General features: G+C 42.6%; 107 protein-coding genes, 2 tRNA genes and 1 other RNA gene (2 of these 110 cut by a window edge). 28 read left to right on the top strand and 82 right to left on the bottom strand.

Features of this window, described 5'->3' with window-relative positions:
* The 4 genes from queF to A7456_RS04955 all read right to left on the bottom strand — a co-directional run.
* Window positions 1-379: the start of an NADPH-dependent 7-cyano-7-deazaguanine reductase QueF gene (queF, locus tag A7456_RS04970; RefSeq protein WP_067008212.1), read on the bottom strand. 479 nt of this gene lie to the left of the window's left edge; 379 of the gene's 858 nt are visible here — the first part of the coding sequence; the start codon lies at window positions 377-379; its stop codon lies off the left edge, out of view.
* A 131-nt stretch (window positions 380-510) separates the two neighbouring features.
* Window positions 511-1,281: an ABC transporter permease gene (locus tag A7456_RS04965; protein ID WP_067008211.1), complete on the bottom strand. Its 771-nt coding sequence runs from the start codon at window positions 1,279-1,281 to the stop codon at window positions 511-513.
* A gap of 38 nt (window positions 1,282-1,319) precedes the next feature.
* A complete protein-coding gene (locus A7456_RS04960) occupies window positions 1,320-2,252 on the bottom strand; it encodes an ABC transporter ATP-binding protein (RefSeq protein WP_406946780.1) in 933 nt (310 codons plus the stop codon).
* A 169-nt stretch (window positions 2,253-2,421) separates the two neighbouring features.
* A complete protein-coding gene (locus A7456_RS04955; RefSeq protein WP_066888863.1) occupies window positions 2,422-2,967 on the bottom strand; it encodes a c-type cytochrome in 546 nt (181 codons plus the stop codon).
* A 192-nt stretch (window positions 2,968-3,159) separates the two neighbouring features.
* Here A7456_RS04955 and A7456_RS04950 point away from each other — a divergent pair.
* A tRNA-Arg gene (locus A7456_RS04950) sits at window positions 3,160-3,236 on the top strand.
* Here the strand turns inward: A7456_RS04950 and A7456_RS10925 are convergent.
* The gene (locus tag A7456_RS10925) at window positions 3,215-3,484 is read right to left on the bottom strand and encodes a helix-turn-helix domain-containing protein (protein ID WP_082995448.1); all 270 of its coding nucleotides are present in this window, start codon (window positions 3,482-3,484) and stop codon (window positions 3,215-3,217) included. The two genes, A7456_RS04950 and A7456_RS10925, sit on opposite strands and share 22 nt — an antisense overlap.
* A gap of 97 nt (window positions 3,485-3,581) precedes the next feature.
* Here A7456_RS10925 and A7456_RS11380 point away from each other — a divergent pair, with 97 nt between their 5' ends.
* The 4 genes from A7456_RS11380 to nadS are packed head-to-tail and all read left to right on the top strand — an operon-like array spanning window position 3,582 to window position 5,394.
* Window positions 3,582-3,929, top strand: coding sequence for a hypothetical protein (locus tag A7456_RS11380; RefSeq protein WP_158512482.1), 348 nt, complete (start codon window positions 3,582-3,584; stop codon window positions 3,927-3,929).
* Window positions 3,829-4,734 (top strand): zonular occludens toxin domain-containing protein, encoded by a 906-nt coding sequence (locus tag A7456_RS04940; protein ID WP_158512481.1) that lies wholly within the window; start codon window positions 3,829-3,831, stop codon window positions 4,732-4,734. Before A7456_RS11380 ends, A7456_RS04940 begins: the two co-directional genes overlap by 101 nt.
* Before the next feature lie 56 nt (window positions 4,735-4,790).
* On the top strand, window positions 4,791-5,120 hold the full coding sequence (locus tag A7456_RS04935; protein ID WP_062498575.1) for a type II toxin-antitoxin system RelE/ParE family toxin: 330 nt from the start codon (window positions 4,791-4,793) through the stop codon (window positions 5,118-5,120).
* Window positions 5,113-5,394 carry a NadS family protein gene (nadS, locus tag A7456_RS04930; protein ID WP_062498565.1) on the top strand — a complete coding sequence of 94 codons (282 nt, stop codon included), beginning with the start codon at window positions 5,113-5,115 and terminating at the stop codon, window positions 5,392-5,394. The genes A7456_RS04935 and nadS overlap by 8 nt, the downstream gene beginning before the upstream one ends.
* Before the next feature lie 255 nt (window positions 5,395-5,649).
* Here the strand turns inward: nadS and gloA are convergent, their stop codons facing one another.
* The 10 genes from gloA to A7456_RS04880 form a co-directional block, all read right to left on the bottom strand.
* Window positions 5,650-6,183, bottom strand: a complete 534-nt coding sequence (gene gloA, locus A7456_RS04925; RefSeq protein ID WP_066888869.1) for a lactoylglutathione lyase — start codon at window positions 6,181-6,183, stop codon at window positions 5,650-5,652.
* Window positions 6,184-6,298: 115 nt separating this feature from the next.
* Window positions 6,299-6,922, bottom strand: coding sequence for a carbonic anhydrase (locus A7456_RS04920; RefSeq protein WP_066888871.1), 624 nt, complete (start codon window positions 6,920-6,922; stop codon window positions 6,299-6,301).
* A gap of 49 nt (window positions 6,923-6,971) precedes the next feature.
* The gene (locus A7456_RS04915) at window positions 6,972-8,003 is read right to left on the bottom strand and encodes a hypothetical protein (RefSeq protein WP_145916063.1); all 1,032 of its coding nucleotides are present in this window, start codon (window positions 8,001-8,003) and stop codon (window positions 6,972-6,974) included.
* 64 nt (window positions 8,004-8,067) lie between these two features.
* Window positions 8,068-9,171 (bottom strand): 3-dehydroquinate synthase, encoded by a 1,104-nt coding sequence (gene aroB, locus A7456_RS04910; RefSeq protein WP_066892204.1) that lies wholly within the window; start codon window positions 9,169-9,171, stop codon window positions 8,068-8,070.
* Window positions 9,172-9,238: 67 nt separating this feature from the next.
* Window positions 9,239-9,850 carry a shikimate kinase gene (locus tag A7456_RS04905; protein WP_066888959.1) on the bottom strand — a complete coding sequence of 204 codons (612 nt, stop codon included), beginning with the start codon at window positions 9,848-9,850 and terminating at the stop codon, window positions 9,239-9,241.
* A gap of 120 nt (window positions 9,851-9,970) precedes the next feature.
* Window positions 9,971-12,109 carry a type IV pilus secretin PilQ gene (locus tag A7456_RS04900; RefSeq protein ID WP_067008203.1) on the bottom strand — a complete coding sequence of 713 codons (2,139 nt, stop codon included), beginning with the start codon at window positions 12,107-12,109 and terminating at the stop codon, window positions 9,971-9,973.
* A 34-nt stretch (window positions 12,110-12,143) separates the two neighbouring features.
* Window positions 12,144-12,674 carry a pilus assembly protein PilP gene (locus tag A7456_RS04895; protein WP_227713290.1) on the bottom strand — a complete coding sequence of 177 codons (531 nt, stop codon included), beginning with the start codon at window positions 12,672-12,674 and terminating at the stop codon, window positions 12,144-12,146.
* On the bottom strand, window positions 12,674-13,483 hold the full coding sequence (locus A7456_RS04890) for a type IV pilus inner membrane component PilO (RefSeq protein ID WP_082995445.1): 810 nt from the start codon (window positions 13,481-13,483) through the stop codon (window positions 12,674-12,676). Before A7456_RS04890 ends, A7456_RS04895 begins: the two co-directional genes overlap by 1 nt.
* Entirely contained in the window at window positions 13,480-14,358 is an 879-nt protein-coding gene (locus tag A7456_RS04885) for a PilN domain-containing protein (RefSeq protein ID WP_067008198.1), read from the bottom strand. Before A7456_RS04885 ends, A7456_RS04890 begins: the two co-directional genes overlap by 4 nt.
* Window positions 14,358-15,416: a pilus assembly protein PilM gene (locus A7456_RS04880; protein ID WP_066892115.1), complete on the bottom strand. Its 1,059-nt coding sequence runs from the start codon at window positions 15,414-15,416 to the stop codon at window positions 14,358-14,360. Before A7456_RS04880 ends, A7456_RS04885 begins: the two co-directional genes overlap by 1 nt.
* Before the next feature lie 275 nt (window positions 15,417-15,691).
* Between A7456_RS04880 and A7456_RS04875 the strand changes: the two genes are divergently transcribed.
* Window positions 15,692-18,406, top strand: coding sequence for a penicillin-binding protein 1A (locus A7456_RS04875; RefSeq protein WP_067008195.1), 2,715 nt, complete (start codon window positions 15,692-15,694; stop codon window positions 18,404-18,406).
* Window positions 18,407-18,457: 51 nt separating this feature from the next.
* Here the strand turns inward: A7456_RS04875 and glmU are convergent, their stop codons facing one another.
* The 9 genes from glmU to lipA all read right to left on the bottom strand — a co-directional run bounded on the left by glmU (window position 18,458) and on the right by lipA (window position 26,817).
* Window positions 18,458-19,825: a bifunctional UDP-N-acetylglucosamine diphosphorylase/glucosamine-1-phosphate N-acetyltransferase GlmU gene (gene glmU / locus A7456_RS04870; protein WP_082995475.1), complete on the bottom strand. Its 1,368-nt coding sequence runs from the start codon at window positions 19,823-19,825 to the stop codon at window positions 18,458-18,460.
* A 169-nt stretch (window positions 19,826-19,994) separates the two neighbouring features.
* Entirely contained in the window at window positions 19,995-20,573 is a 579-nt protein-coding gene (locus A7456_RS04865; RefSeq protein WP_067008189.1) for a phosphatidylglycerophosphatase A family protein, read from the bottom strand.
* 5 nt (window positions 20,574-20,578) lie between these two features.
* Window positions 20,579-21,241, bottom strand: a complete 663-nt coding sequence (locus A7456_RS04860; protein WP_066888891.1) for a hypothetical protein — start codon at window positions 21,239-21,241, stop codon at window positions 20,579-20,581.
* Window positions 21,242-21,272: 31 nt separating this feature from the next.
* Window positions 21,273-22,250 (bottom strand): thiamine-phosphate kinase, encoded by a 978-nt coding sequence (gene thiL / locus A7456_RS04855; protein WP_066888965.1) that lies wholly within the window; start codon window positions 22,248-22,250, stop codon window positions 21,273-21,275.
* Window positions 22,251-22,400: 150 nt separating this feature from the next.
* Window positions 22,401-22,952 (bottom strand): transcription antitermination factor NusB, encoded by a 552-nt coding sequence (gene nusB / locus A7456_RS04850; protein ID WP_066888893.1) that lies wholly within the window; start codon window positions 22,950-22,952, stop codon window positions 22,401-22,403.
* A 150-nt stretch (window positions 22,953-23,102) separates the two neighbouring features.
* Window positions 23,103-23,597 carry a 6,7-dimethyl-8-ribityllumazine synthase gene (gene ribH / locus A7456_RS04845; protein ID WP_066888968.1) on the bottom strand — a complete coding sequence of 165 codons (495 nt, stop codon included), beginning with the start codon at window positions 23,595-23,597 and terminating at the stop codon, window positions 23,103-23,105.
* Window positions 23,598-23,714: 117 nt separating this feature from the next.
* Window positions 23,715-24,533, bottom strand: a complete 819-nt coding sequence (dapD, locus tag A7456_RS04840; RefSeq protein WP_067008186.1) for a 2,3,4,5-tetrahydropyridine-2,6-dicarboxylate N-succinyltransferase — start codon at window positions 24,531-24,533, stop codon at window positions 23,715-23,717.
* Between the two features lie 97 nt (window positions 24,534-24,630).
* Window positions 24,631-25,593 carry an alpha/beta fold hydrolase gene (locus A7456_RS04835; protein ID WP_067008182.1) on the bottom strand — a complete coding sequence of 321 codons (963 nt, stop codon included), beginning with the start codon at window positions 25,591-25,593 and terminating at the stop codon, window positions 24,631-24,633.
* Window positions 25,594-25,752: 159 nt separating this feature from the next.
* Window positions 25,753-26,817: a lipoyl synthase gene (gene lipA / locus A7456_RS04830; RefSeq protein WP_067008175.1), complete on the bottom strand. Its 1,065-nt coding sequence runs from the start codon at window positions 26,815-26,817 to the stop codon at window positions 25,753-25,755.
* A gap of 416 nt (window positions 26,818-27,233) precedes the next feature.
* On the opposite strand from lipA, the gene acnB reads away from it, so the two are divergent.
* Together acnB and queE are read left to right on the top strand one after the other, a co-directional pair.
* Complete coding sequence (acnB, locus tag A7456_RS04825; RefSeq protein ID WP_067008615.1) at window positions 27,234-29,858, top strand: bifunctional aconitate hydratase 2/2-methylisocitrate dehydratase; 2,625 nt, start codon at window positions 27,234-27,236, stop codon at window positions 29,856-29,858.
* Window positions 29,859-30,000: 142 nt separating this feature from the next.
* Entirely contained in the window at window positions 30,001-30,729 is a 729-nt protein-coding gene (gene queE, locus A7456_RS04820; RefSeq protein ID WP_197940303.1) for a 7-carboxy-7-deazaguanine synthase QueE, read from the top strand.
* A gap of 90 nt (window positions 30,730-30,819) precedes the next feature.
* Here the strand turns inward: queE and recJ are convergent, their stop codons facing one another.
* A complete protein-coding gene (gene recJ / locus A7456_RS04815; protein WP_227713306.1) occupies window positions 30,820-32,514 on the bottom strand; it encodes a single-stranded-DNA-specific exonuclease RecJ in 1,695 nt (564 codons plus the stop codon).
* Between the two features lie 459 nt (window positions 32,515-32,973).
* Between recJ and A7456_RS04810 the strand changes: the two genes are divergently transcribed.
* The 4 genes from A7456_RS04810 to A7456_RS04795 all read left to right on the top strand — a co-directional run bounded on the left by A7456_RS04810 (window position 32,974) and on the right by A7456_RS04795 (window position 36,706).
* The gene (locus A7456_RS04810) at window positions 32,974-33,540 is read left to right on the top strand and encodes a hypothetical protein (protein ID WP_227713289.1); all 567 of its coding nucleotides are present in this window, start codon (window positions 32,974-32,976) and stop codon (window positions 33,538-33,540) included.
* Between the two features lie 439 nt (window positions 33,541-33,979).
* Window positions 33,980-34,303 carry a ferredoxin FdxA gene (gene fdxA, locus A7456_RS04805; protein WP_066888902.1) on the top strand — a complete coding sequence of 108 codons (324 nt, stop codon included), beginning with the start codon at window positions 33,980-33,982 and terminating at the stop codon, window positions 34,301-34,303.
* A gap of 123 nt (window positions 34,304-34,426) precedes the next feature.
* Window positions 34,427-35,767: a lipid-A-disaccharide synthase gene (gene lpxB, locus A7456_RS04800; protein WP_067008169.1), complete on the top strand. Its 1,341-nt coding sequence runs from the start codon at window positions 34,427-34,429 to the stop codon at window positions 35,765-35,767.
* 204 nt (window positions 35,768-35,971) lie between these two features.
* Entirely contained in the window at window positions 35,972-36,706 is a 735-nt protein-coding gene (locus tag A7456_RS04795) for a TetR family transcriptional regulator (RefSeq protein WP_066888906.1), read from the top strand.
* A gap of 68 nt (window positions 36,707-36,774) precedes the next feature.
* On the opposite strand, the gene A7456_RS04790 is transcribed toward A7456_RS04795, so the two are convergent.
* The 8 genes from A7456_RS04790 to A7456_RS04755 form a co-directional block, all read right to left on the bottom strand.
* Window positions 36,775-38,319, bottom strand: coding sequence for a pyridoxal phosphate-dependent decarboxylase family protein (locus tag A7456_RS04790; protein ID WP_067008166.1), 1,545 nt, complete (start codon window positions 38,317-38,319; stop codon window positions 36,775-36,777).
* Between the two features lie 174 nt (window positions 38,320-38,493).
* A complete protein-coding gene (locus A7456_RS04785; RefSeq protein WP_067008163.1) occupies window positions 38,494-38,772 on the bottom strand; it encodes a hypothetical protein in 279 nt (92 codons plus the stop codon).
* Between the two features lie 38 nt (window positions 38,773-38,810).
* A complete protein-coding gene (locus A7456_RS04780; protein WP_067008160.1) occupies window positions 38,811-39,383 on the bottom strand; it encodes a hypothetical protein in 573 nt (190 codons plus the stop codon).
* Between the two features lie 15 nt (window positions 39,384-39,398).
* A complete protein-coding gene (locus tag A7456_RS04775; protein WP_067008158.1) occupies window positions 39,399-40,199 on the bottom strand; it encodes a leucine-rich repeat domain-containing protein in 801 nt (266 codons plus the stop codon).
* A 12-nt stretch (window positions 40,200-40,211) separates the two neighbouring features.
* On the bottom strand, window positions 40,212-40,805 hold the full coding sequence (locus A7456_RS04770) for a hypothetical protein (protein ID WP_067008155.1): 594 nt from the start codon (window positions 40,803-40,805) through the stop codon (window positions 40,212-40,214).
* On the bottom strand, window positions 40,802-41,368 hold the full coding sequence (locus A7456_RS04765) for an FtsK/SpoIIIE domain-containing protein (RefSeq protein ID WP_145916062.1): 567 nt from the start codon (window positions 41,366-41,368) through the stop codon (window positions 40,802-40,804). The genes A7456_RS04770 and A7456_RS04765 overlap by 4 nt, the downstream gene beginning before the upstream one ends.
* Window positions 41,369-41,422: 54 nt before the next feature.
* Window positions 41,423-41,974, bottom strand: coding sequence for a hypothetical protein (locus A7456_RS04760; RefSeq protein WP_067008149.1), 552 nt, complete (start codon window positions 41,972-41,974; stop codon window positions 41,423-41,425).
* Between the two features lie 105 nt (window positions 41,975-42,079).
* A complete protein-coding gene (locus A7456_RS04755) occupies window positions 42,080-43,444 on the bottom strand; it encodes a diaminobutyrate--2-oxoglutarate transaminase (protein ID WP_067008145.1) in 1,365 nt (454 codons plus the stop codon).
* Window positions 43,445-43,484: 40 nt separating this feature from the next.
* Between A7456_RS04755 and A7456_RS04750 the strand changes: the two genes are divergently transcribed.
* From A7456_RS04750 to A7456_RS04730, 4 genes are all read left to right on the top strand, one after another.
* Window positions 43,485-43,673: a hypothetical protein gene (locus tag A7456_RS04750; protein WP_067008142.1), complete on the top strand. Its 189-nt coding sequence runs from the start codon at window positions 43,485-43,487 to the stop codon at window positions 43,671-43,673.
* A 386-nt stretch (window positions 43,674-44,059) separates the two neighbouring features.
* Window positions 44,060-45,286: a phosphoglycerate dehydrogenase gene (serA, locus tag A7456_RS04740; protein ID WP_067008137.1), complete on the top strand. Its 1,227-nt coding sequence runs from the start codon at window positions 44,060-44,062 to the stop codon at window positions 45,284-45,286.
* A gap of 207 nt (window positions 45,287-45,493) precedes the next feature.
* Entirely contained in the window at window positions 45,494-46,459 is a 966-nt protein-coding gene (locus tag A7456_RS04735) for an IS110 family RNA-guided transposase (RefSeq protein ID WP_067008136.1), read from the top strand.
* Window positions 46,460-46,515: 56 nt separating this feature from the next.
* The gene (locus A7456_RS04730) at window positions 46,516-46,899 is read left to right on the top strand and encodes a pilin (RefSeq protein ID WP_320158679.1); all 384 of its coding nucleotides are present in this window, start codon (window positions 46,516-46,518) and stop codon (window positions 46,897-46,899) included.
* Between the two features lie 75 nt (window positions 46,900-46,974).
* Here A7456_RS04730 and tfpZ read toward each other — a convergent pair whose 3' ends face one another.
* From tfpZ to A7456_RS04700, 6 genes are all read right to left on the bottom strand, one after another.
* Window positions 46,975-47,733 (bottom strand): TfpX/TfpZ family type IV pilin accessory protein, encoded by a 759-nt coding sequence (gene tfpZ, locus A7456_RS04725; protein ID WP_067008131.1) that lies wholly within the window; start codon window positions 47,731-47,733, stop codon window positions 46,975-46,977.
* 62 nt (window positions 47,734-47,795) lie between these two features.
* Window positions 47,796-48,245, bottom strand: coding sequence for a pilin (locus A7456_RS04720; protein WP_067008128.1), 450 nt, complete (start codon window positions 48,243-48,245; stop codon window positions 47,796-47,798).
* 186 nt (window positions 48,246-48,431) lie between these two features.
* On the bottom strand, window positions 48,432-48,878 hold the full coding sequence (locus A7456_RS04715; RefSeq protein WP_067008124.1) for a pilin: 447 nt from the start codon (window positions 48,876-48,878) through the stop codon (window positions 48,432-48,434).
* 535 nt (window positions 48,879-49,413) lie between these two features.
* On the bottom strand, window positions 49,414-49,743 hold the full coding sequence (locus tag A7456_RS04710) for a membrane lipoprotein lipid attachment site-containing protein (RefSeq protein WP_066893581.1): 330 nt from the start codon (window positions 49,741-49,743) through the stop codon (window positions 49,414-49,416).
* 175 nt (window positions 49,744-49,918) lie between these two features.
* Complete coding sequence (locus A7456_RS04705; RefSeq protein ID WP_067008121.1) at window positions 49,919-51,118, bottom strand: phosphoglycerate kinase; 1,200 nt, start codon at window positions 51,116-51,118, stop codon at window positions 49,919-49,921.
* 186 nt (window positions 51,119-51,304) lie between these two features.
* Window positions 51,305-52,477 carry a D-alanyl-D-alanine carboxypeptidase family protein gene (locus A7456_RS04700; RefSeq protein WP_067008118.1) on the bottom strand — a complete coding sequence of 391 codons (1,173 nt, stop codon included), beginning with the start codon at window positions 52,475-52,477 and terminating at the stop codon, window positions 51,305-51,307.
* A gap of 1,025 nt (window positions 52,478-53,502) precedes the next feature.
* Here A7456_RS04700 and A7456_RS04695 point away from each other — a divergent pair.
* The 3 genes from A7456_RS04695 (at window position 53,503) to A7456_RS04685 (ending at window position 57,842) form a co-directional block, all read left to right on the top strand.
* Window positions 53,503-54,138 (top strand): response regulator, encoded by a 636-nt coding sequence (locus A7456_RS04695; RefSeq protein ID WP_067008605.1) that lies wholly within the window; start codon window positions 53,503-53,505, stop codon window positions 54,136-54,138.
* Window positions 54,135-55,850, top strand: coding sequence for a sensor histidine kinase (locus A7456_RS04690; protein WP_067008115.1), 1,716 nt, complete (start codon window positions 54,135-54,137; stop codon window positions 55,848-55,850). Before A7456_RS04695 ends, A7456_RS04690 begins: the two co-directional genes overlap by 4 nt.
* 144 nt (window positions 55,851-55,994) lie before the next feature.
* On the top strand, window positions 55,995-57,842 hold the full coding sequence (locus tag A7456_RS04685) for a sigma-54-dependent transcriptional regulator (protein ID WP_067008113.1): 1,848 nt from the start codon (window positions 55,995-55,997) through the stop codon (window positions 57,840-57,842).
* Between the two features lie 70 nt (window positions 57,843-57,912).
* Here A7456_RS04685 and A7456_RS04680 read toward each other — a convergent pair whose 3' ends face one another.
* Both A7456_RS04680 and gpmI read right to left on the bottom strand, forming a co-directional pair.
* Complete coding sequence (locus tag A7456_RS04680; protein ID WP_067008110.1) at window positions 57,913-59,310, bottom strand: S41 family peptidase; 1,398 nt, start codon at window positions 59,308-59,310, stop codon at window positions 57,913-57,915.
* Window positions 59,307-60,863: a 2,3-bisphosphoglycerate-independent phosphoglycerate mutase gene (gene gpmI / locus A7456_RS04675; protein WP_067008093.1), complete on the bottom strand. Its 1,557-nt coding sequence runs from the start codon at window positions 60,861-60,863 to the stop codon at window positions 59,307-59,309. Before gpmI ends, A7456_RS04680 begins: the two co-directional genes overlap by 4 nt.
* 135 nt (window positions 60,864-60,998) lie before the next feature.
* Between gpmI and ssrS the strand changes: the two genes are divergently transcribed.
* Window positions 60,999-61,188, top strand: a non-coding RNA gene (ssrS, locus tag A7456_RS04670) — 6S RNA.
* A 144-nt stretch (window positions 61,189-61,332) separates the two neighbouring features.
* Window positions 61,333-61,408 (top strand) — tRNA-Asn (locus A7456_RS04665).
* Between the two features lie 129 nt (window positions 61,409-61,537).
* On the opposite strand, the gene A7456_RS04660 is transcribed toward A7456_RS04665, so the two are convergent.
* Window positions 61,538-62,554 carry a bifunctional nicotinamide-nucleotide adenylyltransferase/Nudix hydroxylase gene (locus A7456_RS04660; protein ID WP_067008091.1) on the bottom strand — a complete coding sequence of 339 codons (1,017 nt, stop codon included), beginning with the start codon at window positions 62,552-62,554 and terminating at the stop codon, window positions 61,538-61,540.
* Window positions 62,555-62,646: 92 nt separating this feature from the next.
* On the opposite strand from A7456_RS04660, the gene nfuA reads away from it, so the two are divergent.
* The gene (nfuA, locus tag A7456_RS04655; RefSeq protein WP_066884439.1) at window positions 62,647-63,270 is read left to right on the top strand and encodes a Fe-S biogenesis protein NfuA; all 624 of its coding nucleotides are present in this window, start codon (window positions 62,647-62,649) and stop codon (window positions 63,268-63,270) included.
* Between the two features lie 91 nt (window positions 63,271-63,361).
* Here the strand turns inward: nfuA and A7456_RS11165 are convergent, their stop codons facing one another.
* The 15 genes from A7456_RS11165 to A7456_RS04585 form a co-directional block, all read right to left on the bottom strand.
* The gene (locus A7456_RS11165; RefSeq protein ID WP_145916061.1) at window positions 63,362-63,490 is read right to left on the bottom strand and encodes a methionine/alanine import family NSS transporter small subunit; all 129 of its coding nucleotides are present in this window, start codon (window positions 63,488-63,490) and stop codon (window positions 63,362-63,364) included.
* Window positions 63,487-65,001, bottom strand: coding sequence for a sodium-dependent transporter (locus A7456_RS04650; RefSeq protein WP_067008088.1), 1,515 nt, complete (start codon window positions 64,999-65,001; stop codon window positions 63,487-63,489). Before A7456_RS04650 ends, A7456_RS11165 begins: the two co-directional genes overlap by 4 nt.
* Before the next feature lie 203 nt (window positions 65,002-65,204).
* The gene (lpxA, locus tag A7456_RS04645) at window positions 65,205-65,978 is read right to left on the bottom strand and encodes an acyl-ACP--UDP-N-acetylglucosamine O-acyltransferase (protein ID WP_067008085.1); all 774 of its coding nucleotides are present in this window, start codon (window positions 65,976-65,978) and stop codon (window positions 65,205-65,207) included.
* Between the two features lie 12 nt (window positions 65,979-65,990).
* A complete protein-coding gene (gene fabZ / locus A7456_RS04640; protein ID WP_406946785.1) occupies window positions 65,991-66,479 on the bottom strand; it encodes a 3-hydroxyacyl-ACP dehydratase FabZ in 489 nt (162 codons plus the stop codon).
* 51 nt (window positions 66,480-66,530) lie between these two features.
* Window positions 66,531-67,490 carry a UDP-3-O-(3-hydroxymyristoyl)glucosamine N-acyltransferase gene (locus A7456_RS04635; protein WP_067008081.1) on the bottom strand — a complete coding sequence of 320 codons (960 nt, stop codon included), beginning with the start codon at window positions 67,488-67,490 and terminating at the stop codon, window positions 66,531-66,533.
* 2 nt (window positions 67,491-67,492) lie between these two features.
* Window positions 67,493-69,886 (bottom strand): outer membrane protein assembly factor BamA, encoded by a 2,394-nt coding sequence (gene bamA / locus A7456_RS04630; RefSeq protein ID WP_067008077.1) that lies wholly within the window; start codon window positions 69,884-69,886, stop codon window positions 67,493-67,495.
* Between the two features lie 266 nt (window positions 69,887-70,152).
* Complete coding sequence (rseP, locus tag A7456_RS04625; RefSeq protein WP_067008074.1) at window positions 70,153-71,505, bottom strand: RIP metalloprotease RseP; 1,353 nt, start codon at window positions 71,503-71,505, stop codon at window positions 70,153-70,155.
* A gap of 65 nt (window positions 71,506-71,570) precedes the next feature.
* Entirely contained in the window at window positions 71,571-72,773 is a 1,203-nt protein-coding gene (dxr, locus tag A7456_RS04620; protein WP_067008071.1) for a 1-deoxy-D-xylulose-5-phosphate reductoisomerase, read from the bottom strand.
* Window positions 72,773-73,603, bottom strand: coding sequence for a phosphatidate cytidylyltransferase (locus tag A7456_RS04615; protein WP_067008068.1), 831 nt, complete (start codon window positions 73,601-73,603; stop codon window positions 72,773-72,775). The genes dxr and A7456_RS04615 overlap by 1 nt, the downstream gene beginning before the upstream one ends.
* A gap of 119 nt (window positions 73,604-73,722) precedes the next feature.
* Window positions 73,723-74,061, bottom strand: a complete 339-nt coding sequence (locus tag A7456_RS04610; RefSeq protein WP_066884459.1) for a hypothetical protein — start codon at window positions 74,059-74,061, stop codon at window positions 73,723-73,725.
* A 73-nt stretch (window positions 74,062-74,134) separates the two neighbouring features.
* Window positions 74,135-74,362, bottom strand: a complete 228-nt coding sequence (locus A7456_RS04605) for a hypothetical protein (protein ID WP_067008054.1) — start codon at window positions 74,360-74,362, stop codon at window positions 74,135-74,137.
* 217 nt (window positions 74,363-74,579) lie between these two features.
* Window positions 74,580-75,332, bottom strand: coding sequence for a polyprenyl diphosphate synthase (gene uppS / locus A7456_RS04600; protein ID WP_067008052.1), 753 nt, complete (start codon window positions 75,330-75,332; stop codon window positions 74,580-74,582).
* A 68-nt stretch (window positions 75,333-75,400) separates the two neighbouring features.
* On the bottom strand, window positions 75,401-75,955 hold the full coding sequence (gene frr, locus A7456_RS04595; RefSeq protein ID WP_067008049.1) for a ribosome recycling factor: 555 nt from the start codon (window positions 75,953-75,955) through the stop codon (window positions 75,401-75,403).
* Window positions 75,956-75,992: 37 nt separating this feature from the next.
* Window positions 75,993-76,736: a UMP kinase gene (gene pyrH, locus A7456_RS04590; RefSeq protein WP_066884475.1), complete on the bottom strand. Its 744-nt coding sequence runs from the start codon at window positions 76,734-76,736 to the stop codon at window positions 75,993-75,995.
* A gap of 151 nt (window positions 76,737-76,887) precedes the next feature.
* Window positions 76,888-77,583, bottom strand: coding sequence for a DUF3108 domain-containing protein (locus tag A7456_RS04585; protein WP_227713288.1), 696 nt, complete (start codon window positions 77,581-77,583; stop codon window positions 76,888-76,890).
* A 329-nt stretch (window positions 77,584-77,912) separates the two neighbouring features.
* Here A7456_RS04585 and A7456_RS04580 point away from each other — a divergent pair, with 329 nt between their 5' ends.
* Entirely contained in the window at window positions 77,913-78,197 is a 285-nt protein-coding gene (locus A7456_RS04580) for a co-chaperone GroES (RefSeq protein WP_066884478.1), read from the top strand.
* 60 nt (window positions 78,198-78,257) lie between these two features.
* Entirely contained in the window at window positions 78,258-79,898 is a 1,641-nt protein-coding gene (groL, locus tag A7456_RS04575; RefSeq protein ID WP_066892861.1) for a chaperonin GroEL, read from the top strand.
* Window positions 79,899-80,282: 384 nt separating this feature from the next.
* On the opposite strand, the gene A7456_RS04570 is transcribed toward groL, so the two are convergent.
* From A7456_RS04570 to A7456_RS04545, 6 genes are all read right to left on the bottom strand, one after another.
* Window positions 80,283-81,725, bottom strand: a complete 1,443-nt coding sequence (locus tag A7456_RS04570) for an NAD(P)H-hydrate dehydratase (RefSeq protein ID WP_067008046.1) — start codon at window positions 81,723-81,725, stop codon at window positions 80,283-80,285.
* A gap of 8 nt (window positions 81,726-81,733) precedes the next feature.
* Window positions 81,734-82,138: a hypothetical protein gene (locus A7456_RS04565; protein WP_066884488.1), complete on the bottom strand. Its 405-nt coding sequence runs from the start codon at window positions 82,136-82,138 to the stop codon at window positions 81,734-81,736.
* The gene (locus A7456_RS04560) at window positions 82,138-82,413 is read right to left on the bottom strand and encodes an FAD assembly factor SdhE (protein WP_082995472.1); all 276 of its coding nucleotides are present in this window, start codon (window positions 82,411-82,413) and stop codon (window positions 82,138-82,140) included. The genes A7456_RS04565 and A7456_RS04560 overlap by 1 nt, the downstream gene beginning before the upstream one ends.
* 333 nt (window positions 82,414-82,746) lie before the next feature.
* On the bottom strand, window positions 82,747-83,259 hold the full coding sequence (locus A7456_RS04555; RefSeq protein ID WP_066892857.1) for a TPM domain-containing protein: 513 nt from the start codon (window positions 83,257-83,259) through the stop codon (window positions 82,747-82,749).
* A 22-nt stretch (window positions 83,260-83,281) separates the two neighbouring features.
* On the bottom strand, window positions 83,282-84,367 hold the full coding sequence (locus A7456_RS04550; protein ID WP_067008043.1) for a TPM domain-containing protein: 1,086 nt from the start codon (window positions 84,365-84,367) through the stop codon (window positions 83,282-83,284).
* A gap of 144 nt (window positions 84,368-84,511) precedes the next feature.
* Complete coding sequence (locus tag A7456_RS04545; RefSeq protein ID WP_066884499.1) at window positions 84,512-85,138, bottom strand: LemA family protein; 627 nt, start codon at window positions 85,136-85,138, stop codon at window positions 84,512-84,514.
* 274 nt (window positions 85,139-85,412) lie between these two features.
* Here A7456_RS04545 and A7456_RS04540 point away from each other — a divergent pair, with 274 nt between their 5' ends.
* Together A7456_RS04540 and truD are read left to right on the top strand one after the other, a co-directional pair.
* Window positions 85,413-86,918, top strand: a complete 1,506-nt coding sequence (locus A7456_RS04540; RefSeq protein ID WP_067008041.1) for an alanine/glycine:cation symporter family protein — start codon at window positions 85,413-85,415, stop codon at window positions 86,916-86,918.
* A 226-nt stretch (window positions 86,919-87,144) separates the two neighbouring features.
* Entirely contained in the window at window positions 87,145-88,227 is a 1,083-nt protein-coding gene (truD, locus tag A7456_RS04535) for a tRNA pseudouridine(13) synthase TruD (RefSeq protein ID WP_067008038.1), read from the top strand.
* On the opposite strand, the gene A7456_RS04530 is transcribed toward truD, so the two are convergent.
* From A7456_RS04530 to murG, 9 genes are all read right to left on the bottom strand, one after another.
* A complete protein-coding gene (locus A7456_RS04530; RefSeq protein ID WP_067008035.1) occupies window positions 88,224-89,117 on the bottom strand; it encodes a PHP domain-containing protein in 894 nt (297 codons plus the stop codon). The two genes, truD and A7456_RS04530, sit on opposite strands and share 4 nt — an antisense overlap.
* 84 nt (window positions 89,118-89,201) lie before the next feature.
* Complete coding sequence (ftsZ, locus tag A7456_RS04525; RefSeq protein WP_066884508.1) at window positions 89,202-90,395, bottom strand: cell division protein FtsZ; 1,194 nt, start codon at window positions 90,393-90,395, stop codon at window positions 89,202-89,204.
* 133 nt (window positions 90,396-90,528) lie between these two features.
* Window positions 90,529-91,854, bottom strand: a complete 1,326-nt coding sequence (gene ftsA, locus A7456_RS04520; protein WP_066884510.1) for a cell division protein FtsA — start codon at window positions 91,852-91,854, stop codon at window positions 90,529-90,531.
* A gap of 135 nt (window positions 91,855-91,989) precedes the next feature.
* Entirely contained in the window at window positions 91,990-92,745 is a 756-nt protein-coding gene (locus A7456_RS04515; protein WP_227713302.1) for a cell division protein FtsQ/DivIB, read from the bottom strand.
* A gap of 226 nt (window positions 92,746-92,971) precedes the next feature.
* Entirely contained in the window at window positions 92,972-93,898 is a 927-nt protein-coding gene (locus A7456_RS04510; RefSeq protein WP_067008032.1) for a D-alanine--D-alanine ligase, read from the bottom strand.
* Window positions 93,899-93,927: 29 nt separating this feature from the next.
* The gene (locus A7456_RS11375; RefSeq protein WP_158512479.1) at window positions 93,928-95,853 is read right to left on the bottom strand and encodes an HpaII family restriction endonuclease; all 1,926 of its coding nucleotides are present in this window, start codon (window positions 95,851-95,853) and stop codon (window positions 93,928-93,930) included.
* Window position 95,854: 1 nt separating this feature from the next.
* A complete protein-coding gene (murC, locus tag A7456_RS04500) occupies window positions 95,855-97,315 on the bottom strand; it encodes a UDP-N-acetylmuramate--L-alanine ligase (RefSeq protein WP_067008021.1) in 1,461 nt (486 codons plus the stop codon).
* A gap of 178 nt (window positions 97,316-97,493) precedes the next feature.
* Window positions 97,494-98,018, bottom strand: a complete 525-nt coding sequence (locus A7456_RS04495; RefSeq protein ID WP_067008018.1) for a GNAT family N-acetyltransferase — start codon at window positions 98,016-98,018, stop codon at window positions 97,494-97,496.
* A 300-nt stretch (window positions 98,019-98,318) separates the two neighbouring features.
* Complete coding sequence (gene murG, locus A7456_RS04490) at window positions 98,319-99,419, bottom strand: undecaprenyldiphospho-muramoylpentapeptide beta-N-acetylglucosaminyltransferase (protein WP_067008015.1); 1,101 nt, start codon at window positions 99,417-99,419, stop codon at window positions 98,319-98,321.
* A gap of 351 nt (window positions 99,420-99,770) precedes the next feature.
* Between murG and A7456_RS04485 the strand changes: the two genes are divergently transcribed.
* The gene (locus tag A7456_RS04485; RefSeq protein WP_197940299.1) at window positions 99,771-102,749 is read left to right on the top strand and encodes a DNA translocase FtsK; all 2,979 of its coding nucleotides are present in this window, start codon (window positions 99,771-99,773) and stop codon (window positions 102,747-102,749) included.
* 72 nt (window positions 102,750-102,821) lie between these two features.
* Here the strand turns inward: A7456_RS04485 and A7456_RS04480 are convergent, their stop codons facing one another.
* Window positions 102,822-104,003, bottom strand: a complete 1,182-nt coding sequence (locus A7456_RS04480; RefSeq protein WP_066892835.1) for an acyl-CoA desaturase — start codon at window positions 104,001-104,003, stop codon at window positions 102,822-102,824.
* A gap of 264 nt (window positions 104,004-104,267) precedes the next feature.
* Between A7456_RS04480 and A7456_RS04475 the strand changes: the two genes are divergently transcribed.
* Window positions 104,268-104,993 carry a TetR/AcrR family transcriptional regulator gene (locus tag A7456_RS04475; RefSeq protein ID WP_066884536.1) on the top strand — a complete coding sequence of 242 codons (726 nt, stop codon included), beginning with the start codon at window positions 104,268-104,270 and terminating at the stop codon, window positions 104,991-104,993.
* Window positions 104,994-105,063: 70 nt separating this feature from the next.
* On the opposite strand, the gene A7456_RS04470 is transcribed toward A7456_RS04475, so the two are convergent.
* The 9 genes from A7456_RS04470 to A7456_RS04430 all read right to left on the bottom strand — a co-directional run.
* The gene (locus A7456_RS04470; RefSeq protein ID WP_067008012.1) at window positions 105,064-106,449 is read right to left on the bottom strand and encodes an APC family permease; all 1,386 of its coding nucleotides are present in this window, start codon (window positions 106,447-106,449) and stop codon (window positions 105,064-105,066) included.
* Window positions 106,450-106,799: 350 nt separating this feature from the next.
* The gene (gene gshB / locus A7456_RS04465) at window positions 106,800-107,750 is read right to left on the bottom strand and encodes a glutathione synthase (protein ID WP_067008003.1); all 951 of its coding nucleotides are present in this window, start codon (window positions 107,748-107,750) and stop codon (window positions 106,800-106,802) included.
* Between the two features lie 54 nt (window positions 107,751-107,804).
* On the bottom strand, window positions 107,805-108,443 hold the full coding sequence (gene pyrE / locus A7456_RS04460; RefSeq protein WP_067008594.1) for an orotate phosphoribosyltransferase: 639 nt from the start codon (window positions 108,441-108,443) through the stop codon (window positions 107,805-107,807).
* Between the two features lie 97 nt (window positions 108,444-108,540).
* Entirely contained in the window at window positions 108,541-110,889 is a 2,349-nt protein-coding gene (locus A7456_RS04455) for a TonB-dependent receptor (protein ID WP_067008001.1), read from the bottom strand.
* A gap of 317 nt (window positions 110,890-111,206) precedes the next feature.
* The gene (gene tsf, locus A7456_RS04450) at window positions 111,207-112,085 is read right to left on the bottom strand and encodes a translation elongation factor Ts (RefSeq protein WP_067007998.1); all 879 of its coding nucleotides are present in this window, start codon (window positions 112,083-112,085) and stop codon (window positions 111,207-111,209) included.
* 160 nt (window positions 112,086-112,245) lie between these two features.
* Entirely contained in the window at window positions 112,246-113,055 is an 810-nt protein-coding gene (gene rpsB / locus A7456_RS04445; RefSeq protein ID WP_066884550.1) for a 30S ribosomal protein S2, read from the bottom strand.
* A 263-nt stretch (window positions 113,056-113,318) separates the two neighbouring features.
* Window positions 113,319-113,774, bottom strand: a complete 456-nt coding sequence (locus A7456_RS04440; RefSeq protein ID WP_066884552.1) for a chemotaxis protein CheX — start codon at window positions 113,772-113,774, stop codon at window positions 113,319-113,321.
* Between the two features lie 231 nt (window positions 113,775-114,005).
* Entirely contained in the window at window positions 114,006-114,368 is a 363-nt protein-coding gene (locus A7456_RS04435; RefSeq protein ID WP_062498267.1) for a response regulator, read from the bottom strand.
* A gap of 72 nt (window positions 114,369-114,440) precedes the next feature.
* A protein-coding gene (locus A7456_RS04430; RefSeq protein ID WP_067007996.1) for an ATP-binding protein crosses the window boundary here: on the bottom strand, window positions 114,441-115,343 show its 3' portion. It continues 1,275 nt past the right edge of the window; the window shows 903 of its 2,178 coding nt (coding positions 1,276-2,178); its start codon lies beyond the right edge, outside the window — the gene reads right to left on this strand; the stop codon is at window positions 114,441-114,443.

Genomic DNA, 115,343 nt, shown 5'->3' with positions numbered 1-115,343 from the left:
CCACATCAGCACCCACACAAATGGATAAATCTTTTTGCAAAATGCTTTTTAATTCATTGATATGATGAAATTTGGTAAAGTTTAGGCTATTTAGATACAACTTTAATGATTTGGATTCTATAATATTTGGTGAATTGGCAGGGATGATAAAGCGAGCCATTGCCACTTGTGAGACACCAATAGGGTTTAGCCACGACAATTCAAAGGCTTGCCAAATATCAGCACCTTTTTTTAAGTCATCATCATATTCATTAAAATCAAAATTCACCTCTTTTAAAATCTCATCTCGCCCGATTTGACGAGATATGGGATATAAAATAGCAGGGTCATAAGTTTTTGAATAAGTGGTACTCTCACCTAATACGCCATGAATACTCATTATATTTACCTCAATCCAGTGGAAGTATTTACCATTGATGGCATTTTATTAAAATTTGACGAATGTTTAATATCATTCAATTTATCATCACATGATTATCTGCCATTGTATGAAAATATGTATTAGTAATATCAAGAGATTCGAATTCTTTTACCATCTTTTAGTATTTTATACGCCACACCGTAAAACAATACACAAAATACCAAAATTGCCAATAACGAATAACAAACATTGACATCAGAATGCCCCAATATGCCATAACGAAAAGCATTGACCATATATACGATGGGGTTTAGTAAAGATAAATTTTGCCAAAAAGATGATAAATTCTCCAATGAATAAAATACACCGCCCAAATAAGTTAAGGGCGTTAAAATAAAACTTGGCACAATAGAAATATCATCAAAAGAATGGGCAAATACTGCATTAACAAATCCACCCAATGAAAACAACACAGATGTGCCAATAATGGTAATAAGCATGATCGGAAAATGACTGATTGTTAATTGGGTAAAAAATAATGCCACAATACTCACAATTAACGCAATGGCAAGCCCACGAAACACACCACCGCCCACATAGCCCAATAATATGGCATGCTTGGAGATGGGCGAGACCAACATTTCATCAATACTGCCATGAAATTTGGTGCTAAAAAATGATGAAACCACATTAGAATAACTGTTGGTAATGACCGACATCATGATAAGACCAGGCACGATAAATTGCATATAACTCACGCCTCCCATCTCTCCGATACGAGAACCTATCATTTGTCCAAATATTACAAAATATAACGTCATGGTAATAACAGGGGGCAATAAAGTTTGAGGCCAAATACGGACAATGCGTTTTATTTCTTTAAATAGTAAGGTGTTAAAAGCGACTAATTGACTGTTCATGATTTTCCTTAATAATATTAATATATTTTTTCCGTCATTTATTTGCTATTTTGAGAGTGATTGTCTACCACTCCCATAAATAATTCTTCTAGGCGGTTGTTTTTATTTCTCATGCTAACAATTTGGATATTAAAATCATTTAATTGGCGAAATACATCATTTAGATTTTGGTTTTTATTAAGTGTAATTTCTAGGGTTTTATTATCCGATAAAGTTATGTGGCTGATATTATTGATGGTTGGCGTGTTATTTAATTCATCTTTTAAATCAAATACAAAAGTTTCTAACGATAACTGCGTAAGTAGTGATTTCATATCGGTATTAATTAAAATCTCACCATGATTTAATATGGCAATGTATTTACATAACTGTTCAGCTTCTTCTAAATAGTGAGTGGTCAAAATAATGGTAGTGCCTTCATTTTTATTCAAGTGTTCAATAAAATCCCACATAGAACGACGCAATTCAATATCTACCCCTGCGGTTGGTTCATCTAATATGAGCAGTTTGGGGCGGTGTATCAAGGCACGAGCAATCATCAAACGGCGTTTCATACCGCCAGAGAGCGAACGAGCCTTTTCATCTTGTTTATCCCAAAGCCCCAATTCTTTTAATAAAAATTGCGCCCGAGGTAGAGCATCTTTCTTTTTTATGCCGTAATAGCCTGCTTGAATGATGAGAATGTCCAAACATTTTTCAAATTGATTAAAATTAAATTCTTGGGGAACAATGCCCAAATAGGATTTGGCAAGGCTTGGATTTTTGTGCAAATCCACACCAAAAATCTGCACCGTACCATCTGTTTGTGGAAATAATGAGCTAATAATACCAATCATGGTGGATTTACCCGCCCCATTAGCACCAAGCAAAGCAAAAAATTCACCTTGTGGCACAGTCAAATCCACACCTTTTAGGGCGGTAAAGCCGTTAGGATAGGTTTTTTTAAGGTTGGATATTGTTAAAGCTGGCATGGTCATGGTTTTTAAAATTATGTTTAGGCTGGGTGTGTTTGGTCAGTCATGTTTTGCATGGGTGTTATCTTATATGGTATAAAAATATGATATAAAAATTACCAAAACACAGCAAAGACAAATCGCCTAAGTGGTTGCCCACCTAAGCCATTTGGTGTCATTAGATAAATTATTGAGATTGAGTGATGATATAATCAACCGCATTTTTTACTTCATCATCAGAGATGTCTGCACCACCACGGGCAGGCATGGCATTAAAGCCATTGATGGCATGGTCATACAAAGTTGTCTTACCTTTGGCAATACGTGCTGTCCAGTCAGAGGTACCTATTTTGGGAGCTCCTACCAAACCTGCATCATGACAAGTGGCACAGATTGCCTTATAAAGTTGGTCACCTGGACGAGCCACACCCTCTACCGCAGGAGCCAGTACGGTGATGTTGATATCACACTCTTCACCATCAAAGCAAACTTTACCCACAGGGGCAATACGTGCCACCAATTGTGGATACATGGCAATGAGCTTTTTGACCTGAGCACTGTCCTGCACAATGGGTTCTTTTTTGGCTTGGGCTTGTGATGCTTCTGCAACTGCGGTCTCTGCCTGAGCTTGGTTGGTCGCTTCTGCATTGGCAGGTGCTTCACTTGCTTGACCTGTCGTCATGCCAAAAATTGCCAACAATGTGGCAAAAGATAAAGTTACAATTTTTTTCATTGTCTTATCTCGTTTAGCCTTGAATAATCTTGTTATTCTGGGTTTGGGAAAATTACCCCTGCTATTATAAGGGAAAACAAGGATAAAATGCCATGTTTTTTATGTAATTTGTAAAAAATTAGCAATATTTTTTAGCATGTTAAAAAAGTATGGTAATTTTGGTAAAATTTTGCTAGAATATGGGATTAAAATGTGCCTGTAGCTCAGTTGGATAGAGTGTTGGCCTCCGAAGCCAAAGGTCGTGGGTTCAATTCCCGCCAGGCACGCCATTTAGAAACTCCCAAAGGTGTGCATTTTCAGGCTCTAACTCTAATTTTGCTTGATACAAAGTATCTGCCTTATCTAGTCCCATATACTCCGCAAGCCTAATGATTGTTTCATCGTTGGGCTTTCTTTTATCCCCTGTTTTGTAGTTTTTGAATGCTGATAATCTTTGCTGTGTTAGCCCTAAGATTTCGGCTAATGCTGTTTGATTGCCTGCTTTTTTTGTTGCATTATCAAAAAGTTGTGAAATCATAAAAATTCCCCTTGGGTTTAAACCCCTTTGGGTATATAGATAAGATTATACCCCTAACCGCCAATCTTGGCAAATTCTCACAATGTGGAGTGGCAACATGAAAAATCTATTCTCAATCTACGACCATCAAGAAACACTTATTGAGCTGTCAAACAAGACTTCAAAACTACGCATTTATAAAAGCGTTGGCAATAATATCAAGGTTTGTGCAACCCTAAACGGCTCTGATGATGACTTCTTCATCCCTGCCAAACACTTAGACAAACTTTTGTCATACAAAAGCATTCATCACGCTTATAAACATGCAAAGTGTTTTGAGCTTCCCAACACCAAAGAATTGTTTAATGCCCACATTGACAACCTTATCGCATTGGATAAGGCACATAAGGCACAAAGCCAATCCAATCCAAAAGACAATAAAACCCTACACAAAATCTCGTTATGATAATGAGATTTGTGATGCCCTGCAAATACACCGTCACACAGGGCATGATATTTTTGGCATTACTCAATTTCCTGTATTGCTACATCCCAATTTTAGGGCGGTTGTTGGCATGCACCATCATTTACATCGGGGGTGGGGTCTATCATCAGCGACCATTTTTAATTGGGCTTATTGTGTTGATTCCTCAAATGCTCCAAGCAATAAAAAGTTAGCCGAACACACCGAACGCTTTAATTATGATAAAAGCGTTTACAAGTACTATAAATCAGCAACCATTCACACCCACAAAAAACGCATTCCCAAAAACTTATTTTTTATTATTTTTGGTGTTATTTTATTTGGCTATTTTGCTGTCAAAATGCTATTTTTTAATGATAACTTTTTTTCTAAAATTTATGGCGTAGAACAAAAGTCTACCAAAAAAACACAGCAAGATGATGCCATCAATTCAACATTTTCATTATCAACCGATAATCAAAACAGTTCACAAAGTGAATCAATCACTCAAAATAACCATGAACATCATCAAGATGAATTACACAACCGTCGCTTGTTTTTATGCCAAAGGGATTTACCAGAAGATTACATCATCAGACATCAAGACCCCATGTTACAAGTAAGGGGTGTTATGAAAATGGGTAATGATTGCATCGCATACAATTCTTATGGCAACCGCATGACATTACCAATCAATGAATGTCTAGATTACATCAATAATGGCAAAGTTTATCACTCTAAAACAAATAGCTTTACCAATAATGCTGATTTTGATACAACCCAAACCCAATCTGAAAATAGCTCTTGACTTATACCCCAATGGGTTATATAATATCATCAAATTAGGAGCTACAAATGCAGTTATTGACCTTTATTGAAACCAGTATTTTTACAAAAGCCATTAAAGAATTATTTGATGATGATGAATATCGCAAGATTCAAAATGAGCTGTTAAATGACCCACAAAAAGGGGATTTAATTCAAGGTACTGGTGGACTTAGAAAGATTCGTTTTGGTCGTAACAGTGGCAAGAGTAGCGGAGTTAGAATCTTATATTATTATACAGATGAATTTGGTCGCATTTATCTGTTTGCGGTTTATCCAAAATCCGTCAAAGATAATATTACTAATGCTGAAAAAGCGGTTTTTAAAACCCTTATCACCATACTAAAACAGGAGCTTAAAAATGGATAAGCAACTATTTGATGACATCGTCGCTTCTATGAATGAAGCCATTGCCATTACAAAGGGCGAAATTGCCCCAAGTCGTACATTCACCTATGAACGCCCAAACATCAAAGACATTCGGGCAAAAACAGGGCTATCACAAACCCAGTTCGCCCAGAAGTTACATATTAGCCCTAAAACGCTTAGAAATTGGGAACAAGGCATTAGAACACCAACAGGCCCAGCCATTACCCTAATTAGATTGCTTGACAAAAACCCTGATTTAATTAGCATGGCTTAACTTATTCTGTTTTGCGGTGTAATGTCGCACCGTAAAACAGGTTAAATCTATGAATTTTGAAAAGCTATCTGATATCATCAAATACTATCAGACTTATCATTTAACAAAGTATAAATACACCTATCGGCTTGCCCTACCATCCATCTAGGTGCAAGTACTTTTTTGACCATGTAGATAAGATTATAAACAATTAATAACCAACAACCAAAAACACGCCCAAAAGCGTGTTTTTGATTTTAGCCATTTGCTTAAGTTTTAGCCTTTTAACTCAATAATCTCTATCCAGTAGCCATCTGGGTCTTTAATAAAGGCAATGTCTTTCATATTACCATCCTCAGGGCGTTTTTGGAACACGACATTGTTTTTATCAAACCATGCCACCGCCTCCGCCAAATTGGGTACAGCAAAGCAAATATGCCCAAAACCTTTGGGGTCGCTGTTGCTGTCATGATAGCTAAAATTGGCATCATTTTCAGTGCCATAGTTGTGTGTCAGCTCTAAGATGCCACGTTGGCGAGAAACATAAGCGGTCAAATCACCAGCAGCAGGCAGATTGTCACGCTCATCAGCGGTCAATTTTGCCAAAAAATATAGGTCAAATTCGGCATCAGGAAACTGACTGTGGCGTAATAGGGTCATTCCAAGCACGCCAGTATAGAATTCTAGTGATTTGGCAGGGTCTTTGATACGTAGCATGGTGTGATTAAAAGTAAAGTTCTCAGATGCTGTTGGAATGTCTTTGACGCCATCAGCGGTCAAGGCTTGGTCAGGCTGGGGTATGAAAGTCATTAATTTCTCCATTTAGGTTGATATTTGATTGACATTTAATCGATAAAACACTTAGTTGGGATAAGGCAACAAGATTTTGCCACATCGGTAGATTTTAATAAACCTATTGATAAAATCATTCAAAAAAGTTCACTTTACCAGTGGCAACATCATACTCTGCACCGACAATGGTCAATCGTCCGCCATTGACCATATCCTCCAAACTGCGTGAGCCTGATTTTAATTGGCTAACCGACAGTCTTACATTGGCACGCACAGCACGGTCAATAAACTCATCCATATCTATCTCGTTGCCATCTGCGGTTAATATCTCATGTAGATTGTATACACTGGGGCGGATTCTGTCAACAATGGATTGTAAATTGGGCGAATAATACTGCTCAGGGTTGATGAGTGTTTCCACGCATGCTGTTACCGCGCCACAGTGGCTATGTCCAAGCACAACAACAAGTTCGGTACCGAATTTTTCAGCAGCAAACTCTACCGAACCGATCTGACTTGGGGCAACCACATTACCCGCCACTCGGATCACAAACATTTCGCCCAATTTTTGATCAAAAATCAACTCCACAGGCACACGAGCATCCGAACATCCTAAGATAATCGCTGATGGTAACTGCTCTTCTACCAATATGGGCGGGGGTTGGTAATGTTCTTTGGCATTTGTGATTTTTTCAATATAACGCAAATTACCTGCTTTTAATTGTTCCAATACCATCTGAGCATTCAAATTTTTCATTGCATACCCTCATTCATTCTTTGGCAGTGATTATTTGCATGCATGTCCATCATTCATCACCTGGTATCACGGATGTATTCATACCAGAGATGGGTGGGGCAGGTGTCAAATCAGCAATATTTACACCTTGGGCGGATGGTTTAGATTTGGGCTGAGTTTGTTGTGGTTTGGGCTGTTTTGGCATTTCTTTGGGTGTGATGGTCGGTGGCATTTTAAGTTGTTCATTGGCATTAAGACGATTGATTTGTTCATTGGGCTGTTCATTAGGTCTGGCACTGGGCTTAGTATTAGATTTGGCAGTAGGTTTGGCACTGGTCTTAGTATTGGACTGTTCATTAGGTTTGACTTCTTCATCAAAATCAGCAACCTGTTCTTCTTTGACGGTCTTAGGCTCGTGTATTTTTTGGCTCATCTCTTCTTTTGGTGCTTGGGCGGGAATTTCTTTTTCGGTAGGTTGTAATTTTACCAAACGTGGTGCCTCCTTAGAAACATTCACAAGCATCTCTGGACGTTCATAATTATCTATCATGCTTACATAACGACTCATCTGTTCGGGCATGGGCATGATGCTTTTGGGCAGTTCAAAATCTATCGTTTTTATCGTCCCCAGTGCCTCTTGGGTGCTGCCCATGATGCCATAGGTGAGAATATAACGCTGTTCGTTGTTGGTATTATAATAACGAAAATAGGCAAATTTTTCACGGTCATTACGCCTTTTGAGATATTCGGTAATGATTTCATTTTGAGCCACATCCATCACTTGCACCGTCCAGCGTTTTTTATTATTCTCAAAAAATTTTTTGTCTTTAAATTCGGCAGGATAATTACGCAAATCTTGCACCACTGTTGTAAAATCAATGGGTGGCACCTCCCTTGCCAACTCATTTAAATGATCAATTGTTAGGGGTAAAGCAAAGTCTTCTGCCACCACTTGGGTCTTTTTGCGTTCTTTGGCAGTCACTGGTGTGCCATCAAAGAGTGACATAAAAAACCACAATATCAACATAATGCCTGCCATAACAAGCCAAATCAATGCTTGTTTTTTGGATTTTTTATGAATCATCGCCATACTTTGGGTCATGGTATTGCCTTTTTTATGTGGGCATGTTGAATTTTTATCACACAATAAGCCCTGCCGTCTAAAATTAATAAGCAGTGCCATCTAGCACTTGCATGAGTGTCTTTATATCAAAATCTTTGGTTACAAATGCCCGACCGAGCTTTTTTAACAAAACAAGGCGGATATTGCCATCTTGTACTTTTTTGTCATGCCCCATCAAATCTAATGCCACAGATGATTCTATATAAGGCGGTTTGACTGGCAAATTAAAAATTTGCAATAAATCAATCACTCGTTTCATCTCATGCCAACCAATAAAGCCCAATTTGTAGGACATCAGCATCGCCTGCACCATACCTACCGCCACTGCTTCTCCGTGAAGCCAATTACCATAACCCATGTGCGTCTCAATGACATGTCCAAAGGTATGTCCAAAGTTGAGTAAGGCACGCACGCCTGATTCTCGCTCATCACTGGCGACGATTTGTGCTTTATAATCACAGCAACGATACACCATGTCACTTAGTATCTGGGCATCTCTGGCGTTGATTTTGATGGCATTTGTTTCAAGCCAATCTAAGAAATCTTTATCAAATATCAAAGCGTATTTTACCACCTCTGCCAGTCCTGCCGCAAATTCTCTTTTGGGCAACGTATCAAATGTACGCATGTCTGCCAACACACAAGCAGGCTGCCAAAATGCCCCAATCATGTTTTTACCAAGCGGATGATTAATGCCTGTCTTGCCACCTACCGATGAGTCCACCTGTGCCAGTAGCGTGGTTGGTACTTGAATGAAGTTCACGCCACGCATAAAGCTTGCCGCTGCAAACCCTGTCATGTCACCAATCACTCCACCACCTAGGGCGATGAGCGTACAATCTCGGGTGAAATGATTTTTCATCAGCATGTCATAAATAATATTGATATATTCTTGGTTTTTATATTGCTCACCATCTGGCAAAATACAACTTGCCACGGTCAAATGCTCCGCCATCAAGTGGTTGGTTAAATTCACCAAATACAAAGGAGCAACTGTGGTATTAGTAACGATAAGTACTTGCTTGCCCTTGATAAAAGGCAAAATGGGACTTGCCAAATCCATATCATCTGCACAGCTGGTACCGATAAAAATGGGATAGTCATGGCTTTGGGTATGAACGCTAAGTGTGCTGGCAATGTGTGTCATGGGGATTTATTCAAAATGGTCGGTAAAATAAGAAATGGGTAAAATAAATAAATCATTTAAAAAGCGATTATGTTGCATTTGACTGATTTTCAAGATTTTTGGCATAAGCAGTCAAAAGGTCTAATATCTCATTCATCATCTGTTTGGGATAAACATGTCCTGTGGTAACCGTAATGTCTGCCACTTTTTGATATAAAGGGGCACGTCTTTGGTAAAGGTTTTCTAAAACTGCTCTGGGATTGTCATTTTGCAACAAAGGGCGATTCTTGTCTTTTTTGGTGCGATGGATTTGGGTGTCCACGCTCGCATCCAAAAAAATAACCAATCCACGTTTTAGATATTCTCGATTGCATTCACGCTCAACCACACCACCACCTGTTGCCAATACGATGTCTGACAAGGCAGACAGTTCATTCATGGCACGACTTTCTCGCTCACGAAAACCCAACTCTCCTTCTTTGGCAAAAATCCAAGGAATGTCCGCTCCTGCCTTTTTGCTGATATAACAATCCACATCCAAAAAGGGGCGTTTTAGATGCTTGGCGAGCAGTTTACCAATGGTTGTCTTGCCCGCCCCCATAGGCCCTACCAAAAAGATGGGGGGCAATAGATGGGCATAGTGATGAATGGGTTTTTCAACCAAAACCTCTACAATCACCGCCGATGATTCTACATTCATAATCAAATCACTAAACATAAATGCCTTATCATACAAGGTTTGGGTAATGATGACCAGTGGTTTTTTGTGAACACAAAAAAGCAGACCAAAGAGTCTGCTTTTTCATCCAAATCATTAATATCAATAGCGACTGATACCATCATTGACGATGCGTGGTGTAACAAAAATAAGCAGTTCTTGTTTATTATTTAGTCTGACATCATTTCTAAATAAACGCCCCACACCTGGCAGATCGCCTAAGAAAGGTACTTTATTTTGATTCTTACCAATGGTATTTTTAAAGACGCCACCCAATACCACGGTCTGACCATCTTCCAAGACAACATTAGTATTAATCTCATCTGTGGTAAGAATTGGCACGCCCAAGACCCTATCGCCAGAGTCCGCAGAGTTGGTAATTTGTAATTGTAGACCAATTTTACCCTCTGGGGTGATGTTTGGTGTGGCAGACAGAGCCAAGGCTGCTTGTTTGAAACTGACGCTCGTTGCACCGCTGGCTGCTGCCTCTTGATAAGGAATCTCTATCCCAGATGATATTTTTGCCGTTTGCTTGTCGGTTGTTAAGACCTTTGGTGAAGAGATAAGTTCCCCTTTATTATCCGCTTGCATCGCTGATAACTCCAAGCCCAGTGCATAGTTATCAATGTTTAAAAGTCCCAGCGATATGCCGCTTGTCGCTGTAACACCCAAATCAACAGCAAAGTTACCAAAGCGTGATTCGGTATTTGAAGAAGACAAACCATTCATGCCACGAATGTCAAATTTGTTACCAGTTCTATTAAAACCCCATTTAACACCCAGCTGTTTGGAGAACGAATCCGACGCGTTCACAATGCGAGCTTCAATCATGACCTGCTTGACAGGAATATCAATGGTTTCAATCAATTGGCGTACATTATTAATGCTTCGTGCTGTATCATTAATAATGATGGTGTTAGTGCGAGCGTCAAAGGTGGCATTACCACGTGGGCTAAGCAGTGAATTGTGATTGTTAGCTGAACCAATTGTGCTACTTGCACTGCCCACTCTGCCTATCAATTCATGGATATCCTCTGCTTTGGCATAATTTAGGCGAATGTATTCTTGACGAATGGGTTCTAATTCATCCACTCTTCTGGCATCTTCTAACTCTTTGATTTCCTCAGCGGCAATCTCGCTGGCAGGAGCTATCAAAATCACATTACCATTTTTACGCTGACCTAAGCCTTTACTTTTTAGGATGATATCCAAGGCTTGATCCCATGGTACATTAATGAGTCTTAGTGTGATACTGCCTTGCACAGAGTCATTGGCAACAATATTTAAATAACTCTGACTGTCACTGGCATTATCATTCACAAATTTTGCCAACACATCTAAAACGGTACGCACCGAGACGTCTTGGAACTCCATAGACAAAGGTTCGCCAGTATACACTTTCTCTTCCAGGGTAGGTTCACGCAAAAGCTTAGGTGGCAATACTGAAATGTTTAGGGTTGAACCTGACTGATACGCTTGATACTCAAAATCATCGGTCATGTTGATACTAATCACACCATTTTGACCTTGGTTGGTCGCATTGATATCTGCCACTAAGTCATTACCAGCGATGCGTCTTATTAAATGGCGTGGAATGGTCGCACCTGTGGTACGAATGACCAATTTATTGCCCTGACGTTGCACATCCACAGGAATGTTTTCATTGGTGAGATTGATGGTAACATTGGCACTATTGGTATTGCCTGTATAATTAATTGACGAAACGCCATCATAATTGACAGCCAATGATGCAGCGGTTGGTGCAAGCAGTGGATTTACTTTGACCGTCATCGGCTGATCAGATGCTAAGGCAACAGATGAGCTTGATGATGCTTGATTAATGTTTTTTTGATTGGCATGCTTGACATTGACAAGCAGGTGATTATCCTCGATGCTACTGGTGTAGTTTGCTTGCTCTTTTAAATCAATCACCAAACGTGTCATTGAGCCGTTGTTTAATGCGGTTATTTCATTGACCACACCACGATTAATTGGCATGTTTCTTGGCATCCCCTCACTGTCTACTTGATTAAAATCAAGGGTGAGCTGTTTGCCACCTGCCTGCTGATAAGCAACAGGAGACACAGGCTCACCATCAAAAGCAATCTTAATTTGTGTCGTATCAGCACTGATTTGGCTGGCTGATAGACCTTGGATGGTCAAAGCATGTGCCTGAACCGACATGAAACTGATTGCCAACGCAGAATAAGCAAAGGCGGATTTTTTGTTTAAAAAATTCATTATTTTGTCCTCAGAATAAATCTAGTTGGCTCTATTAATTTGGTGACACCAACGAGGTGGTTTTTTCAACGTATTGCTCATCAACATCTTTAACAATCTCAAAGAGATTGATTTGTGTTGCTGTAATCTCAGCGATACGACCATGGTTTTTGCCCAAATAATTATTTTTTTGAACATCATGAACCATGCCATTTGGTGTTTGTATCAATCCAAATTCCTGTCCATTGGGAGCGGTTACTTTGCCACGATAGATAAGCTCAGCCAATTCATAAGATTCAAGCGGTTCTTTTGTCCGATTCTCATCTGGCTTCACCGAAGGTGCCTGCTCAATTTTTTGTTGGCGATTACGCAAACTTTGTGTCACAAATGGGTCTGATATGCCATTGGCAACATAAGTAAAATCTTCAATTTTGAGCAACTCTGGTGGCGGTTCAATGGCTTGCGAACCTTGACTTCTAATTTCTTGCATTTCTGACTCGGCAACACTGATGCGATCAGTACAACCTGTCATCCATAGGAACGCCAGCAACAAACTGACACCGACCTTAGAAGAATTGTTTATCATCATTGCTCTCCTTCGGTTGTTGCATTTACATCCACACCTTTGGAGCGGTAAGTTTTGGTTTGCAACACTAATTGTAACTCAGGCATTCTATCAAGCGATGGCTGAGGATTTTTAATCTCAAAATCATGCATGGTAATGATTCGTGGCAGTGCTGCAATACCACTGACAAATGAACCAAACTGATGGTAATCGCCCAAACCGATAATCTGGATCGGCTGTTCAATGAAAAACTCTTGTTCAACCTCACCTTGCACTGAAATGTCTTGGAAACGAACCCCACTGCCACTACCTACCATATTAATACCATCTACCAATTCAGGCACACGGGTGTCAGTAGGCAACTGCGCTAACAGGTCAGCAAAATCAATTTTCATTTGTTCTACCTGCTCTTCATAAGTTTGTAGATGGCGAGCTTTGGATTCTTTTTCTCTATACTGTTCTAATAAAACCGATTGCTGCGCCTCTGTTGCTTTAATTTCATCAAGTTTTTTAGAGACCAATACAAACCAAGCAAGTGCTAAAATGAATGCCACCAACATCACTAAGATAAAAATCTTAACTGGCATTGGTGCAGAGCCGTAGTTTTGAGCATTTAAGGAATTGACCTCGGCCATGAATTTTTTGGAATCAAAAGCGGGCTTTTTAGGCTTAGCACCTACTTTTTTACCTTTGATTTTTATTTTAGACTTACCCAAACCTTTTGGCTTTGATGTATTTGCTTTACCCAGTTTGATTTTTTTGTTGGTACTCTCTTCTGGGGTAGCGGTCGCATCGGTTGCTGATTTGGGTTTTTTAAAAGGTGATTTCATGATTGACCTCCTACCTGAGTACTGCCATTTGTAGGTGCAGGTTGTACATTTTGGGTGTTAGGCGTATCAGCTGTGTCTGTCCCTGCCACACTATCAGCAGGTTCAAGGGTGGGTGCTGTCTCGCTTGTGGTTGAAGGTGTTTGACCTGGGGCGTTATCAATACCAATGGTTGGTACTTCGGGCAATTCTTGATTGCTCATGCCTTCACCGTCCACAATAGTGGGGGGCAGAGTAACGTTTTCATCAGTTGCATCATCAGGTTCATCTTTGGTGTCTTGGTAATGAATATTAGTAGTTACCACAAATTCTACATAACTCTCCTCAGGGTAGATGGAACGCACGCCTGCACTGGCCACCTGTTGAGAGGGTGTATTTTGATAAGCTTCAATTTTACTCTTAATGCTCACCACCGCCGAACCATCCAACCATTCACTGGCATTTAGGTTACGTACCAAATTTGCCACAATGTTGGGATTGGCAGCAAAACCTGATAATGTAATCACATCGCCTTCACGCTTTATGCTAACCAAATACATGGTATCTTTTGGAACCGCACGAGCAATGTTATCCCACACACGCACAGGCACCGAGCGACGACCTTGCAAATCTTGAATGACTTTCATCTGAGATAGCATCTGCTCACGTTGGGCATCCAAATCTTCAATAGATTTTAGAGCAACATCAAGCTGTGCATTAGCATCCTCGATACGTTGATTGGCATTTTGTTGATTGGTCAATTCCCTACTCAAAAGAGACAAAATCAAAATCGTTGCCAAAATGGCAAGTCCAGCGGTAGCGATTAGCAAGAGATTAAACTCTTTATTTCTAAGTTCACGCTGCTCTTTACGCCAAGGTAATAAGTTAATACGTGCCATCAGTCAAACCCTCTTAAAGCCAAACCACATGCCGCCATCAGGCTTGGTGCATCTTTTTGGAGCATGGCAGTGTCAATGCGTGAATCAATAGACATGCCCTCAAAAGGATTTGCCACAGACACCATACCTCCAACACGTTCTTGTACCATCTGTGCCAGACCTGGTAATGTAGAGGTGCCACCACATAAAATGATGTGATCAACATTGTTATATTCGCTGGATGAAAAATAAAACTGCAATGAACGGCTGATTTGCTGGACGATATTTTCCATAAAAGGCATCAGCACACCCTCATGATAATCAGTAGGCAAAGTATGTTCATGCTTACCGATGGTAGCATCATGATAAGGAATGCTATAACGTGCTTGAATCTCTTCGGTCAGCTGAGCCCCGCCAAAACTTTGTTCACGGTTATAGATGAATTCTCCATCTTTGGCGATATATAGCGTAGACTGCTTATGTCCTAGGTCAATGAGTGCCACCACCTGTGGCTCATTAGGTAGATTATCCACCATCAGACCAAAGACACGCTCAATGGCATGAGACTCAATGTCCATTACCTTGGTTGTCAATCCACCCATCAAAAGCGTTTCAACACGTTGTTCTACATTCTCAGAACGAGAAGCAGCAAGCAATACCCGAACCAAATCAGGGTTGGTTATGGATGGTCCTAATACTTCAAAATCCATATTCACCTCTGAGAGTGGATATGGAATGTACTGCTCTGCATCTAGCTTAATTTGTGCTTCACGGTCAGCATCAGACATGTTTGCTTCCATGTCAATAACCTTGGTGATGACCGCTGAGCCTGATACCGCCGTTGCTGCATCTTTGGCACCAGCACCAGAGCGACGCACCAAACGAGCGATGGCCTCACCCACTTCTTCGCTATTGACAATATTTTTATCAACAACCCAACCCGGCTCTAATGGCTCAACGCCGTAAGACTTCAAATGAAGTCTTGCTTGTTGCTTTGTCAGCTCAACAAGTTTCACAGAAGTGGTACTGACATCTAAGCCGATAAGATGCCGACCCTTAGGAGAAAAAGATAGTCTCACAGACTTTATCCTTATATTATATTTTGATGCCAACTGAACAAAACAAAAACAGCATTGTTTCAGTTATAATAGTGGCCTTTAAAAGTACAACACGTTACTGTTTTATATCAAGATACCAACTTCACAGTTTTATTTACCAGTTTCGTCGGAAATCTGCTATACTTAGCGGTAATTTTAACATGATTTTTTCAAAATTAACATGCTTTGTAACGCATTCTTTACATAAAGAATATGATACAACATTTTGACAACAATTTTAACCACCTAAAAACGCTATGTCTCAAAAAAATTCTGCCGTTCGTCTGATTTCTTACCTAAAAAATCTAATTTTGGCAATTTTTGCACTGATTTTAATCTTGGTGCTAACTTTTCCAATTGGCTTTTATGGCATGGCAATGTATCTAGAACCGAGCTTACCAAACATCAAAGAATTAAAAACCATGCCCCAAGAGATGCCCTTGCAAATCTATACCGCAGACAACAAACTCATCGGACAATATGGCAACAGATATTCATTGCCTGTGGCATATGAAGACATTCCTGAGACGATGATTCAAGCGTTTTTGGCAGCAGAAGATGATACCTTTTTTGAACATACTGGCATTAGCGTTAAGGGGCTTGGACGTGCCATTACCGAGATGATATCAACCACGGATGGACAAACGGGCGGTTCTAGCATCACCCAACAAGTCGCCAAAAACTACTTTCTAAGCCCCGAGCAGACCTTTGAACGCAAACTCAATGAACTGTTCATCGCACGCAAAATAGAAAGCCAGCTCAATAAACAAGAAATCATGACCTTGTATGTCAATAAGATTTACTTAGGTCAAGGGGCTTATGGGATTCGTGCTGCTGCCAAACGTTATTATAGCAAATCTTTGGATAATTTGACCATAGCTGAGATGGCAATGTTGGCAGGCCTACCCAAAGCCCCATCCGATTTTAACCCCGTCATCAATCCTAAACGTGCCTTAGAGCGACGTAATTGGATTATTGGACGTATGTTTGCCGAAAATTATATCACCAAAGCACAATATGATGAAGCACTTGCCGCTGATATTGGACTAAACATGTACCAAGAACGGTTAGATGTCAATTTGCCTTATATCGCTGAGATGGCACGTTCTGCCCTTGTTGAACGCTATGGCAGGCAGGTCATGGACAGCGGTTGGCGAGTGCAGCTGACCATTGACAGTGCTGACCAATTAAAAGCAAGGCAATCTGTGTTAAATGGCACTTATCATCACAATGCTTATGCCAATACTACTTATCGTGGCGTTGAAGCATTGACAGGTGATTTGGCAAACTTTAAGCCCTTTACGTTTAGGGATGGTGAGCGTTTTGATGACATGCTACCTGCCAAAGTTGTGGCGGTTAAAAGTGGTCAAATCCAAGCCAAACTCCAATCAGGCGAGACGGTGCGTGTCATCATGAACATGCACTATGCTGACAACAAAGTTGGGGGCAAACGTCGTGGCTTTGGCACCAATTTGGTTGCTGGCAGTCGCAAAGAGCTAAAACCTGCCATTGAAGTGGGCAACATCATCAGAGTAAGTAAGCAAGGTAACAGCTGGTATGTAACTCAGCCACCACGCACCCAAGGGGCATTGGTAGCAATCAATCCCCAAAATGGTGCCTTAGAAGCAGTGGTTGGTGGCTTTCATTTTAACCAAAGTAAATTCAACCGTGCCACCCAGGGTTATCGCCAACCGGGTTCTATCATCAAACCTTTGGTCTATGCCGCCGCTTTTGAAAACAACCCCAAACTTAGCCCCAATGACATAATCTCAAATGCCCCCATCATCATTGGCAACTGGCGACCCAAAAACGCTGGCGGTGGCGTGGGTGGTGCCGTCCCCATCTCCAATGCCTTAGCACGCTCACTAAACCTGCCCTCCATTCGCATGATGCAAAAAGCAGGTGTTGAACCTACTCGTGAGATGTTATCTTATCTTGGATTAGAAAAAAATCGCCTGCCACAATCTTTGGCATTGGCACTGGGGGCAACTGATGCCACGCCCTTACAAATGGCAACCGCTTATGCCACTTTTGCCAACGGTGGTCATCGCATTCAGCCTTATATCATTGAACGCATTTATAATTTTCATAATGAAACCATCTTTCAGGCCAACCCTGCCCAGGCCTGTGCTTCCTGCTTTAACAAAGAACTAAGCAAAGTAAACACTCGCCTACTGGACGGTTTTGGTCATACAAAAAACGACACATCAGCCCAAGATACAGATGATAAAACCAATAACAAAGACAGAAAAAAAGAACAGGATTTACCAAAGAATATTGACCGCATCAAAGAGATGATCACTCGTCTCAATGCTGGTAAAAAAGAGCTAGAAGCACGCCAAAATGACCATCATCACAAATACCCAACTTTGGATGCCGCCCCCATCTTTGACCGTCTAAACCCCAAACAAGCCATCCAGTATGGCATATCAGAGCAAGCCCCACGTATCCTATCGGTACGTACAACCAATCACATGAGTGGCATGCTAAAAGGTGTGATGACAAGTGGTACTGGCAGAAAGGGCAATTTCCGCTCTGACTTAGGTGGCAAAACTGGCACAACCAACCAAGCCAAAGATGTGTGGTTTGCTGGCATTCAGCGTCATCATGTGGCAGTGGTTTGGCTAGGCTATGATGAACCAGCATCGCTCGGCTCTGGTGCTTTTGGTGGTACACTTGCCATGCCCATTTGGATTGATTTTATGAAATATCAGCTAAGAGATGAGCCCATCAATTGGGTGAATGATACCAATATCGCCAAGAGCAAAAAAAGCGAACAAAGAGTCATCAGCATCACCGATGACAATGAAGCTGCTGCCATAGAAGAGATGCAAGATGAAGCAAAAAAAGAGCATTTGGCACAAGAAGCAGAAAAAGCCCTTAGTGATGAACTCTTAGGCGAGGACATTGCTGAGAGTTCAGGCGATGAGATTATCTTTGAAAATAAGAACAAACCCACTGGCGAGCAATAAAACCGAACATGGCTTTGATGGGTCATGTTCGGTTGTATTTGTTTCGCTGTGTTACTTTGGCACTTTTTTGGGCTTTTCAGGTCTGACCCAATTTTCAATGACAACTTGCCTGCCACGAGCGATTACCAATTTATCATCTTCACAATCTTTGGTAATCACCGAACCTGCTCCGATGGTTGCTTTATGACCGACATGAACAGGGGCGACCAGTACCGCATTTGAACCGACACGCACCTCATCGCCTATCACTGTCCTAAATTTATTCACGCCATCATAATTGGCGGTAATCGTACCTGCTCCGATATTGGTTTTTTCTCCGATGGTGCTGTCGCCCAAATATGCCAAATGATTAGCCTTTGCTCCTGTTGCCATTTGTGTGTTTTTAAGCTCCACAAAATTACCAATATGCACATCATCCGCCGTTACTGTTTTTGGGCGTAATCTGGCAAAAGGCCCAATTTGGTTATTTTTACCAACCACTGCATCATTAAAAACACTATAAGGTTCAATCACCGTACCACTTGCAATGGTTGTATTTTTAATCACCGAGCCTGCACCGATTTGGACATCATCACCAATTTGACAATCACCCTCAAAAACCACATTAATATCAATTTGCACATCTTGCCCCACCGTCAGCGTGCCACGCAAATCAAAACGACTTGGGTCAATGATATGCACACCTTGTTTCATCAGCATTTGGGCTTGATGATACTGCCAGGCACGTTCTAATTTGGCAAGTTGCATACGGTCATTGACCCCTTCAATCTCAAATTCAAAAGCTGGTGACACTGTATCAATATCAATCCCATCATCAACTGCCATTTTAACAATATCAGTGAGATAATACTCACCTTGGGCATTGTTATTATTAAGGTTATTTAAATATTTATGTAAGATTTTATTGCAAATACAATAGACACCACTATTAATCTCCTTAATTTCTTTTTGAGCATCGGTTGCGTCTTTTTCTTCTACGATGGCAATCACCCGATTATTTTTGCGAATAATTCGCCCCAGTCCAAATGGGTTTTCCAAATCCATGGTAAGCATGGCAAATGAGCTCTGGCTCTTTACCAATTTTTGCAAAGTATCCACACCAATTAACGGTACATCGCCTGATAAAATCAGACTTTTACCATCTATTGGCAACACAGGCAAGGTCATGGCAACAGCATGACCTGTGCCCAGTTGTTCAGCCTGCTCCACCCATTCAATATCCTCATGAGCAAATGCACTCTTGACCTGCTGACCGAGAAAGCCATAAACCACAATGTTCTTTTGGCTGTTCACTTGTTTGGCAGCCGCCAAGACGTGTGCCAATAAAGGTTTACCTGCCAACAGTTGCAATACTTTGGGTCTGGCAGACTTCATGCGAGTGCCTTTACCACCTGCCAAAATGACGATGTTTAACACGATATCTCCTGATATTAACAAATTAAAATGATAAATTGTTGTGCCAATAAATTGACATACAGAGTTGACAAAGGCAATAAATAGGGCATTTTATGGGGTGATTACCAAAAACTCTTTTACAAATTTACAAATCATCATATCAATGCCAATGATGATTGATGTCATTCATCCCCTATTTTAAAAATAGCATAACCACCACAAATACCATCACCGCCATCACCCCTGCCAACACATCATCAATCAATATCCCAAATCCGCCAGAGACATTTTTATCCACCCATTTAATCGGAGGGGGCTTCATGATATCAAAAAAGCGAAATAAAACAAAAGGGACAATGAATAATAACGCAGTGCTTGGGTGGTAATACTCTAAGCCAGTTTCAGCTGTATCTTGTGTTTGAGCAAGCAACCACACACTTGGCAAAAGCGAAATCCACATGCCCACCCATTCATCAAAGACAATGTGCGGGTCATCGTGTACGCCCATCAGCTTTGAGGTTTTGCCACACACATAACTGCCAACCAAACAGCCAACCACCACAACCGCCAAAAATCCCCAAAATCCCAACAAAAGCATGGGTAAAGCAATCATAAGCCCGCCCACTGTCCCCCAAGTGCCGGGGGCTTTTTTAGGCAAACCTGTGCCAAGCCCAAGCCCAAGCCAATAAATCGCCCTCTCCCAAGCCGTGGCGGTATCAGGACAAGGCGGGCAAGGGTTTGCTTGACGAATGTCAGGTTTGTGGTTTTGCATTTAAGTTACTCTTTGGTGCTGTGCAAATTTTTTTGTTCTCGCTGATTAAAAAATCCAATCTTATCAATCGGCTTATTCATTGCTTTTTTAAAGGCATTGTTGTTTAATAATTCTTGCAAAGTTGTGATATTAAGCGTGCGATTTTTGACATTAGAAATTTCCACCTTATGATAATTAACATCAATATGACGAGCAAAAGAAAACGGCGAAAAATTATGTACCGCCAAATGATAGTCTTGTCCGTCTATCATATAAATATAAAAATTTGGTTTGCCGTCTGGGGCATATTGTGGGTCATAATATTCATCAATGGTTCGCCCCAAGCCTTTTTCTAACTCTTGTACGAAATCTTTCATGGATTTTATTGTTGCAGGTGCAGGCGGTTTATTACCGTTAAAGAAACTTTGCTGTAATGGCGTGGCAATCTCCACATAAATGGGGTGTTTTGATTGATTAGCAAAAGGATAATATCCCATTTTTTGACGATATTCATCAATCAATTTACCCCAATAAACCAAATGATTTAAACGAATAATATCAGCATTGGTCTGAAAGTCAACATAAGCACTTTTTTGAGCATCTGTCATCGCCTTTTGGGCATTTTGAGCGATAGCGTTTATATTAAATAGGTTAAGAGATAATAAGATTGCCAAAATAAATTTATTCATGATTAACGCCTTTTTAATTAACAAGCATTTATCAAAAATGCTCCCACCCTTTTACCAATAAATCCACTTCTTTTTTATTGTGTAAAAACACTAGCCCTTTGTCCGCTACAATTTGCCCAATGGGATAAATTGGCATATCAGGATTTTGGGTTTTGAATAAATCAAGTTTAGCAGAAGGCATGGTCAAGCACAACTGATAATCATCGCCCCCATTGATTTGATGTTGCCATTTTTGGGCATGGGGCAAGGCATCAAGTAAGGCATGGCTGGGTATGGCATCAAGCTCAATCACCGCACCGACATTTGAAGCGGTTAAGATATGCCCCAAATCCTGCCCCAGACCGTCGGAGATGTCTATCATGCTGTTTGCAAAGCCGATGAGCCGTTTGCCAAGTGCCACTTGTGGGGCGGGGTATTGCATGGCTTGGCGTAATTTTTCAGGCAAGCTCTCTGGTGGTCGGTTGGCGTGCCCGTCTCCATTTAAATCGTCCAAAATCCCATGCAAAGCAAGGCTTGCCAGCCCCACCGTACCACTGACACACACCACATCGCCCACGCATGCCCCTTGGCGTGTGATTGCCTGCCCATGTGGCACAAATCCAAGTGCCGTTACTGAAATCGTTAATATGGGTGAGCTTGTGGTGTCGCCCCCAATCAGCTCTACCCCAAACGGTGTGCAAGCCGCCGCCAAACCCTCTGCAAATGCCTGACAAAAGTCGTCATTTGCCATGGACTTTGGTAAGGATAAGCCCACCAAAATGGCATAGGGCATCGCTCCCATGCTGGCAAGGTCAGACAGATTGACCGCCACCGATTTATAGGCAATGGCGTGGGGGCTGGTCTCATGAACAAAATGCCGTCCTGCCACGAGCGTATCCACACAGCTGACCAGCTGGTTATTTGGCGGAATGTTGCTGATGGCACAATCATCACCAATGCCCAACACGGTATGTTGGTGGGGGGCGGTTAGATGCTTAAAATGGGTGTGGATTAGGGAAAATTCGCTCATGGTAATTTGATGGCTTAAAAAGGGCAGAATCATCCGCCCTTTTAATAAATCTCCTACAAAACTGATGGGCAATAATCAGATTGTCTGTATTGCATAGAGCTTTTGTAAAAAATCTGAACTCAATAAATTGGAGTTTTGCAGGAAATCCAATCACTCATTTTTGGCTTTTTTCTCAGCTTTATTAGCCCGATATTCTGCCTCTCGCATGTCTTTGGCATATCTGTCCAAAATGGCATTGATGAACTTATGGGCATCGGTCGCTCCAAAGTGAGTGTTTAATTGCATGGCCTCATCAAGCACGACTTTATAGGGAATGTGCAAACTGTGTTTTAGCTCATACGCCCCAATCAGCAAAATCGCTTTTTCAATGGTATCTAATTTGTCAAAACTGCGATCAAGATAACGAGCAATCTCTACAATCAGCTCACCTGCTTGTGTGGGAATTTCACGCATCAGTTCATGATAATAACCCAAATGCACGGTATGCATGGCATTATCGGCACGAGTGCGGGCAGCGATGGTATGTGGCTCATTACCCCCTAGCAAATCACGTCTTTGTTTGGCAAAGCGGTAATCGGTCATCAGCCATTCATAAAGACCCTGCACAGCAAAACGGCGAGCCTTGCGTACAGCGGTATGGCTGGTTTTATAGCCAGTTTCGTTGATGTCAAATTGGTTATTTTGGGGGTTGGGGATGGTCATATTCGGCCTTAAAATAATACTACATTAAAATCATCTTTTAATGGGAATGGGGAAATCAAAAATCCAAACAGTAAAATAAGACATCAATAATAAAATAAGACATCAATAATGATGCTATTTTTATGATGAAATCTGGATAAATACTTTGGGTTAAAGAGCCTTTAAGACACTGACCATTTCAATGGCAGTCATGGCAGCCTCATAACCTTTATTGCCTGCTTTTGTGCCAGCTCGTTCAATGGTTTGTTCAATGTTTTCGGTGGTCAAAATGCCATTAATGACAGGAATGTCATGATGCAAAGCCACATGGCTTAAACCTTTGGCGGACTCGCTTGCCACGATATCAAAATGCGGTGTCGCCCCACGGATAATTGCCCCAAGCACAACAATGGCGTCATAATTGCCCGTGACCGCCATACGTTTGGTGGTCAAGGGCAACTCAAATGCCCCCGGTACACGCACAACCGTGATGTTCTCACCCAGCACGCCATGACGCAACAGAGCATCCAAAGCCCCTTCTACCAAACTTTCAACCAAAAAGCCATTGAATCGCCCTACCGCAATCCCAATACGCAGATTGGCATTTTCATGTAAAGCACCATCAATATGGGTTACGGCATTTTTTTGTTCAGTAAATGTGGTCATAAGGCTCTCATGATAAAAAAGTTGCTTGCCTATTATATCAAATTTGTCTTTGCTAACAAAGTCTTTTTCTACCGCCATCGTTCATTTTATCAATATTTATGATGGTAATACCCTAATTCACTCGGTGCGTAATAAATCATTTAGGCTGGTTTTGGCTCGTGTTTGAGCATCCACCTTTTTGACGATGATGGCGGCATATAGGCTATATTTTCCACAGGGGCTTGGCAAATTGCCTGGCACCACAACCGAACCTGCTGGCACACGACCGTAGTGGATTTCACCTGTTTCACGGTCGTAGATTTTGGTGGATTGACCGATATACACACCCATTGAGATGACCGAGCCCTCCTCAACAATGACACCCTCAACAATCTCAGAGCGAGCACCGATAAAACAGTTATCTTCGATGATGGTAGGGTTGGCTTGTAAGGGTTCAAGCACACCGCCAATACCCACACCGCCTGATAGGTGGACATTTTTGCCAATTTGGGCACATGAACCAACGGTTGCCCAAGTGTCCACCATCGTGCCTTCGTCCACAAACGCTCCGATATTGACATAGCTTGGCATCAAAATCACATTTTTGCCAATAAATGAGCCTTTACGAGCCACCGCAGGGGGAACGACACGCACGCCTGCATTTTTGTAGTCTTCTTCTGTCCAGCCATTGAATTTGGTGTCTATTTTGTCATAAAAACCCAATTCACCTGTATTCATGGGTTTGTTGTCATTGATTTTAAAGGACAATAATACCGCTTTTTTGACCCATTGGTGAACAACCCACTCGCCATCAATTTTTTGGGCAACACGCAAAGAGCCATTATCTAGACTTGCCAGCACTTCTTCAACCGCAGAACGCACGTCTGATGGGCAGTCGCTTGCCCCAAAATTGGCACGGTTGTCAAAGGCGGTTTCAATGATATTTTGTAAAGACATAACAATTTCCTAAATGAATGAAAATAACATGGGTAAAATAAATGAAAAAATGATTGTCATCGTGTGCTATTGTAACATGGTTTTACCAAAAGTTTCATCACTCTTGGCGAGATGGTTGTCTGTCAAAGTCGTCTGTCAAAGTCAGCCAATAAAGGATGTCCTGATACACTCTACCCTTATCCATCTCATGTAGCGGTTCATGTCTCATGTTAGGGTATAGACATGCTTGCACGTTTTGCCCTGCATGGATTAATTCATCGTGCAACTCATCAATCTCCTGCCCCATACGTCCGACAGGGTCGTCTTTGCCACTTACGAGCAACATGCGAAAATCTTTGGGTGTGTGGGCATACCATGTGGGCGATGTGGCTTTTTTGATGACAGCTTGCAAAGCAACAAAACCATTATTGGTAAATGCAAAACCACACAAAGGGTCATTTTCAAAATTTTTGACATTTTGAGTGTTCTCAGTCAGCCATGCAAAGGGCGAGGCACAGATGGGTGAACGGATTTGAGAAAGTAGATGATGATTGAGCAAGGCGGCAAAGCGAACATTGGGGCGTTTTGGGTTAAGATGATTCATCACCCCAAGTGTCATTAGAGCAACACGGTTAATCAGTCCAAAGCTGTTGCCTGTTCCCATCAAAATAACCCCATCAAAGGCAATGGCGTGATGGGTCAGTACCGTTCGCACAATGAATGACCCCATAGAATGCCCCATGATATAATGGGAAACTGGGCGGGAGGTGAGCGTGCGTGCCTTGTCTTTTAATTTATCCGCCATGATGATGACATCTTTGCACAGGGCTTGGACGGGGTGTTTTTCGTCAAAAAAACCAAGCTCATATTTGTCCTTGACCGTCTGCCCATGCCCAAGCTGGTCATAAGTTGCCACAAGTACGCCATTATCCGCCAAAAACCTTGCAAAATCAGCATAACGACCGCCATGCTCACTCATGCCATGCACGATAAGTAAAGTGGCTTTTATTTCACCTTGCGGCACAAAAAACGCATGATGTAGGCGGTGGATTTGGTTGGATGATAGGATAATTTGGGTCATGGTGATGTTGGTTAATACTAAATTGGTGATTGATGAGTTTTTGGCTTTTGACTTATTTTGACTTATAACATGATTTGTTTGACAAAAATTGTAAAAAAGCTACCATCTCATCTTTAAAGCATGGGTAAAAATTGGCATTAAACCCCAATTTTATGTTAATCAAAAACACCCAACTTTTTCGCCACGCTCTGCCTTTGCCAATTTTTCTTCGGCAAGGACTTTTGAGCTACGCACAGGTGGCGGGCAATCTTCACCATAATACTGACGGTCGGCAAAGTAGCTTGAACGCACCATCGGATTTGCCCAAATGTTAAAAAAGCCCAGCTTTTTGCCATATTCGGTATAACGGGCGAACTCATCAGGATGTACATATCTGTCCACAGGGGCGTGGTTTTTACTGGGGGCAAGGTATTGCCCAATGGTGATGATGTCCACATCATGGGCTTTTAGGTCGTCAAGCAAGGCATAAACCTCATCTTCGGTCTCACCAAGCCCAACCATAAATCCACATTTGGTGGCGACATCAGGTCGGCGTGCTTTGTATTGTTTTAATAAGCTCAAAGAATGCCCATAGTCTGAACCGGGGCGAAATGCCTTATAAAGGCGTGGCACGGTCTCAATATTATGATTAAAAACATCAGGGGCGGTTTGGGTTAATAAATCCAGTGCAACCTGTTCACGCCCCCGAAAGTCAGGCACCAAAATCTCAATCAAGCAATTTGGACTAAGGGCTTTTGATTCGTTAATGACATCCACAAAATGCCCAGCACCGCCGTCTTTTAGGTCGTCCCTGTCCACGCTTGTGATGACGGCATATTTTAAACCAAGCCCCAAAATGGTCTCAGCCGTGTGGCGTGGCTCGTCCACATCAAGGGGGTTTGGGCGTCCGTGTGCCACTTCACAAAAAGGGCAACGGCGTGTACAAATATCACCCATAATCATAAAAGTGGCGGTACCGTCCCCAAAACACTGGGGCAGATTAGGGCAGGCAGCTTCTTCGCAAACGGTGTAGAGCTTTTGTTTGCGAAGCGTGCCTTTGATGCGTTCCACCTCGGCAGGACTGGATAATTTAACACGAATCCAGTCGGGCTTTTTGGGGGTCTCAACAGTGGGAATGACCTTGATGGGAATGCGAGCAACTTTGTCATAGCCACGCAATTTTTCGCCTTGTACGGCTTTTTTGGGGGTAGGTTTTGGGCTTGGGGTATAGGTTTGGACGGTCATGGCTTGCCTATTTTTATCAATATGAAAATAAATTGGGCTATTTTACCTTATTTTAAGACAAAAAGCGATGATAAAATTAAGACACATGATCAAGGTTTTCATCATAAACCCTTATCATTGATGGGGTTTTTGTGTGTTAAGTCTTTATTCTTAAAGTCAAGATGTGCGTATTAAAAATTTATCAGTATCAGAACAAACATCTCCTAGCCATTGACAAATGTGAGGTATTTTTTAAATAAATAGTGGTTATGGCGGAGAATTTTTTGAATTTGGGTAGATTTTAGGGTATGATAAGGGGGAAAAATTTGGGTATAATGCCTGTTAAATCAATGTCTAGGCACTTGATAATTATTGCAACAGTGAAAATCATTATCAAGCACTTATGACCTACCATATGGAGAATTGTTATGTCGCAAATGCTAACCGAATACAGAGCCCACGTCGCTGAGCGTGAAGCCTTAGGCGTACCCCCACAACCACTAACCGATGTCCAAACCGCCGATTTGGTTGAACTCTTAAAAAACCCTCCACAAGGTGAAGAAGAGTACTTGATAGACTTACTTGAAAACCGTGTGCCAGCAGGGGTTGACCAAGCCGCTTATGTCAAAGCCGCCTTTTTAAACGCCATTGTCAAAGGCGATGCCACTTCTCCGCTTGTGAGCAAAGAGCGTGCGGTATATCTATTAGGTACTATGTTAGGTGGCTATAATGTTGCACCTTTGGTTGAACTGCTTGATGATGATGAATTGGGTGGGATGGCTGCCAAAGCACTCAAAAAAACCCTTTTGGTCTTTGATGCTTTTCATGATGTAGAAGAAAAAGCCAAAGCGGGCAATGCCAATGCCAAAGCCGTACTAGAATCTTGGGCAGAAGGCGAGTGGTTTACAAATCGCCCCAAAGTGCCAGAAGAGATGACCATCACCGTATTTAAAGTCACTGGCGAGACCAACACAGATGACCTATCACCTGCCCAAGATGCGTGGAGTCGCCCTGACATTCCGCTACATGCCAACGCCATGCTAAAAAATAAGCGTGAAGGCATTCATCCAGAAAAAAATGGCGAGGTTGGTCCTTTGACCCAAATCCAAGAGCTGCTTGACAGAGGTCATCCTGTTGCCTATGTGGGTGATGTTGTTGGTACAGGTTCTAGCCGTAAATCAGCAACCAACTCTGTATTGTGGTTCTTTGGTGAAGAGATTCCCCACATTCCAAACAAAAAAGATGGCGGTGTGTGTTTGGGCGGTAAAATTGCCCCCATTTTCTTTAATACCATGGAAGACGCTGGGGCGTTGCCTGTTGAGATTGATGTAACCGAGATGAACATGGGTGATGAGATTACCCTAAAAATTGACCACGAAAATGCAACTGTTGCCGCCTTTAAAGATGGCACACAAATTGCCAAATCTAAGCTAAAAACCCCTGTACTGCTAGATGAGGTGCGTGCTGGTGGTCGCATTAACCTTATCATCGGTCGCAACTTAACAAGCAAGGCTCGTGAGTCCTTGGGTCTTGAACCATCCACTCTATTTCGTACCCCAGAGCAACCTGCCGATACTGGCAAAGGCTTTACCTTAGCCCAAAAAATGGTGGGTCGTGCCTGTGGTTTGCCAGAGGGGCAAGGCATTCGCCCAGATACCTACTGTGAACCGAAAATGACAACCGTAGGCTCACAAGACACCACAGGTCCGATGACCCGTGATGAACTCAAAGATTTGGCATGTCTGGGCTTCTCATCTGACCTTGTCATGCAGTCGTTTTGTCATACCGCCGCTTATCCAAAGCCGATTGATGTGGTAACGCATCACACCCTACCTGATTTTATCATGAACCGTGGCGGTGTCAGCTTACGCCCCGGGGACGGTGTGATTCACTCATGGCTAAACCGCATGTTGTTGCCTGACACCGTTGGTACCGGTGGCGACAGTCATACTCGCTTTCCTATTGGCATCTCATTTCCAGCAGGTTCAGGTCTTGTAGCGTTCGCTGCTGCCACTGGTGTGATGCCACTTGACATGCCAGAGTCTGTACTTGTCAAATTCAAAGGCAAAATGCAGCCTGGTATTACTTTGCGTGATTTGGTTCATGCCATTCCTTACTATGCCATCCAAGCGGGTGATTTGACGGTTGAGAAAAAGGGCAAGAAAAATATCTTCTCTGGTCGCATCTTAGAGATTGATTTGACCGAGATGGAAAACGACTTGACTGTTGAACAAGCGTTTGAGTTATCCGACGCTTCTGCTGAACGCTCTGCCGCAGGCTGTGCCATCACGGTATCAGAAGAAAAAGTGGCAGAATACTTACGCTCTAACATCGTCATGCTAAAATGGATGATTGCCGAAGGTTATGGCGATGCTCGTACACTGGCTCGCCGTGCTGAAAATATGCAAAAATGGCTTGACAACCCAAGCCTGCTAAAAGCAGATGCTGATGCTGAATACGCCAAAGTATATGAGATTGACCTTGCTGACATCAAAGAGCCAATCCTATGCTGTCCAAATGACCCTGATGATGCCAAACTGCTCTCAGAGGTTGCAGGCGATAAGATTGATGAGGTATTCATCGGTTCGTGCATGACCAATATTGGGCATTTTCGTGCCGCAGGTAAGCTGTTGCAAGAAGTACCAGCAGGCAGCTTAACCACTCGCTTGTGGATTGCACCACCCACCAAAATGGATGAACGCCAACTGATGGATGAGGGTTATTACAACACTTATGCCCAAGCAGGAGCAAGAACCGAAATGCCCGGCTGTTCACTGTGCATGGGCAACCAAGCACGCATCGCACCCAACTGTACCGCTGTTTCAACATCCACCCGTAACTTCCCGAACCGCTTAGGTCAAGGAGCAAATGTCTATCTGGCATCTGCTGAACTTGCCTCTGTGGCATCTGTACTGGGCAAACTGCCAACTGTTGAAGAGTATATGGGGTATGCAGGCAAACTAGAATCCATGGAGGCAGAAGTTTATAACTACCTAAACTTTGACCAAATGAGTGAATATACCGAAAAATCAGACAAAATCAGCGTAGCTCAACTTGCCTGACCTGATAATGAACCAAAACACCACCATAAAAAGTAGCCCCANNTGGGGCTACTTTTTATGGTGAATTCATGACAAAAAGCAGCACATTGCCAAAACCCCAAAAAATTTGTTAAAATACACGATTTTATAAATCAAACATATCATGTCAAATCCCATTTCCCCACCCCTCTTACGAAATATCTCCATCCCTACCACTGACCCATCAGCAGGCTTGCGTTTGACGGAGATTTTTTATTCCCTACAAGGCGAAGCTCTGACGATGGGCATGCCAACCATTTTTATTCGTCTGACAGGTTGCCCTTTGCGTTGTGTGTATTGCGATACCACATATTCGTTCACAGGGGGGGAGCGTTGGGGTCTTGATGCAATTTTGGCGTACATCAAAAAATACCCTTGCAAACGCATTTGTCTGACAGGAGGTGAGCCACTTGCTCAGCCTAATGCCATCACCTTGATGAGACTATTAGTTGATGACGGTTATGAGGTTTCGCTAGAAACAGCAGGAGCGTTATCGGTCAAGAACGTGCCTGTGGCGGTGTCAAAGGTCATGGATTTAAAAAGCCCATCATCGGGTGAGAATGCCAAAAATTTATGGCAAAATTTGGATTATTTAACCTGCCACGACCAAATCAAAATCGTCATCGCCGACCGTGCTGACTATGAATGGGCAAAAAACGTATTACACCAGTACCAACTTGACAAAAAGTGTGGTGTGGTGTGGTTTTCACCCATGTTTAACATTGATGAACGTAAATCAGACGTGCCAAACTTAGCCGTAGAGCTCGCTGAGTGGATTTTGGCAGACGGTCTGCCTGTGCGTTTTCAGCTGCAATTACACAAAATCATTTGGGCAGATGCCAAGGGCAAATAAATTTGATGCTGGTCAGATTGTATTTGTCATGATATCGATGAATATATAGAATATGCCAAATACCCACTTTATTATTTATTTTAATCATTTTTAATCAATTGCACACACCGCCAAATCCTTGATGATAAGCTGCAAATTCTGATTTCCCTGCCATTCATTAACATCTAAGGCAAATAAAATATGTACCCTACTGGCACGATAATCCCATTGTTCCATATCATAATGAAACCAAATGGCATCTATCGGATACTGTACGCCATCAGCTTGTAGGGTTAGTTTTAAATGCTTATCTTTTAAAATGCGAAAATTAATCACCTCAAAGACCCCATCAAAGGTAGGAGGTAAAAAACCATTGCCCCATACACTGATATTTTTTAAGGCATGGACGAACGCCAAACTAAAATCAGGAGGGATGAGCGTGCCATCGGTATATTTTAATTCGCTAAATAACTCATCATCAAAGTCATCCACCACTTTTAAAAATTCTACCCCAAACCGTTCAAAATCCCGCTTGTGAATGGTCAAGCCTGCTGCCATGGCATGACCACCAAAGTGTAAAATCAGCCCAGGGTTTGCCATTGCCACCGTCTCAATAACATCACGAATATGCACGCCTGCAATGGACCGCCCTGAGCCTTTGATTAGGTCATCATCGCCCACTTTTTCACCATCAGCAGGTGCAAAGACGATGGTTGGGCGATACAACTGTTCTTTGATACGTCCTGCCACGATACCGATCACCCCTTGATGCCAGCCATCTTGATACAGACAGATGGCTTTGGAGGCACATGTAGACTTATCCTCTGACTCATCATAGAAGTGCAGTTCATCGATGATGCTACTGGCTTCATCACGCATTTGTGTTTCTATGGTACGCCGTGAGTGATTTAGGCGGTTTAACTCTGCTGCCAGACGGTGTGCTTCATCAAAATCATCCGTCAGCAGGCAATGAACCCCTGTTTGCATGTTATCCATACGTCCAGCAGCATTAATGCGTGGAGCGATGGCAAATCCAAAATCATCCGCCGTCATCTGATGCACCTCTCGCCCTGCCTGTTCTAAAAGTGCCAAGATACCCACACAGCACTGCCCTTTGCGAATGGCATTTAGTCCATGTATCACCAAAATGCGATTATTTTGGTCAAGATGACCAACATCTGCCATCGTTCCCAATGCCACAAGGTCAAGGTATTTGGTAATTTGCGTGGTTGATTTGCCCATATCACGACGGATTTTGGCGACACGCCCCATGACATAAAACGCCACACCCACACCCACCAATGACTTACTGCCAAATTCACAACCAAGCTGATTGGGGTTGATGACCGCACTTGCCTTAGGTGAACTCGTTGTTGTCAAATGATGGTCGGTAATGACAACATCAATACCCAATTCTTTGGCTTTGGCAACCCCATCATGGCTAGATATGCCATTATCTACCGTAATGATAAGTTTTGGGTCAAATTCATCTGCACCATGTGCCACGATTTCAGGGGTTAGCCCATAACCGAATTTAAAGCGGTCAGGCACCAAAAACTCTACATTTGCCCCCATCTCACGCAAACATCGCACCATAAGTGCCGTTGATGTTGCCCCATCGCAGTCAAAATCACCGACAACAAGAATGCGTCTGCCATCGTCAATGGCACAGCTGATAATCTCTGCCCCAACATCCATCCCCAGCAAATCACTCGCTGGTAATAGCTTTGCCGCAGACATGTCCATCTCATCAACACTGTCAACCTGCCGTGCCACAAGTACTCGCCCAAGCGTCGTACCAAACATCTCTGTCAGCTCATCAGGAACGTCACCACGATGGCGTGGAACAAGCGTCAAATGCTTGGGGGTGAACCTGCCCACTTTATCAAAATTATACTCAAAATTGTGTACGCTGGTATTGGTCAGATGCGACAGATTGGCATTGGCAAATTTTTGGGTGCTTATCATTTGGGTGGATTTGGACAGGGGCAATGGGTGGTCATTTAAAAAGTCATTATCTTGGCGGTTTTGCCTACTCATGAATTACTCTCTATATATCTTCTTTTGCATTTTGCAGTTATTTTAGCACAGTTTTTTAACACAGTTTTGCCAAAACTTGCCCAAAGTCAAAAACTTGTCCCAAATCATGAATATAAATTTACATACTGATACATTTTGTTAGCAACTTTATTACAATGCAATCATACAGGCTGTGGTATGATTTGTTTTATTATCAGTCTTTTTTATTACATTTTGGAGCTTATCATGAATTTTAGCGAACTTAGTACAGACACATTGGTTGTCAAGGATGTCAGTGGACTTGACCTAGACAAGATAGAACGTGAATGCAAAGAACTTGCCAAATCTCGTGCCAAAGTCTCAGCAGGCGTTGCCATTGTTCCCATTCCTTTTTTAGATGTGGCGGTTGATGTTGGCATGCTAAGAAAACTTTTACCCCAAATCACCGAACGTTTTGGTCTAGAAGACAAAGACACCGCTTTGGCTCGTGAAAAAAATATCAAAGAAAAAGTGCTTCGTGTGGGCGGATTGGTTGCTACTCGTGGTATTGTTAATAAAACTGTACAAGGCTTTGGCGGTCGTATGATTGGCAAACAAGTCGCCAAATATGTCCCCCTAGGCGGTCAAATCGTCGCAGGTACGGTAGGTTATATGATTTTTACCAGAATTGCCTTTGACCACATTGAACGTTGCCACAAAATTGCCAAAGAAGCACAGCAACAGCAAAATCAACAACAAACCCAACAACAGAGCCAGTCTAAACAAGAAGACATTCAGCAAGACAAACAAGACAGAACAGACACAACGATTTGATTAAAGCATTGGTTTAAAACATTGATTTAAAACATAAAGCAAGGTCTCTCCTTGCTTTTTTGACAAAACCGCCATCAAAATCCATCAAAAAATGACAAGCATTAACGCCATTCTCATTACTGTTTATCTACTTTACCATTTGCTTTACTTACCACCCATTTTAGCCATTGTAATAATAATCACTTTTACTATTTACAACTTTTTGGCATTTTTTAATAAAGATTTTGTATTTTGGTCTCATAAATCACCTGCTTTGGTTTGAGAAAATTTGCCAAAAAGTATAAAATATACACCAATTTTGTCGTCGTGTTATTTTGATGGGACATTTTGGTAATCTTATTTTTATGACCATTTATCAGCTCATCATGGGGACAACTGCCCAAAAAGTCTCGTCAAGCCAAACCATTTTATCACAACCAAACACAACTAAGGTATCGCCATGACATTTGTAGTAACTGATAACTGCATTCTTTGCAAATACACCGACTGCGTTGAGGTCTGCCCTGTGGATTGCTTTTATGAGGGGCCAAATTTCTTGGTCATCAATCCTGATGAGTGTATTGACTGTGCTTTGTGTGAACCTGAATGCCCTGCCAACGCCATTTTTTCAGAAGATGAAGTACCAGCAGGTCAAGAAGCGTTCATCCAAATCAACGAAGAACTCGCCAACGAATGGGCAAACATCACCGAGAAAAAAGACGCCCTACCTGAACATGAAAAATGGGACGGTGTGGCAGGTAAAATACAATATTTACAACGTTAATTTGTTAGGATGGTCGCCCTTTTGACGTGATTTGTATGTTAAAATTTTACACTTTACATTTTAAAAAACGTGATAACACAGATTTACCACATCAACCAAAATCAACCATAAAACCCAAACACCATGACTCAAACCATCTCTTCTTTTGACTTATCCGCCTTGCCCACTGATAAGCCCTTAACCATTGGTATCGTCGCAGGGGAGGTATCGGGCGATGCCTTGGGGGCTGATTTTATGACAAAGATGAATGCCATCTGCCCTAATGTTCGCTGGATTGGTGTGGGCGGTGAGATGATGAGCAAGGCAGGGCTTGACTCTCTTATTGACATGAACCGCCTATCGGTCATGGGCATCGGTGAGGTGGTTAAGCATTTGCCTGATTTACTGCTTGCCAAAAAAGAGATTTTGGATGAGTTTTTGTCCATTGGCATTGATATCTTTATAGGCATTGATGCTCCTGATTTTAATTTACGCCTTGCTAAGAGTTTAAAACAAAAATCCATCATCAAGCCCGTTTTTTGTGTGCAATACGTTAATCCCAGTGTGTGGGCATGGCGTGAGAGTCGGATTTTTGGCATCAAGTCGGCAACTGATTTGGTGCTGTGCCTGTTTCCCTTTGAGACAGCAATATATGACAAACATCAACACCCTGCGGTGTGCGTAGGTCATCCCTTGCTTGACAAGATACGCCCTGATGAGCGGTCGCATGCTAAGATTTATGATGAGTTTTTAAGGGATTATACTCCCCTATTTCCTGAACTCGCTCACCTGCAAAAGAGCAACACTCGCCCCATCTGTATCATGGCAGGCTCTCGCACCAGTGAGATTAACGCCATTTTACCCATGCTGATAGGGGCGATGGATAAGCTAAACCAAGCAGGAGACCACAGTTTTATCCTGCCTGTGATAAGCCACGAACACGCCCATTTAGTCAAATCGCTCATCAAAGAGCAAGCGGTACATCTGCTGGATAAATGCCACATCATATTCACCCAAACCGCAAGCAACATCGCCAGCAATATTCATCACGCCAAAGATGACCAAGCGATGAAACTGCCAACCACACTTTCACTGTCCCAAAACGTGATGAACGCTTGCAAACTTACCATCTTAGCATCAGGCACGGCAACCCTAGAAGCTCTGCTACTGCACCGCCCCATGGTCGTGGTATATAAAGTCAATGTCCTAACCTACGCCATCGCCAAACGACTCATCAAAACCCCCCATGTCGCCCTGCCCAACATCCTATCCCACAACCAAACAGGGCAGGCGGTTGTACCAGAGCTTATCCAAGATGACGCCAATGCCAATAACATCGCTCGTCATGCTTTGGCGGTGCTGGCAAATCCTAACGAACAAATCGCCAAACTTGCCCACACAACTGCCAAACTGCATGCTGACAGTCATCATGATGGGGTCATCAGCGTCCTGACGCACTTTTTTAATCAAAAAAATGTGTTATAATAAATGTATTATAATATACACTGACGTTAAAAATTACTGATTTGGCTTATTGACATTCATTTACGCCAAAAACCTTGCAATTTTTAAAATTTTTCTACATAATACATAATGAACAACAATTCACCAAAATCTACGCCATTTGGGATTTTGGTCATTTTTATTTGCATGTTATCCATCTTTATCCATCATTTATCAAGGTGCCTTATGAGTACAACCGATCAAACCAAAGAAGCCAAAATTCTAACTCGTGAAGAGAAAAAACGCCAAACCCGTCAAGCCTTCTACAATGCCGTGCTTGACCTATGTATGATGGGTCAAGGGTTTAGCTCCATCAGCCTACGTCAGGTTACCCGTGAGGTGGGCGTGGTACCGACCGCTTTTTATCGTCATTTTGATGACATGGAAGAGCTTGGCAAGTCACTGGTAGAAAATGAACTCGGTGATGCTTTGGCCACACTGCGTGAACACATGCAATTTGGCAAAAAACGCACCTTTGAACGCCAAATCGCCAAAAGCGTTCAGCTGTTTTTTAAGGCCGTTGATACTCAGCCACGTTATTGGCAGTTCATCGCTTCTGAACGTTTTGGGGGTTCGGAGGCGGTTCGCCGTGCCATCAGTGAACAAATAAAAACCTTTGCCAAGCTCATGAGCGAAGATTTGGCATTACAACCATCATTTGAACATGTCAGTGCCAGCGACCGTTATTTACTTGCCGAGATTGGGGTAAACCTAAGTTTTTCATGGATTATTGATTGGCTGGATTTGACTTATGCCCCAGAGCTTGAAGACGATGAAGAGGCCAAGCCTGTTGATAGCGATTTAGAACAAGCCAAAGAAGCCATGCTGTTGCATTGCACTCGCCAAATGCAAATGATTCTCTACGGTGCTTATAACTGGAAATCAACCGAAGAGACAGTGTTGGATGAAGATGTAAAATAAGCCAAAACCAAACAAAAAAACCGATTAATTCACTTAATCGGTTTTTTGTCGTTTAATTCAATCAAAAATCAATCAATCGGCGGTGTATAAGTACCATTTTTAATATCATCTTTGATACGCTCGGCTTCTGCCAGCACTTGCGATAGCAGGGCTTGCACATTTTCAAGTGTAGCGATGGGGCTAAGTGTCGTCATCTTTAACGACTGCACATCTTGACGGCTGTCAATGACACGAGTTACGCCAATGTTCGCTTCCCCTCGGGCAAATAACTCATCTGCCACATTTTGGTTTAGGCTGTCCAAATACTCATCAGGATAACCCTTTGGCACGACACGAAACAGCACAGATGCAAACTGCGGTTCAACGAGCAATTCTAGCCCATCAGCATGACGAATATAATCCGCCACTTGTTTTGTTAAGTTTACCCCATGGTCAATCATAGAGCCGTATAACTCCTCGCCTAACGCCTCTACCGTCAGCCACAGCTTTAAGGCATCAAATCGGCGAGTGGTCTGCAAGGATTTTGAGACCAGATTTGGCACGCCATGCTCTTCATCATAAGCAGAATTGAGATACTCCGCCTCATAGTGCATAAAGCGGTAATTTGTCTCATCTTTTAGCAAAAATGCCCCACAAGAGATGCTTTGAAAATAGTGCTTATGAAAATCCAGTGTCACCGAATCGGTCAATTCAATGCCGTCCAGCATAGAACGATAATCATTAGACAGTAATAACGCCCCGCCCCATGCAGCATCCACGTGTAGCCACGCCCCAAAGTCATCGCACAGCTTGGCAATGCCTTTTAAATCATCAATCGCTCCTGCATCGGTTGTCCCTGCCGTTGCCACAACACACGCCACGATGTTACCCTTGGCGTGCAAGTCTGCCATGATATCGGCTAAGGCTTGGGTATCCATTTGGGCGTTGTCATTGACAGGGACGCTTACAACCGAAGCAAAACCCATGCCCATCATCGCCATGTTTTTTTGTACGCTAAAATGGGCATTTTGGGAGCACAGTACTTTGACATTTTGCATGGCATCAGGGGGGATACCATCACGCTGTACCGACCACGGTTTGCCGTCTTTATCGGTATAATGTTTGGCAATACACCAATCACGAGCCAAAAGCACGCCCATCAGGTTAGACTGCGTACCGCCTGATGTGAACACGCCTGCCTGCCCTGCCCCATAGCCCACTTTTTGGCGTAACCAGTCAATGAGCAAAACCTCCATGAGCGAGCCTGCTGGCGACTGGTCCCATGAGTCCATTGATTGGTTGGTGGCGTTAATGAGTATCTCGGCGATTTGTGATATTACCATGGTTGGGCAATGCAAATGGGCAAGCGAATGCGGATGATGTACTTTTAGGCTGTTGTTTAAAAACAGATTTATCGCACGCTCTAACGCCCCATCAATGCCTAAGCCGTCTTTGGTTGGGTTAAAAGCAATCTGTGAACGCAATTGGCTGATACTGCCACCCGTATACATTTTATCATCTTGTAGCCATGATTTTACCGCTTGGACGGCTTGATTCATTGCACTTTCGTAGTCGGCGATGGACTTATCGTCATTGCAAAATAGGGCTTGTTTGTGTTTGGATAGGGTTGTCATCGAGAAGATCTCTCTAAAAATAAGAATTATCTTTCTATTATAGCACAAACATCTCACAAGGTAAGCACACAATAGCAAAACCGCCCATCTCTAACCATACATCACTCAACTTTGAATCTAACTGATGCACATTTAAGATTTTTAGCACAAATAGCACACTCTCACAAAACCACCTTAATTTAACTCATCTAATTTTTTACTGATAAACTTAACCCTATCGTCCAAATACTTGATATGGCGATTGTTGATAAAAGTTTGTGTTTCAGTCGCCCCATTATCAAATTGCTCTTTCAAAGGCAATAACCATTGATTATATTCAGAAAAACCAGTATGTTGCAATGCTAAAATAATATTTTCAAGATTGCTTTGTGAAATGCTGATTGCATCAGAAAGATTTTTTAAATGGTCTTTACTGGTGATACACCAGCCTAACTGATCTGCCAAATTTGCCATAAAACACTCCTAATCTATTTATTCGAATAAAACTCAACTTACACTTCTTTATTTGCATCTGCACGCAGTTCCAATATAGAATTTTCAATATCACCAATCTTTGCATTGATTTGAGTTAAAAAATTTTGCAAGCCGTCAATACGCATTTTTAAGCCATTATAGGCTTTGAGCTTATCGGCATAATCCTCCAAAAATCCAGAGCTTTTCATCGCTTCAATCTGATTTGAATAGTCGCTCAAAGTATCACCTAATTGCCTGATATTGAGCTTGATATTATCCCTAGCGGTCCGTAACCCGACCAAAATGCGGTCATAGCGTTCTAAATTACTCATCGTTACTCCTTGTGGAATTAAGGGGGAGGTGGATTTTTGGGTGTTGGTAATGGTTTTTGCAAGTTGCTGATTGTCATAACCTCGATAAAAACTATCTTTTAAGGTTTGGTTGGAATAGTTGGCTTGCCAAAATTGGTTAATAAAATTTTTATGAAATACATAAGAAAAACCCCAAGAATTTCTTGGTTTACCTTGCTTTGCCCAGTTTTCTCCAAGCGGATAGCCAATATCACTATAATCGCCTGTATATATTCGCCAAAGTTTATCTTTGAATGACATTATACACTCCAAAGATTATGAGAAAAAGCGTTTGATACGGTTGATGATTTTAGCATTTTCTTCTTCTTCCCTCTTTGATTCAAATGCCTTTATCTTATTAATAATGTCATTGGTATATACAGTCTCACCATCAAGATTATATCTAACAACCAATGGATTATCATGTATCTTTAATTCTCTTAAATTAGTTAGGTTGCCAATGCTGTCAGGTAGGTGGGTGAGTTGGTTACTGTAAACATAAAGCTTTGTTAATTGACTAAGCTTACCAATCCAATCAGGTAGGTGGGTAAGTTGGTTATCGCTAACATAAAGCTCTGTTAATTGACTAAGCTTACCAATGCTGTCAGGTAAGTGAGTGAGTTTGTTAAGGCTAACATCAAGCCTTGTTAATTGACTAAGCTTACCAATGCTATCAGGTAAGTGGGTGAGTTTGTTAAGGCTAACATCAAGCCTTGTTAATTGACTAAGCTTACCAATGCTATCAGGTAAGTGGGTAAGTTGGTTATTGTAAACATAAAGCTTTGTTAATTGACTAAGCTTACCAATGCTGTCAGGTAAGTGGGTAAGTCCCAAACTATTCAAATACAAAGTATCTAAATTGCATAACTCTTCTGTATCTCTTGGCAACCTATCCTGTGGTATATTGTTTTTATCCGCCCAAGCAATGATTTTTAATAATTCACTTCGTAATTTTTCCTGTTCACGAGCTTCCTGTTCACGAGCTTCCTGTTCACGAGCTAACTCACCTATCAAGCGATTTATCACACCATCAATTGCCTGACGATAATCGTCATAACTGTCAAATTTTTGTCTCATCATCATTCTCCATTAACACCAATTTGGGACATCATCATCGTCATCAGCATTCAGTTTCGCTAGTTTTTGCTGTGCTTTGGCAATCGCATTATCCAGCTGTGCAAAATGCTTGTCATTGGGATTTTCTACTTTGATAGACTCTATCGGTTGGTCGGCATCTGTTTTTTGTGGCATTTGGGCAGTCTGGATATTTGCCTCCCCACTTTGAATAACCTGTGCTTGCACCTGCAAATGAAGTGGGCGACTTAGGCGAATTTGCTCCAATGTGGTGTTAATCTCTACTGGCTTATCTACCAATGCAGTAATGGTGCTGTCGCCTGTTTGCATTAGGATTTGATATTGCTGTAATCCCAAAATGGTTTTGGTGTTGTATGAAGCAAAAATATCAAAACCCAATGCCATATCGCTATTAACACGATATGTCATTCTAAGACCGATTTGGTCTTTGACTGAGCCACGAAAATTAACATCTTTTAAAGTCTGTGTAGACAAAAATAAGGAAAAACCAAATGCACGCCATTCTCTAACGATTTCTTCCAAGACATCATTTACCTTTTCTTGATGGGTAAAATTGCCTTTAAATAGACGATGAAATTCATCAATCATAATGACAACATAATGTAATGGATTCTGGGGATTTTTTTGTTATAAGCATAAATATCATTAATATTTTGGGACAAAAACAGTTTCCGTCTTTTTTCTACATCATCTCGCAAACTTTCTAACAAAGACAAGCCGACAGTTTGGGCATTGGCTTCTAAAAAGATTTTTTCTACATTGGGGTGATTTTTAAATTGGTTAAATTCTACCCCTTTAAAATCCAATAGATACAGACGAATTTGCCCTGCGTGGTAATACTTGCCAATTTGCATAATGATGTTGTTCATCAAAGTGGATTTGCCAGAGTCTGGTATACCAAGCAACATCGCACCATAATTCATACTGGCTCGCCCTAGCGATAAATAAGCGTCCGAGCCGTTTGGCTGTGTGCCAATTTTGATGTGCAAAAAATCCTGAACATCATTATCTTGCTTGGTAAATTGTGCAGATAGGGCTTGAATGATTTTAGTTTGGTTAATGTCAGCAGGACTAAAACGAAAATCAAACTGTACCATTTGTTGTATAGGCAAAGCATCTTCACTAACTGATAAACGACTAAAATTATCCAAAATTTGCACTTTTGGCAAAATATCCAATAAAGTTTTTAGGCTGTTTTCGTGTGATTATATAGCTTTATCACAATTGTGTAGAGCAATAACATAGATACCAGCACTGTATGCCGAACTGATAAAATCGCTTAGGCGTTTAGCAGATAGACTGTTATTGGGAAAATAGTCGGTATTGATGATTAAAATGTGGTAGGGTTCTGGGCATAAACTGCGGGCATTATAGTGGTCAAGATGACTGTCGTTACCATCAAATAAAGTGTGATAGCGTGTTTGTATGGTGGCTTCCAATTCATTAAAGGCTTGGGTGGAAGCGTGTTCGTTTAAATAAAAATGGCAAATGTTGTGCTGTTTTAATTGTGCCAAATGCAAAAAGTTGGGGCGATTGGCAAAGTCAATGATATGCACCCTCACCAACTGGGCGGGCATCTCTTCTATCAAACATAAAACAGTGTTTTCTATTTGATGGTTGGCAAAAACCTCTTCACCTGTTTGATAATGTAGGCAAAATCCACCCTGTATGGCAGGCAGATAAGCAGGCGGATTACCGTAAGTTGGTGAATGAAATTCACCAAGATAGATACATTCGGGGAATTTTGGACTGGTCATAAAATTTTCCTTAATTTTAATTTTTTCTCAATTTTAACCAAAATTTAAACAATAGTAAAGACAAAAGGCGTACATCTCTGAACGCCTTTTGTCTTACAGGACAAATCACCCACGTACCGCTTTGACCGCTTGCTCTACCGCTTTACCAAAGCGTTCAATGACCTGTTCACACTCTTCACGAGTAATGGTAATCGGACACAAAAGACGCACGACCGTACCGCCACGACCACCACGCTCCAACAGCAGTTTATTATCAAAACAGGCTTTTTGGATGGCGGCGGCAAGCTCACCGTCGGCAGGATATGAACCCATGTGGTCAGCTTCTTGGCGTTCATCCACAATCTCAATACCCATCATCAGACCACACCCACGCACATGACCGATACAAGGGTACTGGCTCGCGATTTTTTGGAGTTCTGTACGCAAAAACTCGCCTTGAATGCGTGCATTGTCTGCCAAATTGTTTTGGCTGATTTGGGTTAATACATTATAGCCTGCTGCCATGGCAAGCTGATTGCCACGGAATGTGCCTGTGTGTCCTGCTGGCGACCATGCATCAAATTTTTTGTTAATGGCAAGCACGGCAAGGGGCAGACCACCGCCCACCGCTTTTGACATGACGACCACATCAGGGATAATCTCAGCATGCTCAAAGGCGAACATCTTACCAGAGCGGGCAAATCCTGCTTGTACCTCATCTAAGATAAGCACAATGTCGTGGCGGGCGGTAACTTCACGCACCTTTTGAAGCCATTTTTTGGGAGCAGGAACGACACCACCCTCGCCTTGGATGGCCTCTAAAATGACAGCGGCAGGCTTGACCACGCCACTTTCAACATCTTCAATGAAGTTTTCAAAATAATAAGTCAAAGCATCCACACCAGCCTCACCGCCTAGCCCCAATGGACAACGATACTCATGTGGATAAGGCAAAAACTGCACGCCTGCCATGAGATTGCCAACTTTTTGTTTGGCGGATAAGTTGCCTGTCATGGCAAGAGCACCATGTGTCATGCCATGATAACCACCGCTAAATGCGATGACATTATCACGCCCTGTATAAGTTTTGGCAAGTTTAATGGCAGCTTCTGTACCATCTGCCCCTGTCGGGCCACAAAACTGCAAGACAAAATCCTTGGGGAAAAATGACAACAGTTTTTCGGTAAACGCATCTTTAATCGGCGTGGTGATATCAAGGGTATGCAATGGCAAACCGCTGTCTAACACATCCTTGATGGCGTTTATGGTCGCAGGATGATTATGACCTAATGCCAATGTGCCAGCACCTGCCAAACAGTCAAGATACTCATTACCCTCCACATCGGTTACCCAACAGCCTTGGGCTTTGGCGATGGCTAGGGGGAGTTTTCTGGGGTAGCTTCTGACATTAGACTCCATCTGATTTTGACGGGTCAAATAGTAGTCATTGGTTGCATTTTGTGGGGGAGTTACAGGGGTGTGAACGCTCATATCGGATTACCATCTCAGATAAGGGTTGAAAGAAAAACCTATGTATACATCATCCAACTCATCAGGCATTCATAACCACTTGATGACTTTTGATGATGGCATTTCAAACCCATTAAATGGGCTTGACAAGGTCATGATGGTTGGCGTGTGGTTCAATGAATTTGAAGTTACTCACTCATCACACACCAGTTTTGCAAGAGCAATCGTGCAATATTTAATGCAAGATTGAACCGCTTGCACGGCAATAATTTTGGAGAAATTTAAAAGTGGCAGATTATAGCACATGTTTTAGTAAAATTCTAATCTAAGAGTACTATTATATCATGTATATCATGGTTATGTTATGGTTACGTCATGGTTTTTTAATTTAAAACAAAAATTTACCGACACCCAACATTTACACACATTGTTAGCATGTGTATTTTTCAAAATCTCTTTAACATCCATCATCGTTAAGTTGATAATCATGATGTCTTGGTCCAAGCACAAGCCTAATTACAACCGCCTAAGTTACAAAAAACCCCCAAAACCCTTTGCAAAATCCACCAAATGAGTGTATAAATATGGCTTTGCCAAACCAACCTTTATTTTGATAAGGATTTATAAGGATTTTTCATGAACCTATCTCTTAACAAAGACAAAATCCGCTTTTTGCTCTTAGAGGGCGTCCATGACAACGCCCTAAACGTGCTAAACGAAGCTGGTTATACCAACATTGAGTACATCAAAACTGCCCTTGATGAAGATGAACTCATTGAAAAAATCAAAGATGCCCACTTTATCGGTATCCGCTCACGCACCCATCTTAGTCGCAAAGTGTTAGAATCTGCCGAAAAACTTGTCTGTATCGGTTGTTTTTGTATCGGCACCAATCAGGTAGACTTAGATGCCGCCTTGGAGCTGGGCATTCCTGTTTTTAACGCCCCCTACTCTAATACCCGCTCGGTCGCTGAATTGGTACTGGCTGAAACCATCATGCTCATGCGTGGCATTCCCCAAAAAAATGCGGTCGTGCATCGTGGCGGCTGGAACAAATCCGCCACAGACAGCCATGAAGTGCGTGGTAAAACCATGGGCATCGTCGGTTATGGTTCTATCGGCTCACAATTATCAGTGCTTGCTGAAAGTCTGGGCATGAAAGTCATCTATCATGACACACTGACCAAACTGCCACTGGGTAATGCCGTGCAAGTGAGTAGCTTCGATGAGCTTCTAGAAAAAGCAGACGTGGTAAGCCTGCACGTTCCTGACCTGCCTGGCACTCGTGACATGATAACCTCTCGTGATTTTAATAAAATGAAGGATGGCTCATTTTTCATCAATGCCTCTCGTGGTGGCTGTGTGAACATTGATGACTTAGCGGCCGCCTTAGAAAGTGGCAAGATACTGGGGGCTGCCATTGATGTCTTCCCCAAAGAACCAAAATCGGCAGATGAGGAATTTGTCTCGCCCTTGCGTGCCTTTGATAACGTCATTCTCACCCCCCATATTGGTGGCTCTACCCAAGAAGCCCAAGCCAATATCGGTCTGGAAGTGGCTGAAAAATTCGTCCGCTACTCTGACCAAGGCGATACTACCGGTGCGGTGAACTTCCCCAATGTCTCCATTGCGTTCACAGACAACAGCCATCGCCTGTTACACATTCACCAAAACGTACCAGGCGTACTCTCTCAGGTTAACGCCTCCTTTGCAGATGCTGGCATTAATATCACCGCCCAGTCCATGATGACCCGTGGTGATGTTGGCTATTTGATCATGGATGTTGATGACAGCGACTCAGCCAAAGCCCTAGAACGTCTGCGTGCCATCCCCCAGACCATTAAGGTGCGTGTACTGTTTTGATGGGCAGGATATGGATAAAGCCACTTGCTTATGATGGGTGGCTTTATTTGTCATTACCGTCAAATTTGCATTTATATGTCAAATCCCATATAATACGTGCATTGTACAATATTGGAGAAAACTCGCTTGGTATCCTGGGAGCAAAACCCGCAAGCTAGGTTGGGAGAACTCCATTGCCAAACTGGTTTGGTGTTTTATACTACTGCTATGTCTAAGACTTACATTGGGATTGATATCGCCAAAAACACATTTGATGCCTGTTTTATCGTCGATGACATTTGGCAACATCATACATTCACAAACACCCATAAGGGCTTCATAGAGTTGATGCGATGGGTTCAATCGTGTTATTATAACACATCTTTACACCTTATCATTGAGGCCACAGGGATTTATTGGGAAAAACTGGCTCAATGGGCGGTCTCCCATCAACATAAAGTAAGTGTTGTCAACCCTTTGTACATTCATGCTTACGCCAAAAGTCTGGGCATACGCACCAAAACAGATAAACAAGATGCCATTCTTTTGGCACGCTATGGCACCAAAGAAAACCCACCGTCATGGCAACCCAAATCAAATAATGAAATAAAACTGACTGCACTTCTAAAACAGCGTGATCACCACAAACGACAACTCATCAAAGAACGCACTCGCCAAGAATCCCAATCCATTTACGTCAAATCCTACACCGATGACAACATTCGTCATTGGAGAGAGAGCATGATACAAATTGATGACCAAATTTGGCTACTCATCGATAAGACACCAGAGCTAAAACACCGTGCCAGCCTACTTGCCACCATACCCGGAATTGGTAAAAAGACACTGCCATACCTACTTGCCACCATCGGAGATGGCTCGTCATTTCAAAGTGCCAAACATCTGGCAAGCTACGCTGGACTGTCCCCCAGACATCACCAATCAGGCATCAGCATTCACAAACAGTCTGCCATCGGATTTAGCGGAAAAAAAGAGCTGCGTTCAGCCCTTTTTATGCCTGCTGTTGTGGTCAGCTTTGGTCGTTATCCCACTTTTGAAAAATTCGTCAAACGCATGGAAAAAAAGGGCAAAACCAAAAAACAAATCATCATCGCCATCATGCGTAAACTGCTCACCATCAGTCATGCCGTGATTCGCCAGAATCGCCCTTTTGATAAACACATACATGAGTAGTAACGTTATTTAATTTTTAATTTGTTTTATTTATTGGTATCCTAGCAGCTATCGCATTGCCTGCGTATCAAGACTACACCGCTCGTGCGCAAGCAACCGAAGCCATAAAAGCCACAGCAGGTGTGCAGTCTGACATCGGTGTGTTTGTTGCTGACCAAAACCGCTATCCACAAGCAGCAGAAGTTGCAGGGGTTGCTGCCTTAGATGGTAAATACTTTGCACCAGGTGGTGTTACAATAACAGGTGGTGATGCTAATACAATTAAAAAACCAACCACCCCAAGCGTTATTCAAGTGACATTTAATGCTGGTGCTAATAACGGCAAGGTAGTTACCTTGACTCCAACTGCCACTACAACTGGTCAGATCTCAGGATGGACATGTGCACCTGGTGCAAAAGATGGTATTGATGTGAGTCGTTTGCCTAAGAGCTGTCAGTAAGCTACTACTACTAGTTAACCCCATCAAATTTACTCACATTCATTCACAGAACCCACCATGTTGGTGGGTTTTGTGCTATTGGTTTTCATGATAAGGGCGTAAATCAACAATATCCACGATTTGATGCTGTTGTTTATCAATCAATACCACCATACTTTGTTTATAAGCTTTTAATGGTAGAAACGCATCAGCGTTGTGATATTTGGTTAACACATGATTAACATCATTGATGGCATTGTATTGTTTTAGTTGAGTTAAGCTTTGACTTTGGTTTTCGATTGTCTGCCATTGGTTTTGTAAAGGCTCATACAAATCTGGCTGCATACTTGGTGTAACACCATTGCCTATTTCATTAAAGATACGCTGTTGTTGTTCTTCAGCGTCTTTATAAGGTCTGACTGCCACCCATTTGGGTCTACCATAGGCTAATTTATGATATTCTGTGCTGGCCTTTTGTAAACTAAACGCAGGCACATCACTTGCCTGTACTAATTCAAAAGATAGGGTATCAAAGGCGATATACACGGGGCGATTAACAGAGATGTGATACATGCCATAAACATAAGCACTGATTTGTAATAACACAATCACCATCAAATCAAACTTGAGTGATTTTTTATTCGGTTTGGCAATGGTAAAGGTAAGTAAAGGGCCTAATATCGCATCAATGGCGAGCATCATCAAAAAAATATGAGTCACACCAACCGCTTTGGCAAGTGGGGCAGGATGCCAAATAAAAAATACCACACACAGACTGATGATGGCCACCACCAAAGATAATAACAAATGGGTGGCAAACGCCTTGGTGCGAAAATTAAGAGAATCTGATGTCATGATGTTTTAACACCTATTTAATACCTAAATGGCAATGACTTCATATTTTATATGTTTCAGCTCTATTGACAACTGCTTGGTAATTTATCAGCACCTACTGTACCGCCACATTGCCACTCGATTAGCTGGCGATTATTGTGTGTGTTGATGTATGGGGTCAAGGTTAAGTTTTTATTTGCCACATTACCACGGCTAAACGTTACGGTTATCACGCCTGTGTTTGCCTGCACTGTTACGCCACCTGCGTCAATGTATTTGCCTTGCAAGGTGCTGGCTGGCTGTCCGATGAGTCCTGTATCTGCCACGGCTGTTGCGTCAGGAAACGCTTGCGTACTCCATACCCAAGAAGCCACATCCATACGCAAACCATCAGTGATGCGAAAACCCTCTATCACCTGTGTGCGCCCGACATAGTTCATATAACTGGGCAAGGCGATGGCAACCAAGATGCCAATGATGGCAATCACCATCATCAGTTCAATCAAGGTAAAGCCTTTAAGATTGCTTTTCATACTAAAACCATATGAGTCAATAAATTAATCAAAAGCGGAAGTATATCATTTCTCAGATTATTTAACCATATTTCATATCAAAAAACCATAAAAAAACCCACAATGATAAACCACGCCCCCAAAAGTTAGATAACCTTTTAGGGGTGTGGCTTGTTATGGGATTTTGTTAACTATTTTACTGGTTTATTATTGACAGCTCTTAGGCAGACGGCCTGAGTCGATTGTGCCACCACAAGTCCATTTTGAGATTTGACCATTTGCAGCAGTTGGGGTTAAGGTAACTGTCTTGCTTTTATTAGCACCAGAATCAAACTCCACTTGAATAACACTTGGGGTGGTTGGTGTGTCAACAGTAGCAGCATCACCACCAGTTATTGTAACTTTACCTGCTGAAAAGTATTTACCAGCTAAGTTAGTAACCCCTGCTACTTCTGCTTGTTGTGGATAGCGGTTTTGGTCAGCAACAAACACACCGATGTCAGACTGCACACCTGCTGTGGCTTTTATGGCTTCGGTTGCTTGCGCACGAGCGGTGTAGTCTTGATACGCAGGCAATGCGATAGCTGCTAGGATACCAATAATGGCGATAACAATCATCAATTCAATCAGGGTAAAACCTTTTTGAGCGTTCATAATGAACTCCTTAGTTAGGTGGGCAGAATTGCCCAGTTATTAGATGTTATTTGCAACGATTAACAAAGCAGTCTGATGACTGTACTGCTAATCTTGCTAACTTACACTGATACTGTTGCATGCTCTGTGCCAACTTTATGGCAGATTTGGGGTGATGGGGGGCGGATTTGGCGAATATTGCTCAAAAAATGAGCAGATTGTTGGATATTTTTAGCACAATGATGAAAACATGCACAAAATCTCACCATCATCGCTCAATAAATTCATAACAATGTGTAACATGGGCATTTGTATGCTGTCTTGGGCTGACAATTTTTGTCAGCATTGGGGGTTTTTGACATTTTTTGGCAGATTGAGATGACAGATTGGTGAATGTGCCAATTTTTGGCATGGACAAAATTTTGACCTGTCAAAAATTGTCGCCAAATTTTGTCAGCTTGGATAAGATTTGTCAATATCGCCATTTTATCAACATTACCATAAAGCAGACAGAAAAAAGCCCTGAATGTTCAGGGCTTTTGGGGGATTGGTGCTGTTAGTATTTTTGGTCTTCTGGGGCTTGGGCTTCGGCGGTGGCGGTGTTTGGTGTAACAGCATCGGCGGTGGCACTGGCAGCATCAGAGACGACGTCAGCGGCAGCTTGGGCGGTATTGGTGGCGTTCTCTATGCCACGGTCCGCTGCATCAGAGACAGTATCGGCGGTGGCACTGGCAGCGGCTTCGGCTTCGGCGGCGACTGCTTGGGCGTTATGGGCGGTATCGGCGGCGGCGGACTGGGCAGTGTCAGCGGCGTTATTGGTGGTCTCTTTGCTGCATGCTGTTAGAGCCAAAGCAGCGACCAATGTGGTCAAAATCAACTTTTTCATGATGTCTCTCCAAAAAAGGAATGTGGATGATAAAGCCATCGATGATACACGACGGTCTATGATGAGTGATAGTTTAGCAGAATGACAGCATTTGGCAAGGCTAAACCGTAAAATGCAACAAAAATTAACAAAGGTGCCAACCGAACTTCATGGGTGCTAGGTTAGCACGATGGCATTAAGATGCGTCTAATGCCACGATGGCGGGTAAGGGTTTGCCCTGAACGAACTCCAAAAACGCCCCACCTCCTGTGGACAGATAGTCTATACCATCTGCCACACCATACTTATCTATGGCTGCCAACGTATCACCACCGCCTGCGATGCTAAACCCATCACTATCCGCCACTGCTTGACAGATGATGGCGGTGCCTTGCCCAAATGCGTCTGCCTCAAAGACACCGACCGGGCCATTAAATAAGATGGTTTTGGCGGCTTTGATGTGCCTACTAAGCTCGGCGGCGGACTGGGGGGCGATGTCTAATATCATCTCATTCTCACCAATCTCATCTACTGACCTGATGGTAGCGTCTGCTCTGGCAAGCGAGCCCAAAAAGTCATCGGGGTCAATCTGGGTGCTGTCCGCTACAACCACATGCGTGGGCAGTAGGATGTTGGTCTGGGTCATGATGGTACGGGCAGTGTCCACAAGGTTGGCTTCATATAAAGAAGCACCAACGTTTTTGCCAGCTGCCACCAAAAAGGTGTTGGCGATACCACCACCGACCAAGATGGCATCGCACAACGTGGCAAGGCTGTTTAGTACGTCAAGTTTGGTGGAGACCTTTGAGCCGCCCACGATGGACAGCACGGGACGGGCCGGATTGTCCAATGCCTTTGAGAGTGCATCAAGCTCGGCTGTGAGTAAGTTACCAGCACACACAGGCTTACCATCTGCAATACAAGCACGAATCACCCCCTCGGTTGAGGCCTGGGCTCGGTGAGCACTGCCAAAGGCATCCATGACAAAGATGTCGCATAAGTTGGCGTACTGTTTGGCAAGTTTGGGGCTGTTTTGTTTTTCGCCCACATTAAAACGCACGTTTTCAAGCAGTAATACATGACCTGCCTGCACTGACACACCATCATCCAGATAATCAGCACAAAACCCCACATTTACGCCCAACTTATCCGCCAGATAAGTGGCAATCGGTGCTAATGAGTATTTGCTCTCATACTGCCCCTCGGTTGGTCTGCCCAAATGTGAACAGACAATCACGCCTGCCCCTTTATCAAGGCATGCTTTGATGGTCGGTAAGGCTGCCTGTATGCGAACATCGCTTGTGATGACGCCGTCTTTGATGGGGACATTTAGGTCTTCACGGATAAGGACGGTTTTGCCTGATGGGTCTAGCTCGGACAGATGAATGATGCTCATAAAAGCTCCTATTGGATAATCTTGAAGAGATTAGTATGCGATGATATTAAAGTCAGTCATTTTAGCACAACATTTCACCATTTCTCAACATTGCCATTTTATTGCTATTTTTTTAAGGCAATGCCAAAACAAAAAGACCCGAGGTCAGGTCTTTGTATTGGTATCATGGTATCATGGCATCATCAACTAGTGGCGATAAGCAAGCTGTGTTAGGATGTCTTCGGCATCATTCCAACGATTCTCCGATGCACTGGCACCCAGCAAGACAACGATGGCAGGACGGTTGTTGATGTGCGTCTCCATGACATAGCAATAACCTGCCTCACGGATAAAGCCTGTCTTTGACATGCCAATGGGATGTATGCCTGCACGGATGAGGCGGCTGGTATTTTGAGCCTTGTAAGTGCGTGAACCTAAGCTGTGGTTGGTTATATAAAAATCATAGTTGGGGGCGGTTGAGAAATTACGTAAGTGTTGATAGCGTAAATCAGCGTTCACCGCACGCATCATCTTAACCAAATCATTCGCTGATGAGCGGTTGCGTGGGTCAAGCCCTGATGGGTCTGAGTAACTTGTGCTGTTCATGCCCAGACTTTTTGCTTTTTGGTTCATCGCCCAGATGAAATTATCATAACCGCCCGGATAGGTACGAGCAAGGGCTTTGGCGGCGGGGTTTTCTGATTTCATAAGCATCAAGAGCATGAACTCGCTGCGACTCATGCGATCGCCTGCACGCAAATTGGAACTTGCTTTTTTGGCAGCGATAAAGTCTGACGGCTCAATGACAATCTCCTCACCCATATCAAGCCCTGCATCCATGAGCACCATCGCTGTCATGACCTTGGTTACCGAAGCGATAGAACGCACGGCGTCGGCATTTTTTTGGTAGATGGGCTGACCTGTTTGTAAATCTACCACAATGGCAGCAGCAGAGCGAGTATTTACAGGCAACTGTTCAATGTAGCCTGTACCATAAGCTGTGGATTGTCCATAGGGCTGTATGGGAAATGGCTGAGAGGTCGTCGTACTGGCAGGTATGGGCACTCTGGTAACCTGAGTGTGCGTGTAGCCTTGGTTGTAGGTGTTGGTGGTGGGGGCTGTGTTATTATTGAGGTACGCTGTGTTATTATTGAGATATGTGGTGGTTGTTTGCTGAACGGTTGTGGTCGCACTCGGTATCTCTTGAACGGTATGTGCCTGCATGTTTTTGGCATTGCCTTTGCCAATATAGACCGTCTTTTGTTGGCTGTTATCCACCAAAAAAGCATGGGCAGAGGTTGTCATCATGGAGATGACAGACAGGCTTAGCACGCAGCTTAGGCGTGCTCGGTTGATTTTTTTAATATTAACTCGCTTCATAAGTTCCGCTCTTGATTGGTTGATGGTTGATTGACCACAGCCTTATTGCAATTTTTTCTTGACTTCCTCCCCGCCCTAAGGCGGGGATTCCTGCTCCCAGACGGTCAAGCCAGACCGCAAGCCTAAGATAGTGGCAACCGCCCGTACGACACACCGTACATCTTAGGTTCTTATTTTAAGCTAATCCTACTGTTAGGATTGTCATAGACACGAATTAGCTTAAGTGTGTGTTTGGAAACGTCTTACCAGTTAAGTTACTGCGTACTCGCAATTTAGTCTTAACTTAACTGTGGAATGTAAGACATTGAATATAGTGAGATGAGTATAGCAAAACTTATCGCATTTAACAATTGCCTTATATCCACCGCCCAAAGTCGCAGGTTTACGGCAACGGAGGATAAAAAATGCTAATCTACTTATTCTAATCCACTGTCATCGATTTCATTAACCTCTACTGACACATCAATAACATCGGCAACGGCAACATTGGCTCTTTGGTACAGGCAAATGGACGAACACATACATGACCGTCTTATCATTTTTATTCTAATTTATATTCATTCTAACACAACAAAACCACTTTTTTTATGTTAAAAATCAAAGTTTTTGGATAAATTTGTAAAAAAATTTAACATTATCCTAATGTTCACCTGACACATCATGCTGATGAGCATAATCATTTGACAGGTATTTTGTAACATTAAAAAATATCATCTGATATGAACAACATTAATGGCAAATTTTTGTGAAAAAGTGCCAAATAAATTGCCAGATTTGGGTTTAGTTGTTAGAATTATTAAAATGATTAAGGTTGCCAAAGCGTACAGACAGCAACCCAATATCCATCGCTGGGCGTTCATTTTCATTTAAATTAATCAAAACGTTGCAAGTTTTGAACCACATCAATCAATTTCGGTATTCGGTAGCCAACTGTACACATGATAAACAGATCCGAGATGATTTGGACAGTTTATTTAACGCAATTTAACAAAGTATCTCAACAAAATATCTAAGAGATGAAAAACATGACGATAAAAGTACTCATCGTGGATGACCACGAACTTGTTCGCACAGGCATCAGCCGCATGCTTGGCGATGATTCTACCATTTGGGTTGTTGGTGAGGCAGGCTGTGGTGAGACAGCGGTAAACATGGCTCGCAAACTGGTGCCTGATGTGGTGCTCCTTGATGTGAATATGCCCAACATTGGTGGGGTGGAGGCAACTCGTCGCATCAAACAGTTAGATAAGTGCATTAAAGTTGTGGTGGTGTCGGGTCTTGTCTCTGAGCCTTATCCATCCATGCTTTTAAAGGCGGGTGTGGATGGCTACATTAGCAAAGGCACGCCCATCAATGAGATGATAACCGCCATCAAAAAAGTCAAGGCAGGGGGTAAGTATTTTAGCCATGAAATTGCCGATGTGCTGGCCCAAAACATGCTTGACAAAAACACCAATCCTTTTGATGGCTTATCCGAACGTGAAAAACAAGTCGCCATGATGGTAGCAAACTGCCAAAGTGCCAGTCAAATTGCCGACAGTCTATTTGTGAGCATCAAAACTGTCAATACTTACCGTTATCGTATTTTTGACAAACTGGGCGTGGACTCTGATGTCAAACTTACCCATCTTGCCATACGTCATGGGCTGGTCAATCCATGAGTCTCTCTCCCATCAGACACACCAAAACATGGGTACGAAGACTGTGGTTTTTGTCCGCCAACGTCCATGAAGAAGCTCTCATCTCCACGATGCGTGTGCGTCAAGTTGGGCTTACCTACGCCGCTTACCGCTTTGTCATCGCCAATTTTTTACTGATGGCAAATTTTTTGTTAAGCCGTGATGGCGTGGGTCTGCCCACACAACCTGACTTTGTAGAACAGATGCTATTTGGCATTTATGTTATTGTGGCGTTGGTGCTATTATGTGCTTTTTTTGGGGTAAAAAAACGATTAAGGCTACAACTGTTGGCAGGTTTTGTGATAGATGTTGTTTTTTTGACCTTATTTGCACTCTACGGTAAAATCAATGATTTTCAAATAACCCTGCTATACATGGTCGTCGTCGCTGCAAGCTATATGTTGCTGTCTTTATCCCGAGCGACTGTCATCACACTCATGACCATCTCAGCACTCATCTATCAGCAGTTTTTTGTTTTTTTCTTTGAGACAGCAGCGATTGAAAAAAACCTACTGACCATCAATGACAGTCTGCTGTTGTCGGTGAGTTTGGTGGCGGTGGGATTTTTAAGTTGGTCCATCTCTCAGCGACTTGCCAAAGCCGAACAGTCGCTTCTTGACCATGCTGATGAAGTAGAAAAACTCCACACCATCAATCAAGCCGTCGTCAAAAACATGGTCAATGGCGTGCTGGTGTTAGACCCCAAATGCAATATCGTCATGATAAATAATGCCGCTCAACGTTTTTTGCACCTGCCCATTGATGATAACGCCTGCGACAGCCTTGCCAAAATCATTGAATTATCTCGCATCATCATCAAACAACACCCCAAAATCATCGGCTGGTATCGCTCACTGGCTCCCAACCAGTCATCTGAACTTATCTACGACCTACCGCCCAAAATCCATAATCATGCTCATATCAATCAAACACACCTTAGCGATAAGTTACGCATCAGTTCCAGACCCCTGCTTGAACATGGTCAAATTCTCATCATCGAAGATCTAAGCCGTGAACAAAGTCACGCCCAACAGCTAAAACTTGCAAGCTTAGGTCAGCTCTCTGCCAGCATCGCCCATGAAATCAGAAACCCTCTCGCCGCCATCAGCCAAGCCAGTCAGCTACTCATGGAAGAAGTGCGTGATGATGATGTCAATGCTGAGTTTTATGAGATGATTTATCAGCAGACCAAACGGGTCAATTCCATCATCTCAGATGTGCTAAGCCTGTCTCGCCAAGAGATGCCCAACCAGTCGCCCCTAGACGCCCCAAGCTGGGTGCGACAGTTTTTGGCGAAACATTATCCACATGAAGCCATCATTGTAACGGGCGACACCGCCTTGCCCATCTTGTTTTATTTTGATGCCAATCAGCTAGAACAGGTCATGATAAATATTATTAATAACGCTTTACGCCACACCATTCATCAGTTCCACGACCATGATATCAACATACGCCTAACCAAAATCAAAACAGGAGCATTTATTGATGTGCTAGATTATGGCGAGGGTGTGAGTGAGAAGGATTTGACCAATCTTTTTAATCCCTTTTTTACCACCAGTAAAAAAGGCACAGGACTGGGACTTTATCTGTCACAATCATTTAGCGAGGCCAATAACGCCAAAATCCGCTATTTTAGAGAGAATGATAAAAGCTGTTTTCGTCTGATTGTCTCTAATACGCCTGTTGCTTAGCGTATGGTTTTGGGGCATTGGGTGCATAAATATTTATCCAAACATTCACATTTTTGCTGATAATTTTGCCAAGAATTTGCTAAATATTGGGTTTTGTGTAAAAATCCTATATAATAGTCCACATCTAAGTTATTGGAAACATTCATGCAAGATAAGCCGCTCGCCCTAGTTATTGATGATGAAGCTGACCTATGTCGCCTGATGCAAATCACCCTAAACAAGATGGGCATAGATACGCACGTTGCTTATGATGTGGCAAGTGCCAAAGGTTTTTTGGCAGACAATCACTATGATTTTTGTCTCACCGACCTTGCCCTACCCGATGGTTCTGGCATGGAAATTGTGGAGCTTATCACCAAAACCACCACAACGCCCGTAGCAGTCATCACCGCCCATGGCGATGTAAATGTTGCCATTGAAGCGATGAAAATTGGTGCATTTGACTTTGTCAATAAACCACTGGACTTACCACGCTTACGCCAACTTGCCAAATCTGCCTTAAAGGCTAATGAATCCATCATTCAAGACACCAAAAGCATTACAGCACAAGAAAACAACAACCCAAAACAAGATACCAACACCATCATACCATCTAACCCATTGACAGGCAATTTGCTTGCACCCACAGAAAATAATACTCAAATCAACCAAGATGGGCGTCAAAGAACCATAAAAAACACCACCAAAAAAACCACCGCTGTCAGCGATGATGATATTTTTGGCGGTCGGCTCATTGGTGAATCTCGTCCCATGAAACAGCTGCGTTCTACCATCAAAAAATTAGCCCGCTCACAGGCACCAGTATTTTTATGGGGAGGTTCGGGTACGGGCAAAGAAGTGGTTTCACGACTCATCCATGACCTAAGCGGTCGCCGTAATGGCAATTTTGTCCCCGTCAACTGTGGTGCGATACCATCTGAATTGATGGAGAGTGAATTTTTTGGTCATAAAAAGGGCAGTTTTACAGGGGCAACGTCGGATAAAATTGGGCTGTTTCAGCAGGCAGATGGTGGCACACTGTTTTTGGATGAAGTGGCAGATTTGCCACTTGCCATGCAGGTCAAGCTACTTCGTGCCATTCAAGAAAAAACCGTGCGTGCCATCGGTGACACCAAAGAGGTGCCTGTGGATATCCGTATTGTCTGTGCCACGCATAAAGATTTGGCGGATTTGGTACAAAAAGGGGCATTCCGTCAAGATTTGTTCTATCGTATTAATGTCATCGAGGTCAAGTTGCCTGCCCTAAATGACCGCCGTGATGACATTCCCATGCTTGCCAAGCATTTTTTGGAGATGATTGCCAAAGATTGGGGGCTTGACAATCTTAGCCTAACCGATGATGCCATAGACATGCTGACATATCATAACTTCAAAGGCAATGTACGTGAGCTTAGAAACATCTTAGAGCGTGCCGTTACCATGAGTGATGGCGATGAGATTGATGCCCATCATCTCATGCTTGATGACATGGCAAATGTATCAGATGATAACACCTCATCATCTGATTTTGACACACAAGATGATGATGCCATCACGCCCTACACATCCAAACCCTTAGTGAACACAGTCAGCCCCACCATGACCAAAGCATCGCCCTACCATGACCAGAGACCGATCTATACCGCCAATACCATCATCAAAGAAAACAAAGAAACCAAGCCCATTACCCAAGGTCTAAACATCATCGCCTCTGCCAACTATGGCACACCCTTATCTGTCCCAAAACCCCAAAACTCCAACCCATCTAAAACACATGATGACAGTCAAGCCTCTGATAAGTTGGATTTGTCAGATGAAGACTTGGTAAACAGCAACCTACCCAGTCAAGGGCTAGAAGCTTATTTGCTTGATCAAGAACGCCAAATCATCTGCACCGCCTTACAGCAGGCAGGGGGTAACAAAACCCAAGCTGCCAAACTGCTTGGCATGACCTTTCGTTCTCTACGTTATCGCATGAAAAAACTGGACATTGATGATGGTGATGATGAATGACCTCTGAAAATCCAGCATTAAAAAAGGAGTGTATGCCCCTTTTTTAAGCGCTATCTTTTTAAGTCATCTCTTAAAATCCACCCACAGGTGCAAAGTCCACTCCTGTTTCTAATTTTGCCCCATCCATCAAAATAAGTGCTTGTGATAGCCACGCATCGCTTGGTATTGCCATCATGGTTGATGCCAATTCATCAGAATCATCAAATGCCACATCAGGCACAACCCCCACCCCATCAATACGCTGACCATCAGCGGTTAGATAATGAGCGGTCGTCATCTTGATTGCTTGCCCATCACTTATGGGAATAACCGATTGTACCGAACCTTTACCATAGCTTGTCTCACCCACAATCAAGGCTCGTTTTTGCGATTGCAAACTACTGGCCAATACCTCAGCTGCTGATGCTGAATAGCGGTTTTGCAATATCATCACTGGCAGTTCAATAAGCAGTGGTGCTCCTTCGGTTCTAAGTTTTCTCTCTACCCCTTGTCGCCCTGCCACCTGCACGAGTGTCTGATTACGCATAAACAATGATGCCACCGCCCCCGCCGACTCCAACACCCCACCGGGGTTGTTTCGCACATCCAAAATCACCCCTGTGATGGGCACGCCTGCCTGACCCAAACTCTCCAAAATCTGTTGGCGGGTGTTATTTTGAAAAACAGGTAATTTGATGATGACCACCCCCCCAACGATGATGGTTTCTACATGGCTTTTTAGCACTTCATTGCGATGGGCGGTGAGTCGTCTTTTACTGCGTCCTGCATGAGACACCACAATATCCACTTGCGTGCCAGAGATGCCACTTAGCAACTGCTTGACATCATTTTCGCTATGACTGTCATCCAGTTTAATCTCACCCACCTGATGTAGGTAATCCCCAACTTTCACACCAGCACGCCTGATGAATGAATCTTCTTGGATATCGGTGATGACCCAATGATTGTCCTTGGCTTGCCACATCGCTGATAATCCAATGTTTGCCACATTGCCAGCGGTGAACGATTGCAAATTGACAAAGGCGTCTTTATCCAAAAACTCAGCGTGGCTGTCAAGCCCTTTTAGCATGCCATTCATCGCATTTTTAAACAATGTCTCATCACTTACCTCTTCAACATAATCACGACGCACCAAATCCACCACCGATACAAAGGTTTTTAAGGTATTTGGTGATACCGCTCCCAATGGCACACGTCCCTGATGAAGTCCATCAATGCCATGCAAAGTGTTGGGCTTGGTTTCTAAGGCATCAAGTGTTGGGCTTGATGGGCTTTGGATGTTCATCCGTTCGCCTGTTTTTGCTTGGGTATCTAAACCACTGTTGGCTTGTACCTCATCACCAAACTCTGGCAGATTTGCCACGTTATTGGCGGGTGTGCTGATAAGATGAGACGGCTTGGCATGGCTGATTGACACGCTCAGCGATAATGCCATCATACTCACCAGTAAGGTTGTGGTCAGTTTCATACATCCACCAACAGACTCTCACCTGTCATTTGGGCAGGTTTTTGCATGCCCATCAAGTGCAATATGGTAGGAGCAACATCGCACAACCGTCCACCTGTACGCACATTGACCTGTTTATCCCCCACATAGATGAACGGCACAAATTCGGTTGTGTGCTGAGTATGCACCTGCCCACTGTCATAGTCTTGCATTTGCTCACAGTTACCATGGTCGGCGGTGATGAGCAGATGACCGTTCATCTCACGCACCATACCGACTATCTCACCTATGCAGGCATCCACAGTTTCCACCGCCATGACAGCCGCATCAAACACGCCTGTATGTCCCACCATATCGCCATTAGCATAGTTAATGATAATCACATCGTATTGACCTGAGCGTATCGCATCTTTTAGCTTATCGGTTACCTCAAAGGCACTCATTTGGGGTTTTTGGTCATAAGTTTTGACATTGGGGCTATTGACCAAAATTCTTGTCTCTCCATCATAAAGCTCTTCACGTCCGCCACTAAAAAAGAATGTAACGTGGGCGTATTTTTCGGTTTCAGCAATGCGTAGCTGAGTTTTGCCATGATTTTGTAAATACTCACCCAGTGTATTGCTAAGGCTCGTTGGCTGATAAGCAACCGCTGTTGTAGGATTGTTTGCCAATTGGTCTGAATATTTGGTCATCATGACAAAGGCGGATAATTTAGGTGTCATCTTGCGTTTAAAGCCGTCAAAATCGCCATCAACAAAGACCTGACTTATCTGTCTGGCACGGTCTGCACGAAAATTGACAAAAATCACACCGTCATTATCTGCTATCACACCATTATCATCAATGATTGTCGCCTGTACAAATTCATCCGTCTCATCTGCTGCATAAGCAAGCTCTATGGCATGGATGGCACTGTCTGCTTCACGCACCGCCTTAGCTTGGGTCAGTAGGTCATAGGCTTGTTCTACCCTATCCCAACGCTTGTCTCTATCCATGGCAAAAAAACGACCGATACAGCTTGCAATTTTGACCTCCACATCATACTTTTGGTTAAGCTCTGTTAAATATTGCTCCAAATCCGCCACATAACCCTCTGCCGATTTTGGGGGTGTGTCTCGTCCATCTAAAAAGGCATGAATAAATACCTGATTTGCCCCTTGCTCTATGGCAAGTTTGGCGGTTGCCTTAATATGGTCAATATGTGCATGAACTCCACCATCAGAGAGCAAGCCCAAAACATGCACCGCCCCTTCGTTGTCTATCGTGTCTTTAACCGCCTTGATGAGCACGTCATTATTAAAAAATTCGCCCGAGCTGATGTCGTTCATGATACGGGTAGAATCTTGATACAAAATCCGTCCTGCCCCCAAATTCATATGCCCAACCTCTGAATTGCCAAATTGACCATCAGGTAATCCAACATCCTGCCCTGAACCTGAGATAAGACCATGTGGACAGCTTGCCATGAGTGCGTCCAAATTGGGTTTCTTGGCGGCATAGACAGCATTGTCTCGTGGGTCTTCTCGGTGTCCAACACCATCTAAAATCATCAAAACATAAGGGATTTTTTTCATGATAACGCCTTTTTATAAATCAAAAATAATGAAGTAAAAACAATAAAACATTGCCCATTTTAGCATAAAATCGCCCTTTTCGGCACGGTAAAAACCATTTAAATCTTGAAATTTTTACAAAATCATCGTATAATAGAAGCACTGAAACACTCGCCAGTTGAGAATACACCTGAGCCGATAATTACACTTATAGGGTAATGACTGTTTGTTGTGGTGTGTATATCCGCATCATCTGATGTATCGGACAACCTAAAACAACAAAGATTTACCCACCTTGAACTTTTGGTTCATGGGCAACACTTGACAGCGGTGTTTCGGTTTTTATTTTTAAGCGGACAGTATTTTTATACTAAATGATTGATTTTAAATAACAATATTTTTAAACTTAAAATTTTCATTAATTTTTTAAAAATTTGCTTGACAAGACATCAAAAATCTATATAATACGCAATCACTTGATACAAGTTATTCCCCAATAGCTCAGTTGGTAGAGCATCGGACTGTTAATCCGTGTGTCCCTGGTTCGAGCCCAGGTTGGGGAGCCATATTTTAAAACCCTTTTCTATTTTGGAAAGGGTTTTTTGTTTTCAGTATTAATTTTTGGTGTTAATATTAATTTTTGGTGTTAAACGGTACATTATAAATCCTACACCAACCAACGCCCAATCAAAGCATCACAGACCCAACATTTTTGTGATGATGCTATAATGGTCCTCAAACATCATACGCCCATCCAGCTCACCAAGCGGCAGCCAAAATGCACGGTTGGCATCATCACCTCCCACCACATCAGGTAAATCATCACCCATCAGTTCAAAATAAAACACGGTTGTTATCGTTCGTCCACGAATTGAACGCTCAGGTGCATCAAAGGTGTGGCTTGATTTTAGGGCATTGGGATTGATGATAAGCCCTGTTTCTTCTTGCAGTTCACGCAAAGCACAGTCAAGCAGCGTTTCATTTTTATCCAAAAATCCGCCTGCCAGTGCATACAGTCCACGCCCATATTCACCTCCACGTTCAACAAGCAGTACATGACCTGCCTGCACTACCAACGCATCCGCTGTAACAAATACAGGCGGATAAGGAGCTGATTGCCATGATTTTTGATAATCCAGAATATGGTGGCATTCACGTTGTAGGTGAGTAAAATCATCTGTTTGGGCAAACTTTTGTAAAAAATCCACGCTCGGGGCAGGCATGACATCTTGCCAGTGGTCGCCATTTTTTAGGCGTTCATTCAAAAAATATGCCCATCTTAATGGTGTGGCAGACAGATTTTTAAAATTTGACAATCCGACAAATTCCCAATTAGGAAATAATGACAAATAATAAGAGCTGTTATCTTTGACATGTCCAATCACGCCAATATGGGCAGATTTGTTTTGGGTGATACATAAAACGGCTCGCTGGATATTTTGTAGCCATTGATGATCATTATAAAGCGTATCATCAATGGGCATACAAATAATACGTTCATTGTCATTATTATCATTGTCAAACGCTTTTAAAATCATGCTTTGACGTTCATCAAAACTAAATGGATTTTTAAGAGTGCGTGGGCTATTTGCCGAACCAATGAGCATGATGACGGTTTTGGCACGATGTAGGGCTTCACGCACAACAAATTCATGCCCATGATGAAATGGCTGAAATCGTCCGATAAATACCAAATAATCAAATTGAGCCATGTTAAATCTCATTATTTAAAAAAATAGACTTGATAAAGTCAATTATGTTACCATAAAAGCATAAATTTTTATATTTTTATTGAGTTTTTACCATGAGTGACTTACAAAACGAGCCCCTAAGCAGTAACATCATCATCACACCGAGCGCTCAGGACTATTTGGCACAACTGCTTGCCAAGCAAGAAGTTTTAGGCATTGGTGTGCGTATTTTTGTAGAACACGCAGGCACACCACGAGCTGAATGTTGCATGAGTTACTGTCAGCCCGATGAGATTGACGAAGATGATTTACAAATTGCTTATGATAAATTTGTTGCCCATATTGATGCACCAAGCATTCCTTATTTGCACGATGCGGTGATTGACTACAACAAAGACCGATTTGGCGGACAATTGACCTTTCGTGCCCCCAATTCAAAAGTTCCTCAGGTGGGCGAAAATGCCAGTATTGAAGAGCGAATTACTTATGTGCTACAAGCTGAGATTAACCCACAACTTGCCAGTCATGGCGGTCATGTGGAGCTTGTGGAGATGATTGAAGATGATACAGGCAAAATCGCTGTACTCAAATTCGGTGGTGGTTGTCAAGGGTGCAGTGCGGTGGATATTACCTTGCGTCAAGGCGTAGAAGTTCAACTCAAACAACAAATCCCAGAACTCACTCAGGTCATTGATGAGACTGACCATACCAAAACAGAAAATGCCTATTATAAATGATTGATGAGATGACACAAAAAAGGGCATGGATTTGCCCTTTTTAATACCCTCTTTATAAACAACAACTCATCAAGGTCATTTATTCTGATTATTAATGGTCGCTTGGCACTTTGTCCATGTCAATATCAGGATTTTGGGTCAGATGAATGATGGATAATATCAATCCCCCCCAAACGATGGATAAAGCTACTACCATGACGACCAATGCGATACTATTCATGCGTTTTCTCCTTCTGTGGATTTATGTTGATGATGTGTGGCGTGAGCGGGTGCTTTGGTCAATAAGAATGAACCGAGTGCAAACACCGCCACCACACCCCAACCAAAGATGAGCTGAGTTGCCAAATCATAGCTGTCATAACCCTTGGTAATCAGTGAGAACACACTTAACCCCAACGCCACGATGAGTGAAATGGGCGTGATAATGGTCAGCATAAACACCCAACCTTTACCCACTTTCACACTAGATATGGCATTGATATGACTGATGAGTTTATCCATCACAGGACGATTAAACCATGTTACCCAAATGATGGACAAAATCGCCCCTGTTACCACGCCGATATTATTGGCAAAATGGTCAATCACATCCACAAATGTAATCGCTGTTTTGGTAGAAAATAAAGCCAGAGAAATCAGAGCTGACACACCGCCGACCGTGCTAACTGCTTTTTTGTGCGACCAGCCAAATTTATCCTTAACCGCTGAGATTGGTACTTGTAGAATGCTTGCCATGGAGGTAACCCCTGCCACAAACAGCGAACCAAAGAACAAGATGCCAATGAGTGTGCCAGCATCGCCCATCGTGGAGATGATTTTTGGAAAAGCGATGAACGCCAAGCCAATGCCACTTGACACAACCTCTGATACAGGCACGCCTGATTGCACCGCCATAAAACCCAGCACCGAGAAAATCCCAATGCCTGCCATAATCTCAAAAGATGAATTGGCAAAGCCAACCACCAAACCTGAGCCTGTCAAATTGGCATTTTTCTTTAAATAAGATGAGTATGTTACCATAATGCCAAAGCCAATGGACATTGAAAAAAAGACATGTCCATAAGCGGCAAGCCACACTTTGGGGTCAGCCATTTTCTCCCAGTTGGGTGTAAAAAAAGCATTTAGACCTGTGGATGCCCCATTTAACTGCACCGCCTGCACCACCATGATGGTAAACATGACAATAAGTAGCGGAATGCAAATTTTATTGGCAAGCTCCACCCCCTTACGAATACCACCATACATGATGAACAGAACCAGTATCCACACAATGGCAACCCCAATAAATAAGTTTGGTACGATGCCAAAATCTAACCCAGAACCATTTTGTAAATAATGCTCAAAGAAAAAGGTCTGTGGATCATTACCCCATTTTTGTTCAAAGGCGTACAGCATGTATTGCCCTGCCCACGACAGCACGGAGGCATAATAAATCCCGATGACGGTACACACCAGCACCTGCCACCAGCCCACGATTTCTTTTGATTTAATCATTCGCCGATAAGCGGTAGGCGGAGCTCCATGGTATTTTTGTCCTGCAACATAATCCAAAAACAGCAACGGAAATCCTGCACTTGCCAAAGCAACCAAATAGGGAATAAAAAACGCCCCGCCACCATTTTCATAGGACACATAAGGAAATCGCCAAATGTTACCCAAACCCACCGCCGACCCAATCGCCGCCAAAATAAAGCCTGAGCGTGCCGACCAACTTTCTCGTTGTATGGACATAATTACTCCTTGTTAATGTTTTGGCAACTCCATTTAATGGGGAATTTACCCATTGTCATCTGTTATGCCAAATCTGTTAAATTTTGTAAAAATATTTTATCCTGCATAGTTTGATTGAATCAATTAAAAAAGTCAAATAAATAAAAAAATAAAAACCCATAACAAAATATTATGGGTTGGTGATAACATTTGTAGACTTAAAATTAGCGAATCAGTCCACGCTTGCTGTTTTGTAGCGACTTGATAAATAATGCCACTTTTGGCTCATCCGCTACCCATGTGGACAGTTCAGCAATCACATCCGCCTTAACCTTACCAGAATGAAAGACCACATCATAGGCTCTGTCCAATGTGTTTATGATCTCTTTGCTCCATCCTTTACGTCTCATGCCCTCTTTGTTTAGTCCGTGTACCTTGGATGGGTTGCCTGATACGGTTGTAAAGGCGCAGACATCTTTTAAAATCAAGCTCGCCCCACCAATCATAGCATAATCATCAATCCGACAAAATTGGTGCACACCCGACTGCCCGCCGATGATTACATGATGACCAACATAAGCATGTCCTGCCACACCCACGTTATTGGCAAATACGTTATGGTCGCCTACCACACAATCATGAGCAATATGGGTATTTACCATAAATAGATTATTATTGCCAATTTTGGTCAAACTGCCGCCGTCTGCTGTGCCACGATGCAACGTACAGGATTCACGAATGGTGTTATCATCGCCCACTTCTAGGTAAGTGGTTTCACCTTTGAATTTTAAATCCTGCGGTATCTCACCAATGCTGGCAAATTGAAAAACCGTATTACGCTTGCCAAGTGTGGTATGATCACCCACGATGGCATGTGATTTTAAAACAGTGTCCTCACCAATTGTAGTATTTTTGCCCACGATACAGTATGCCCCAATGCTTGCGGTTGGGTGTATCACGGCGGTTGGATCAATGATGGCGGTTGGGTGTATGTTCATGATACTGCCCCGTCATCTTAGCTTTTGACGGGCAATCATAATCTGGGCACTGCACGCCAGCTTAGCATCCACGTGGGCATTGCACTCAAATTTATAAATTTCACGTTTGGCGGTGATGAGTTTTGAGCGAATTACAAGCGTATCGCCTGTGCTGACAAGTTTTTTAAAACGCACCTTATCCACGCCTGCAAACAAATACAGATAGCCATCTTCGGACGATTGTCCTGCACTGACAAAACCCAAAATGCCTGACAGCTGTGCCATGGCTTCTACCATCAAAACCCCCGGCATGACAGGATTGTCAGGAAAATGCCCATTGAACAACTCTTCATTAATTGTGATATTTTTATAACCTGTAATCCAGTTGTCTGCTGATATCGCCGTCACACGGTCAATGAGCATAAAAGGATAACGGTGAGGCAAATACCGTTTAATAATGTCATAACCAAATGGCAAGGTTAGATTTTGAGCCGTTAAGCGTTCGTGGTCGCCATCGGTCATCAGTGTTAAGTCTAGAAGAGAGTTTGTCATAAGTTTGTCCGTTTTATACAATCACTTTTGTCCGCTTTGGCGAAATTTGATGGCTGCTCGACGCCAGTCTTGGGTGGGCATGGCGGTCGTGCCCGATGAATACGAATCTGCCTTATCTATACTTTGGGCGACAAAGGTTCTGCCTGTCAAGGTCGTACCATCTGCAATCATCAAATGCCCTGCAATACCCACACCCCCCCCAATAATACAGTTTGTGCCGATATGAGTACTGCCTGCCACGCCTGTCATGGCAGCGATGGCAGTGCCATCCCCAACATGCACATTATGGGCGATTTGCACCAAATTATCAATAATGACATCATCACCGATTACAGTATCGCCCACCGCCCCCCTATCAATACAAGTATTAGCACCGATACGCACACGATTTCCAATGACGACACGCCCCAGTTGGTGAATTTTTTGCCAAGATAACCCATCTGTCTCCACTTTTGGAGCAAAACCAAAACCCTCTGCACCAATGCTGGCATGAACATGAATTTGCACTTCATCGCCAATCACACAATGATGTGCAATGACAACATGTGAGTCAATCTGACAATCATCCCCAATCTGCACAAAATCACCAATGACTGCATATGCCCCAATTCTGACATTTTTGCCAATGATGGCAGTGGGTGAGATGATGGCGGTTGAATGAATGCCCTCATCTGCTTGATGGTCAAATAGCCCACTCACAGAAGCATATGCCAAATACGCATCTTTGACAAGGATAACGGTTGTATTAGGCAAGGCTGGCAGTCTGTCCAAAAATCGCTCCGACACCAATATCACACCCGCCTGACTTCTTAGCAAATCGGGCAAATAACTTGCCTTTGCCAAAAATGCCAAACTCTTGCCATCAGCATTCGCCAAATCTGAGACACGATTGACCGACACATGAACATTCATCAGTGCATCTTTATTTAGCACTTTTTGACAATGTTCAATGGCACAAATCAGTTTATCCAAACCGATCATGATTAAAATACGCTGCCAATTTGGAATTGGACATTTTCTACTCGGTCGCCTTGTTTGTCATTTAAGGGTTTAGCATAGCTAATAGAGATAGGACCAATTGGGGTATACCATGTAACACCAGCACCCACACTATAACGCAACTCTTTATCCTGCTTGATGTATGTTAGCTCATCATTGACAACCCCAATCTGTGTCAATTTGATTTTTTCGCTGTCAAGATTTGTGGTGCTAAATGCTTGACCTGCATCAAAGAAAAGCACAGGACGCACCTGATTTGCCCAGTCGCCTTTAAATGGCACAGGTAAGATCAGCTCTGCCCCAAAAGTTGCCAAAGCATTACCACCCACCTCCTCGCCACGATAATTACGAGCGTCCTTTGCCAAAGCATAAGAGCGAGACAAGGGGCCAAGTGATGATGCTTCAAAGCCACGCACCGAACCATAACCACCAGCATAGAAATTTTCATAAAATGGCAAGTTATTGCCATAACCTAGGTGAGCATGACCACGGAGCACCGTGCCTCTCCATAGCGGATAGTAGGCATTTAGGCGGTAGTTTAACTTTTGAAACGTTTTATCGCCAAAGCTCAAATTGACATCAACATTATGGCTCATCCCTTTGGTTGGAAATACAGGTCTATCAAGGCTAGAATAGCTCCATCCTAGCACCCCACCATAAATGGTATAATCGTTGGTAAAACTCACGCCATCTTTATCAATGTCTGCCTTACCGCCATCTTCTAAAAGTTGTTTGACGTTGGCGATGCCCATATGACTGCCACCACGTACTTTGGTTTTGTCAATGGTAAAACCACCACTGATGCGTTGATTTTCATCAATGGGATAACCATAAATCAAGCTGCCGCCGTAGGAGTCAAGTACATAGTTGGAGATATTTTTGTTGTCATATTTGGTTTTGCGATAATAGGCACTCATACTTTGAGAGACACCATTAACGGTGAAATAGGGGTCAGTCATGCCCAAACTATAATTATCACGAGTCTCTGAACGACTAAATGACATATTGGCTCGGTTACCTGTTCCCATAAAATTGGATTGGGACAAATCCACTTGAAAGGTCATGCCACCACTTTGAGAATAACCTGCGGCGATGGTTGATGAACCTGATGGCTGTTCTTCAACCATGTAGTTAATATCCACCTGATCGGGACTGTTTGGTACAGGTTTAACATCTACTTTGACATCTTTAAAAAATCCTGTTCTCATGAGTCTAACACGAGACAGCTGAATTTTTTGGTTGGATGCCAACGCTCCTTCTAGCTGACGCATTTCACGACGCAACACCTCATCTTTGGTTTTTAGGTTGCCTGTAAAATGAATGCGACGAACATAAACAGGGCGTACAGGATCAATATAATAATCCACATTCACCGTCAAAGTTTCATCATCAATCCTTGGCACAGGACGGATTTGGGCATAATAATAACCATCATCTCCGAACTTATTGGCAATGGTGGCGGTGGTTTGGTCAAGCTGTTCTTGTGAATAGGTGTTGCCTTGCTTGAATGTAACCAGCTCATTTAGCTCATCACTGCGATATGTGGTACTACCCAAAAACTGAACCTCACCGAATTTATATCGCTGACCTTCATTGATGGTTGCCTCAATAAAGACCTTTTTCTTCGCATCATCAACGTTTAAGGTTGCATTATCCACGCTCATACGCACAAAGCCGTCATTTAGATATTTGGCTTTGATATTCTCCAAACTGGTGTTAAGTTTTTCTTGGCTATAACGGTCAGCCTTAGACAGCGGATTCCATTTTTTATCTTTGACCACAAATTCATCTTTTAGCTCATCATCACTAAAATGTGTGTTGCCAATGATGCTAATATCTACCACACGAGCAGGCTTACCCTCAACAAAGTGAATGTCAAGTTTAACACGATTGCCATCTAGTTTGGTTTGCTTGACTGTAATATCAGCATTATAATAACCCTGTGAGATGTACTGATTTTCAAGCTCACTTTCTAAGGTCTGTACGGTCGCCTGTTTTAGCACATTGCCAACCGCCAGTCCTGCACCCTCCAAACCTTGTTTTAAACCATCCTTGGCAATGAGTTTATTGCCATCAAAATTTAGCTCTGCGATGATCGGACGCTCTGCCACGTAAAACACCACATGCCCACCATCAACATTTGCCTGCACGTGAGAGAACTGCTCGGTTGCGTATAAAGCACGAATACTGTCTGCCAAAGCATCTGCTGTTAGTGTCTGCCCCACACCCAAAGGCAATACCACTTGCAAACTTTGGGGGGTTACCCGATTAAGTCCATGAAATTCAATAGCACTGACAGTATCATTGGCATAAGCTGTGGCGGTCATGGTCATCATCACAGACGTGGTTAAGGTTTTTGTCAAAAAAGAAGTACGCATAACAGGTTCACTCAAAGTCATTTACTCATCAGCAACAATACTAAAATCAACAGTTACAAGTGTATATTGATAATGATTGAATGTGGCAAATGTTAAATTAATCAAAAAAATAAATATGGTGTAAGTTAAGCCAAAAAATCAATTTTGGCAAGTAAAATTATCAAATTTTTAAAAATTTTCTTAAAACATTACTCAATGATTGCCAAAAATCACGTTTAGCGTGTATCAGTATTTCTACCGTCTACCCAATGGACAGATGAACCGCCCTAACCAAACACTCGCAATATGTCATTACCAATGGCAAGCACCATCATGCCAAACAGCACCAACATACCCACTTGTAATCCTGCCATTTGTAATCGTTCGCTCATGGGTCTACCCCAAATCAATTCATACGTATAAAATACCAAATGCCCACCATCTAATACAGGTATTGGCAAAAGATTTAGCACAGCAAGTGATAGGCTAATCAGCCCTGCGGTAGACAACACTTGTTGCCAGCCCATCTGTATGCTGTCCTTAGAGACCTGAGCGATACTAATCGGGCCAGACAAATTATCAAGTCCGATCAGCCCTGTTAGCATCTTACCCATAGATTTGAGCGTCATTACAGACAAATCATAAGTTTTGATGAAAGATTGTTTTAGAGCTTCTGTGGGCGTATGACTGACCATCATTTTATAATCATCAGGAACAGTCAGATCAAATTCTTGCACCCTTGCCCCAATTTGTCCCACCGTGCGATTGTCTACTTTGACGGCACGTGGCATGACTTTAATATTCACGCTTTGCCCATCTCTGATGATGCCAAACACCAACAATTTTTCAGGGTTATTTTGGATAATTTCGGTAGCAATGAGCCAATTTGTTATCTTTTGACCATCAATATGGGTAATCCTATCGCCTGTTTTTAACCCCATTAATGCCCCTGCCCCATCAGATGTGAGTGAGCCTATCACAGGCGGTATGATGGGTCGCCAAGGCAGAACACCAAATGCACTCAGCGGGTCTTTGCCCCCATCTGCCCCCTGCATAAAACCATCAATAGCCACCGCCGTCTCGCCCTTATCGGTCGCCACAACAACTCTGCCACGCTCACCCATGCGGTCAGCTAAGGCAAAATTCACACTCTCCCATGTGGGTGTGTTTTTACCATCAATGGCATGTATCACCTCACCTACCATCAGTCCACTGGTGTGAGCGGGGCTGTCATTGACAATCCGTCCGATTTTGGTAGATAACTGCTCGCTTGGCTGCAAAAACAGCACAAAAAACAGCCCCACGGCGATGATAAAATTCATCAAAGGACCCGCTGCCACGATGGCAATTTTTTTTAAAGGATGCTGATTGTTAAATGCCAAATGTCGCTCACTCTCGGCAACCTCCCCCTCTCGCTCATCTAACATTTTGACATATCCGCCAAGTGGTATGGCACAAATGCGGTAATCTATGCCTGTCTTAGGGTTTGTCCAGCCAAACAGCCGTGTACCAAAGCCGATAGAATAAGTCAGCACCTTAACACCACACAGCCGTGCCACGACATAATGACCCCACTCATGTAGGGCGACAAGGGGCGTTAGGATGAGTAAGGCGGATAAAAATAAATATAAAGCGGTCATGCTTTTTGGATTCTCTTCATGCTTAAAAAATACTTGCTTAAAAAATATCTTTAAAAAATTTTAAATCAATCATTTAAATCCCTTAAATAAACGTCCGTCCTATCTCGCACTCGCCTATCCAATGCCAAAATCCCCTCTGGCTCATCAAAACTTTTTCCAAAGTCTGCCCCCAACTCATCATCATCTAACACACGCTCCACCGTGTCAGCGACGTCAGTTAGGCGAATGCGACCATCCAAAAATGCCGATACCGCCACTTCATTGGACGCATTTAAGGCAACACATGCCCCAGTACCTGTCCGTATGGCATGACGGGCAAGGTCTAGGGATTTAAATTTATTCTTATCGGGGCGGATAAATTCTAAGGCGGACATTTCAAATAAGCTCAATGATTTCACACCGCCATCCATGCGATTAGGGTATCCCAAAGCATGGGCAATGGGTACTCTCATGTCAGGTGAACTAAGTTGCGCCAAAATAGAGCCGTCCACATATTCCACCATAGAGTGAATGATGCTTTGGGGGTGAATGGCAATGTCAATTTGAGCGTCAGATAGGTTAAACAAATGACAAGCCTCAATCAGCTCCAAACCCTTATTCATCATGGTATTAGAATCCACCGTGATTTTACTGCCCATGTTCCAGTTGGGGTGAGATACGGCTTGGGCTACTGTGGCATTTTTCATCTCATCATAAGACTTGTGTAAAAATCCACCACCACTTGCGGTCAGCCACAATTTTTTTATGCCAAATTCACTGCGATGAATGGCGGTATTATCGTCTTGAACCGCCCTTGGCAAACATTGAAAAATGGCATTATGCTCACTGTCAATGGGCAAAAGGGTTGCTCCATGCCTGCGTGCGGTACTCATGATGAGTTCACCTGCCATGACAAGGCTTTCTTTATTGGCAAGTAGCACGGTTTGCCCTGCCCAAACTGCCGATAAAGTAGAGCGAAGCCCTGCTGAACCAACAATGCCCGCCACAACTTTATCCGCCCCTTTATCGCCTGCCAAATCCATCAAACCATTTTGACCGCCCACCACGTCAATCGCCAAATTTGCCGATTTTAATCGCCCAGCAAATTCATCCACCTTATCAGATGGCACACCCACACGACTTGGGCGAAATTCTACGCACAGTTTAAATAATTTATCCAAACGACCAAAGCCCGATAAAGCATACACAGGCAATCCTACATGACGAACGATGTCAAGCGTGCTATCACCTATGGAACCTGTCGCTCCAAGTACCGTCAATGCTGTCATCACAAAAGCCCCTTTAAATCACCAAGTGCAGGCAATACGCCCAAATACACAAGCACCAACACCCCAAGTGCAAACACAGGTGTGGCAGACAGCAGACTGTCAATACGGTCAAGCACCCCACCATGCCCAGGCAAAATGCTGCCAGAGTCCTTAATCCCCGCTCGTCTCTTTAACATCGATTCAAATAAGTCGCCCAGCACACTTGCCAACACCGTAAGCCCCGACAAGCCCAAAAAGGCAATGAGTGCCACCGTACCAAGCTCTAATCCAAAGCCCACACCCATCGCCACAAAACTTGCGGTAATGATGCCACCGATGAAACCCTCTATGGATTTATTGGGTGAGACGTTGGGTGCAAGTTTACGTTTGCCAAATTTGCGTCCGATAAAATACGCCCCACTGTCGGCACACCACACAAGCAAAAATACATACATAAGCCACCAAGGCGATACTTGCCATAAGCTGTATATGGCGGTAATACTGGCGGTCAAAATGATGATACCCATCAAAAACAGACGTTTACCGTACCATTTTTCCTGGGCAGGATACACACGCACCCATTTGGTCGCCATCAGCCATATCCCAAAGGAGAGTAACCACCACACCGCCCATGTCTGCCAAATAAAGACACTTATCATCGTTATCGCTAGGGATAACATGATAAATAAGACAGGCTGTTTGAGTTTGGGCATGAGTTTTGTCCACTCATGGGAGGCAATGAGTGTGCCTATGGTCAAAAGTGGCAAAAACAAAAAGGGTTGGCGACTGGTAAACATCGCCACACCCACGATAATCACAAGTACGATTGCTGTTTTTATTCGTTGCCACATTTAAGGTTTTCCAGTTTTAATAATCTCAAAAGTAATATAACACTCGTAAGGTGCGTATTACACACCGCCATTGGCATTGTGCTTTAAATGGTGCGTGATATGCACCTTATACTTAAAACTCAAACTACCATTTTTATCAAATAACGCATATAAAATAACGAAAACACCAATGCCACAATAGAAAAATACACCGCCCATTTCGCCTTTTGGTTGGCATTTTCTAATTGCTCGTTTGAAAATTGTCCATTGGTACAATAAAATTTTACCACTTTTTTAAAAATAAATTCACAAGCCAAAACAATCAATAACGCCACAGAAATCCAAATCGCCCCTTCTTTTCTTAATAGCATTACCAGTACTTGTTTATCAATTACCATTAACATAAAAAACAGAATAATTAATGGCACACTAATGGGTAATTTAAATAAATAACGGTAAGTTTTTTGCAATTTATTCATAAAAATTTCCTTTTAAGCTTTATCACTTCACTCAATGGTGCATAATACGCACCTACGCTCAATGAATAATTTATCAATCTTGCCAAATTACCAAATAACCCGCCACTATCAAGCTGATAATATAAATAGTCCAACCTATTTTATTAAAAATACTTAATTGATTTTGATTAAAATTTTGTTTTAAAAACCATTTATCAAGAAAGGCATAAATACCAAATAACAAAACCGCCCAAATCACACCCAAGACAATAATAAACAATGTATTATATTTTGGAATGGCAATAAATACACAAAATGACATGCTAAAAAATGCCGATTAAATGCCTTTATTTTTATCCAAAAAGTCGTATTTAAATAGGTTTTTCATTGCTATTTTATTCTTGATTTTTATTAAACTTCCTGCAAAACTAGTTTTCCGTTCGCCCTGAGCTATGCCTGCGGGTGGCGGAAAACCGTTATGGTTTGACAAGCTCACCACGAACGATTTTCTTTAATTTAGGGTTTTGCAGGAAGTCTATTTAATTGTCATTATTCTGAACTTGCTCACTGGTTTTACCAAAACGTCTTTCACGATTGCCAAAGTCTTGTATCATCCTATCTAGCTCATCTGTCCCAAAATCAGGCCATAACGTGCTGGTAAAAAATAGCTCAGCATAAGCCAATTGCCACAACAAAAAGTTAGAAATACGCCATTCGCCCCCCGTACGAATGAGCATGTCCACGCATGGTACATCAGAGAGTGCGACATGCTGTCCGATAAGGTCTGCATTGATGTCATTTGGGGCAAGATTTCCATTTTGTACTTGTATGGCAAGTTTTTGACACGCCAAGGCGATGTCCCATTGTCCGCCGTAGCTGATGGCGATGACAAGTGTCATTTTGTCAAAATGGGCGGTTTGGGTTTCAGCATCTGCCATCAGAGCTTGTAAGTTGGGATTTAATATTGATCTGTTGCCGATAAATCTTAGGCGAATTTGGTATTTGTTCATGCGTGGCAGTTGCTCATGGATGGTGTTTTCAAGCAATTGCATGAGTAAATCCACCTCTGGCTGTGGTCTTGCCCAGTTTTCAGATGAAAAAGCAAACACCGTCAAAACTTTAATGCCCCGTGCCAAACAATGCTCTACAATGGGGTCAAGTGCATCTTTACCCTTGATATGCCCTGCCCCTGCCTGCAAAGCGTGAGCCTTGCCATAACGGTTATTACCATCCATGATGATGGCGATGTGTCGGGGCAGATTAACAATGGGGGGCAATGGGGTCTTTGACATGATAAATGGGCAGATTAATGAGTGAACAAATAGGGCGAATGACTCGCCCTGTGTTTAATGGTTGTCCATCAAACTTCCATAAGCTCGCTTTCTTTTTTGGCAAGGCGAGTATCAATTGCTTTGATAAAGTCATCGGTGAGCTTTTGAATGTCAGCCTCAGCACGGCGTTCATCATCTTCGCTGGCTTCTTTGTCTTTGACCAGTTTTTTAATATCACCTAACATATCACGGCGGATGTTACGCACTGACACACGCGCAGATTCAGCATCAGAGCGAGCCAATTTTTGCATGTCCTTACGAGTCTCTTCGGTCAGGGCAGGCATTGGCACACGTATCACATCTGCACTCATGGGATTAAGTCCAAGGTCTGCTTCACGAATTGCTTTATCTACCGCCTGCACCATAGAGCGGTCAAAAGGTTGCACAAGTAGGGTGCGACTGTCTTCTACATTCACACTTGCCACCTGATTTAAGGGCATGTCCGAACCATAGTAGTTCACCATCACACCTGACAAAATACCAGGGTGAGCACGCCCAGTACGCAACTTAGCAAACGCACCTTCTAGGGCTTCTAGGGCTTTATCCATACGGACTTTACCGTCTGTTTTGATTTGATTAATCATAAGGGTTTCCTATTTTTACAGTCATTATTAAAATGAATCAGTGATACACTCGTGTGCCTTCTTTTTCGCCCATGACAACATTTAGCAAGGCGTTGGGTTTATTCATATCAAACACTTGTAGGGGTACGTTGTGTTCACGACACAGGGCAATGGCGGTCAAATCCATCACACCCAATTTGTCTTCTAGGGCTTTATCAAAGGTTAGACTGTCATATTTGACCGCATCGGCATGGACGCTTGGGTCTTTGTCATACACGCCATCTACTTTGGTTGCCTTTAAGATAAGCCCCGCTTCAATCTCAATCCCACGCAAACACGCTGCTGTATCAGTGGTAAAAAACGGGTTGCCCGTGCCTGCCACAAAAATACACACCTCGCCATTATTTAGATGGCGAATGGCCTCACGGCTAGAATATGGCTCGCCAATGGTAGCGATGTTTAGAGCGGACATCAGACGACATTTGATGTTACGGCGTACTAGGGCATCACGCATGGCAAGCCCGTTCATCACAGTGGCAAGCATGCCCATTTGGTCGCCTGTTACACGTCCAACCAGCCCTTCTTTTTGCAAGGTACTGCCACGATACAAATTACCACCGCCAACAACAATCCCTACTTGCACACCAAGCCCTCGCAAATGAGCAATAGACAAGCTCATCTTGTCAAGAATGGATGCGTCAATACCCATGTCTTTACCCCCTGCTAAGGCCTCGCCTGAGAGCTTCAAGAGAATACGAGAGAATTTTGGATTTTTATCGTTGGGATTATGAACATCTGGCATGGCACACCTGTTATTGTTGACATATAGATTTGGTAATTCTATCACATTTTGTCAAATATTGTAAATTAAAAAGACAAACCCTGTCTACCTTATTGTTTACAATCCCAACTGCTTTGCCTGTAAGTCATCTTTGGGTCATTCTGAATTCACCTTAATTCACCTTTATCAGCTCCATGCTGATGACTCTGCCATCATTGATTTGGCTGACTTTGATGGGCAAATAATTTAGGCTTGGGGCAAGCCAAAAACTTGTGGCACGCCCTTTGTCATCATGAATGCGGTCAATGCGAATGGCATCATAAGTACCAGCAGGAACAGTAATTTTACTGCTACTTGAACGCCTAAATTTAGTGGCTTCTATCTCATTTTTCTTAACCAAATGATAATTACCGCTAAACTGTCCATGAATGAGCTCTTGACGAATTTGAGCTTCTAGGCTCAAATCATCATAGGCTTGACCATTCATCCTTAGCGTGGTGGATTTACCACGGTAAGTGCTGACCACTGATTTGGCAGGATTATCAAACTTGATATGATGGGTGCGTCCGACGCCAAGCACCTGTACCGACATGCGAGAATCAGATGGCACGATACGACCATTTAACAGGCTAAAACTTGCTGACTGGTTCATGCTTGCCACGCCTACGGCACTGGCTTTTACATGATAGTGGTAATCATCTCCATTTTTAATTAAGGTGCGTGTTGCTGTGCCCTTTTTGCCATCTGCGTTTAGTACATAAGTGGCAGAAAATCCTGATAAATCAGACGCATTTGCAGATAACGTTGCCCCTGCCACCACGGCGGTTGTCATGGTGGTAGAAGTTAAAAAGCGTTTAAAGATGGTCATGGTCATTACTCATTCATGTAAATTAATATAAAATATGGACTTATTATTGACATTTTTTGTTACCAATTCAAGGGCAATGACGTGGCGATTTGTAGCATTTTGTGAGAGCAATCTCAAACCAAATGCCTCTTGCCATTTTTGCCATTAATGGTTACCATGTTTTTGGTCATCCAAATTTGACTTAAACATATTTTATTTTAAGTTTTACATAAAAATCAATGACTTATATTAAATTTATCACATTTTATCTTGAAAAATTTGCCCCCTAACACCATTTTTACAAACAATCTGGCTTGACCAGTACCCCTAAAACTTAATGGAGAAATTCTATGTCAATCCGTCCTTTACATGACCGCATTGTCGTTCGTCGTACCGAAGAAGAGCAAAAAACCGCAGGTGGCATCTTGCTTCCTGGCTCTGCCCAAGAAAAACCCCAGCAAGGTGAGATCATCGCTGTGGGTAATGGTCAGCTTAGCGATAATGGCGTACGTCCCCTAGATGTCAAAGTGGGCGATAAGGTTTTATTTGGTCAATATGCAGGTCAAACCGTCAAAGTGGACGGCGAAGAGTTGCTTATCATGAAAGAGTCTGATGTTTTGGGTGTGCTTGAATAATTCAAATCAACCCAAAACCCTAACATAAATTATCAACCGTTGAATAAAGAGAGTATAAACATGGCAAAAGATGTAAAATTTGGCGTATCTGCCCGTGAAAAAATGATTGATGGCGTTAATACCTTGGCAGATGCCGTTAAAGTCACCCTAGGTCCAAAAGGTCGTAATGTGGTCATAGATAAGTCTTTTGGAGCACCTACCATCACCAAAGATGGCGTAAGCGTTGCCAAAGAGATTGAACTTGAAGACAAATTTGAAAACATGGGTGCCCAACTAGTCCGTGAGGTCGCCTCAAAAACCAATGACGTGGCAGGAGATGGCACTACCACCGCTACTGTACTTGCCCAATCTATTTTGGTAGAGGGCATGAAAACTGTCGCCGCTGGCATGAATCCCATGGATTTAAAACGTGGTATTGACAAAGCAACCCGTGTTGCCGTTGAACAAATCCACGCCCTATCTACCCCAGCTGATGACTTTAAGGCCATCGCTCAGGTCGGCTCAATTTCTGCCAACTCTGACAGCAAAATTGGCGAGCTTATCTCAGAGGCGATGAAAACCGTCGGTAAGCAAGGCGTGATTACCGTAGAAGAGGGTTCAGGCTTTGAAGATACCCTAGAAGTGGTTGAGGGCATGCAGTTTGACCGTGGTTATATCAGCCCCTATTTTGCCAATAAGCAAGAGAGCCTAACCGCTGAATTTGACAACCCACACATCCTACTTGTGGATAAAAAGATTGCCAATATCCGTGAGATTGTGCCACTACTAGAACAAGTCATGCAGACCAGCCGTCCCCTGCTCATCATCGCAGAAGACGTTGAAAATGAAGCATTGGCAACTTTGGTAGTAAACAACTTGCGTGGCGGTCTAAAAACATGTGCCGTCAAAGCCCCCGGATTTGGTGACAGACGCAAAGCCATGCTACAAGACATCGCCATCTTGACAGGCGGTACTGTCATCTCAGAAGAGGTAGGTTTGAGTTTAGAAACCGCTACTCTTGAACACTTAGGCAGTGCCAAAAAAATCACCGTTGGCAAAGAAAACACCGTGATTGTGGATGGGGCAGGTGATAAGGCTCAAATTGATAGCCGTGTTGAATCCATTCGCCGTCAAGTTGAAGAATCCACCTCTGATTATGACAAAGAAAAACTACAAGAGCGTGTTGCCAAACTCTCTGGTGGTGTGGCGGTCATTAAAGTTGGTGCTGCTACCGAAACTGAAATGAAAGAGAAAAAAGACCGTGTGGACGATGCCTTACACGCTACTCGTGCGGCAGTAGAAGAGGGTATTGTACCTGGCGGTGGTGTTGCCTTGGTGCGTGCGTTGTCAGCTCTTAGTGATTTAAAAGGTGATAATGACGACCAAAATGCAGGCATTAACATTCTAAGACGTGCCATGGAAGCCCCACTTCGCCAAATCGTAACCAACGCAGGCGACGAAGCTTCTGTGATTGTCAATGAAGTCAAAAACGGACAAGGCAACTACGGTTACAACGCTGCCACAGGTGAATACGGTGACATGTTAGAAATGGGCATTCTTGACCCTGCCAAAGTAACCCGCTCTGCCCTAGAACACGCTGCCAGCGTGGCAGGGCTTATGCTGACCACTGAGGTGATGATTACTGACAAACCTGCCCCAGAAGCACCTGCGATGGGTGCAGCTGGCATGGGTGGTATGGGCGGTATGGGTGGTATGATGTGATTGCCCAGCCTTGACATTTAGCAAAAATCCTGTCATTTGGCAGGATTTTTTGTTGGTAAATCTTTAACAAAGACCAGCATCCACACTTATTCTCAGGGCAGTTTATGCTTCATCATTTAGATAAATTTATCATTATAAGTTATTGATTTTAAATCAATTTATTTTTTATAAAATAATGTATGAACCCCAAGCAATCAATCACCATCGCCCATCATTACAGTGTTTTTGCATAAAATCATAAAGTTATTCACAAGGTTATCACAGTTTTTAGGGACAGCTGTTTGGCAAATTCTAACCATAAAAAAATGACAAGTGAAAACAATCACTTGCCAATTTTTTGATGATGATTTGATTCATCCCATCTGTGAAAGTTTGACTTTTTACCTACATCATCCCTGCCACATCCGCCATGTCATACGCATGTATGCCAAACATTGCCCCATCAGCAAGCCTATCACCCATGATGCCATGCCATGCTACCACATCATGCACGTTCATCTGCGTCCCAATAAGCATGCCTGCCAAAACATCTCCCATGCCTGCACTTGCCATAAAGGCATTACCAAATGGGCAAATTTGCACCCTTTTACCATCAAAACTTAGCGTGTTTGCCCCTTTAATGACCCATTGACCGCCATAACGTTCATATAAGCGATACAAGGCATCAAGTTTGTCGTTTTTTACATCTGCCACACGCACACCAAGCAGTCGTGCCGCCTCTGCCAAATGTGGCGTACAGATGACATAATTGGGCAATTTGCATGGATTTTTTGCCAAAAAATACAACGCATCAGCATCTAGCACCACTTTATCAAAAGCATGATGAATCACCTTGTCCATAACTTTATCAAAAATCATCTTTGCCCATGTATCACGCCCAAGACCCATGCCAAATGCTACACGTTCAAATTCTGACAAGTCATTTGCACTTATTTTATCAATGTCTGCTACCATGACATTGGGCGAACGTGTCAGCATGGCACCGTGGTGCATAGCGTGGCAAACCGCCGTTACTCTTCCTGCACCCATACTCATCGCCATTTGGCTTGCCATGATGACCGCCCCACCCATACACTGATGACCACCCACAATCGCCACCGTACCAAAATCGCCTTTATGGGCAGTGTTTTGACGGATGGGTATTGTGGGTTTGTCTGACAAATACGCCACCGCCAACAGCTCATCATCAGGCGGTATTAGGGGCAGATTGATGACTTTTCCGACAAAATCCTTTGCCACCCCGACAAACAGCCCCATTTTTAATCCCATGACACACAAAGTGATGTCCACCTTTGTGCATATAGGCATGGGCATGCCTCTGTTGGGGTGTAGACCACTTGGTATGTCAAGGGCGATTTTGGTGCCTGCCTGAGCATTAAAAGTGTGGATGGTGTTTTGGTGTGATTTGTCAAGTTCTCTGTCTAACCCATGACCAAATAACGCATCCAGATGTATCACTTTTTCAAATGCACGAGTGATATTGCCCACATTATCACATATGTGCATATTCGTACACAGCGATTTGGCATGGATGGCATTTATACTTTTGGGCGGATTTGGGGCGATGATTTGTACCTTAAAATGCTTATCATCTAGCCTATTTGTCAAATATTTTGCCGTCAGATAACCATCCCCACCATTGTTACCCACGCCACACCATACGATGATGTCAGTTTGGGTAATATCATTTTTATTTATAAAATCAATGATTTGCAAACACAATCTAAGACTTGCCTGCTTCATAAGACCAAATGAGCTGTTACCATCTGCAAACCAGCGACTCTCCCAGTCTTGGATGGCGTTAGTGGTATAAATGGGTGTATTCATCATCCCTCCTACATTTGTAGCGATGCTAATTGGCGAAAATCCTGCTCTGATACCATGCTATGATGAATGGTTATTTGGTGCGTCATCTCATATGGCACGATAACACCAAAAGTCATCACCACGCTTTGCCCCATGAGTGTTACATCCGACAAATATGCCTGCCATATCTGTCTGTTCGCCTTATCATACATGCCCAGATACCACACATCATCAGGGTCATGAGTAGACAATTCATGTATGGCAATGGCACGCACTTTATCCATCCACAGGCACAATGTCCACACCAAAGTGACAACCACATACTGCCACCACAAAACATCCATCATCACCATCAGTAACAGCGTAATAACAAGCACACCGATTTTGATGGGTAGGTTGTAAGCGGTCTCTTTGATAGAAATATCAACAAACATCAAAGCGGCTCAGTGTGTCTGAGTGCTTTTATCTTGGTGATAAGCATGTTTATCTGAATGTCATCAGAACTTGCCTGCCCCAAAAAAAACAACAACAAATCAGGGTCCTCATATGCCAACAATCGTTCAAAGGCAAGCTGTTCTTGTTCATTGGCGGTAGGGTAATGGTTTTTGACATAGGGGTCAAGATAAAAATCAAGCTCCTTTAAGCCACGGCGAGCTTGGTAGATGATACGGCGTTGGTATAAGGTTGGTTCTAGGTCAGACATGGTCATGGGTTGCCTTTTGATATATTTACAAAGGATAAAGCCAAACAGAACAAGATTTGCAAAATATGATTTTAAGATAAAGAAAAAGGTCAGCAATTTATTGATATCTACTGCCAACCTTTTTAAGTGATTATAAAGTACAAACAAATCTAAATCAATATGCTCTATCAAAAATCACGCAAAAATTAGAAATATGCCCAAATGTCTGATAACCATCATTTGAGAATTAAAATATTGGCAGGTTTTTTAAGCAGGTATTAATAAGAGCGGTTGATAAGAGCGATGACTAATAAACCCACAAGCTATATTGCATTCACATTCTAGCTTTTAGATTTTATATTATTTTAAATACACAACAGCATCAGGCAACTCATTGCCACTAACATCATCACAGGGAAAATACTGGTTGAGCAGCCGCCCAATCTCCCCAATCAGCCATTCTAAGCCATCTGCCATCTCACCTTTTTTAAAGTAGATGAGTGTATTTTGACAAAGACTTTGCCAGTTGTCGCATGCATGGGCATCAATACCACGGTCGGCGATGATTTGTAAATCATGCTCACACAAATTGACGTAGATGAGTACACCTGTATTATGAGCGGTATCCCATACGCCATATTCACCAAAAAGCTGCAAGGCACGTCCATGACAGTCTTTATCATAGGCGATACCAATTGGCAAATGATTTTCAATGATAAGGCGTATCTCACCACGATGACCTCTCTCAGCTTGGGCAATGCGTTTGGATAGAGTCATTTTAAGTTCGCCGCTTAGCCAACGATTGTGTAGATATGGCACAAAAATGAGTTGACGAAACAGACGTGACAGGCTTTTTTGGGGAATGTGTCTCATAATTTTATCCTTTTTTAATCAGTTACCAAGAACCACCTGCACCACCGCCGCCAAAACTACCACCGCCACCGCCAAATCCGCCAGAACCAAAACCACCGCCGCCTCCGCCAAAACCACCTCCGCCAAATCCGCCACCGCCATAAGTACTACCACGGCGAGAGCCATTTGAAAACACACCAAGTATGAGCAATACCCAAAGCAAAATACCTGCCCCAATGGCGGTAAGTAGCCCCACACCCAATAAGGTTGTTAATAGGACAAATCCCCCTGTGGAGACACTTGCTCCCAAAAACCGCCCCAAAACCCCACTAAGCACCGTACCAAAAAATATGGCAAAAATAAAAAATGGTACCACACTAATGTCTTCATCAGTATTTATCTGCTGTGCGTCCGCTCGGGCGAGCGTTTGGGGGTCAGCACGAAGCCTTTCATCAATTTTTGCAATGCCTGCCGACAGACCTTGTGCGTATTCGCCCGTCTTAAAAGCTGGGGTAATCTGCTCACGGATAATACGATTTAAAATCGCATCAGGCAACACCCCTTCTACGCCATAGCCTGTCACGATACGTAATTTGCGGTCGTTAATCGCCACCACCATCAAAATGCCCTCATCGGTGTCTTTTTGCCCAAGTTGCCAGCGGTTAGCCACATTAATGGCATAATCAAAGATGTCCATGCCGTCTGTGGTTGGCACAATGACCACCGCCATCTGAGCCAGCCCATCATCGTAGATTCGCCTAAGCTGTGTTTGCAAATGAGCCTTTTGACTGGCAGTCAAAACATGGGCTTCATCAATAACAGAATCATCCAAAATCAGCTTATCATGACCAATGGCGGTAGCATTAGATTGATGTGGTGCGGATTGATTGACTGTTTGGGCTAAATTTTTCTGACTTTTGGTTTCGGGTTCATGTTGATTTTGGGCTTTATGCAATTCATTTAAGACAATTAAATTCTCTATCGCTTGTTCTTCGTGTTGGAGATTTTGCGTTGCTATGGCGGTGTTTTTGGGGGTAGCATTGGCGATGGCAGGTGTGCCCACCCCAAGCAACACACTCATGCCAAGCAGAACAAATAACGAACGATGATGGGCTGTGATTGGGGTCATAAATTGCCTTTTTTGTTATTACACATTTGACATGTTAAAAATAATACAGGGTGCCATTTGCACCATTGTGGATAAATGGGCAACATGATACATGACATGTTTGCATTTTATTCAAACATTTTATTTAAATCATGTTTATCCAAATCACGGTGTTGTGGCACTTTTTGAACCTGTATTGGCATGACTGCCAAAATTGACCGTTGGAGCGGTGCTGATGGCTCGTTCATTTTCTACGCTAAAATTGGCTTTGGTCTGCATGCCAAATACTTTTGCTGTCAGATTCGTTGGGAATTTGCGAACTGTGGTGTTATAGCCTTGCACACTTTGGATGTAGTTATTGCGAGCGACTGTAATGCGGTTCTCGGTACCCTCTAACTGAGCCTGCAAATCTTGAAACATGCCGTCCGCTTTAAGCTGTGGGTAATTTTCAGTTACCATCATCAATCTTGATAAGGCAGATGTCATGCCCGCTTGGGCGTCGGTATATGCTTTCATGGCGTTAGGGTCATTTAAGGTCTCAGGGGTGAGCTGAATACTGCCGACACGAGAGCGAGCTTGTGCCACTTCGGTCAAAACCTCTTTTTCATGTTCAGCATACCGCTCAACGACTGCCACAAGGTTTGGCACAAGGTCAGCACGGCGTTGGTACTGGTTTACCACTTCCGACCATTTGGCACTGGTGTCTTCATCTAAGGCTTGCAAGTTGTTATAACCACAGCCTGACAAAGTCAAGGTGCTGGCAAGTAGGGCTGATGTGATGAGTTTTTTCATAAATTGCCTTTTGAAAATCAAACAAAGTCATACTTATAATAAAGGCTTGTCCATCAAATGCAAGTAAAAAAATGTAGGGCATGCTAAAACGGTTAAAATTTGCAAAATCTTTGTTAAAAATTTTGATGCAAATTCAACAAAACCAAAAAATATAAAAAACTTTAAAAAATTGTAGATTTTTTTATAAAAATATGGCAAATTGTGAACGCTTAAATTTTTATTAAATTTTACTTTTTAATTTGTCATAATTGCAAGTGCATAGGGAGCGATGACTATGAATGACGTTGTAGATTGGTTAAATGGGATTATTTGGAGTCCTGCCTTGATTTATCTGTGTCTTGGTGCAGGGCTTTTTTATTCCATCATGACCCGTTTTGTACAGTTGCGTCTGTTTGGTGAGATGGTACGTCTTGTATTTAACAAAACCAAAAGCGATGATGGGATTTCTTCTTTTCAAGCATTTGTGGTGGCACTTGCCAACCGTGTCGGTGTAGGTAACATTGCAGGGGTGGCAGCTGCCATTGGATTTGGTGGGCCTTCGGCGGTATTTTGGATGTGGGTGGTGGCGTTTTTGGGTGCATCTACCGCTTATGCTGAGAGCACATTATCACAAATCTACAAAGAGCGAGACCCCATCACAGGTCAATACCGTGGTGGCCCTGCTTATTATTTTGAAAAAGGACTTGGGCAAAAATGGTATGCCATCCTCTTTGCTGTGGCGATGATCATCTCATGTGGCGTATTTTTGCCAGGGGTGCAAGCCAATGGCGTTGCCAGTGCGGTAACTCGCATCACAGGCGAGGGTCATTTGGTCAATTTCTTAGGATTGGAAGTTGGCACGTTACGCATCGCTGTCATGGCGGTTGTGGTTGTTGCGGTGGGTGTGATTATCCTAGGTGGCATCAAGCGTATTGCAAGTTTTGCTGAGATTGTCGTGCCATTTATGGCGGTCGGCTATATCGCACTTGCTCTACTTATTATGTTTATGAATCTTGACAAAATCCCTGCGGTCTTTGGACTTATCATGGGCGATATATTCAACCCAATGGCAGGCTTTGGGGCAGCGATTGGTTGGGGTGTTAAGCGTGGGGTGTATTCAAACGAAGCAGGTCAAGGTACAGGCCCCCATCATTCAGGGGCTGCCGAAGTTGATCACCCTTCCCAACAAGGATTGGTACAGGCATTCTCTGTTTATGTGGACACGCTCATTGTGTGTACGGCCACCGCCTTTATGATTTTGACCATGGGTAGCTACAACGTCCAAGGCACACTTGAATCAGGGCAATTCATCGTCCAAAATATTGATTCTGCCGTTGAGATTGGCACGCCTGCCTTTACACAGATGGCATTGGAGACGACTTTTGGGTCATTTGGTAATTACTTCATTGCTGTTGCCATTTTCTTTTTTGCCTTTACCACGATTTTGGCGTATTATCACATCGCTGAGATTAATGTGGTATATCTGTCAAGATTTTTGGGCAGACGCTCCCAAAAAACAGGGCTCACCATTGCCAAAATCATCATTCTTATCATGGTAGGTTATGGTGCACTAAACAATGCTGGGGCTATCTGGGCATGGGGCGATGTGGGTGTGGGCATGACCGCATGGCTAAACATCATCGGTATTTTAATCATGTTTTTTATGAGTTCTCGGATTACCATGCGTATGCTTGCTGACTATGAAGCTCAGCGTAAATCAGGTCAGCGTATCACCTTTGACCCTGCCAAATTTGGCATAAAAAATGCCACGTTTTGGGAGGAGCGACTAAAAAATAAATAACCATAGATAAAGCCGCTTAACTAAACGCACCCCAAAAGTCAGATGCTCAACTTTTGGGGTGCTTTTATGGCATTTTCACTGATTATGAATGGCACATGTCCAAAAAATGGCAGAATCATTGGCAAGGATTGGCAAGCATGCTACAATACAAGCACTTAATTTGCTTGGCGTATTTATTACGCATCTTTAAACATTCCAACAAAAACATTCTAACCAGACTGCCATCATGACGTATCCTGCCCCACACCGCCCTTTTGCTCCTGCCATCATCTCGGCAGATTTTAAGACTTATCCTGCTGATTTTATCGTCAAAGAGCTGATGGATGTTGATTTTAGTGGTCAAGGCGAACATTTGTGGGTGCATGTCTGTAAAGTCGGCATGAATACCGCTTTTGTCGCCAAACTGCTAGCAAACTGGGCAAATATTTGCATACGTGATGTTGGCTACTCTGGATTAAAAGACCGTCATGCCCAAACGTACCAATGGTTTAGCCTAAGACTGCCTAAGCGTGGTCTGCCCACAACAGCTTTTGATGAATTCATCAAGGAGTATCTAAAAGAGGGTGAATGTCTGACACTCATTGCCCATCATTGGCATGACAAAAAACTACACCGTGGCACGCACAAGGCAAATGCCTTTACCATCACGCTAAGGCAAGTAACAGGCGAGGTCTCTGCCATCAATGCACAGCTTGCTCATGTTGGGCAGATGGGTGTACCAAATTATGTTGGCAAACAACGCTTTGGACATGATGGTGATAATATCCATCAAGCCAAAGTCTTTTTTGAAAAAATATGTTCATCTGGCAAACCTTATAAACCCTTCAAAAAAGACACAGACAAGCACAGTCTGTACGTGTCATCTGCCAGAAGCATGATATTTAATGCCTTAGTGAGCAAGCGAGTGCAACTTGGGTGTTGGGACAAGGCGATATCAGGCGATGTGTTCAATTTGGACGGTACGGGTTCTATTTTTTGTGCAGATATTGATGATGAAATAATTAGGCGAGTGGCAGAACAAGACATTCATCCCACCGCACCACTATTTGGGGTAGGAGAGCTAAAAAACAGTGATGAGAGTCTACGGATTTATCAGTCAGTATTGGCACAAGATGAGTTTGAACTTTTTAAAAATGGACTGTTAAAAGTTGGGGTTAAACTTACTCAACGCCCCTTACGCCTAAGGATTTATCACCTTGATTGGCAATGGTCTGACAACAATCTAACGCTACATTTTGAGTTACCCACGGGCAGTTTTGCCACCAGTGTTCTGTTTGCTGTGTGTGAGCACTTGATACAAAACCGCTAAAATTGCTCCCATACTCCCACCTGTCCTGCCTTGGGTGTGGCAACTCTTCCAAGTTTTCGCCATGGCATGTTTTGACCATGAAAATCCGACCCCACAGACACCATCAGTCCATACTCTGACACGCACCTGTCTATCATCGCTTGGGTGGCTATCGGCTCACTGGGAATGGGCAGTTCAATCGCCTGACCTCCCAGCATGGCAAAATCAGCGATGAGCTTACGCACACGTGTGGCGGATAAGTGATAACGAGTGGGGTGAGCCAATACCGAGATGCCACCACACTCATGAATGAGTGCAATCGTCTGTGCCATGCTTAGGCTATCAATGGCAACATAGGCAGGCTTATTGTCCGCCAGATATTTATCAAAAGCCTCCTGAACCGTCTTTACCACACCCATCTCAAAGAGTACGCAAGCAATATGAGCCCGCCCCACAGCTTTGGCATTACCTTGTGCTTTGGTCAGCACCGCCTGCCATAATACTTGCTCATTGATATGAACAAAGTCTGCCATGTCTGCCAATATTTTTGCCATTTTTATTACAATGGCATGCCCACGAGTGGCACGAGAGTTTTGCAGATGGTTGAGTTTTTGATTTAGGCGTTCTTTGTTGGTAAAGTTAAGAGCAAGTATATGAATGGTTTTGGTTGTTGTTTGATTTTTACCATAACCACCACTTATCTGATGATGACAACTAATCTCTACCCCATTAATCAAACGCATGCCGAGCTCATCTGCCATTTGCCTAGCCTCATCAATACCAGAGATGGTGTCATGGTCGGTTAGAGCAAAAATATCAATACCCGCATCATGAGCCAATCTGACCGTATGGGCAGGGCAAAATGTACCATCAGAGCAGGTACTGTGACTGTGTAAATCCACTCTTATCATATATTATCCATCTCATGCTGCCGTTTATTCTTGTCATCACATAAAATAAAACCCCACCAATGGCAGGGTTTATCAAAGTATTTACTACTTATTGTTGTGCTGTTGCGATTTTAGATAACTGTTCACATCAATGCGTGTTTTGATTTGGGGGGCACTCTGTGGCTGAGCTTGTGCTTGTATTGACTGGGGGGCACTCTGTGGCTCGGTCTGCTGTGCTTGTTGTCGACTCTCCAAAGCACTGACATGACCTACTGGGGCAGTTTGTAGGTTTTTAATCGGTGCTTGTTGTATGGTAACTTTTGGACGGTCATCCAAAGTCAAACCTGTGGCAATCACAGTAACATGAATTTCATCACCCATGTTCTCATCTTGGACATAGCCATAGAAAATATTACCCTCTTCTAAGTCAGCAATGGATGATAATGCTTCGGCAATCTCCTCAGGCTCACTCATCATAAGTTCAGCTGCGGTAATGTTTACCAACAGACCTTTGGCATTTTCAAGACGAATATCATCAAGCAGTGGCGAACGAATGGCTTTTTCGGCTGCCTGTCTGGCACGATCATCACCACTGGCACGACCAATGCCCATCATCGCATAACCTTTGGCAGTCATGGCGGTACGCACATCTCTAAAATCGGTGTTAATCACCACGTTATCCGCTGTATCCACAATTTGCACCAAACCACTCACCGCATGCAATAGCACATCATCGGCTTTTTTGAGTCCGTCTATAAAAGAGATTTGCTTATAAATCTTTAACAGCTTTTCGTTGGGAATGGTAATGATGGCATCAACAAGCTCCGCCAGTTGGCTAACACCATCTTTGGCAGACTTCATGCGTTTTTTGCCTTCAAAGTTAAACGGTGTGGTTACCACAGCCACAGTCAAAATGCCCATCTCCTTGGCAATACGTGCCACCACAGGGGCAGCTCCTGTACCCGTACCACCGCCCATGCCTGCGGTGATAAACACCATATTATAACCATCTAACATTGAACGGATTTCATCTTCGTCTTCTTCGGCGTAACGACGACCCTCCTCGGGATTGCCACCTGCACCCAAACCCTCTGAGCCAAGCTGAATCTTATGTGGTACGGTCAGATTATCAAGTGCAGTGCGATCTGTATTGGCAGCAACAAAGGTTACGCCATTAATGCCCTCTTGCACCATGTATTCTACGGCATTACCACCGCCGCCACCCACACCAAACACGATAAAGCGAGCTTTACCGTGATTTACTTGACCGTCATCTGTGTCAAGACCATATTTAGACATGTGTTTCTCCGAATTCTTTTATCATAGCGACATAGAAAATATTTTGACATTATAGCACTAATTCACCCCATATTAAATAGTAGGGTGAATGATTGGATTGAAATAAGCCATCAATGGATGGCAAGCAGGAGTGTTATAATAATTGTCTTAACTTATCAAGCCATGATTGACAACTTTTCCTAATATGCCCAAACAGCCCAGACCCATCTATTTCACCGAACTGTCCACGTTCATCACGAGCATATTGCTCACTTTGATAATACATCAGCGCCCCTAAAATGCTGTGTAATTTAGGGTCAAACAAATGTGTTTTTAATAAACCAATATTTTCATCACTCATCATCTGTGTGTATACCGCCACTTTGGTATTAATGCTCATTTGACGCACGCTCACGCCAAACTGTCTTTCTATCAATCCAGCCAAATCTGTCATGTCTGCTCCACCACCAGCCAATACCACCCCCATGTCCATGAATTGGTTCAGCCCTTTATCGGTCAGCTCATCAAAAATCTCATTTAATAATGCCAAATAGCGTGCTTCAATAACACTGGCAAGTTTATACAAATGTACGGTCAGTTCACTGTCATGGTGGCGTTTTTTCAAGGTGATAAAATCGCTTTTACTTTGTTTGGCGGTGTTGGCTGAACCGTGATGTTTTTTTAAGGACTCCGCTTCAAGCAAAGTCAGTCCAAATGTACTGGCAATGTCCGTATCCACCAGTTGTCCACCCACAGGCAAACAGCGACTATACAGCAACACGCCCTCTTGGTATAAACACACCTTAGTAAGTGCCGCACCGATGTCAATAAAGCACACGCCACGCTGTTTTTCATCAGCACTTAACGCATACTCACTACTGGCTATCCCATCAAAGAACATGGGATGAACTTCTAGGTTGTTAGATGTCAGCAAATCCTTGATTTGGGCGTAGAACATGCTAGGAATGCTAATAAGATGATAGCTTGCTGTTAATTTGCTGGCAAGCATGCCCACCACTTCTTTGGCATCTTGATCATCATCAAGCCAAAAACGCTGTTGGCAAAGCTGAACCTCTTTACGCTCTTGTTGCCCAAGTTTTGATTTAGCCTCATTTAGAACATCTCTGATATCATCATGCGTTATCTTACGCCCAAGTTTACCCCCACCTATGGGCTGTTGCCCTGCGATGATTTTATCATGAATGCCATTTTCACCTTTCATGGCAGGACTGGCAAAAGACAGTCCCACATAAGAAACTTGTACGCCTGCCATATCAATGGCCTCACGCACAGACTTGTAAATGGCACTTAGCAGATGTTCACGGTTGATGATTTGACCACCAAAGAACGCATCTGTTTTGGCAATACCCAAGCCCATTACCTGAGTTTTTTTGTGATGCACGTCAAAATAGCCCACAATGGTATACACCGCCGTGGAACTAAGATGAATCACCGCATGAATGTCAGAATTGGGTATCATATTAAATCAAATTAAGAAGACTTTGCGTCCTAAAAATAAAAATAAAAATAAAATGGTCAAAATACTTGTTAAAAATCCATCAAAAATAAATCAATGTTAAAAACATAAAGTCAAAACATTGCCCTAGGTTAGTCTTTATCTTTTATCTTGCCATGCGATAGAAAACCCATTTTTATAACGCAAGTCCACCGACTGCATTTCATGAATGCGGTTGGCAAATCGCTCTTTTAACACCACCGCCAAATGATACAGTTTTTGCTCGGTATTTTCATCATCCACAACCACCCGAAGACCGTTATGAAAACGAATAATCCAAGTGTTACGAGATGTCAAAATCAAATCATTAACTGTCAGACCAAGGGGAGCAAAACGCTCATTGACATAACGCATTTTGTGCATGATGGCATTTACATGAGCGACCGACCCATGCACAGTCACCAAATCTTCATTCATGAGCTCGCTTGTATTGGCGGGCTTGAAAACCACACCATTAGCATCTAATAAATCCTGACTGCCAAAATTAGCAATGGGCTTACGTGGCACAACTTCCACGACGATACCACGGTGCCAATCTCGCTTGACTTTGGCATACTCCACCCATGACAGCTTCATCAATTCATCATGAATCTGATGTAAATTGCCCCCAAAAAAAGGAAAATCACCCAAAGGTAAAACCACACCTGTCAGCGACTGACGCTCAAAGGCGTTTAGATTTGATGACATGATATAAATGGGCTTAGCAGGGCTTTTGCCGATGGTCTGCATGGTAAAAAAACCGATGATAAATAACAAAACAAGCGTCACCAAAGCAGATTGCCATGATTTTGACAAGTACTTATCATCATGTTCTGCACGCTTATCATCAATACGATTAATACGGTTTGATGCCATCTCTGTCACGGTTCTGCCCACCAAAAAACCCATCCACACTAAAACCTAACCCATTATGTTCATCATATGCACATTTGACAGATTTTAATCAAGCAAGGCTAAATCATGTATTTTACCTTATTTTGGCGTTCTTTAAAAGTAAAATTCATCACTAAGTGGCTGTTTTTACATGAAATCGCCATTTATTTTACAGTTGGTGTGGCATGATAAGGTTGCTGTTGTGGTTTTATTGCAAAGTCTGTGCCAAAATTTTCACACACAACTCATCAAACCCAATCCCTGCTTCTTTGGCAGCCATCGGCACAAGGCTGTGGTCGGTCATGCCAGGGACGGTGTTAATCTCTAACACACACAGCTTGCCATCATGCCCCTTTAAAAAATCCACACGAGACCAACCACGCCCCCCAATCGCACGAAACGCTTTTAATGCCAATTCACCCATTTGCCTCTCTTGCTCTGGCGTCAAATCAGATGGGCATTGATAAATGGTGTCATCACGCAAATATTTGGCTTCATAATCATAAAATTTGCCCTTAGGGATGATACGGATACTGGGCAGAATATGTTCACCAAGCAGTGATATGGCATATTCTCCGCCCATCATCGCTTTTTCTGCCAAAATCTCGCCATGATATTGCTTTAATTTGGGATAAATTTTTGCCAAATCACCTGCTTGCTCAACCATAAACACACCCACGCTAGACCCTTCGGCAGCAGGTTTGACAAATAGCGGTAAACCAAATTCACGCTCTACGGCAGCAAAATCGCTGTCATCATGCAAAACCACATAAGGCACATTTGGTAGCCCGAGCGACTGCCACAGCAAACGACAGCGAAATTTGTCCATGGCAATGGCAGATGCCAAGACACCACAGCCTGTATAAGGCAGATTAAAGCCATCAAGCACCCCTTGTAAGCTGCCATCTTCGCCAAAAGTGCCATGCAACACATTAAACACACGGTCATAGGCACGCAAATGAGATATGTCAGTATCGGCAGGGTCAAAATGATGGGCATCCACCCCTTTTGATAATAAGGCATTTAGCACTGCCATGCCACTATTTAGCGACACTTCACGCTCTGCACTTGTTCCACCACAAACAACCGCCACTTTGCCAAAGTTTTGGTCATCTTTTGTATTAAGTTTGCTCATGTTTTTCCCAAAATTGATGATAATACATATTACTTTTTCAACCTTAATTGTAAGTTTAATTTAAAATAAAACTGGTTGTTTTCTTGGTAGACCAAACCAAAACGGTGTCTTGATGATGATGGCGTGTCAAAAATTGTATTTTTATAGAAAAAATCTTTTAAAACAGCATCTTTGTTGGTATGGTAAAAAACCAACTCTCCAGTCTCATTTATCAATAAAATAGCATTTGCGGTCAAATGACCGTTCCATTCATATGTTGGAAAAATACCCAAAATACTGGCTTTAACAAAATCTTTTAGCCGACAGTGGATTTGTTCTTTTTCTTCCAAATCCACAATTTTTTCATTAGGATAACTGATGAGATGATGATTAATTTGTTTTTTAAAAAAAGCCAACAATGCGTCTGCCAATATTTCTGGCATACGACTATCTACCTTTCTTAAAGTGGATTCATATACTGGATTTTCACACCGTTCAAATATCAAAACTCCTCCTAAATCTGTTATTTTTTGTAGGCGGTCTTTGATTTTGGCACGAGTATCAACTGCATTGATTTTTGTCATATCATCAGCTTTGATGTTTTGAATTTTATATATAAAGTTTGTGGCTTGAGACGCATTGACCAGCGTTGGTGAATGACCTAAAAACGATTTAATACTGGTATTTTGTTGACTAAAAATTTGTCCTTTTTCGTCAAATGATAAGACAATATCACCTTTTTGTAATGATGTGCCTTTGGTTTTTTGCAGTCCCAGTAACGCCACTTTATCATTTAAGGTTTTGATTGAAAAAGTACTTTTGCCATTTTTAATCTCACCTAAAATATGATTAAGTTCATTTTGAGTAATAAAATCAGAGAGCATATAAGCATGTTGCATACCATTTTTACCATAAATAATCATATGACTTTTTTTCAAATCAATATGTGAGTGCTTTGTATGAATTTTTAGAACACGAATATAATCATCAGTCAATTTAGCATTTAAATCACCATAATGAATGTCTTGTTCAAAAATAACTTTACATAAAGCATAAATTTCACTAAGTTCACCTTTGTTGCGTTTCACTACTATCTCACTTGACTCATTAAAAAAATCTTGATGATTATTTAGATAATCAATCACTGTTTTAGCAACTTGTCTGACAACTTCCACACAAACGCTGTTGCCCAGTTGTTTCATGGCTTGAGTTTTTGAAACAGGAAAATGATAGTTTTCAGGAAATGCCATCATTTTCTTACCTTCATCAATGCTAATTCGTTTTACCTCGCCATCAACACGATAAAATTCCCAGTTTCTCCTATCATTGATATTTGACCCTTTACCACCCACTCGCAATGTAAATCCAATTTTCTTTTCACAATGACCCTGCCAAATATCACTCATTGTATAAGTAAGTGGTATTTTTGGTGGAAATTGAAAGGGTGGTAACTTATCAGCATTTCTAAATCCAACAATAAATACCCTAGGACGATGTTGTGGGATATTATAATCTGACGCTTTTAAAACTTGGTGATAAACCGTATAGCCAGCATTTTTTAATAAGTTCTCAATAACAGCAAAAGTTTTTCCGTTATCGTGAGCGATTAAATGGCGAACATTTTCTAAGATAAATGCTTTGGGTCTTTTTGCTTCGATAATATCCAAAATACAATAAAATAAATTACCACGCTCAGAATCTTCTCCATCATCAAATCCTTTTTTTAGACCTGCTTGAGAAAAAGGCTGGCAAGGAAATCCTGCACATAAAATGTCATGTCTGGGGATTTGGTCTGGGCTAATTTTGCGAATATCATCGTTAAATTCAAAATATTGCGTATCAAAATTATGTGAATATGTTTTACGAGCGTGTGCATCTTTTTCTGATGCAAAGACACATCTTGCTCCAAACGAGTTGAGTGCTAAATGAAACCCACCAATGCCTGCAAATAAATCAATAAATTGTAAGTCTTTCATATTATTCCAAAAACAACCCATTTTTGACCAATTCTTGACACAGTTGTCCCACATTGCCCGCCCCTTGGGTCATCAGCAAATCATTGGCGTTTAGGGTGATTTTAAGCACTTGGGTAATTTGTTCTTTGTCATTGACATTTAGCACAATCGGTTCAACCTGCCCACGCTCACGCAATGAACGCGCCAAATCATTGCTTGTTGCCCCCTTAATCAGCTCTTCGCCAGCACTGTATACATCAAGCAAAATCAGCTTATCCACCTGCGACAACACATTGACAAACTCACTAAAACAATCCCTTGTGCGACTGTAACGGTGTGGCTGAAACATCATCACCAAACGGCGGTCAGGATAGCTTTGGCGGGCAGCTTTGATGGTCATGGCGATTTCGGTGGGGTGATGCCCATAATCATCAATCAATACCACATCACCGCTGCCATCTGTTAGGGGGTAGCTGCCATTATTTTCAAAGCGTCTGCCCACGCCTGCAAATTTTTCTACCGCTTGGCAAATGGCTTTATCGCTCACGCCTTCATCGGTCGCCATGGTAATTGCCCCAAGGGCATTATAGATATTGTGAATGCCGGGGATATTTAAGGTGATGGGTAAGGGTTTTTTGTCTTTTCTTAGTACGGTGAAATGGGTTTTTGTGCCGTCTGCAATCACATCTACCGCCTGCACATCGTTGTGTTTTTCAAGACCATATGTGATGACAGGTCTTGCAATGTCATCAATCATGGCATACAGCTCTTTGTCATCGCCACACAACACCGCCAGCCCATAAAAAGGCATGTTGTGCAAAAACTGCACATAGGCTTGTTTTAGTTTATCAAAGCTGCCTTCATAGGTCTCCATGTGGTCTTCATCAATGTTGGTAACAACACACGCCATGGGTCGCAAAGATAAAAAAGACGCATCAGACTCATCGGCTTCTGCCACCAAATAACGGCTAGCACCCAAGGCGGCATTTTTGCCCGAGGCGTTTAATTTACCGCCAATCACATAAGTTGGGTCAAGCCCCGCTTCGGTGAGCATCATGGTTAATAAGCTTGTGGTTGTGGTCTTGCCATGAGCCCCTGCCACCGCAATGCCATGACGGTATCGCATGAGTTCGCCCAACATGTCGGCACGGCGCACCACAGGAATGTGTGCTTTTAAGGCGGCTTGAATCTCAGGGTTTTGTCGGTCAATGGCAGATGACACCACCACCACATCGGCCATTTTGATGTTGCTGGCATCATGACCGACATATACCGTTACATCTAAGTTTTCTAAACGCTCGGTCATCGCATTTGCCTTAATGTCTGAGCCAGTAACCACATAGCCTTGATTGGCAAGCACTTCGGCAATGCCACACATGCCAGCCCCACCAATACCAACAAAATGAATGTTTTGAATGCGTCGCATCTCTGGAATTTCTATTAGGCGTTTTGGGAGCGTTTTGACTTTGGTTGAATTTGGCATGACTGTTTCTCTGTTTGGGTGTTATATTTTAAGTATTAAATATTGAATATTAAATGTTGGATATTAAACTGGTTTGGTGGATAAATATGCCATGATATTTTTTAAACAATGACAATCACATCAATCAATGTTAATTTGACAAATCAAGGCAAAGAATTTACCCCATTAATTATTTAAATTAAAACCGATACATATAAACCACATGATTAATAATTTCACCATTGATGTTTTCATGATTGGCGATAATCCCACAAAATTCAAATCCCAATCGCTTAGCAACTTGTTGGCTTGGGGTATTATGCTCACCCGCCTTAATCTCCACCACATTCATGCCATAGATGTTTTTGGCAATGTCCATGATTGCACGCACCGCACAGGTCATGACACCACGCCCCCGATGGTCTTGGTGTAACCAGTAGCCAATTTCTGCCTTTTTAAGATGATGATAAATGTTATTTAGACTCACCGCTCCGATAATTTTATCATCATAAATAATATGAGTATGAATGGCTTTGTCATCGGCATATTGATGCAGGGCAAATTTGACAAATTCATGATAGCTATTTTCGCTAAAATCATTTACCCACGGCAACCATTTACCCAAATAGTCTTTTTGGGCATTAACAATATCATTCATTTGACTGGCAAATGATGAATGTACTAAGGTTAGGCTTAATGCGTCATTGATTTTATATTGAAACATTTTAAAGACCCAAATTTTAAAATCCAATTAGCCAAATTACACGCTTTTATGGCTGGCAAGCACTTAGGCAAAGGCAGTGGCAATCAAATCATTTGAATTTACCATATTATTTTATCTACCCAATGTGGTATGATTTTTTAACTACCTAAAAAATATCATTTAATATACTCTATACCACCACCATTTCAAGAAATATTTCAATGTTTATGGTTTTACATATGATTAACTGGGTCAATTTTTTAATTCACTCATTTTCATCAATCTGTGATAATAATATATTTTAACTTTATTAATATCATCTTACTGACTGCCTTTGTCATCGCCACACGCCAAAACCAGCTCTGCCACTGTCTTTGCGACATGATGTTTGGCACTCTCTTGTGCTTTTTTTGCCATATCTAAGCATTTTTGGCGGTCAAGACCAGTTAAAATCTGTGCCAATGTTTCACCCGACAGCTCATGTTGTGGCAACAAAATCCCTGCCCCTTTGTCAGTTAAGCTCTTGGCATTGGCGGTTTGATGGTCGTCCACAGCGTGTGGTAGCGGCACAAAAATCGCTGCAACGCCCACGCTGGCTATCTCGGTTACTGTCAATGCCCCAGCACGGCAAATAACCACATCTGCCCAACTGTATGCCTGTGCCATGTCATCAATAAATGGCATAACCTCAAAGACATGACGGCTTGTGTCAATCTGTGCTTGTGAATAGGCGACCAACATGGTGTTGTGGTTGTCTTTACCGCATTGATGTCGCACGGTTAGGGGCTTATCCGACAGCTTTAACAGTTCAACCACCGCTTCATTGATGGCTTTTGCCCCAAGCGAACCACCCACCACCAGCACCTTTAAAGGCGATGTGTCCGCCACATCATAACGCTCGCTTGGTGGTTTGACATTCATAATCTCATGACGCACAGGGTTACCCACCGTGATGGGTTCATCGCCCATGCCACTAAACGCCCCATCAAAGGCTTGTAGGACTTTTGCTGAATGGGGAGCTAGGGTCTTGTTACTCATGCCAGCGATGGCATTTTGTTCATGAATGATGAGCGGTTTGCCCGATAATTTAGCAGCCAATCCCCCAGGGACGGTAACATAACCGCCAAAGCCGATAACCACATCTATGTTATTGTTTTTGATGATATTTTTACTTGCCATGACCGCTTTGAACAGCATAAAAGGCAACTTAATGGCACGCACCAGCCCCTTACCACGAAGCCCTTGCATGTCAATGTGGTGCATGGTATGACCGTGTTTGGCAACAAGCTCATTTTCCATGCCCTTTGGCGTGCCAAGCCAATGAATGACAGCCCCACGAGCCACCATTTCATCTGCCACCGCCAAGGCAGGAAACACGTGCCCCCCTGTTCCTGCTGCCATCATGAGTACATTCATCATCATTCTCTGATTTTAAATTGAACCCCCTATTTTGTAATAAAATGGGGAAAATTACAAGAGAAAAATGCGTAAATGGCTATTTATATTAGAGCATACCCATTTCGTATCATACAATTTACATTTTAGATGGATTATGGAAATAAAATGATTGTCTAACCACATTAAATAGGCACAATTTATTGCAAATACCAACATCAAGCACATCCTGCACTTCATATTTTTCATCATCACCAATTGCCATAAAAAATTTTGATAAATCTTGCCATTATCCGATATAATAGATGCTTTGAAATTTAGGCCATCCATTTCATCCACCCCAAATCCCAGCACTAAAACCTACCCAAAAACCCAATCATGAACAAAATCCTACAAAATCAAAAAATAGCCGAGTTTATCAGCCAAATGCCCATCATCAAACGCCTATTTTTTAGCGTGTTTGGCACAGTGGTGCTTGGGTTTTTGTTTTTGTCTTTATTATCATACAATACCCTAGACCCAGCATGGTCTCATGTGGGTACAGAAGAGCAAATCACCAATATCGGTGGTCGTTTGGGAGCATGGGTCTCCGATATTTTGCATGTATTTTTTGGTTATGGTGCATGGTGGCTTGTGCCGATTATGGTTTACGAATTGGCACTTTTATGGTGGCGACAGTCTCAGGTTATATGGCAACTTCGGGTACTTGCTTATCTTTTTTTGCTTGTTTGCATCAGTGGGCTTTTGTCAGGTTATGAAATGGCAAGTGAACATGGCATCGGACTGACAACAGGAGGTGTGGTTGGTTTTGAGTTATATCAAGGCTTAACATTGCAATTTGGCAACTTAATGAGTGTATTATTCTTGCTTGCCATTACTGTCATTGTGATGATATTGGTCTTTGAGGTGTATTCTGCATTACTGTTTGGTCATTTTATGAACTGGCTAGACAGTAACAAGACCCCAACTCACACCAAGCCTACTAAATCATCTAAGAATAATGATACACTCTTTGATGTTATAGAAAATGACACGCCTGCACCCATACCCACACATGCACCTAATGAAAATTTGTCAGAGTTTTTACAAACATCAGGACTGCGTGATGAAATATTAGCAAATACCCAGCAACATACACAAGATGACGAACCACAAGCGGATCATATAAAGATACATGCCAATGAGGTGATACTAAAAGCAGACCGTCTTACACCAGATATCAATCAATCAAGCCAGTCAAGCGGTCAGTCATCAGATAGCATTCACCACAAACAACAAGTAAACTCGTCAAAACCCACAAATGATGATGAATTTGACAGCAATATCAGCAATCTGCCCAAAAGCAACCTTAGTGTCATTAGCAGTGATACAGCTCCATCACAACCGCAATCAGCCGAAGCAGTCAAAAATGATGACACCGACAAGACCCATCATGGTGATGCGACAGATTTTGATGTGACGCTTGATGATGAAGATGAGATTAATTTTATTTATCAAAATAGCCAAACCAACCAAACCAGACATATCAGTTATGATAATATGTTCACCCAAAGTTGGACAGATTTGTCCGATGACCTGCTAAATTTGGGGAATACAGCTGATGAATTGTCTGACAATAACAAAAACAACAAAGATGGCAAAGACGACACAACAGATGCCAAAAATAAAGACGGCTTGGATAATAAGACAGTGCATGTAACATCAGAGCATACAACAGACAACACAAATCCCCCGCCGCACTCTGATGATTTTGCCCCCAAAAAACCTTTGTCTGTGGTACAGACCCCAAAACAGGCACATTTTAAAGACGATACAGATACAGACACGGACACACCATCTGCTCTACGCTCACATGCGATGGACACACTCACTCATCGCATGAGTCTATCACCCACTCCCGAACTATCCATCTTAGATGAGCCTGACACCAATAAACAACCAATCTACACCGACCGAGAACTAGAAAAGCTATCTGAACTGTTGGAGATTAAGTTAAGGGAATTTAACATCAAAGCGACCGTGGTCAGTGCCATGGTTGGGCCTGTGGTTACTCGTTTTGAAGTGGAACTGGCAGCGGGGATTAAGGCAAGCCGAGTAACAGGGGCAGCACAAGATTTGGCACGCTCGCTTTCTATGGCAAGTTTGCGTGTGGTTGAGGTCATCCCAGGCAAGCCTTATATTGGCATTGAGATTCCAAATAAAAAGCGAGAAATGGTCAGACTCATTGAATTGCTTGACACACCTGACTACAAAAACCCTGATAAACAAATCGGTGTCGCCATCGGTAAAGACATCGGTGGCAAGGTGGTCATCGCCGACCTTGCCAAAGCACCGCACATGTTGGTGGCAGGCACAACAGGTTCAGGTAAATCAGTTTTTGTCAATTCCATCCTGCTCTCCATGCTTTTTAAATATACCCCCGATGAGCTAAAATTGGTCATGATTGACCCCAAACAGCTAGAACTTGCCAATTATGGTGACATTCCACATCTGCTTACGCCTGTGATTACAGACATGACCGAAGCGACCGCTGCACTGACATGGTGCGTTAATGAAATGGAGCGACGTTATCAGCTCATGAGTTTGTTGCGTGTGCGTAAAATATCAGAATTTAACAAAAAAGTAGTGCAAGCTCAAACATCAGGCGAACCGATTCTTGACCCCTTATGGCGTGCTGATGAGAATGTCAGCATTCAAACTCCCCCCAAGCTCAAAACCCTACCGCTTATCGTTATTGTGGCGGATGAATTTGCTGACATGATCATGCAATTGGGCAAAACCGCCGAAGAGCCGATTGTCCGACTTGCCCAAAAAGCTCGTGCCGCTGGTATTCATCTGGTTCTTGCCACTCAGCGTCCGACGGTAAATGTTGTTACAGGTCTGATTAAAGCAAATATTCCATCTCGTGTTGCTCTGCGAGTAAATTCCAAAGTTGACAGCCGCACCATCATCGAAGAAGGCGGTGCAGAAAACATGTTAGGCAATGGCGACATGATGTTCATCGGACCCGGTGAGAATACGCCACGTCGTGTGCATGGTGCTTATGTTGATGATGATGAGGTCAACCGTGTGTGCGATGCGTGGCGTGAACGTGGCAGTCCTGACTATATTGATTTGTCAAACAGCTATACCTTTGAGGGTGAAGGGTCTGGCGATGGAGTAAGCAAGGGCGGTGATGATGAATATTATCATCAGGCAGTCACCTTTGTTATGGAAAGTCGCAAAGTATCCATATCCAGCATTCAGCGTAAACTGGGCATTGGCTATAACCGCGCTGCTCGCATCGTGGATATGATGGAAGAGGCAGGATTGGTCAGTCCCATGGATAATAGTGGCAGACGTCAGATTTTGATGTGATGTTAAGGTTGCTTTATTAAAAAGGGCATGAAAAGCACGCCCTTATCAATTAACCGTTATTTTATCTAAATCCTATCCTTTTGCAGTTTTGCCTTTTAATTGCATAAAAGCCTGTTCCACATGCTCGCTGTGGTCGCGAATTTTTTGTTCAATTTGGGCAAACTGTTCTTTTAGATACTCATCAGCTTCATGCAAGCGGTTGGCAAATTCGGTACGTTTTAACTCCATGGACTTAGCTTTTAGGGCGTGCCATTCCTCTACCGTTTTGGTGAAGGCATCGTATTCGGTGCTGATTTTGTCCTTAAATAGCATGAGCCTATCATCCAAGGACAAATCCCCACCAGCAATGCGAGCCTGAGCACGTTTAAATTGCATGGTCACCTCAGCATGCTTGATGGTTAGGTCATCAACGGTTTTTAACTCTTTGGCAAGACCGATTTTTGACAATCCAGCGATGAGCCATTTGGTTGGGTCATATTGCCACCATTTAACCCCATTACGGTAATCATATTGAAAATAATGATGGTAGTTGTGATAACCCTCTCCCCAGGTAAAAATCGCCAAAATTGGGTTATCACGGGCAGTATTCTCATCAGTATAGGGGCGTGTGCCAAACATATGGCATAGCGAATTGATGAAAAAAGTAAAATGATGGGTGAGTACCATACGCAGCAGCCCCACGATGATAAATGCTCCAAGCATATCACCAATGATAAATCCTACTGCACTTAAAACGATAATATTGGTCAATAGCACCCACAGACCATAATGCTCGTGTTGGTGTGTCAGTACCTTGTCTTTTTTTAGGTCGGGAATATTTTTATAATCATATTGACCACTGGGATATTTTTTTAACATCCACTGCATGTGGCTAAACCAAAAGCCACGACGTGCTGAGTAAGGGTCATCATACTCATCATCAACATGACGATGATGAACACGATGCCCTGAACACCAATCAAAAGCAGAACTTTGTACTGCCAAAGTCGCCCCAATGAGTAAAAAATATTTCACGATGGGATGGGCTTCATAAGACTTATGGGCAAATAAGCGGTGATAGCCTGCGGTAATAGACAGTCCTGTCCATGCCATGAACAGTGAAAATGTCAGCCACAGAGCAGGACTGGTATCATGCGTATACAGATACCACGGCACTAAAATCAAAGCAAGCAAAGGGGTGCTGATAAGAAAAACAGCAGGCACCCAGTTGATGGGAGGGTTTTCAAAATCTTGGGGGGTGTGTTTGGCAGTCATGGTATTTTCCTGTATTGCCTATAATTCTTTATATTATTTATGATAGACCATTATACCTGAATTTACCAAAAATGTGAACGTCCATGCACAAAAATTTATTAAAAATAAACATGCATCCATCAATGATAAACGGCTAAGTTGTCATAAAAATACTGGATGTGGCAAGCAGCTACTAAGGCAAATGTTTTTAAAATATTTCACAATATTTAAAATTTTGTTATAATTGAAAAAATTTTACATTTTGCCCACTCAGGGATTAAAGACATGAGCAGTCGTAAAGAACAGTTTGAACACCGAGAACGGCAGATTTTGGCGGCTGCTGAACAACTGCTACTAGAATCGGGTGATTATGATTTGACCTTAGACAGCTTGGCACGTCATTTAGATTTGGCAAAGGGAACGTTGTATAAGCATTTTGTAAGCAAAGATGAGTTGTTACTGCACCTGCTGATAGAATATGAAAAACGCCTGTATGAGATGAACAGCATTCATGATGGAGCGGGGGCGGGTGTGGCTCGCATGGTACTACAATTACTACTACGTCCACAGCGGGCGATGATGTTTCATCACTTAGAGGATAAATTGTCATCAACAGCATCGGGGCTAAACCGATTATTTGGTGAATTGTATAAGATTCGTCGTGAACGCATGAGACGCATTTATGAGATTGCTGAATGTTATTTGTCCGAACAAAACAGCTCCATGGCAATCCGAGATTTTTTGGCAAGCATCTGGGCATTGGGTCAAGGCGGAGCGGGACTTTTAAATTCCAGCTTTTATCAGCGTTACCTAGGGGATAGGGATACTTTAAAATACGCCTTTGTGATACAAATGCTTGACTTGCCAAAACTCCACACCCCAAACACTATGGTCAAGCCACTGCCAGAGCAGACAGACAGCAAATCAAATGCCACCCCAAACATCGACGGCGAAGAAATCCCCACCATCACACCCAAACTCATCAAGCCATTAATGCCACCTTTGGTATAGGATATACACCCAACCTATAACCCACAAAAAAATCCTGCCAACCAAAGCAGGATTTTTATATTTACAAAAACTACACATCTTCTTCTTTGTATTGTGGCATGGGCTTTTTAAAACCACTTGTCTTAATACCAAGCCAGATAAAACCCAGCAACGCCCAAAACAGACCCACAGCAAAGGTAATGCCATCCACTTCCAACCACATCAGAAAAATGCTGATAAAGCCAATCACAGGCACAACAACATAGCTGATGATTTGTTTGGGTGTTTTAACCATTTTATCACGCAGTGCATAGCGAAAAATGACCGATAAGTTAACAAAGCTAAATGCCGTCAATGCACCAAAACTGATCAAATTAACAACGGTCTCTAATTTGATAAAACCTGCGGTCAAAGCCACACCACCTGCAATTAGAATGTTATTAACAGGCGTTAAAAATTTGTGGCTTAGCTGACCAAAGACTTTTTTACTAATCACGCCATCACGACCCATCACATACATCAGACGAGACACGCCAGCATGGGCAGAGATGCCAGATGCCATCACTGTTACAATGGCAAAACCCAACACAATCGATTGAAATGCCGAACCGCCCACAAGCAACAATATTTCTGCTTGGGTCTCATCCACCGCTTCAAAATACAGCTTAGGGTCGCTCGGTAAATAGGTTTGCATAAAGTAAGCACTGACAACGAACACCGCACCTGCAATTAGCGTTGTCAAAATCATCGCTTTTGGCAAGGTATTTTTAACATCTTTGGTTTCCTCAGCAAGACTAGAAATAGAATCAAAGCCTGTGAATGAGAAACATAAAATGGTCGCACCTGTAATTAACGCCCCCACCGAAGTCATCTCACTCCAAAATGGCTTTAAACTCCAAAGTTCATAGATATCCTCTGGGTTAGTATTGGCGGCATACTGTGCCATTTGTAATTTGCTATAAATCAGATAGGTAAAAACAGCGATTACCAATAACTGTACCGCCACAATCCAACTGTTAAAGTAGGCGACGGTTTTTGAGCCAAAGATATTAACCACCGTCATCAGCCCTGTTAGACCAATCACCCAAACCCAATGATTGACCATCGGAAATAACGCCTCAAGATACAGCACAGCAAGGATGATATTTACCATAGGCGAGAGCAAATAATCAAGCCAACTTGACCAGCCAACCATAAACCCCATGGATGGGTTAATTGATTTTTGTGTATAAGTATATGCTGAACCTGATGATGGATAGGCACGAATCATATGCCCATAGCTGATTGATGTAAGCAAGATGGCAAATAATGCAAAAAGATAAGACATCGGCACATGTCCACCGCTATCACGGGAAACCATACCAAAAGTGTCAAGCAATGTCATCGGCTGAATATAAGCCAAACCAATGATGATGACGTGCCACAGACCAAGATTTCGCCGCAATTTTGCAGCTTGGGTAGTAACAGGTGTACTCAACGTAGAGTCCTCCAAAAGCGTGCGTAAACGCAAAACAGAGAAAAGGCGTTGGGGTGCTAATACTGTTATCAAACGTACTTTTGGCAGATAAAATCTGTTAGCGGGCGTGTTTGAGATTTGATTAAGCTATCAACTCCGAATTAAAATATGATTGACCGAAATGGCAATCTTTGGATGATTTTTACAGACGTAAAAAAATGGATAATTTTACCCCAAAAATCAACCCATGCCAATGTATTTTTAACAATTTCATTCACATTTAATCATATTTTGTCAAATTGATGAATTTTTAATCAATAAAACCCCATAAAATGGGGTCATATCTTATGACAAAGCTGATTTTAAAGCCATTATTTTAGCAAATTCTCAATAAATTTAATAAAATCCACCGCAATGGTTGTGCCACACTGTTCATCAATTTCACGCACGCATGTTGGGGAGGTTACGTTAATTTCAGTGATTTTTCCCCCAATAAGGTCAAGCCCCACAAAATATAAGCCTTTTTTGAGCAAAATGGGGGCAACTTTCTCAGCAACGGCTCGTTCAGCATCTGTAAGAGACATGGCAACACCACGACCACCCGCCGCCAAATTACCACGAGTCTCACCCTCTTGTGGAATGCGAGCTAAACAAAAGGGCATCACTTTACCACCGACAATCAACACTCGTTTATCACCGTCTTTAATTTTAGGCAGATATTTTTGAGCCATGATGGGCAAAGTTTGCATTTGAGTAAGCATTTCTAAGGTTGAGCCAATATTTGAGTCATTTGCCGTCAGACGAAAAATCCCCATACCGCCCATACCATCTAACGGCTTGACAATCACGTCTTGATGCTCATCTATAAATGAACGAATGTGCGACTGTTTGGCGGTAACGATGGTTGGGCTCATAAATTCGCTAAACTGTGTGGCAAAAAGTTTCTCATTGCACGCACGCACTGAATCTGGGTCATTTGCCACCAATACGCCTGCACGTTTGGCATATTCTAATAAGTGCAAAGCGTACAAAAAATTCATGTCAAAAGGCGGGTCTTTACGCATCAAAATCACGTCAAATTCACTGGCATTGACGGTTTTTTTATCGCTAAGTTCATAAAAATTATCAGGATTTTTAAATACTTGCACATCCTGCTTATCCACAAACAACCCACCCTCATCAAGCCACAAATCATAAATGCCACAATACGCCAAACCATGTCCACGCTCGGCTATCGCCCACATCATTGCAAGCGTGGTATCTTTTTTGTAGTTGATACTTGCAATATCATCCATGACGATAAGAAAGTTAAGTTTTTTCATGCAACGCTCCAACTTTTAAAATATTTAGGTAATTTTCATCAATCACAAAAAGTCTCATACGCCATATTGCTCACGGTAGGCTTGCATTTTTACCAAATGCTCAGTTTCGCCCTTAGCCTGCAAAAAAGCAATAATGTCATCAATATCCACCAAGGCAAACACAGGCACGCCAAAATCTTCTTTAATCTGACAAACTGCCGAACGCTCGTCCTGCCCACGCTCTTTGCGGTCAAGAATGATGACAATCCCAGCAAGACTTGCCTCCACCCCTTTTAAAATCTCAATCACCTCACGCACTGCCGTCCCTGCGGTCATGACATCATCAATCACCCACACCGACTTGCCAGATAAATCCGCTCCGACAAGGTTGCCGCCCTCGCCATGTTTTTTGGTCTCTTTGCGGTTATAACCCCAAGCGGTATCAATGCCATGCGTACGCCACAAGGTCTGAGCGGTGGTCGCCACAAACGGAATGCCCTTATATGCCGCCCCAAAAATTGTGGGGTTGTCGCCCAACTGTTTTGCCAAAATATCAGCATAGCCGTTTGAGAGCATATCCAACGCCTTACCGCTTGACAGTAGTCCTGCATTAAAAAAGTAGGGACTGACACGCCCCGATTTTAGGGTAAATTCACCAAATGTTAATACGCCATAATCAAGCAGCAACTCAATAAATTCGTTTTTGTTAAACATAAAACCTCCGCTAAAATAAATGCCATTGTACTCTGTTTTTGACAAATTTCCCAAATTTTTTACAATAAAAAACGCACCAAATGATGCGTTTTTGTCATCAAAACCGTGCCGTAACACCAACGGTAAAAGCTCTGGCAGGCAACGGGGCGATATAACGCAAGGGTGAGTTATGAGGGCGAGCATCTTCATTAAGCAGATTTGTACCACCAAAACGCAACGTCATCGGAATATCCAGCCAATGCACCTCTTTTTTAACATCTGCACTCACAAGTGTGTAGGCAGGCAATGGCGTTTCATTCTTAGTGTTTTGATAACGTGGCTTATCATGATACACACCATTAATCCCTACTTGCCAACCCTGATGACGCCAATTCACCCCAAGTCCGTAGCGATTGGTTGGCATATTTGACATGTAGATGCCCTCATTATGCACCGTCACCCGACTGGCATTTAGATGCTTGTTTTTGACCAAATCAGCAAATGATGATACTGTCATATCACCATAACGACCCAACTCAAATTCTCGACGCACATCTATTTCAAAACCTGTTATCTGAACGTCATTTTGTTGCCAGTATTTTAGTGGCATTCTCGCCCCACCTGTATTTGCCCCACCAGATGCCATGTGAATATAATCGGTAAATTTATTTTCATACACCGACGCACTGATGTCAAAATCTAAGCCATCAAAGGACACGGACAACTCTTTACTTTTTACCCGCTCTGGTTTTAGGTTCTGATCACCCTCTTCGTGTGCCATAATGCTATAATGCAAATTGGATGCATACAACTCATTAATCTCTGGCGCTCTTTGACTATCAGCATAGCGAGCCTTGATGCCCACTCGGTCAAACGGACGAAACGATGCCTGCAAATCATAGCTGTCTAACCCATATTTTCTGCTTTCTAATGCCTTGTTCTTGGCATTGCGATGCGTGGCAAAACCACCCACAACATCATGCTCAACACGTTCATGGCGATAACCCAATGTTAAATCAACAGGATTAAATGACAAGGTCTCTTGCAAAAACACGCCATAATGTGTTGTATCTACATTGGGCAGATACACCGACTCACCCACGCCTTGGACTTGTCTTTTAGAGCCATTTATCCCCATCACACCCAAAATAAATGGCCCAGGCTGATGGTAAGCCGACGTGCTAAATTGACTGGTACGAAAACGGTAGTCATTAGCCAACTGCTCTCCCACGTTCTCTTTGCTTTGTTCATGAACCCAGCCTGCGTGAAGTGTCATGCGATTTAGCCAAGGCTGGTTGTGGTGTGTCTGCGCTTCAACAGCCAGCTTATTTTGCGTGTTGTTAATGCGTACAGGCTGACCACTTTTATAATCAAGTCCCAAACCCAAATTTGACATGGAAAAACCGGGCAATCCATAATCACTGTGTTTTGTATCAGCAGATACAGCAATGTGGTTATTCTTGCCATGTCCCTGCCAAAAATAACTGCCTGCCACCCCCAAGCGGTGATTTTCAAGGTCGCTATTACCCAGTTTTTTATGATAATTTTCGGTAATGTCCAAGATTTTATCCACGGTCTCTATTTTCTCGGGCGTACCTGCAACATAATGAGGATTATCTTTATAACTAGAATGTGGTGTGTTGGTAAATACATCTGCCAATCCAAGTCCCCAATCACTGTATCTATCACGAATCTTGCCTGTTGCTATGTCGTAATAATCAGGCTTATAGTATTTTTTGGACGTAATGTTAAATTCGCTTTTAATGACAGGCTGACGCTGACATGAATTCGCCAAATTTGAGTTATGTCCAAGCCCATATTGGTTGCGTGAGATTAATTGATTTTCACACACGCCTGCCTTGCTCATGCCCACAATGTCATACCCATCTAACTGCTGAGTGGAATATAAAACATTGACACTGATGTTTTTTTGATTGTTAAAATTCGCCTTGATGCCATGGGAGTCAATGTCATTAAACCCCTTTTGTAAATGCACCTCAAGACTTACAGGCTCATCAGTAAGATGTTTTGGCACAAGACCACCATCAATCTCCACACTGCCGCCAATGGCATGACCACCTTCTTTGACCACATTGTTAAACTTATGCACGCCAACCAAGCGATGAAATATTGGGTCAAAAGCAATGTTTGTTCCTGCACTCATGGCATTTAATCCATTGACCGTCATGCCGTTTTCTATGACATTGACACGATTGCCAGACAAACTGCGTATGACAGGCGAACCTGCATGTGGACCAAAACTACTGCTATGTACGCCTGAGATGCCCTTAACCGCATCACCAAGCGTTTTATTGTCTGATGATTTGTTATAAACATAAGTGGTGTTCGGTGCTTTATCATCAAGATAGATGGTCATCGCAGGCAGTTGAACGCTGGGCAACTCCTCTGCCATCGCCATTTGAGTCAACGTCGCCAACACCATCAAATTTAATTTACGCAAATTCATGGTTACCCCCAAAAGATATATTATTACATAATGTTTACATAAAAACAATAATTTTAAGCAGATTTTGACAAAGCGACCGCAATGATGTCAAAACAAATTTCAAACTTAGGACAAATTTGACATTAATAAAATAAAGACCAAATCAAAGGACTAAGTTCCTGCAAAATACAGAAACTTAGTCCTTAATAAAACCAAAAAATCAATACATCCAAGGATATGGAATAGATGCTTAGTTGGCAAGGCAAACTTAATCTAATCTCTCATCTTAATTTGTCTAAGAATTGGCTCATAAGATTGGGTTTTGACTTGATGGTATATTAGCCTTGGGCGGCAGCTTGGGCGGCAGCAACCTCAGCGGCAAAGTCCTCTTGCTTTTTCTCAATACCCTCGCCAACTTCTAGGCGTTTAAAGCTGATGACAGTGGCATTTTCAGCTTTTAACACATCGCCAACTTTTTTATCGTTGTCAATGACATAAGGCTGGTTGACCAAAGTAACTTCGTTTAGGTACTTTTGGATACCGCCAGTGATCATCTTCTCAATGACCGTCTCAGACTTACCAGATTCTTTGGCCTTGGCTTCAATAATGTCTTTTTCACGAGCTAGGATATCGGCAGGTACATTTTCTTCATTGACCGCCAATGGATTAAAGGCAGCCACTTGCATGGCAACAGACTTACCAAGTTCTGACGAACCACCATCCATAGACACAACCACACCGATACGCAGACCATGACGGTAAGCGGCTAGGTTGGTACCTTCAATGATTTCAGCACGGCGAACTTGTACGTTCTCACCGATTTTTTGTACTAAGGCAACACGAGCTTCTTCTACACTCACACCGTCTTCATACGGCAGTGCAGAGATGGCGGCGACATCGGTGATATTATTTGCAAGTGCAAGTTCAGCAACTTTATTGGCAAATGCGGTGAAATTTTCATCTTTGGCAACAAAATCAGTTTGGCAGTTTACTTCTAGTAATAATGCTTTATCGGCATTTTGAGTGATAATAATGGCACCGTCAGCGGCAATATTTCCTGCTTTTTTGGCAGCTTTGGCCTGACCTGATTTACGTAGATTATCAATGGCAAGCTCAATATCGCCACCAGCTTCTTCTAGGGCTTTTTTACATTCCATCATACCAAGACCAGTACGGTCACGGAGTTCTTTTACAGTTTTTGCAGATATTTGAGACATGGTTTCTTACCTTTTGTTTGCTGATGATTGAATTAAAATACAATAACTTGCATACACAGCAAATTATTGATTGGGCAATGCTCCTCATTTTATCCTATATTAGCACATGACAACAATCACATGCTGGGCTTAAAATGAACAGCAAAGCCCAGTAACAAAATCAATAATTGTTTACCACTTGACCTGCTTGGTCAACTTTATCTTCAACATCGGCGGTGGCATTATTACGATTGGCTTGTTTTTCAGGGTCCAAATCATCGCCCTTAGCTTGGGTTTTGGCATATTCTTTGCCAGCGATGATGGCATCAGCCATGGCAGTAGCGTATAGCGTAACGGCACGAATGGCGTCGTCGTTTGCTGCAATGACATAATCTACATTATCAGGATTTGAATTGGTGTCTACCACGCCAATTACAGGAATGCCTAGGTTTTTGGCTTCTTTGATGGCGATGGCTTCATGGTCAACGTCAATCACAAAAATTGCATCAGGCAGACCGTTCATGTCTTTGATACCACCCAAAGCACGCTCCAATTTCTCCATGTCACGAGTACGCTCCAAAGCTTCACGCTTGGTTAGTTTGGCAAAAGTACCATCTTCGGCCTGCTTTTCTAAGTCTTTTAAACGAGTGATAGACTGACGAATGGTTTTCCAGTTGGTCAAAGTGCCACCCAACCAGCGATGATCAATGTATGGCATGCCAGCACGCTGTGCTTGTTCACGGATGGCTTGACCTGCGGCACGCTTGGTACCGACAAATAGGATTTTGTTGCGATTAGCGGCTTGTTGATTGGCAAAAGTCAGTGCTTCATTAAACTGCTGAACGGTATGTTCTAAGTTGATGATATGAATGCCATTACGTGCACCAAAGATGTATTGATTCATCTTAGGATTCCAGTAGCGAGTTTGGTGACCAAAGTGAGCACCTGCTTCTAGCAAGTCACGCATGGCGATTTGGGTAGGGTTTGACATGATGTGTCCTCAAATGTTGGGTTATGCCTCCACGAATGCACTTACCGAATTTGCTTGCAATATCTGCACAGCAAACACCCCGATAAGTAATGGCAAGCCTGTCTTGTGGTCAGACTTTAATTCGTGTGTGTCATTAGGTTAAAGTAAAACGCTTAAAAAAGCCGTTCATTATAGCATGTATTGGTATCCATGACAACAAAATCCGCCTACTTATACTTTTTAAAAAGTGATTTTTGCGAATAAATGTGCCTAGAAGCAACGGATCAGTTGCTATAACTGACGCAGATGCCAATAACGCCATCATGCTCATGCCAATGAAAAGGAATGACATAAGTACGCTTATCTTTGGGCAAAAAGTTTGCACTTGGCGCCCCATCAACAATCTTAGGTGGCGAGATGATAAAATCAGAGCCAAATTCTGTACGTGCATTACCTGATACGGTATTTGCCACCTCGCCGATAAGGTCTTTTAATAGTGCCAATGAGTTCTCAGGTTCACCCAACGTGATAAGCAAATCACGAAGCAATGGCGTCTCTGCACTCACGTACACACAGCCAGTTAAAGGACCCGTGATGGTAATAATACCACTATAATCATAAGCAAGCGGTGTGGCGTTGCTGTTTAGATAAGGAGTGTCTACATCGGTTAGTTTTTCGCCAACTTGGTCAAAAAATGCCATAACCGAGCTGATAAAAATATTTAATTTTTCTGCTTTCATAAATACTTCTCAAAGTGTCATACCATACCTTGTTTAAGGTTATATCTATCAACTCATCAATGAAATGATGCTTAAAATCTGTTTGATTTTAATGGCACTAATACAAATAAAATATTTTATTTATATCAAAATAATAGAAAAACGCTTAAACATTCAAGTAAAGCAAACAAAAAGTCTTATCAACTTTTTAAAATTATAAATCACCGACGGATATTATCCGCCGAATACCAATCAATCATGCATGAGTTCATCAAGTGCTGCAACCAGTTCTTCATCAGAAAATGGCTTACACAAAAAGCCACTGGCACCCAGTGATAATGCTTGAATGCCTGTGGCTTTATCAGAGAGTGCTGAAACCACCAAAATACGCACCCCATCATCCAAAGCAACCAACTTCTCAATACATTCCAAACCGTCCATTTGTGGCATGGTCAAGTCCATGGTTACAACATCGGGTTTATGTAGTTGAAATTTTTCAACGGCATCTGCACCATTAGATGCTGTGGCAACCAACATGAATGTTTCGTTATTGTAAGCACGCTGAATACGATTTCTGATGATATTTGAATCATCAACAACCATTAATTTATACATATAAACTCCATTAGAATGCCCATAAGCCTGCTCATGATACAGCACTTATGGGTTTTCGACTACTAAAATTAATTACATGGGCAGTTTAATCACAAAGCGACAGAATTGACCTTCTTCACTTTGAACATTAATCTTACCACCAAACTCTTTGACACGGTCTTTGACAATGTCTAACCCCACACCTCGCCCTGCATCTTCATCAGCTTGGTCTTTGGTGCTAAACCCTGAGGAAAACAGTATGTTTAATAAGCGACTCTTTTCAAAGGCGTGCACTTCATCTTCGGTATAAGTACCTTTGGCTATGATACGCTGACGAATGGCCTCATAATCAATGCCTTTGCCATCATCCTCTATGCTAAAAATAAAGTCGCTATTGTCATCACCTGCATGAGTTTTTATCATCACTTTGACAGTACCCATCTCATCTTTTCCATTTTGAACACGAGCAGCGGGCGAGTCAATACCATGCACGATGGCGTTACGAAGTAGTTGAACAGACAATTCTTTGGTTACGGTTTTTAGGCGTGCAGGAATATTTTGACCTTCCAGTCCTTGGGTATCTAGCTGTACAAGTTTACCCTGACGCTCAGCGATGTCTTGGGCAAACTGCTCTAAATACGCACCCAACTCTTCTTTGGCATTCACAGTTTCTTGCTGCTCTGTTGTCTGAGTTGTCTCACTTCTTAGATAATCCTCTTGGGTCTTAGCACCAACCTCTTGATGTCCGTGATTCATCATATTACGTGCTGCTGTGTTAATACGCTCACCTAGACCAGTAATGGTATTAGATAAGCTCAACAACTCATCCAAATGTACGGTCAATGGCAAGAAGTCATTACCTGAGAGTGTTGCTTGGTTTTGCAATGCGTGCAGTTTATTTTCTGCCTCTGATGCAATCTTAGTAAAACTGTGCAACTTTAATGCTGATGCCTCACCTTTTAAGCTGTGCATTTCGCGATATAGCGATTTGGTTTT

Origin of the sequence: Moraxella nonliquefaciens (assembly GCF_001679005.1) — a bacterium.
Taxonomy (GTDB): domain Bacteria; phylum Pseudomonadota; class Gammaproteobacteria; order Pseudomonadales; family Moraxellaceae; genus Moraxella; species Moraxella nonliquefaciens.
Note: the sequence above shows the minus strand (reverse complement) of the source record. Positions and strands in the feature narration are given on the sequence as shown.

Bases quoted from the DNA above. Each gene is read 5' to 3' on its own strand.
- A7456_RS04965 (WP_067008211.1), bottom strand. From the start codon at position 1,281: ATGAACAGTCAATTAGTCGCTTTTAACACCTTACTATTTAAAGAAATA.
- A7456_RS04960 (WP_406946780.1), bottom strand. From the start codon at position 2,252: ATGCCAGCTTTAACAATATCCAACCTTAAAAAAACCTATCCTAACGGC.
- A7456_RS04955 (WP_066888863.1), bottom strand. From the start codon at position 2,967: ATGAAAAAAATTGTAACTTTATCTTTTGCCACATTGTTGGCAATTTTT.
- A7456_RS10925 (WP_082995448.1), bottom strand. From the start codon at position 3,484: ATGATTTCACAACTTTTTGATAATGCAACAAAAAAAGCAGGCAATCAA.
- A7456_RS11380 (WP_158512482.1), top strand. From the start codon at position 3,582: ATGAAAAATCTATTCTCAATCTACGACCATCAAGAAACACTTATTGAG.
- A7456_RS04940 (WP_158512481.1), top strand. From the start codon at position 3,829: ATGCCCACATTGACAACCTTATCGCATTGGATAAGGCACATAAGGCAC.
- nadS (WP_062498565.1), top strand. From the start codon at position 5,113: ATGGATAAGCAACTATTTGATGACATCGTCGCTTCTATGAATGAAGCC.
- gloA (WP_066888869.1), bottom strand. From the start codon at position 6,183: ATGACTTTCATACCCCAGCCTGACCAAGCCTTGACCGCTGATGGCGTC.
- A7456_RS04920 (WP_066888871.1), bottom strand. From the start codon at position 6,922: ATGAAAAATTTGAATGCTCAGATGGTATTGGAACAATTAAAAGCAGGT.
- A7456_RS04915 (WP_145916063.1), bottom strand. From the start codon at position 8,003: ATGACCCAAAGTATGGCGATGATTCATAAAAAATCCAAAAAACAAGCA.
- aroB (WP_066892204.1), bottom strand. From the start codon at position 9,171: ATGACACACATTGCCAGCACACTTAGCGTTCATACCCAAAGCCATGAC.
- A7456_RS04905 (WP_066888959.1), bottom strand. From the start codon at position 9,850: ATGAATGTAGAATCATCGGCGGTGATTGTAGAGGTTTTGGTTGAAAAA.
- A7456_RS04900 (WP_067008203.1), bottom strand. From the start codon at position 12,109: ATGAATTTTTTAAACAAAAAATCCGCCTTTGCTTATTCTGCGTTGGCA.
- A7456_RS04895 (WP_227713290.1), bottom strand. From the start codon at position 12,674: ATGATAAACAATTCTTCTAAGGTCGGTGTCAGTTTGTTGCTGGCGTTC.
- A7456_RS04890 (WP_082995445.1), bottom strand. From the start codon at position 13,483: ATGAAATCACCTTTTAAAAAACCCAAATCAGCAACCGATGCGACCGCT.
- A7456_RS04885 (WP_067008198.1), bottom strand. From the start codon at position 14,358: ATGGCACGTATTAACTTATTACCTTGGCGTAAAGAGCAGCGTGAACTT.
- A7456_RS04875 (WP_067008195.1), top strand. From the start codon at position 15,692: ATGTCTCAAAAAAATTCTGCCGTTCGTCTGATTTCTTACCTAAAAAAT.
- A7456_RS04865 (WP_067008189.1), bottom strand. From the start codon at position 20,573: ATGCAAAACCACAAACCTGACATTCGTCAAGCAAACCCTTGCCCGCCT.
- A7456_RS04860 (WP_066888891.1), bottom strand. From the start codon at position 21,241: ATGAATAAATTTATTTTGGCAATCTTATTATCTCTTAACCTATTTAAT.
- thiL (WP_066888965.1), bottom strand. From the start codon at position 22,250: ATGAGCGAATTTTCCCTAATCCACACCCATTTTAAGCATCTAACCGCC.
- nusB (WP_066888893.1), bottom strand. From the start codon at position 22,952: ATGACCATCCCCAACCCCCAAAATAACCAATTTGACATCAACGAAACT.
- ribH (WP_066888968.1), bottom strand. From the start codon at position 23,597: ATGACCACATTTACTGAACAAAAAAATGCCGTAACCCATATTGATGGT.
- dapD (WP_067008186.1), bottom strand. From the start codon at position 24,533: ATGTCTTTACAAAATATCATTGAAACCGCCTTTGACAACCGTGCCAAT.
- A7456_RS04835 (WP_067008182.1), bottom strand. From the start codon at position 25,593: ATGACCCAAATTATCCTATCATCCAACCAAATCCACCGCCTACATCAT.
- lipA (WP_067008175.1), bottom strand. From the start codon at position 26,817: ATGACCGTCCAAACCTATACCCCAAGCCCAAAACCTACCCCCAAAAAA.
- acnB (WP_067008615.1), top strand. From the start codon at position 27,234: ATGCTAACCGAATACAGAGCCCACGTCGCTGAGCGTGAAGCCTTAGGC.
- queE (WP_197940303.1), top strand. From the start codon at position 30,001: ATGTCAAATCCCATTTCCCCACCCCTCTTACGAAATATCTCCATCCCT.
- recJ (WP_227713306.1), bottom strand. From the start codon at position 32,514: ATGTTTGGTACGACGCTTGGGCGAGTACTTGTGGCACGGCAGGTTGAC.
- A7456_RS04810 (WP_227713289.1), top strand. From the start codon at position 32,974: ATGAATTTTAGCGAACTTAGTACAGACACATTGGTTGTCAAGGATGTC.
- fdxA (WP_066888902.1), top strand. From the start codon at position 33,980: ATGACATTTGTAGTAACTGATAACTGCATTCTTTGCAAATACACCGAC.
- lpxB (WP_067008169.1), top strand. From the start codon at position 34,427: ATGACTCAAACCATCTCTTCTTTTGACTTATCCGCCTTGCCCACTGAT.
- A7456_RS04795 (WP_066888906.1), top strand. From the start codon at position 35,972: ATGAGTACAACCGATCAAACCAAAGAAGCCAAAATTCTAACTCGTGAA.
- A7456_RS04790 (WP_067008166.1), bottom strand. From the start codon at position 38,319: ATGACAACCCTATCCAAACACAAACAAGCCCTATTTTGCAATGACGAT.
- A7456_RS04785 (WP_067008163.1), bottom strand. From the start codon at position 38,772: ATGGCAAATTTGGCAGATCAGTTAGGCTGGTGTATCACCAGTAAAGAC.
- A7456_RS04780 (WP_067008160.1), bottom strand. From the start codon at position 39,383: ATGTCATTCAAAGATAAACTTTGGCGAATATATACAGGCGATTATAGT.
- A7456_RS04775 (WP_067008158.1), bottom strand. From the start codon at position 40,199: ATGAGACAAAAATTTGACAGTTATGACGATTATCGTCAGGCAATTGAT.
- A7456_RS04770 (WP_067008155.1), bottom strand. From the start codon at position 40,805: ATGATTGATGAATTTCATCGTCTATTTAAAGGCAATTTTACCCATCAA.
- A7456_RS04760 (WP_067008149.1), bottom strand. From the start codon at position 41,974: ATGACCAGTCCAAAATTCCCCGAATGTATCTATCTTGGTGAATTTCAT.
- A7456_RS04755 (WP_067008145.1), bottom strand. From the start codon at position 43,444: ATGAGCGTTCACACCCCTGTAACTCCCCCACAAAATGCAACCAATGAC.
- A7456_RS04750 (WP_067008142.1), top strand. From the start codon at position 43,485: ATGTATACATCATCCAACTCATCAGGCATTCATAACCACTTGATGACT.
- serA (WP_067008137.1), top strand. From the start codon at position 44,060: ATGAACCTATCTCTTAACAAAGACAAAATCCGCTTTTTGCTCTTAGAG.
- A7456_RS04735 (WP_067008136.1), top strand. From the start codon at position 45,494: ATGTCTAAGACTTACATTGGGATTGATATCGCCAAAAACACATTTGAT.
- tfpZ (WP_067008131.1), bottom strand. From the start codon at position 47,733: ATGACATCAGATTCTCTTAATTTTCGCACCAAGGCGTTTGCCACCCAT.
- A7456_RS04720 (WP_067008128.1), bottom strand. From the start codon at position 48,245: ATGAAAAGCAATCTTAAAGGCTTTACCTTGATTGAACTGATGATGGTG.
- A7456_RS04715 (WP_067008124.1), bottom strand. From the start codon at position 48,878: ATGAACGCTCAAAAAGGTTTTACCCTGATTGAATTGATGATTGTTATC.
- A7456_RS04710 (WP_066893581.1), bottom strand. From the start codon at position 49,743: ATGAAAAAGTTGATTTTGACCACATTGGTCGCTGCTTTGGCTCTAACA.
- A7456_RS04705 (WP_067008121.1), bottom strand. From the start codon at position 51,118: ATGAGCATCATTCATCTGTCCGAGCTAGACCCATCAGGCAAAACCGTC.
- A7456_RS04700 (WP_067008118.1), bottom strand. From the start codon at position 52,477: ATGAAGCGAGTTAATATTAAAAAAATCAACCGAGCACGCCTAAGCTGC.
- A7456_RS04695 (WP_067008605.1), top strand. From the start codon at position 53,503: ATGACGATAAAAGTACTCATCGTGGATGACCACGAACTTGTTCGCACA.
- A7456_RS04690 (WP_067008115.1), top strand. From the start codon at position 54,135: ATGAGTCTCTCTCCCATCAGACACACCAAAACATGGGTACGAAGACTG.
- A7456_RS04685 (WP_067008113.1), top strand. From the start codon at position 55,995: ATGCAAGATAAGCCGCTCGCCCTAGTTATTGATGATGAAGCTGACCTA.
- A7456_RS04680 (WP_067008110.1), bottom strand. From the start codon at position 59,310: ATGAAACTGACCACAACCTTACTGGTGAGTATGATGGCATTATCGCTG.
- gpmI (WP_067008093.1), bottom strand. From the start codon at position 60,863: ATGAAAAAAATCCCTTATGTTTTGATGATTTTAGATGGTGTTGGACAC.
- A7456_RS04660 (WP_067008091.1), bottom strand. From the start codon at position 62,554: ATGGCTCAATTTGATTATTTGGTATTTATCGGACGATTTCAGCCATTT.
- nfuA (WP_066884439.1), top strand. From the start codon at position 62,647: ATGAGTGACTTACAAAACGAGCCCCTAAGCAGTAACATCATCATCACA.
- A7456_RS11165 (WP_145916061.1), bottom strand. From the start codon at position 63,490: ATGAATAGTATCGCATTGGTCGTCATGGTAGTAGCTTTATCCATCGTT.
- A7456_RS04650 (WP_067008088.1), bottom strand. From the start codon at position 65,001: ATGTCCATACAACGAGAAAGTTGGTCGGCACGCTCAGGCTTTATTTTG.
- lpxA (WP_067008085.1), bottom strand. From the start codon at position 65,978: ATGAACATACACCCAACCGCCATCATTGATCCAACCGCCGTGATACAC.
- fabZ (WP_406946785.1), bottom strand. From the start codon at position 66,479: ATGACCGATGGCGACCACGAACGCTTAACGGCTCAAAATCTAACCTTG.
- A7456_RS04635 (WP_067008081.1), bottom strand. From the start codon at position 67,490: ATGATCGGTTTGGATAAACTGATTTGTGCCATTGAACATTGTCAAAAA.
- bamA (WP_067008077.1), bottom strand. From the start codon at position 69,886: ATGCGTACTTCTTTTTTGACAAAAACCTTAACCACGTCTGTGATGATG.
- rseP (WP_067008074.1), bottom strand. From the start codon at position 71,505: ATGACCGCTTTATATTTATTTTTATCCGCCTTACTCATCCTAACGCCC.
- dxr (WP_067008071.1), bottom strand. From the start codon at position 72,773: ATGACAGCATTGACGGTACTTGGAGCGACAGGTTCCATAGGTGATAGC.
- A7456_RS04615 (WP_067008068.1), bottom strand. From the start codon at position 73,603: ATGTGGCAACGAATAAAAACAGCAATCGTACTTGTGATTATCGTGGGT.
- A7456_RS04610 (WP_066884459.1), bottom strand. From the start codon at position 74,061: ATGAATAAATTGCAAAAAACTTACCGTTATTTATTTAAATTACCCATT.
- A7456_RS04605 (WP_067008054.1), bottom strand. From the start codon at position 74,362: ATGTCATTTTGTGTATTTATTGCCATTCCAAAATATAATACATTGTTT.
- uppS (WP_067008052.1), bottom strand. From the start codon at position 75,332: ATGTCAAAGACCCCATTGCCCCCCATTGTTAATCTGCCCCGACACATC.
- frr (WP_067008049.1), bottom strand. From the start codon at position 75,955: ATGATTAATCAAATCAAAACAGACGGTAAAGTCCGTATGGATAAAGCC.
- pyrH (WP_066884475.1), bottom strand. From the start codon at position 76,736: ATGCCAGATGTTCATAATCCCAACGATAAAAATCCAAAATTCTCTCGT.
- A7456_RS04585 (WP_227713288.1), bottom strand. From the start codon at position 77,583: ATGACCATCTTTAAACGCTTTTTAACTTCTACCACCATGACAACCGCC.
- A7456_RS04580 (WP_066884478.1), top strand. From the start codon at position 77,913: ATGTCAATCCGTCCTTTACATGACCGCATTGTCGTTCGTCGTACCGAA.
- groL (WP_066892861.1), top strand. From the start codon at position 78,258: ATGGCAAAAGATGTAAAATTTGGCGTATCTGCCCGTGAAAAAATGATT.
- A7456_RS04570 (WP_067008046.1), bottom strand. From the start codon at position 81,725: ATGAATACACCCATTTATACCACTAACGCCATCCAAGACTGGGAGAGT.
- A7456_RS04565 (WP_066884488.1), bottom strand. From the start codon at position 82,138: ATGTTTGTTGATATTTCTATCAAAGAGACCGCTTACAACCTACCCATC.
- A7456_RS04560 (WP_082995472.1), bottom strand. From the start codon at position 82,413: ATGACCATGTCTGACCTAGAACCAACCTTATACCAACGCCGTATCATC.
- A7456_RS04555 (WP_066892857.1), bottom strand. From the start codon at position 83,259: ATGAGACACATTCCCCAAAAAAGCCTGTCACGTCTGTTTCGTCAACTC.
- A7456_RS04550 (WP_067008043.1), bottom strand. From the start codon at position 84,367: ATGACCCCAATCACAGCCCATCATCGTTCGTTATTTGTTCTGCTTGGC.
- A7456_RS04545 (WP_066884499.1), bottom strand. From the start codon at position 85,138: ATGAAAAAACTCATCACATCAGCCCTACTTGCCAGCACCTTGACTTTG.
- A7456_RS04540 (WP_067008041.1), top strand. From the start codon at position 85,413: ATGAATGACGTTGTAGATTGGTTAAATGGGATTATTTGGAGTCCTGCC.
- truD (WP_067008038.1), top strand. From the start codon at position 87,145: ATGACGTATCCTGCCCCACACCGCCCTTTTGCTCCTGCCATCATCTCG.
- A7456_RS04530 (WP_067008035.1), bottom strand. From the start codon at position 89,117: ATGATAAGAGTGGATTTACACAGTCACAGTACCTGCTCTGATGGTACA.
- ftsZ (WP_066884508.1), bottom strand. From the start codon at position 90,395: ATGTCTAAATATGGTCTTGACACAGATGACGGTCAAGTAAATCACGGT.
- ftsA (WP_066884510.1), bottom strand. From the start codon at position 91,854: ATGATACCCAATTCTGACATTCATGCGGTGATTCATCTTAGTTCCACG.
- A7456_RS04515 (WP_227713302.1), bottom strand. From the start codon at position 92,745: ATGGCATCAAACCGTATTAATCGTATTGATGATAAGCGTGCAGAACAT.
- A7456_RS04510 (WP_067008032.1), bottom strand. From the start codon at position 93,898: ATGAGCAAACTTAATACAAAAGATGACCAAAACTTTGGCAAAGTGGCG.
- A7456_RS11375 (WP_158512479.1), bottom strand. From the start codon at position 95,853: ATGAAAGACTTACAATTTATTGATTTATTTGCAGGCATTGGTGGGTTT.
- murC (WP_067008021.1), bottom strand. From the start codon at position 97,315: ATGCCAAATTCAACCAAAGTCAAAACGCTCCCAAAACGCCTAATAGAA.
- A7456_RS04495 (WP_067008018.1), bottom strand. From the start codon at position 98,018: ATGTTTCAATATAAAATCAATGACGCATTAAGCCTAACCTTAGTACAT.
- murG (WP_067008015.1), bottom strand. From the start codon at position 99,419: ATGATGATGAATGTACTCATGATGGCAGCAGGAACAGGGGGGCACGTG.
- A7456_RS04485 (WP_197940299.1), top strand. From the start codon at position 99,771: ATGAACAAAATCCTACAAAATCAAAAAATAGCCGAGTTTATCAGCCAA.
- A7456_RS04480 (WP_066892835.1), bottom strand. From the start codon at position 104,003: ATGACTGCCAAACACACCCCCCAAGATTTTGAAAACCCTCCCATCAAC.
- A7456_RS04475 (WP_066884536.1), top strand. From the start codon at position 104,268: ATGAGCAGTCGTAAAGAACAGTTTGAACACCGAGAACGGCAGATTTTG.
- gshB (WP_067008003.1), bottom strand. From the start codon at position 107,750: ATGAAAAAACTTAACTTTCTTATCGTCATGGATGATATTGCAAGTATC.
- pyrE (WP_067008594.1), bottom strand. From the start codon at position 108,443: ATGTTTAACAAAAACGAATTTATTGAGTTGCTGCTTGATTATGGCGTA.
- A7456_RS04455 (WP_067008001.1), bottom strand. From the start codon at position 110,889: ATGAATTTGCGTAAATTAAATTTGATGGTGTTGGCGACGTTGACTCAA.
- tsf (WP_067007998.1), bottom strand. From the start codon at position 112,085: ATGTCTCAAATATCTGCAAAAACTGTAAAAGAACTCCGTGACCGTACT.
- rpsB (WP_066884550.1), bottom strand. From the start codon at position 113,055: ATGTCAAACCCTACCCAAATCGCCATGCGTGACTTGCTAGAAGCAGGT.
- A7456_RS04440 (WP_066884552.1), bottom strand. From the start codon at position 113,774: ATGAAAGCAGAAAAATTAAATATTTTTATCAGCTCGGTTATGGCATTT.
- A7456_RS04435 (WP_062498267.1), bottom strand. From the start codon at position 114,368: ATGTATAAATTAATGGTTGTTGATGATTCAAATATCATCAGAAATCGT.